The organism is Rhodanobacter sp. Root480 (assembly GCF_001426645.1).
Lineage (GTDB): Bacteria > Pseudomonadota > Gammaproteobacteria > Xanthomonadales > Rhodanobacteraceae > Rhodanobacter > Rhodanobacter ginsenosidimutans.
In genome coordinates, this window is sequence record NZ_LMEX01000004.1 from 170521 (window position 1) to 285863 (window position 115343).

Annotated in this window: 83 protein-coding genes, 2 tRNA genes and 1 riboswitch (2 of these 86 only partly in view); of the genes, 23 read left to right on the plus strand and 62 right to left on the minus strand. The window is 65.7% G+C overall.

Annotated elements, in window-relative coordinates:
• The 3 genes in view from ASD22_RS15380 to ASD22_RS15390 are tightly spaced (at most 22 nt apart) and all read right to left on the minus strand, a layout consistent with a single transcriptional unit that may run on beyond the window.
• Window positions 1–310, minus strand: the 5' end (the start) of a protein-coding gene (locus ASD22_RS15380) for an ABC transporter ATP-binding protein (protein WP_235577665.1). The gene continues 986 nt to the left of window position 1, outside the view; only the first 310 of its 1296 coding nucleotides appear in the window; the start codon lies at window positions 308–310; its stop codon lies beyond the left edge, outside the window.
• Window positions 311–332: 22 nt separating this feature from the next.
• Window positions 333–1190 (minus strand): ABC transporter permease, encoded by an 858-nt coding sequence (locus ASD22_RS15385; RefSeq protein WP_082520299.1) that lies wholly within the window; start codon window positions 1188–1190, stop codon window positions 333–335.
• Window positions 1187–2353 carry a PLP-dependent aspartate aminotransferase family protein gene (locus ASD22_RS15390; RefSeq protein ID WP_056085439.1) on the minus strand — a complete coding sequence of 389 codons (1167 nt, stop codon included), beginning with the start codon at window positions 2351–2353 and terminating at the stop codon, window positions 1187–1189. The genes ASD22_RS15385 and ASD22_RS15390 overlap by 4 nt, the downstream gene beginning before the upstream one ends.
• A 248-nt stretch (window positions 2354–2601) precedes the next feature.
• Between ASD22_RS15390 and rfbB the strand changes: the two genes are divergently transcribed.
• From rfbB to ASD22_RS15415, 5 genes are all read left to right on the plus strand, one after another.
• On the plus strand, window positions 2602–3672 hold the full coding sequence (gene rfbB, locus ASD22_RS15395) for a dTDP-glucose 4,6-dehydratase (protein ID WP_056085599.1): 1071 nt from the start codon (window positions 2602–2604) through the stop codon (window positions 3670–3672).
• Complete coding sequence (gene rfbA, locus ASD22_RS15400) at window positions 3669–4556, plus strand: glucose-1-phosphate thymidylyltransferase RfbA (RefSeq protein ID WP_056085441.1); 888 nt, start codon at window positions 3669–3671, stop codon at window positions 4554–4556. The genes rfbB and rfbA overlap by 4 nt, the downstream gene beginning before the upstream one ends.
• Window positions 4553–5110, plus strand: a complete 558-nt coding sequence (gene rfbC, locus ASD22_RS15405) for a dTDP-4-dehydrorhamnose 3,5-epimerase (protein ID WP_056085442.1) — start codon at window positions 4553–4555, stop codon at window positions 5108–5110. Before rfbA ends, rfbC begins: the two co-directional genes overlap by 4 nt.
• Complete coding sequence (gene rfbD, locus ASD22_RS15410) at window positions 5107–6045, plus strand: dTDP-4-dehydrorhamnose reductase (RefSeq protein ID WP_056085443.1); 939 nt, start codon at window positions 5107–5109, stop codon at window positions 6043–6045. The genes rfbC and rfbD overlap by 4 nt, the downstream gene beginning before the upstream one ends.
• Window positions 6046–6177: 132 nt before the next feature.
• Window positions 6178–7587, plus strand: a complete 1410-nt coding sequence (locus tag ASD22_RS15415) for a mannose-1-phosphate guanylyltransferase/mannose-6-phosphate isomerase (protein ID WP_056085444.1) — start codon at window positions 6178–6180, stop codon at window positions 7585–7587.
• Window positions 7588–7666: 79 nt separating this feature from the next.
• Here ASD22_RS15415 and ASD22_RS15420 read toward each other — a convergent pair whose 3' ends face one another.
• From ASD22_RS15420 to xylF, 12 genes are all read right to left on the minus strand, one after another.
• Window positions 7667–10078 (minus strand): glycoside hydrolase family 95 protein, encoded by a 2412-nt coding sequence (locus ASD22_RS15420; protein WP_082520300.1) that lies wholly within the window; start codon window positions 10076–10078, stop codon window positions 7667–7669.
• A 123-nt stretch (window positions 10079–10201) separates the two neighbouring features.
• A complete protein-coding gene (locus tag ASD22_RS15425) occupies window positions 10202–11164 on the minus strand; it encodes a 2-dehydro-3-deoxygalactonokinase (RefSeq protein WP_056085445.1) in 963 nt (320 codons plus the stop codon).
• Window positions 11161–14064 carry a TIM-barrel domain-containing protein gene (locus tag ASD22_RS15430; RefSeq protein WP_082520301.1) on the minus strand — a complete coding sequence of 968 codons (2904 nt, stop codon included), beginning with the start codon at window positions 14062–14064 and terminating at the stop codon, window positions 11161–11163. The genes ASD22_RS15425 and ASD22_RS15430 overlap by 4 nt, the downstream gene beginning before the upstream one ends.
• A 210-nt stretch (window positions 14065–14274) precedes the next feature.
• Window positions 14275–15912: a DUF5597 domain-containing protein gene (locus tag ASD22_RS15435; RefSeq protein ID WP_056085446.1), complete on the minus strand. Its 1638-nt coding sequence runs from the start codon at window positions 15910–15912 to the stop codon at window positions 14275–14277.
• Window positions 15913–15916: 4 nt separating this feature from the next.
• Window positions 15917–17869 (minus strand): sialate O-acetylesterase, encoded by a 1953-nt coding sequence (locus ASD22_RS15440; protein WP_056085447.1) that lies wholly within the window; start codon window positions 17867–17869, stop codon window positions 15917–15919.
• Window positions 17866–20109 (minus strand): alpha-galactosidase, encoded by a 2244-nt coding sequence (locus ASD22_RS15445; RefSeq protein ID WP_235577666.1) that lies wholly within the window; start codon window positions 20107–20109, stop codon window positions 17866–17868. The genes ASD22_RS15440 and ASD22_RS15445 overlap by 4 nt, the downstream gene beginning before the upstream one ends.
• Window positions 20106–22376: a cellulase gene (locus ASD22_RS15450; protein WP_056085603.1), complete on the minus strand. Its 2271-nt coding sequence runs from the start codon at window positions 22374–22376 to the stop codon at window positions 20106–20108. The genes ASD22_RS15445 and ASD22_RS15450 overlap by 4 nt, the downstream gene beginning before the upstream one ends.
• Before the next feature lie 73 nt (window positions 22377–22449).
• The gene (locus ASD22_RS15455; protein WP_343123428.1) at window positions 22450–25302 is read right to left on the minus strand and encodes a TonB-dependent receptor; all 2853 of its coding nucleotides are present in this window, start codon (window positions 25300–25302) and stop codon (window positions 22450–22452) included.
• Between the two features lie 389 nt (window positions 25303–25691).
• On the minus strand, window positions 25692–28034 hold the full coding sequence (locus ASD22_RS15460; protein WP_235577667.1) for a glycoside hydrolase family 31 protein: 2343 nt from the start codon (window positions 28032–28034) through the stop codon (window positions 25692–25694).
• Window positions 28035–29158: 1124 nt separating this feature from the next.
• Window positions 29159–30352 carry a sugar ABC transporter permease gene (locus ASD22_RS15465; RefSeq protein ID WP_156458439.1) on the minus strand — a complete coding sequence of 398 codons (1194 nt, stop codon included), beginning with the start codon at window positions 30350–30352 and terminating at the stop codon, window positions 29159–29161.
• A complete protein-coding gene (locus ASD22_RS15470) occupies window positions 30349–31923 on the minus strand; it encodes a xylose ABC transporter ATP-binding protein (protein WP_056085450.1) in 1575 nt (524 codons plus the stop codon). Before ASD22_RS15470 ends, ASD22_RS15465 begins: the two co-directional genes overlap by 4 nt.
• Entirely contained in the window at window positions 31913–32929 is a 1017-nt protein-coding gene (gene xylF, locus ASD22_RS15475) for a D-xylose ABC transporter substrate-binding protein (protein WP_056608417.1), read from the minus strand. The genes ASD22_RS15470 and xylF overlap by 11 nt, the downstream gene beginning before the upstream one ends.
• Before the next feature lie 631 nt (window positions 32930–33560).
• Between xylF and ASD22_RS15480 the strand changes: the two genes are divergently transcribed.
• Window positions 33561–34748 carry a DNA-binding transcriptional regulator gene (locus tag ASD22_RS15480; protein WP_056085451.1) on the plus strand — a complete coding sequence of 396 codons (1188 nt, stop codon included), beginning with the start codon at window positions 33561–33563 and terminating at the stop codon, window positions 34746–34748.
• Between the two features lie 108 nt (window positions 34749–34856).
• On the opposite strand, the gene tkt is transcribed toward ASD22_RS15480, so the two are convergent.
• Window positions 34857–36866 (minus strand): transketolase, encoded by a 2010-nt coding sequence (gene tkt, locus ASD22_RS15485; RefSeq protein WP_056085452.1) that lies wholly within the window; start codon window positions 36864–36866, stop codon window positions 34857–34859.
• 246 nt (window positions 36867–37112) lie between these two features.
• Here tkt and ASD22_RS15490 point away from each other — a divergent pair, with 246 nt between their 5' ends.
• The 3 genes from ASD22_RS15490 to ASD22_RS15500 all read left to right on the plus strand — a co-directional run bounded on the left by ASD22_RS15490 (window position 37113) and on the right by ASD22_RS15500 (window position 39308).
• A complete protein-coding gene (locus tag ASD22_RS15490) occupies window positions 37113–37757 on the plus strand; it encodes an outer membrane beta-barrel protein (RefSeq protein WP_056085453.1) in 645 nt (214 codons plus the stop codon).
• Between the two features lie 207 nt (window positions 37758–37964).
• On the plus strand, window positions 37965–38561 hold the full coding sequence (locus ASD22_RS15495; protein WP_056085454.1) for a porin family protein: 597 nt from the start codon (window positions 37965–37967) through the stop codon (window positions 38559–38561).
• Window positions 38562–38720: 159 nt separating this feature from the next.
• On the plus strand, window positions 38721–39308 hold the full coding sequence (locus tag ASD22_RS15500) for a porin family protein (protein WP_056085455.1): 588 nt from the start codon (window positions 38721–38723) through the stop codon (window positions 39306–39308).
• A 94-nt stretch (window positions 39309–39402) separates the two neighbouring features.
• Here ASD22_RS15500 and ASD22_RS15505 read toward each other — a convergent pair whose 3' ends face one another.
• The 4 genes from ASD22_RS15505 to ASD22_RS15520 form a co-directional block, all read right to left on the minus strand.
• Window positions 39403–40407, minus strand: a complete 1005-nt coding sequence (locus tag ASD22_RS15505; RefSeq protein WP_056085456.1) for a class I fructose-bisphosphate aldolase — start codon at window positions 40405–40407, stop codon at window positions 39403–39405.
• Between the two features lie 136 nt (window positions 40408–40543).
• Window positions 40544–40996, minus strand: coding sequence for an energy transducer TonB (locus ASD22_RS15510; protein ID WP_056085457.1), 453 nt, complete (start codon window positions 40994–40996; stop codon window positions 40544–40546).
• A 70-nt stretch (window positions 40997–41066) separates the two neighbouring features.
• Window positions 41067–42539: a pyruvate kinase gene (gene pyk, locus ASD22_RS15515; RefSeq protein WP_056085458.1), complete on the minus strand. Its 1473-nt coding sequence runs from the start codon at window positions 42537–42539 to the stop codon at window positions 41067–41069.
• 33 nt (window positions 42540–42572) lie between these two features.
• Window positions 42573–43415 carry a S1/P1 nuclease gene (locus tag ASD22_RS15520; RefSeq protein WP_056085459.1) on the minus strand — a complete coding sequence of 281 codons (843 nt, stop codon included), beginning with the start codon at window positions 43413–43415 and terminating at the stop codon, window positions 42573–42575.
• A 147-nt stretch (window positions 43416–43562) separates the two neighbouring features.
• On the opposite strand from ASD22_RS15520, the gene gap reads away from it, so the two are divergent.
• Window positions 43563–44564: a type I glyceraldehyde-3-phosphate dehydrogenase gene (gene gap / locus ASD22_RS15525; RefSeq protein ID WP_056085460.1), complete on the plus strand. Its 1002-nt coding sequence runs from the start codon at window positions 43563–43565 to the stop codon at window positions 44562–44564.
• A gap of 140 nt (window positions 44565–44704) precedes the next feature.
• Here the strand turns inward: gap and fdxA are convergent, their stop codons facing one another.
• The gene (fdxA, locus tag ASD22_RS15530; protein ID WP_056085461.1) at window positions 44705–45043 is read right to left on the minus strand and encodes a ferredoxin FdxA; all 339 of its coding nucleotides are present in this window, start codon (window positions 45041–45043) and stop codon (window positions 44705–44707) included.
• A 140-nt stretch (window positions 45044–45183) separates the two neighbouring features.
• Between fdxA and azu the strand changes: the two genes are divergently transcribed.
• Together azu and ASD22_RS15540 are read left to right on the plus strand one after the other, a co-directional pair.
• Window positions 45184–45630 carry an azurin gene (gene azu, locus ASD22_RS15535; RefSeq protein ID WP_056085462.1) on the plus strand — a complete coding sequence of 149 codons (447 nt, stop codon included), beginning with the start codon at window positions 45184–45186 and terminating at the stop codon, window positions 45628–45630.
• A gap of 79 nt (window positions 45631–45709) precedes the next feature.
• Window positions 45710–46117 carry a group III truncated hemoglobin gene (locus ASD22_RS15540; RefSeq protein ID WP_056085463.1) on the plus strand — a complete coding sequence of 136 codons (408 nt, stop codon included), beginning with the start codon at window positions 45710–45712 and terminating at the stop codon, window positions 46115–46117.
• Window positions 46118–46274: 157 nt separating this feature from the next.
• On the opposite strand, the gene tpx is transcribed toward ASD22_RS15540, so the two are convergent.
• Window positions 46275–46775 carry a thiol peroxidase gene (gene tpx / locus ASD22_RS15545; RefSeq protein ID WP_056085464.1) on the minus strand — a complete coding sequence of 167 codons (501 nt, stop codon included), beginning with the start codon at window positions 46773–46775 and terminating at the stop codon, window positions 46275–46277.
• Window positions 46776–46800: 25 nt separating this feature from the next.
• Complete coding sequence (locus ASD22_RS15550; protein WP_056085465.1) at window positions 46801–47238, minus strand: hypothetical protein; 438 nt, start codon at window positions 47236–47238, stop codon at window positions 46801–46803.
• Window positions 47239–47440: 202 nt separating this feature from the next.
• Here ASD22_RS15550 and ASD22_RS15555 point away from each other — a divergent pair, with 202 nt between their 5' ends.
• Window positions 47441–49105 (plus strand): APC family permease, encoded by a 1665-nt coding sequence (locus tag ASD22_RS15555; protein ID WP_056085466.1) that lies wholly within the window; start codon window positions 47441–47443, stop codon window positions 49103–49105.
• Window positions 49106–49160: 55 nt separating this feature from the next.
• On the opposite strand, the gene ASD22_RS15560 is transcribed toward ASD22_RS15555, so the two are convergent.
• Window positions 49161–50753 carry a hypothetical protein gene (locus ASD22_RS15560; protein ID WP_056085467.1) on the minus strand — a complete coding sequence of 531 codons (1593 nt, stop codon included), beginning with the start codon at window positions 50751–50753 and terminating at the stop codon, window positions 49161–49163.
• A gap of 28 nt (window positions 50754–50781) precedes the next feature.
• Window positions 50782–51228 carry a DUF3574 domain-containing protein gene (locus tag ASD22_RS15565; protein ID WP_056085468.1) on the minus strand — a complete coding sequence of 149 codons (447 nt, stop codon included), beginning with the start codon at window positions 51226–51228 and terminating at the stop codon, window positions 50782–50784.
• Between the two features lie 301 nt (window positions 51229–51529).
• On the opposite strand from ASD22_RS15565, the gene ASD22_RS15570 reads away from it, so the two are divergent.
• A complete protein-coding gene (locus ASD22_RS15570; protein WP_056085469.1) occupies window positions 51530–53986 on the plus strand; it encodes a TonB-dependent receptor in 2457 nt (818 codons plus the stop codon).
• Between the two features lie 240 nt (window positions 53987–54226).
• On the opposite strand, the gene ASD22_RS15575 is transcribed toward ASD22_RS15570, so the two are convergent.
• The 3 genes from ASD22_RS15575 to ASD22_RS15585 all read right to left on the minus strand — a co-directional run bounded on the left by ASD22_RS15575 (window position 54227) and on the right by ASD22_RS15585 (window position 57583).
• Window positions 54227–55306, minus strand: a complete 1080-nt coding sequence (locus ASD22_RS15575) for a homoserine dehydrogenase (protein WP_056085470.1) — start codon at window positions 55304–55306, stop codon at window positions 54227–54229.
• A complete protein-coding gene (gene metB, locus ASD22_RS15580; protein WP_056085471.1) occupies window positions 55303–56490 on the minus strand; it encodes a cystathionine gamma-synthase in 1188 nt (395 codons plus the stop codon). The genes ASD22_RS15575 and metB overlap by 4 nt, the downstream gene beginning before the upstream one ends.
• A 70-nt stretch (window positions 56491–56560) precedes the next feature.
• The gene (locus ASD22_RS15585) at window positions 56561–57583 is read right to left on the minus strand and encodes a homoserine O-succinyltransferase (RefSeq protein WP_056085472.1); all 1023 of its coding nucleotides are present in this window, start codon (window positions 57581–57583) and stop codon (window positions 56561–56563) included.
• A gap of 80 nt (window positions 57584–57663) precedes the next feature.
• A riboswitch (SAM riboswitch) is annotated at window positions 57664–57784 on the minus strand.
• 142 nt (window positions 57785–57926) lie between these two features.
• Here ASD22_RS15585 and ASD22_RS15590 point away from each other — a divergent pair.
• Together ASD22_RS15590 and ASD22_RS15595 are read left to right on the plus strand one after the other, a co-directional pair.
• On the plus strand, window positions 57927–58562 hold the full coding sequence (locus tag ASD22_RS15590; protein ID WP_056085473.1) for a peroxiredoxin: 636 nt from the start codon (window positions 57927–57929) through the stop codon (window positions 58560–58562).
• A 117-nt stretch (window positions 58563–58679) separates the two neighbouring features.
• Window positions 58680–59696: a cysteine synthase A gene (locus ASD22_RS15595; protein ID WP_056085606.1), complete on the plus strand. Its 1017-nt coding sequence runs from the start codon at window positions 58680–58682 to the stop codon at window positions 59694–59696.
• Here ASD22_RS15595 and queA read toward each other — a convergent pair whose 3' ends face one another.
• The 5 genes from queA to ASD22_RS15620 form a co-directional block, all read right to left on the minus strand.
• A complete protein-coding gene (gene queA, locus ASD22_RS15600) occupies window positions 59697–60737 on the minus strand; it encodes a tRNA preQ1(34) S-adenosylmethionine ribosyltransferase-isomerase QueA (protein ID WP_056085474.1) in 1041 nt (346 codons plus the stop codon).
• Between the two features lie 102 nt (window positions 60738–60839).
• Complete coding sequence (locus ASD22_RS15605) at window positions 60840–61442, minus strand: response regulator transcription factor (protein WP_056085475.1); 603 nt, start codon at window positions 61440–61442, stop codon at window positions 60840–60842.
• Between the two features lie 70 nt (window positions 61443–61512).
• Window positions 61513–62721 carry a sensor histidine kinase gene (locus ASD22_RS15610; protein WP_056085476.1) on the minus strand — a complete coding sequence of 403 codons (1209 nt, stop codon included), beginning with the start codon at window positions 62719–62721 and terminating at the stop codon, window positions 61513–61515.
• A gap of 41 nt (window positions 62722–62762) precedes the next feature.
• Entirely contained in the window at window positions 62763–63536 is a 774-nt protein-coding gene (locus ASD22_RS15615; RefSeq protein ID WP_056085477.1) for an ABC transporter permease, read from the minus strand.
• On the minus strand, window positions 63537–64466 hold the full coding sequence (locus tag ASD22_RS15620; RefSeq protein ID WP_056085478.1) for an ABC transporter ATP-binding protein: 930 nt from the start codon (window positions 64464–64466) through the stop codon (window positions 63537–63539). It lies immediately after the preceding gene.
• Between the two features lie 281 nt (window positions 64467–64747).
• Between ASD22_RS15620 and ASD22_RS15625 the strand changes: the two genes are divergently transcribed.
• The 3 genes from ASD22_RS15625 (at window position 64748) to upp (ending at window position 67333) form a co-directional block, all read left to right on the plus strand.
• Window positions 64748–66244, plus strand: coding sequence for an aminotransferase class III-fold pyridoxal phosphate-dependent enzyme (locus ASD22_RS15625; RefSeq protein WP_056085479.1), 1497 nt, complete (start codon window positions 64748–64750; stop codon window positions 66242–66244).
• A gap of 137 nt (window positions 66245–66381) precedes the next feature.
• On the plus strand, window positions 66382–66606 hold the full coding sequence (locus ASD22_RS15630; protein WP_082520302.1) for a PsiF family protein: 225 nt from the start codon (window positions 66382–66384) through the stop codon (window positions 66604–66606).
• 82 nt (window positions 66607–66688) lie between these two features.
• On the plus strand, window positions 66689–67333 hold the full coding sequence (gene upp, locus ASD22_RS15635) for a uracil phosphoribosyltransferase (RefSeq protein ID WP_056085480.1): 645 nt from the start codon (window positions 66689–66691) through the stop codon (window positions 67331–67333).
• A gap of 109 nt (window positions 67334–67442) precedes the next feature.
• On the opposite strand, the gene pip is transcribed toward upp, so the two are convergent.
• Window positions 67443–68399: a prolyl aminopeptidase gene (pip, locus tag ASD22_RS15640; RefSeq protein WP_056085481.1), complete on the minus strand. Its 957-nt coding sequence runs from the start codon at window positions 68397–68399 to the stop codon at window positions 67443–67445.
• 70 nt (window positions 68400–68469) lie between these two features.
• On the minus strand, window positions 68470–69861 hold the full coding sequence (locus ASD22_RS15645; RefSeq protein WP_056085482.1) for an FAD-binding oxidoreductase: 1392 nt from the start codon (window positions 69859–69861) through the stop codon (window positions 68470–68472).
• A 120-nt stretch (window positions 69862–69981) separates the two neighbouring features.
• Here ASD22_RS15645 and serA point away from each other — a divergent pair, with 120 nt between their 5' ends.
• The gene (gene serA, locus ASD22_RS15650; RefSeq protein ID WP_056085483.1) at window positions 69982–71214 is read left to right on the plus strand and encodes a phosphoglycerate dehydrogenase; all 1233 of its coding nucleotides are present in this window, start codon (window positions 69982–69984) and stop codon (window positions 71212–71214) included.
• A 184-nt stretch (window positions 71215–71398) separates the two neighbouring features.
• On the opposite strand, the gene ASD22_RS15655 is transcribed toward serA, so the two are convergent.
• The 10 genes from ASD22_RS15655 to ASD22_RS15700 all read right to left on the minus strand — a co-directional run bounded on the left by ASD22_RS15655 (window position 71399) and on the right by ASD22_RS15700 (window position 80280).
• A tRNA-Pro gene (locus ASD22_RS15655) sits at window positions 71399–71475 on the minus strand.
• A gap of 50 nt (window positions 71476–71525) precedes the next feature.
• Window positions 71526–71882, minus strand: a complete 357-nt coding sequence (locus ASD22_RS15660; RefSeq protein ID WP_007080316.1) for a MerR family transcriptional regulator — start codon at window positions 71880–71882, stop codon at window positions 71526–71528.
• A complete protein-coding gene (ihfA, locus tag ASD22_RS15665) occupies window positions 71863–72162 on the minus strand; it encodes an integration host factor subunit alpha (protein ID WP_007080317.1) in 300 nt (99 codons plus the stop codon). The genes ASD22_RS15660 and ihfA overlap by 20 nt, the downstream gene beginning before the upstream one ends.
• Before the next feature lies 1 nt (window position 72163).
• On the minus strand, window positions 72164–74542 hold the full coding sequence (gene pheT / locus ASD22_RS15670; RefSeq protein ID WP_056085484.1) for a phenylalanine--tRNA ligase subunit beta: 2379 nt from the start codon (window positions 74540–74542) through the stop codon (window positions 72164–72166).
• Window positions 74543–74646: 104 nt separating this feature from the next.
• The gene (gene pheS / locus ASD22_RS15675) at window positions 74647–75642 is read right to left on the minus strand and encodes a phenylalanine--tRNA ligase subunit alpha (RefSeq protein ID WP_056085485.1); all 996 of its coding nucleotides are present in this window, start codon (window positions 75640–75642) and stop codon (window positions 74647–74649) included.
• Window positions 75643–75814: 172 nt separating this feature from the next.
• Window positions 75815–76174 (minus strand): 50S ribosomal protein L20, encoded by a 360-nt coding sequence (gene rplT / locus ASD22_RS15680; protein WP_056085486.1) that lies wholly within the window; start codon window positions 76172–76174, stop codon window positions 75815–75817.
• A 17-nt stretch (window positions 76175–76191) separates the two neighbouring features.
• The gene (rpmI, locus tag ASD22_RS15685) at window positions 76192–76386 is read right to left on the minus strand and encodes a 50S ribosomal protein L35 (protein ID WP_007080321.1); all 195 of its coding nucleotides are present in this window, start codon (window positions 76384–76386) and stop codon (window positions 76192–76194) included.
• 264 nt (window positions 76387–76650) lie between these two features.
• Window positions 76651–77190: a translation initiation factor IF-3 gene (gene infC / locus ASD22_RS15690; protein WP_082520303.1), complete on the minus strand. Its 540-nt coding sequence runs from the start codon at window positions 77188–77190 to the stop codon at window positions 76651–76653.
• Between the two features lie 41 nt (window positions 77191–77231).
• A complete protein-coding gene (gene thrS, locus ASD22_RS15695) occupies window positions 77232–79133 on the minus strand; it encodes a threonine--tRNA ligase (protein WP_056085487.1) in 1902 nt (633 codons plus the stop codon).
• A gap of 232 nt (window positions 79134–79365) precedes the next feature.
• Window positions 79366–80280 (minus strand): glycine betaine ABC transporter substrate-binding protein, encoded by a 915-nt coding sequence (locus ASD22_RS15700; RefSeq protein ID WP_056085488.1) that lies wholly within the window; start codon window positions 80278–80280, stop codon window positions 79366–79368.
• Between the two features lie 119 nt (window positions 80281–80399).
• On the opposite strand from ASD22_RS15700, the gene ASD22_RS15705 reads away from it, so the two are divergent.
• Complete coding sequence (locus ASD22_RS15705) at window positions 80400–81404, plus strand: NAD-dependent epimerase (protein ID WP_056085489.1); 1005 nt, start codon at window positions 80400–80402, stop codon at window positions 81402–81404.
• Between the two features lie 96 nt (window positions 81405–81500).
• Here the strand turns inward: ASD22_RS15705 and ASD22_RS15710 are convergent, their stop codons facing one another.
• The 3 genes from ASD22_RS15710 to uvrB form a co-directional block, all read right to left on the minus strand.
• Window positions 81501–81950 (minus strand): CopD family protein, encoded by a 450-nt coding sequence (locus ASD22_RS15710; protein WP_056085490.1) that lies wholly within the window; start codon window positions 81948–81950, stop codon window positions 81501–81503.
• Window positions 81951–82011: 61 nt separating this feature from the next.
• Window positions 82012–82086, minus strand: a tRNA-Val gene (locus ASD22_RS15715).
• Window positions 82087–82434: 348 nt separating this feature from the next.
• Window positions 82435–84450: an excinuclease ABC subunit UvrB gene (uvrB, locus tag ASD22_RS15720; protein WP_056085491.1), complete on the minus strand. Its 2016-nt coding sequence runs from the start codon at window positions 84448–84450 to the stop codon at window positions 82435–82437.
• Window positions 84451–84603: 153 nt separating this feature from the next.
• Between uvrB and ASD22_RS15725 the strand changes: the two genes are divergently transcribed.
• Together ASD22_RS15725 and tssA are read left to right on the plus strand one after the other, a co-directional pair.
• A complete protein-coding gene (locus tag ASD22_RS15725) occupies window positions 84604–85161 on the plus strand; it encodes a GspH/FimT family pseudopilin (protein ID WP_235577668.1) in 558 nt (185 codons plus the stop codon).
• A gap of 166 nt (window positions 85162–85327) precedes the next feature.
• Entirely contained in the window at window positions 85328–86386 is a 1059-nt protein-coding gene (gene tssA / locus ASD22_RS15730) for a type VI secretion system protein TssA (protein ID WP_056085493.1), read from the plus strand.
• Between the two features lie 15 nt (window positions 86387–86401).
• Here the strand turns inward: tssA and ASD22_RS15735 are convergent, their stop codons facing one another.
• The 14 genes from ASD22_RS15735 to tssI all read right to left on the minus strand — a co-directional run.
• A complete protein-coding gene (locus ASD22_RS15735) occupies window positions 86402–87538 on the minus strand; it encodes a hypothetical protein (RefSeq protein WP_156459039.1) in 1137 nt (378 codons plus the stop codon).
• The gene (locus ASD22_RS15740) at window positions 87531–98240 is read right to left on the minus strand and encodes a filamentous hemagglutinin N-terminal domain-containing protein (RefSeq protein WP_056085495.1); all 10710 of its coding nucleotides are present in this window, start codon (window positions 98238–98240) and stop codon (window positions 87531–87533) included. Before ASD22_RS15740 ends, ASD22_RS15735 begins: the two co-directional genes overlap by 8 nt.
• A gap of 11 nt (window positions 98241–98251) precedes the next feature.
• Window positions 98252–100327: a ShlB/FhaC/HecB family hemolysin secretion/activation protein gene (locus tag ASD22_RS15745; protein ID WP_235577669.1), complete on the minus strand. Its 2076-nt coding sequence runs from the start codon at window positions 100325–100327 to the stop codon at window positions 98252–98254.
• A gap of 99 nt (window positions 100328–100426) precedes the next feature.
• Window positions 100427–100756 carry a hypothetical protein gene (locus ASD22_RS15750; protein ID WP_056085496.1) on the minus strand — a complete coding sequence of 110 codons (330 nt, stop codon included), beginning with the start codon at window positions 100754–100756 and terminating at the stop codon, window positions 100427–100429.
• Complete coding sequence (locus ASD22_RS15755) at window positions 100753–104430, minus strand: bifunctional serine/threonine-protein kinase/formylglycine-generating enzyme family protein (protein WP_082520305.1); 3678 nt, start codon at window positions 104428–104430, stop codon at window positions 100753–100755. Before ASD22_RS15755 ends, ASD22_RS15750 begins: the two co-directional genes overlap by 4 nt.
• Before the next feature lie 13 nt (window positions 104431–104443).
• Complete coding sequence (locus ASD22_RS15760) at window positions 104444–105163, minus strand: PP2C family serine/threonine-protein phosphatase (RefSeq protein WP_056085498.1); 720 nt, start codon at window positions 105161–105163, stop codon at window positions 104444–104446.
• Complete coding sequence (gene tagF, locus ASD22_RS15765) at window positions 105160–106740, minus strand: type VI secretion system-associated protein TagF (RefSeq protein WP_082520306.1); 1581 nt, start codon at window positions 106738–106740, stop codon at window positions 105160–105162. Before tagF ends, ASD22_RS15760 begins: the two co-directional genes overlap by 4 nt.
• Window positions 106741–106744: 4 nt before the next feature.
• Entirely contained in the window at window positions 106745–110245 is a 3501-nt protein-coding gene (tssM, locus tag ASD22_RS15770; RefSeq protein ID WP_056085608.1) for a type VI secretion system membrane subunit TssM, read from the minus strand.
• A gap of 16 nt (window positions 110246–110261) precedes the next feature.
• The gene (gene icmH / locus ASD22_RS15775) at window positions 110262–111611 is read right to left on the minus strand and encodes a type IVB secretion system protein IcmH/DotU (RefSeq protein ID WP_056085500.1); all 1350 of its coding nucleotides are present in this window, start codon (window positions 111609–111611) and stop codon (window positions 110262–110264) included.
• A 4-nt stretch (window positions 111612–111615) separates the two neighbouring features.
• Window positions 111616–112953 carry a type VI secretion system baseplate subunit TssK gene (gene tssK / locus ASD22_RS15780; protein WP_056085609.1) on the minus strand — a complete coding sequence of 446 codons (1338 nt, stop codon included), beginning with the start codon at window positions 112951–112953 and terminating at the stop codon, window positions 111616–111618.
• A gap of 162 nt (window positions 112954–113115) precedes the next feature.
• Complete coding sequence (tagH, locus tag ASD22_RS15785; protein WP_056085610.1) at window positions 113116–114432, minus strand: type VI secretion system-associated FHA domain protein TagH; 1317 nt, start codon at window positions 114430–114432, stop codon at window positions 113116–113118.
• Window positions 114433–114434: 2 nt separating this feature from the next.
• Window positions 114435–114578 (minus strand): hypothetical protein, encoded by a 144-nt coding sequence (locus ASD22_RS16830; RefSeq protein WP_156459040.1) that lies wholly within the window; start codon window positions 114576–114578, stop codon window positions 114435–114437.
• Window positions 114571–115116 carry a hypothetical protein gene (locus ASD22_RS15790; protein ID WP_056085501.1) on the minus strand — a complete coding sequence of 182 codons (546 nt, stop codon included), beginning with the start codon at window positions 115114–115116 and terminating at the stop codon, window positions 114571–114573. The genes ASD22_RS16830 and ASD22_RS15790 overlap by 8 nt, the downstream gene beginning before the upstream one ends.
• An 18-nt stretch (window positions 115117–115134) precedes the next feature.
• Window positions 115135–115343 carry the end of a type VI secretion system tip protein TssI/VgrG gene (gene tssI / locus ASD22_RS15795; protein ID WP_056085502.1) on the minus strand. The gene runs 1825 nt beyond the window's last position, so 209 of the gene's 2034 nt are visible here — the last part of the coding sequence; its start codon lies off the right edge, out of view — the gene reads right to left on this strand; the stop codon is at window positions 115135–115137.

Sequence of the window (115343 nt, forward strand, 5' to 3'; positions counted from 1 at the left end):
CGTTCAGATATACGTTTTCGCGGCCAGTGAACTCGGGATTGAAGCCCGCACCAAGTTCCAGCAATGCGGCAACCCGCCCCCGCACGCGAACGTCGCCGGTCGACGGCGCCAAAGTGCCGCAAATAATCTGCAGCAAGGTCGATTTGCCCGAGCCGTTGCGGCCGACAATGCCCACCGTCTCACCGCGCTGAACAGTGAAATTGATGTCGCGCAGGGCTTCGAACTCGCGATACCAGCGTCGATTTCCACCCACCAGCATCTGCATCAGTCGGTGATGCGGCTTGTCATATATCGGATAAACCTTGCCCATGCCCCGCACTTCAATGACTGGCTCAGAGGACATCGGCAAACCCCCGTTGCGTCGTCACGAACCAGGCATGCCCGAGCCACGCCACCAATAGTCCACCCACCGTCGCGAACGCGAGCGCCCCCCAGTTAGGCCACTCGCCCATGAGCACCACCATACGGGCCTCGTCGATGAAGAACGTCAGCGGATTGAGATGAAACAGCGTCTGCAGATTCTGCGGCAGGATGCTGACCGGAATGATTGCCGACGACAGAAACAACATGGCCGTCACAAATACCGGCATTACCTGGCTGATATCACGAAAATAGACACCGACCGACGCCAGGAACCAGCACAAGCCCATCGTCAACAGCAGCAGCGGAATGAAGATCAGAGGCAGCAGCAGCAGCGTCGGATGCAACCGATGTTCCAAGGCCAACATGAGCAGTGCGAGCACAATGACATTCATGAGTGCGTGGAACAGCGCCGAAAACATCATCGGCCATGGCAATACGTCGAGGGGGAATACCACCCGCTTCACGAAGTTGGGGTTACCCACTACAAGAGTGGTGGCACGCGACGCACATTCGCCAAAGAAACCGTGGACGATCAATCCGACGAACAGGATTACCGCGTAAGAATGGTCCCCGCCCGCCTCTTGCGGCCAACGACTTTTCATTACCGTGCCGAACGCAAAAGCATAGACACACAACATCATGAAGGGGCTGATGACCGACCACGCCAATCCGAAACTGGCGCCGCGGTAACGCCCCAGCACCTCGCGCTTGCTGAGTTCCCAAGCCAATGATTTATTACGAATCAGCGACGCAAAGGGGCTTTCCCAACGCCGACGATCCTGCAACGTCGTGGCGTCGCTGCGCCCCAGCTGTGGTGCCGAACTCATCGCAGCGCGTACTCCAGCTCCGCGCGCAAATCAGCAATATCCTCCACACCCACCGACAGACGGATCAGCCCGTCACTGATACCCAGCCGCTTGCGGTTGGCGGCCGGTACCGAGGCGTGGGTCATGATCGCCGGATGCTCGATCAGGCTTTCGACGCCGCCGAGGGATTCGGCCAGGGAAAACAGTTCGCAGCGTTCCAGCATGCGCCTGGCCTTCCTCAGGCCGCCCTTGACCTCGATGGTGATGATACCGCCGAAACCGTGCATCTGGCGCTTCGCCAGCGCGTGTTGCGGGTGGCTCTTCAGGCCCGGATAGATCACCCGCTCCACCGCGGGATGCTTTTCCAGCCACTTCGCCAACTCCAGTGCGCTGGCGCAATGCGCCTTCATGCGCAGGTGGAGGGTTTTCAAGCCACGCATGGCCAGGAAGGCATCGAATGGACCGGCGATGGCGCCCACCGAATTCTGCAGAAAGCCCATCTGCTGGGCCAGATCCTTGTTGCCGGCAACCACGATGCCGCCAACCATGTCGGAGTGACCATTGATGTACTTGGTGGCCGAATGCAGCACCAGGTCCGCCCCGTATTCCAGCGGGCGCTGGACCATCGGTGAGCAGAACGTATTGTCGACCACCAGAATCAGACCGTGTTTCTTGGCGAATGCGGCCACCTTGGCCAGGTCGACCAGCTTCAGCATGGGATTGGTGGGCGTCTCGGCCCAGATCATCCGCGTGTTTGGCTGCAGGGCGGCTTTCATCGCCGCGGTGTCGTTCAGGTCGACGAAGCTGAAGTCCAGCCCGGCCGAACGGCGGCGCACCTTCTCGAACAACCGATAGCTGCCGCCGTAAAGGTCGTCCATCGCGATCACGTGGCTGCCCGAGTCGAGCAGGTCCAGCACGGTGGATGCCGCGGCCAGGCCGGATGCAAACGCGAAGCCGGCTACGCCGCCCTCGAGGTCGGCCACGCAGCGCTCGTAGGCCATCCGGGTCGGATTTTGCGAACGTGAGTACTCATAGCCCTTGTGCTTGCCGGGGCTTTGCTGCACGTAGGTCGAGGTGGCGTAGATCGGCGTCATGATGGCGCCAGTGGAAGGATCCGGGTGCTGCCCGGCATGAATCGCCCGGGTCCCCATGCCGTGTCCGTTTTGCTTCGTGCCAGTTTTCATCGACCTCAACAACCCGCGGGGCGGGTCCCGTCATTGTGAAGTCCGCCATCTTACCTTCTTATGGGGGTAGTTCTGGTTGGTGTGGATGCGCGACGTTCATCCAGGGGGCGGCAAAATTGCGCTCTTTTCAACGCCGTTCCAAGCCGCCCAACCCTTCGCGCTTGGTTGACGAGGCGGGAAAAGGCATCATTTGCCATCCCCTCGGCAAGCAAGTCGCCGTATCCACCCGTCGAACCATGGACGTATTGATGACTTCTTCATCCGCAAGGATCACCACCTTACTCGTCACCGGCGGCGCCGGGTTCATTGGCGCCAACTTCGTGCTGCAGGCCATCGCCGATGGCCTGCGCGTCGTCAACCTGGACAAGCTCACCTACGCCGGCAACCCGGACACGCTGGCCTCGCTGGACGGCAACGCCCGCCACGTGTTCGTGCAGGGCGACATTGGTGACCGGGAGCTGGTGGCGAAACTGCTGGCCGAACACCGTCCCGACGCCATCGTCAACTTTGCGGCCGAATCGCATGTGGACCGGTCCATCGATGGCCCGGCCGAGTTCGTGCAGACCAATGTGGTGGGCACGCTGGCCTTGCTGGAAGCCGCCCGCGACTACTGGCGCGGCCTCGACGACGGGGTGCGCGACGCGTTCCGTTTCCTGCATGTGTCGACCGACGAGGTCTATGGCTCGCTGGGCGCCGAGGGCAAGTTCACCGAGCAGACCGCTTACGCGCCCAACTCGCCCTACTCCGCCTCCAAGGCGGCCTCCGACCACCTGGTACGTGCGTTCCACCACACCTACGGGCTGCCGGTACTGACCACCAACTGCTCGAACAATTACGGGCCGTACCAGTTCCCCGAGAAGCTCATCCCGCTGATCATCCAGAAGGCGCTGGCCGGTGAGGCCTTGCCGGTGTACGGCGACGGAAAGAACATCCGCGACTGGCTGTTCGTGGGCGATCACTGCAGCGCCATCCGCCGCGTTCTCGACGCCGGCCGGGTTGGCGAAACCTACAACGTGGGCGGCAATGCCGAGCGCGAGAACATCCAGGTAGTGAAGGCCATCTGCGTCCTGCTCGACGCGCGCCAGCCGCTGGCCGACGGGCGCGCGCGCGAATCGCTGATCACCTATGTGAAGGATCGTCCCGGACACGATCGCCGCTATGCGATCGACTCCAGCAAGCTGCAGGGCGAGCTGGGCTGGCGGCCGTCGCAAACCTTCGAAACCGGCATCGCGCAGACGGTGGACTGGTATCTCGCCAACCAGTCGTGGAGCCAGCGCGTGCTCGACGGCAGCTATCGCATGGAGCGGCTCGGATCATGACGACCACCAAGGGCATCATCCTGGCCGGCGGCTCGGGCACCCGCCTGCATCCGATCACCCGCGCAACCAGCAAGCAGCTGCTGCCGGTGTACGACAAGCCGATGATCTACTACCCGCTGGCGACGCTGATGCTGGCCGGTATCCGCGAAGTGCTGGTGATCAACACGCCACACGAGCAGGAAATGTTCCAGCGCCTGCTCGGCGACGGTTCGCAGTGGGGCATCGACATTCGCTATGCCGTGCAACCCTCGCCGGACGGGCTGGCCCAGGCCTTCACCATCGGCCGTGATTTCATCGATGGCAAGCCGAGCTGCCTGGTGCTGGGCGACAATATTTTCTACGGCCACGGCTTTACTGACCGCCTCAAGCACGCCGCGACGCGCGAGCGTGGCGCCACGGTGTTCGGTTATTGGGTAAAGGACCCGGAGCGCTACGGCGTGGCCGAGTTCGATGCCGCCGGCAAGGTGATCGGGCTGGTGGAGAAGCCGGCCCAGCCGAAATCGCACTACGCGGTGACCGGCCTGTATTTCTATGACGAACGCGTCTGCGACTACGCCGCGGCGCTGAAACCCTCGCCGCGCGGCGAGCTGGAAATCACCGACCTCAACCGCTGCTACCTCGACGACAACTCGCTGCACCTGGAGCAACTGGGCCGCGGCTTCGCCTGGCTCGATACCGGCACGCACGAGTCGCTGATGGAAGCAGGCAATTACATCCAGACGATCGAAAACCGCCAGGGCCTCAAGGTGTGCTGCCCCGAGGAGATCGCCTATCTCAACGGCTGGATCGACACCGATCAATTGCTGGCGCTGGCCGCACCGCTGGCCAAGACCGGTTACGGCCAATACCTGCAGCAATTGCCGAAGCAGGGCCTGGCACGATGAAGGTGATCGAGACCGCTCTTCCCGGCGCACTTGTCCTCGAACCGCAGGTGTTCGGCGACGCCCGTGGCTTTTTCTACGAGAGCTACAACGAGGCGAAGTACCGCGACGCCGGCATCGACCGGCGTTTCGTGCAATCCAACGTTTCACGTTCCGCCAAGGGCGTGTTGCGCGGGCTGCATTACCAGTGGCCGAATCCGCAGGGCAAGCTGGTCAGCGTGCTTGAAGGCGAGGTGTACGACGTGGCGGTGGACATCCGCCGCGGCTCGCCCAATTTCGGCAAGTCGGCGGGCGTGCTGCTGACCGCCGAGAACCACCGTCATTTCTGGGTGCCGGAGGGCTTTGCCCACGGCTTCTGCGTGTTGTCCGAGTTCGCCACCTTCAGCTATCAGTGCACCGCGTTGTATGACCCGAAGGCGGATGCCGGCATCCGCTGGAACGATGCGGCGCTGGGTATCGACTGGCCGGTCAGCGCGCCGCTGCTGTCGGACAAGGACGGCAAGACCCCGCTGCTCGAAGATGTGCCACCCGAGCGGCTGCCGGTCTACGCCCCGTGAGGGCTCTGCTGCTGGGTGCCAACGGCCAGCTCGGCCGTACCTTCCTCGATCATGGGGCCCTGGCTGCCCACACCGATCTGGTCTCCGCCAGCCGCGACGGTGTGTTGACCGCCGGCGGCACTGGCGAAGTGGCCGACCTGTCGATGCCCGAATCGCTGCCCGCCCTGCTGGATCGCGTGCAGCCGGACGTGATCGTCAACGCCGCCGCCTATACCGCGGTCGATCGCGCTGAACAGGAAGAGGCGCTGGCCACCCGCGTCAATGGCGAGGCGGTCGGCGTGCTCGGCCAGTGGGCCGCCGCCCACGGCGCGCTGGTAATCCACTATTCCACCGACTACGTTTTCGACGGCAGCCAGGCCAAGCCTTATGCGGTGGATGCGCCGACCGCGCCGGTAAACGCGTACGGCCGCAGCAAGCTGGCCGGCGAGGAAGCGCTGCGCCGCAGCGGCGCCGATCACCTGATCTTCCGCACGGCGTGGGTCTACGCCGCGCACGGCCACAACTTCCTGCGTACCATGCTGCGCCTGGGTGCGGAGCGCGACGAGTTGCGGGTGGTGGCCGACCAGCATGGCGCGCCCACCGATACCGGCCTGATCGTGGATGCCACGCTGGCAGCGCTGGCACGCTGGCAGCAGGCCAGTGCGACCGAGCGCCAGTCGCTGCGCGGCACGCACCACCTCGTGGCCAGCGGCGCGACCACCTGGCACGGCTTCGCCACCGCGATTTTCGAACAGGCCGTAGCGCATGGCTTGCTGCCACGCGCGCCGCGCGTGCTGCCAATCGCCAGTGGCGAATTCCCCACCCCTGCCCCGCGGCCCGCATGGTCGGTGCTGGACAACACGCTGCTGCAGACGCGGTTCGGCCTGACGTTGCCGGACTGGCGCGATGGCCTGGGTAATGTGGTCGGCGAAATGGCCCGCTCCGCGCGCGGGTGAAGCCCCACCGCAAGACTGTGGGAGCGGCTTCAGCCGCGATGCTCTTGTGCCGGACCTCGGAGCAGGAGCATCGCGACTGAAGTCGCTCCCACAATGGAGTGCGCCGGCCCTGGTTGGCATTATGATCAGCGAATGTTGATTCCCCTCATTCTCAGCGGCGGCAGCGGTACCCGGCTTTGGCCGGTGTCGCGCAAGAACCTGCCCAAGCAATTCCTGGCCCTGGCTGGCCAAGGCACGCTGTTTCAGCAGGCGATCGCGCGCACGCGGCAGTTGCCGCAAGTGGCGGCGCCGATCGTGGTGGCCAGCGACGACCACCGCTTCCTTGCCGCCGACCAGTTGCTGGAAGCCGGCATCGACGACGCCACCATCGTGCTGGAGCCACTGGCGCGCAACACCGCGCCGGCGATTGCGCTGGGCGCGCTGCAGGCGATCGATCGCGATGCCGACGCGGTGTTGCTGGTGCTGCCGGCCGACCATCTCATCGGCGACACCGCCGCGTTTGCCGCGGCGGTGGAAAAGGCGTTGCCACTGGCCCGGCAGGGTTGGCTGGTGACGTTCGGTATCCGCCCCGACCGGCCGGAAACCGGCTTCGGCTACATCCGCCATGGCGAGGCGGTCGGCGACGGCTACCACGTGGACCAGTTCGTCGAGAAACCGGATCTCGCCACCGCGAAATCCTATGTTGACGACGGCGGCTACGACTGGAACTCGGGCATGTTCCTGTTCAAGGCGTCGCGCTACCTGGAAGAACTGGCGGCGCATGCGCCGGCGATGCTGGCCGCGGTGCGCGAGGCGCATGCGAAGGCCTCGGTCGATCTGGATTTCGTGCGTGTCGACCGTGATGCGTTTGCTCGCGTGCCGGACGATTCAATCGATTACGCGGTAATGGAAAAGACCCGCCGCGCGGCGGTGATCCCGGTCAGTTGCGCGTGGAGCGATATCGGCTCGTGGTCGGCGCTGTGGCAGACCTCGGCGCACGATGCGCAAGGCAATGCCCACGACGGCGACACGCTGGCGATCGATACCCGCAACTCGCTGTTGCGCTCGCATGACCGCCACCTTCTGGCCACCGTCGGTGTGGACGACCTGATCGTGGTGACCACGCCGGATGCCACCCTGGTGGCGCATCGCGATGCCGCGCAGGACGTGAAGAAGATCGTCGAGAAGTTGAAGGCCGCCGGTCGCAGCGAGCATTCGCTGCACCGCGTGGTGCATCGTCCGTGGGGCAAGTACGACTCGCTGGAGGAAGGCGAGCGTTTCCAGGTGAAACGCATCGTGGTCAAGCCCGGCGCCAGCCTCAGCCTGCAGAAACACCACCACCGCGCCGAGCACTGGATCGTGGTTTCCGGCACGGCCGAGGTCACCTGCGATGACAAGGTGTTTCTGCTGGGCGAAAACCAGAGCACCTATATTCCGCTGGGCAGCAAGCATCGCCTGCGCAATCCCGGCAAGCTGCCGCTGGAGTTGATCGAGGTGCAGTCGGGAAGTTATCTGGGCGAAGACGACATCGTGCGGTTTGACGATGTTTACGGGCGCGCCTGATTCCCGACATCCCATGTAGGAGCGGCTTCAGCCGCGACCCGGGTGTGCCTCGTAGCCCCGGTCGCGACTGAAGTCGCTCCTACAGGAAATCGGCAGGGTGCAACTTGTAGGTCTGACCCGCCTTCGTCGATAGCGACACCTGTCGCCCGCCATAGCGCACCACGCAATCGCCGCCGCGCAGTGAGCGCACGCTGGCTTCGACCAGCTTGCCTTTCGCCCAGCGCATGTCGATCACGAAACCGCCGCGCGCGTGCAGGCCGCGCACGTCGCCTTGCGACCACGCATCGGGCAAGGCGGGCAATAGGTCGAGCTGGCCGGGTTCGCTTTGCATCAGCATTTCCACCATGCCCGAGGTGGCGCCGAAGTTGCCGTCGATCTGGAACGGCGGGCCGGCGTTGAACAGGTTCGGGTAGGTGCCGGCCCATTCGTGGCCCAGCCGCGTGTCACGCGATGCCGGCTTGAACAACACGTCCAGCAGGTGCAGCGCGCGGTTGCCGTCGCCCAGGTGCGCCCACAGGTTCATCTTGTAGGCTTCCGACCAGCCGGTGGAGTCGTCACCGCGCACGTCCAGCGAGCGCGCTGCCGCGGCGGCGAGCTTCGGCGTTTCGGCCAGGTCGATCTGGTTGCCGGGGAACAAGCCCCACAGGTGCGATACGTGGCGGTGGTGTACCTCCACCTCGCGATAGGGTTTCAGGTATTCCTGGATGCGGCCGTCGGGGCTGATCTGGATCGGCGCCAGCTTCGCGCGCTTGGCTTTCAGCTCGCGGCGGAAATCGGCATCCACCTGCAGATCCTGCGAGGCCTCGATCACTGCGCCGAACAGGAAGCGGATCAGCTCCTCGTCCATCGTCGGGCCCATCACGATTGCGGCCTTGCCACCGTCATCCATGTAGACGGTGTTCTCCGGCGAGCTGGAGGGTGCGGTCACCAGCCAGTGGTGACTGGGTTCCTCGATCAGCACGTCGGCGTAGAAGCGGGCGGCGCCGCGCAGCACGGGATAGTAGCGGCGCAGGAAATCGCGGTCGCCGGTGTAGCGGTAGTGATCCCAGATATGGAAGCTGAGCCAGGCTGGCGCGCCCTGCCACACGCCCCAGCTGGCCTCGGCGCCGGGCGCGGTGAAGCCCCACAGGTTGGTCAGCGTGTGCACCACCCAGCCGCGCGCGCCGTAATAGCGCTGCGCGGTTTTGGCGCCGGGCTGTTGCAGCGAGGCGGTCAGCGCGAACAGCGGCTGCACCAGCTCGCCCAGGCCGGTGGGTTCGGCCGGCCAGTAGTTCATTTCGATGTTGACGTTGGTGTGGTAATCGCCATTCCACGGCGTGCTGGTGCCTTCGGCCCACAAGCCCTGCAGGTTGGATGGCAGGCCGCCGGGTCGCGAGGAGGAAATCAGCAGGTAGCGCGCGTACTGGAAATACAACGCGGCGAAGCCGGGATCGTTGCCATCGGCGTAGGCGTCGAGGCGTGCCCGCGTGGACATCGCTTCGCGCGCGCTGTCGACGCTGCCCAGTTGCAGCGAGAAGCGGTCGAACCATGAACGGAAATCGGCTACGTGCACCGCATGCAGTTGCGCCACGGAGCGGCTCGCCACCCGCTGCAGATCGGCGGCGCTGGCGGCGACAGGGTCGGCGCTGTGGCGTCCGGCGAAACCGTCGTAGTCGGTGGCTTCGCTGATCAGCACGGTGACGTCGGTGCCGTGTTCGACGCGTATGCCGTGCGCATCCGCGTGCACGCTGGCGCCGGGTGCGATCACCCGCACCCGCGCCGCGAAAGTCAGGCCCTTGCCGCTGCCACCGCTGTCCAGTTCGCCCTGCATCAGCAGGCCGTCGGTACCATCGCCCTTGACGGTGGCGCGTTCGGCGCGGTCGAGCTTCGCCACGAAGTTCAAGGCACCGGTACGATCGGCGCTGAGGTGCAGCACCATCACCTGGTCGGGTGCGCTGACGAACATCTCGCGCCGGTAGCGCACGCCGTCTTGCGTGTAGCGCACTTCGCTGGTGGCGCTGGGGATGTCCAGGCGGCGGCGGTAATCGCTGACCGGTGCCGCGTTCGCGGCGAAATCCAGTGTCAGCGTGCCCAAGCCCTGATAGGTGCCGTAGTGCGCGTTGGCGCCCTCGCCGCTCCAGGTGAAGTGCTGGTTGGTCAGTTGCTCGGCATCGACGTTGCGGCCTTCCAGCAGCAACTGGCGGATCTTCGGCAGGTAGTTCACCGCGTCATCGCGATCGGCGCCGTCGTAGCGCGAGCCGGAAAACATGGTGATTTCGCTGAGCGAATAGCGCGCTTGCTGCACGCCGCCATAGACCATCACGCCCATGCGCCCGTTGCCCAGCGGCAGCGCTTCGTTGAAGGTGTTGGCCGGTGCGTCGTAATGCAGTTGCAGGTTCTGGGCGGCGAGCGACGCACCGGAAAACAAGCCCAGCACGGCAGCGACGACCGCCAGCATCAAGTAGACGCGCGCCTTGCCACGGCGGCGCGCGGGCGGGTTGGGTATGAGCATGTGATCACTCCAAACTTGTGAAGAAAGCCACGTGCTGGGGGTTTCTTCTATCGCGCGTGCGGTGCGCGCGCCCTCTTCCGCCCTTCGGGCACCTTCTCCCGCAAGCGGGAGAAGGAACAGCTTTCACGACCGGCCTGCCTGGCTGGACTCGACGTACGGCGGTATCAACCCCGCGGCGCGCGCGATCTGCCACAGACCCAGTGCGGCGGCGCCGCGCGGCGGCAACGCCATGCCCAGCTCGAAGCAGGAGGCGGCCACCGCGTAGCGCCGGCACAGGGCGGGGTTGCCGATAAGTTGCAGCGGGGTGGAGGTGTTGACGCGGCCGGCGGCGATCGCGCTGCGCAACTCCTCGCCGATCAGCAGGCCGGAGAGGTAATCGGGTACGGCCGGCAATGCCAGCTCGCCGGTGAGCACCAGCACGCGGCTGGAAAACAGCCGGCTCAGCGCACCCGCCGCGCCGCTGTCGCGCGCGCTTTGCGCGCCACGCAGAAAGGCGTCCTGGTCGAACGGCGTGTCGTCCTCGCCGAGGCCCGCACCCAGAATGCTGTGGTGACGTAGCGCCGTGTACAGCTCGCCGGTCATCGCCGTGGCGAAATCCACCACGCGCCCGTGCAACACGTTGACCCATTTGCTGTGGGTGCCCGGCAGCAACAGCGCCGAGCGTCCCGCCAGCACCGGCTGCAGCGCCAGCGCGCCGAAGATCTCCGTCTCCTCGCCACGCATCACGTCGGCGACGACCGTATTGCGCAGACCCGGCACCAGATGCACGCGACGGCCGCTGACGCTGTCGACGGAACCCAGCGCCACCACCACCGCGTCGATGGTGGCGGGCAGCTCCACGTAGGGCACTTCACGCCAGCCACCACGGCTGCCGACCATGCCGGAGGCCAGCACCGGCAGGTCGGGCCAGTCGGCCACGATGCCGTCCAGTGCCGCATCGAAACCGCCGGCAGGCAGGTGCTGGATGCCCCACGGACGCTCGCGGGATTCCAGCACGCGGCCACCCTCGCCCATCAGGTAGGCGCGCAGGCCGGTGGTGCCCCAGTCGAGGCCGATCAAGCACGGCCGTGGCGTACTTTCGTTCATTGTTTCGACGCGTCCTTGTGTACGGTGATGGCGGTGCCGTCGTAGTGCACGCTCTGCGCCGCTTTCGCCTCGAAATCGGTGGCGGTGGGCGTGGGGCCGGAGATCCAGCGGATGTTGAACGTGCGCTGCGCGGGCATGCCCGGATAGCTGCCTTCGCGCTTGCCGATGGTCAGCGTAGCACTGGCCTCGTCATAGCTGAACGGCACGCGGGCGAACGCGCCGTGCTCGTAGTCGTAGGTGGTGCCCTGGTCCTTGTACATCGAGAACGTGCCGTTGGCGCCGGTGTAGACGAACAGCGTGATCGGCGCGTCGGGCTTCTCGTTGGTGTACTGGATGGCCGGGCCTACCGGCACGATGGCGCCGGCGCGCACGAACAACGGCATCCGATCCAGCGGCGCCTCCGCCTTGATCGTCTGGCCACCCTCGTACTGTTTACCCGTGTAGAAGTCGTACCAGTTGCTGCCCTGGGGCAGGTAGACGTCGCGGCTACGCGCCTGGTATTCGGTGACGGGCGCCACCAGGAACGACGGACCGAACAGGTACTCGTCGTTGATCTCGCGCACCTTGGCATCATTCGGGAAATCCATCACCAGGCCACGCATGATGGTGCCGTCCTTGAAATACGTATCGGCCGCCAGCGTGTAGATGTACGGCATCAGGCGATAGCGCAGCTTGTCGTACCAGGCCAGCGTGTTGTAGACGTCCGAACCGACCGGGGCGATGTTGTAGATCTCACGCAGCGGCGCCTGCCCGTGCGAGCGGAACAGCGGGCTGAACGCGCCGAACTGGAACCAGCGCACGTTGAGTTCGCGCCACTCTTTCAGGTCCTTCGCGTTCGGCTTTTCGTAGCGCGGCTCCAGCGCGAAGCCGCCAATGTCGGTGGTCCAGTTGGGGATGCCCGACAGCGAGAAGTTCACGCCCGCGGAAATCTGGTCGAGCAGGTTGCTCCAGCGCGACACCACGTCGCCGCTCCAGCTGGCCGCGCCGTTGCGCTGCTGACCGGCAAACGCCGAGCGGGTGAGGATGAACACGCGCTGGTCCGGGTACGACTTGCGGCTGCCCTGGTACACCGCGGTGGTGGTCATCAACGGGTACGAGTTGAAGAACGCGGCGCCCGGCCCCTGCGCGGTCGGGCCCATGCGCAGCTTGCGCTCGTCGATGCTGATGTTGGACTGGATGTCCGGCTCGGTGGCGTCCATCCACCACGCGTCCATGCCCAGCTTGCCCAGGTTGTCGTTGATCTGGCGCCAGTAGATCGCGCGTGCCTCCTCGCTGTACGGGTCGTAGAACGAGTTGAGGTAGCCCTTGCCGACCCAGTCCTTCTGGCCCAGCTCGACATTGCGCTTGTACATGTAGCCCTTGGCGTCGAGCTCCTTGTAATTGGCCGTGGTGGGGTAGAACTTCGGCCACACCGAAATCATGAAATGTGCATGCAGGCCGTGCAGCGTGTCGACCAGTTTCTGCGGGTCGGGATAGCGCGCGGGGTCGAACTGCTGCGAGCCCCAGGCGTCCTCTTTCCAGTAGAACCAGTCCTGCACGATGTTGTCGAGCGGCAGGCCCAGCTTGCGGTATTCCTTCACCGTGCTGATCAGATCATCGCTGGAGGCATAGTGCTCGCGGCTCTGCCAGAAGCCATACGCCCAGCGCGGCAGCATCACCGCCTTGCCGGTGACGTCGCGGTAGCCGGCGATCACGTCGTCGAGGTTGTCGCCGCCGATGAAGTAGTAATTGATCGCGTGGCCCAGCTCGGAGAACAGCGACAGCTCGCTCTGCTCGGCGGCGGGCAGCGGGTCCAGGTGATCGAGCGCGATGTAGCCCGATTGCGGCGTCCAGTCGAGGCGGATGGCGTGTTTCTCGCCGGGTTTCATTGCCACGGTGAAGTCGCGGTACCAGGGGTTCCAGTTCTGGCGCCAGTCATCCAGCACCAGCTTGTCGTCGATGTACAGCTTGAAATAGCCGCTGGCGTACAGCCGGAACTTGTGCAGGCCAGCCACGTCGGAGCCCAGCGAACCTTTCCATTCCACCGTCTGCCCCGGTCCGCCGGGGAGGGGGTTGCCCTGGAAATCGACACCTTGCAGCGACTTGGGCCAGTTTTTCAGATCCTTGTTGTATTCGTAATTGATCTGCGATTCGACCCGGCTGAGCTTGAGCTTGCCGTCCACGTAGTAGTCGGCGGTGAGGCCGCCGGGCTTGCCGTCTGCGTCGAACACCTTCAGTTGCTTGTCGATCATCTGGTACGGGCGCGGGTCGCCGAAACGGGTGATCGAGTTGTTGTCCCACAGCACGCCGTAGTTGCGGCTGGAGACCACGAACGGAATGGCGATGTCGATGTTGTGCTGGGCCAGCTCCACGTCCTTGCCCTTGTAGTTCATCGTGCCTTTCTGGTGCTGGCCCAGGCCGTAGAACGCTTCGTCATCGGGCGAGGCAAATTCCTGGCGCACGGCGTAGAACGGCTTGCCGTCCACCTTCACCGGCGTGAAGCTGCGCCCGTCCGGCTGCTCGGCCAGAATCACCTTGCCGCTGGCGTCGAGGAAGCGCACCGCACCGGTTTTTGTCGCCACTTCGGCGGTGACCTTGGGCGTTTTCAGCAGCACGTGGCCGGCGTCGGTGGCGACGGAGAACTGCTTGTCGCCACCGGTCTTCAGCGCCATCAGGCTCTTGGGCAGGTCGAAGCCGCCGGTGGGTACGGCGGTGACGTGGATGATCGAATCGTCCACCACCTGCAGGCGCACTTTCTCGTCGGCGCCCACGTCCACGATGACGCCGTCGGCGATCTGCTGGAACGCGGCCTTGGTCGATGCGGCGCTGCTGTCAGCGGATGGCGTGGCGCTGCTACTGCAGCCGGACAGGAGTCCGATCAGCAGGCATCCGACCAGCGGGTTCAGGGGAATGCGGTACATGTCAGTCTCCAATCGGTGAATCGGTTGAGAGTGGTGGGTGGCTTCAATCCGTTCGCCCTGAGCGTAGGCCGAAGGCCGGAGTCGAAGGGCACGCCGGCGATGGATTGCTCGCGCTTGGCGGCGCTTCGACTCCGCCCGCTGCGCGGGCTACGCTCAGCGCGAACGGTGGAGGGCTGGGCAGCATGTCAGGAAGCGACATCGGATCAGGGCTCAATACGTCGCCAACTTCACCCGCAGCACCTGCGGTTGGCTGGTGAGGTTGAGGCCGTAGTCGGTCTGGTCGCCGTTCCATTCGCGGATGAAATGCCACTGGCCGTTTTCGTCGTAGCGGCCTTCCTGCACTTTTTCCAGCAGGAAATGCTGGCCGTCGTGGCCCTTGGGCGGCATGAAGTTCACCCGCGCGTGATAGCCGGCCACCAGGTATTCGTTGGTGGCCAGTTGCACGATCACCACGCCGCCCAGCTTCTGCTCGTTGCCCTTGGGCGGGTCCATGCCGAACTGCGGCCGGCCGTAGCTCACCTGCACGCGCCAGTCGCCCAGGTCCAGGGTTTCCTCGTGGGTGTCATCCGGCTCGGACGCGCCCCACACCTTGCCTTCGAAACTCTGCTTGGCGATCAACCCGGCCAGCGGCGCCAGCAGCTCGTAGTTGGCGGCGAACGGCTGGATGGTTTCCGGCGTGATCGCCTTGGCGCCCAGCGGCCAGTTGGAGTACCTGGTGTAATCCATGCCGAACGGCGAGAAGCCGATACCCTGGTGGCCCAGCGTGGCGAACACGTAGCGCGCATAGGCCGTGTCGTTGCCGGTCTCGGCCACGAACAGCGCGTTGTCGGGGCGGCTGTAGCGATCGAGCACGGCGGTGTATTTCTTGTACTCGCGCATGTAGATGTCGGGCGACACGAAAGCCAGCGAGGGCGCCGCGGCGCGCCAGATATCGATCACGTTGTCGGTGGGGCCACCGCTGGAATAGCCGCCGGGCGGACCGGGGTTGAACGGATCACGCAGCGCCGCGTTGGCGTACATCGGCAGGTTGTAGACGGCTTTGCCCGCGGCCGCCACTTGCTCGATGTAGTGCGCGATGGCCCAGGCGTAGGAGTATTCCGCCGCATCCTTGCCGAACACCTGGCTCCAGCTGCCGGCGGATTTGCCGGTCTTCTTCAGCACCGCGGCGGGCACCGGTGACTGCAGCAGCTTGTCGCCCGCGGCCGAGTAATCGCGATCACTGCCGTAGGTGCCCGACTCGTTTTCCACCTGCACCATGATCACCGTGTGGCGGTCGCCATCGATCTGGCGCAGGTGCTTCATCAGCGCCACGAAGGCGTTGCGGTCGGCTTCCAGCGTGGCGGTGCCCAGCGGCGACAGCGAGCCCAGCGTGGAGCCGTCCTTCTTCACCACGCGCGGGTAGCGCTTGTTGTCCAGCTTCACCCACGAGGGCGCGTAGTTCGGGCCGTTGTTTTTCCAGGTGGCGAACCACAGCAGCACCAGCCGCACATCGTGCTCGCGCGCTTGCGTCACCAGCGTGTCGAGGAAGCTGAAATCGAACTGGCCCCGGGTCGGTTCCACCTGGCCCCAGCCGATCGGCACCTGCACGGTATTGGCGTGCAGCGCCTCGATCGCCGGCCACACCGCCGGCAGCATCTGCGGCCAGCCGCTGGAGTTGTTCACCTGCGCGCCGAGGATCAGGTACGGCTTGCCATCCACCTGCAGCTGGTGGCGGCCGTCGGCGGTGACCACGCGCGGCAACGGCGTGGACGCCGCCTGCACCGTGCTGGCGAGGCCTAGCGTGGCCACGCCCATGCAGAGCAGCGGCAGCAGCAGGTGACGAAGGGATCGGCGTGCGGAAATGATCATGGTTTCACCAGGGTCGGGTTTCAAAGGGCGAGGCCGGCAGGCCGTCGCGATTGATCAGGGTGGCGTGCACCGGGTTGTCGCTCCAGCCGTAGCGCACCGCGATCGGCACGCTGACGTCGGCGCTTGATACCACCACGGTGTCGCCCTCGATGCGTGCCTCGGCGGGGTGGAACTGCCGATCGGCCCCGGCCACCTGGAAGCCGCCCAGCTTGCCGCCGCGCGCGGCCAGCGGGCTGCCTTGCGTGTCGAACGAGAGGATGGCGCGCGGGCCATCGATGCGGATCGCGGTGTAACGCGGCCCGGCATACACCAGCGTGTCGCCGTACACCACGTGCCGCGCCGCCAGCGCCAGCCGATGGCCGACGTCCTGCTTGTCGACCGGGTGGATATCGTCGGGATTGCCGATGTCGATGGTCACCGCCTGCCCCGTGGCCGGCAGGCTCAACGCAGCCGATTGCGAGGCGCGCAGTTGTGCCCACGGACTCGATTGCGCGGTGTCCTGGCCGGAAATCCAGTTGGCCAGTTGCACCCACAGGAACGGCAGCCGCGGTTGCTGCCAGTCCGCGCGCCACGCCTTGATCATGGTGGCGAACTGGTCGCGATAACGGCTCGCATCGCCGGGGCCGGCGTTCGCCTCGCCCTGGTACCACAGCACGCCGCGCAGCGGGTAGCGGATCAGCGGGTGGATCATCTTGTTGTAGAGCAGCGTGGCCAGCTGGTTCTTGTCGTCCAGCGTGGTGATGGTCACCGTCGCCGGTACCGGGCGGAACTGCCAGTCGCCGGCCAGCGGGTGGCGCTTGCCGCCTTGCGCCTGCACGTAGAGCATGTCGGCGTCGCCATAGATGCCGCCGTAGCCGCCTTCATCGGTGACCTGCAACGCGATGGTGTTGCGCCCCGCATGCAGCAGCGCCGGTGCCACGTGGTAGACGCGGGCGACGTTCCATTCGTCGCTTTCCGCGGTTACGCGCTTGCCGTTGACCCATGCCTGCGCGGTGTCGTCGAACTTGCCCAGGCCCAGCTGCACGCCATGCGCGGCTTCGGCCGCATCGAGGGTGAAGCTGGTGCGATACCAGGCCACGCCGTCCATGCCGAAATAACCGGCCTTTTCCCAGTACGCGGGCACCGCCATGGATGCCCAATCGCCGGTATCCAGCGTCGCCGCAGCCCATGATGGTTCGCCGCTGGCGTCCATCACCGGACCCTTCGCTCCGGCCCCGGCCTCGAGCCGCTTCCACGTAGCCTGCGTCTTGCGTCGATCCTCCGCCGCCAGGCCGGCGGCCTGCGCGCTCACCACCGACGGCGAAACGCCAGTGCTGGCGGCATCCATCCACGCCTCGATGCGGCTGCCGCCCCAGCTGCTGTGGATCATGCCGATGGGCACGCCGGTGCGCTTGCGGATCTCGCGCGCGAAGAACCAGCACACGGCGGAAAAGTCGCCCGCCGTCTGCGGCGTGGCGTGCTGCCAGCTGCCACCGGCGAGATGCTCGGACGGCTCGCCCGACCATGACTTGGGCACGGTGAAACCGCGGATGCCGGCATCGTTGGCGCGGGCGATCTCCACCTTGGCGTTCTGCGCCTGCGACAGCTTGAACTCCATGTTCGACTGGCCCGAACAGAGCCACACGTCGCCCACCATCACGTCGCGTGCCATTTTCTTCTGCGCGCCGTCGGCGATCGTCAAGGCATACGGACCACCCGCGCCATGGGCTGGCAAGGTGGCTTTCCATTCGCCCTTCGCGCTGGCGGTGGCTTGCGTCGATTTGCCGTCGAAGGCCACCCGCACCACGCTGCCCGGCGCAGCCCAGCCCCACACGTTCAGCGGCTGGTCGCGCTGCAGTACCGCGCCGTCGGTAAACAGCAACGGGACATCGAGCGAGGCCGCTGGCGCCGTCGCGGCGCAGGCCAGCGGGCTGCACAACAACGCGAGCCACGCCATGTGATTCAGACGGCTATTCATCGTTTACCCCCGACCCGATCGAACACGATGGCGGCGGCCTGGTAGTCGCCCTTCAGGGCCAGGTCGATGCCGTGATTCATCCAGTAGGCGCCGCTGGCTTCGGCCAGCGTGCCCGCCACCGGCGCGCCATGCAGCGAACGCCAACGATAGCGCGCATCGGGGTCGAGCCCCTGCAGGCGCACGCGCGGATATGGGTACTTCATCTGACCGGCATGCAGGAAGGCGAACAGCACGGCTTGCTTGCCGTCCTGTGAAACCGACTCAGTAGCTGCATGCGGGCTGTCGTCACGCGGCGACAGCAACCGGTACAGCTTGCCCTGCTGCACGCTGGCACGGATCGCCTTGTACTCGGCCACGTATTTTTTTGCGGCGGCAAAGTCCTGCGCCGTCCAGTGCAGCAGATTGGCGCCGATGCCCAGTGAACCCTGCATCGAGGACAGGAAGCGGTAATCCAGCGAGGTGCTGCGGTCGTTCACCCAGTTCGGCGAATCCGTGACCCAGGCCATCATCACGGCCGGCGCGTAGGCATAGCTGAAACCGTCCTGGATCGACAGGCGATCGAACGGGTCAGTGTTGTCGGACGTCCATACCTCGTCGGTGTGGCCCAGGATGCCCAGGTCGACGCGGCCCCCGCCGCCCGAGCACGACTCGATCTCCACATTCGGATGGCGCTTGCGCAGCTCGGCCAGGATGCCGTACAGGTTGCGCACGTAGTCGACGTAGACCTTCTGCTGCTGGTCGGGCGCCACCTGCGGCCAGCCCGGCTCGGACCAGTTGCGGTTGTAATCCCACTTCAGGAACGCGATGTCGTTGTGGCTGAGCAGGTCGTCCAGCACCTTGAACACGTGGTCGCGCACGTCCTGCCGCGCCAGGTTCAGCACCAGCTGGTTGCGCCCCTCGCTGCGCGGGCGGTCGGTGAAATTCAGTACCCAATCGGGATGCGCACGGTACAGGTCGCTGTCCGGGTTGACCATCTCGGGCTCGACCCACAGGCCGAAATCCATCTTCAGCGCATGCACCTTGTCGATCAGCGGCTTCAACCCGTGCGGGAATTTCTTCGGGTTGACCACCCAGTCGCCCAACCCGGCATGGTCGTCATTGCGGGCGCCGAACCAGCCGTCGTCCATCACGAAACGCTCCACCCCGATGCTGGCGGCCAGCTCGGCCAGATGCTCCTGGCCGGCCTGGTCGACGGCGAAGTTGGTGGCTTCCCACGAGTTGTAGAGCACCGGGCGCAGCCGCGGTTTCGGATGCTGGGGCACGATCTGCGCCAGCTCGAACCGGTGCAGCAGGCGCGATGCCTCGCCGATGCCGCCGCTGGTGTAGCCGGCGTAGAAAACCGGTGTGCTCAGGGATTCGCCCGGCGCCAGCGGCCAGGCGAAATCGAACGGGTTGAAGCCGCCGGTGACCCGTACCTGATGCAGCACGCCCTGCTCCACGGTGATGCGCCAGGAGCCGCTCCAAGCCAGCGCACCGAACCACACGTCACCGTGATCCTCGGCCCAGTCGCCGCCGCGCTCGATCGCGAACCACGGGTTGTTCTCGTGGCCGGTGGAACCGCGCCGGCTCTCCAGCACGGTGTTGCCGGGCGTGATCGCGCGGGTCTGCAACTGCCATTCGCCGGCCCAGCGGCCGGTGAGGTAGCGCAGCGAATAATTCTCGCCAGCAGGCAGGTTCCAACTGGCCGCGGCCACGCTGTCAATCGTCACCACCTGCTTGGTGTGGTTCTCGATCAGCGCCGAGCGGCCGATGATGCCGGTGGCCGGGTCGACCACATAGTGCAGCGTCACATCCAGCGGCTGGCGGATGTCGCGCAGGTGCACGTCCAGCGTGTCACCCTCGATCCGGTGCGACACGTAGTGCAGCACCAGGTCGCGATTGCCATCGGCGTAGCGCAGTTTCAGGTCCGGCTCCACGTACATGGAGCCGCCCCAGCCGGCGTATTCCTGCAGGCTGGTGCTGGTCGGCGGATCGAACGAGACATTGCCCTCGTTGGTATGCGCCGCGGGCAATGCGTCACCCGTCGCCAGCCGCGCGCCCCAGTACAGCGTCTGCAACTGATCGTTCTCGTTGACGCCGAACGCGTAGGTCACCGCATCGGTATCGATGCGGAATACCTGCGTGGTGGCGTCGTAGCGGATGGTCTGCGCCTGCGCCACGGCAGCCACGCCCATCAACACGCACGCCAGCAGCAGCCGTCGCGTCGCGCACCACGATCGAGAAAAGGCGGCTGGATTCATGGTTGTTCCCCCTTCGGATCACCGCGGAAGATGCCACGGCCACCGGTAGCAAAATACACGCGACCGAACACACGCGGGTCGCCGGTGACGTAACCCACCTCACCGTACTGGTGCGTGTCGTCATTGATGCGCTGCCACTGCGCGCCGCCGTCGATCGAACGGAACAGTCCGCGCTGGCCCGCGATGGCACCGGCGAGGAACAGGGTCGCTTCGTCGTGACCCGGCGCGGGCTTGCCAAAGCCCAGCGATACGGCGCTGTCGATGCCGTGGCTCTGTCGCAGCAAATGCCCGTCGTCACGGCCATGGATCACGCCACCGCGCGCGCTGACCGCCACCAGCTCGCCGGCCTGCCCCGGCACCGCATAGACCACCGCGTTGGTGGGCCGGCGCGGCGGCTGGTACTGCTGCTTCACCGCAACGCCGAACGCACCATCGATCGCGCTGAAATGCAGCCCGCCATCGTGGCTGGCGAACAGCGCGCCGGTGGCGATGTCCTGCGCATAGAAACGCTGCGGGTCGACACGATCGGCCAGCACTCGTGCCGCCTTCGGCAAACCCGCTGCCGCCTGCCAATGCCTGCCCCAGTCGCGGGTGACATACGCGTTGCCCGCGTCCAGCGGAAACCACACCGCGCTGCGGCCATCGGCGGCCACGGCCACCGTGCCTTCGCCCTTGCCGCCCGGCTCGCTGGCAAACGCGCGCCAGCTGCGAGCGCCATCCAGCGAATACGCAGCGCGCACCGCGTCGACCGGCCCGCGGATGCGACCCGTGCGCACCACCACGCGCGGCGCGTTGCCGGCCACGTCGATGCTGTAGCCGTTGGCGTAGCGCGGCGGCGAGGCGAACTGCAGCGGCGCCACGTCGAGGTCGTCATGGCGGAAACCATCAAGGTCGCCCACCGCGCTCAGCAGGTGCGCGCCCTCGGCCGGGCTGGCCAACCCCAGCGGCACGGTTTCCTCCAGGTTGGTGTCCTGGAACCACCAGTCCACCGTGCCGCCGTGGTCGAACGCGCGCATGTTGCGCGAAGCCCAGACGCCGTAGCCGGTGACGAACATCACGTGGTCGGGATGGAACGGATCGATCACCAGGCTGCTCATCCAGTGCGGGTGATGGTCGGCGGTCCAGCGTGCATTCGAATGATCGAAGGTCGAGCGTGGAAACACCGGCTGCCAGTGCTGGCCGCCGTCGGTGCTGCGGTAGATCTCGTCGTACGGGGTGTAGTGGCAGAACGTGCTGGCCATCAGGATGCGCGGATCGTGTGCGTCCACGGTGATGTCGCCCCAGCCGAAACCGCTGGGTTTATCGGTGCGAGGGATCGGCGTGATGTCGGCCCAGCGGCCATCGGCGGGGGTGAATTTCCACACCGCGCCGTCGTTCATGTCGTCCGGGCCGGGCTCGTCGCCGTAGGTCAGGTAGTAACTGCCGTCAGGGCTGTGGCGCATGTGCGTGGGTCGCAAGCCGATCGGCTGGCCCGGCACCGCCTGCCAGCTTTTGCCGCCGTCGGTGGAGCGGAACAGGCTGGTTTCGCGGGTGGAAACGCCCGCATACAGCACCGGCGTGGGCTGGCCGTTCTTGCCGCTGGCCGGCTCGAACACCACGAACACGATGCCGATCGGCTGGCGTCGCCACTGGTTTTTTGCGGTGGAGGCGAACGAGGTCGCCACCGCGGGAAACGCGTCGACACGCGCCCAGTGCGCCGCGTGATCGTCGCTGCGCCACAGGCCCGCATCGCGCGAGCCGAAGAAAAGGATGCGGCCATCGTGCGGGTCGACGGCGAGTCGCTCGCCATTGCCGCGGGCCAGTTCATTGCCGCCCAATTTGAACGGCAGATCGACGCGCTCAAACGTCGCGCCGCGATCGTGCGAACGCAGAATCGCGCCGTTACCGGCGGCCTCGGTCGTATAGGTGCCGGCGGCCAGGTAGATCCAGCCGGTGTCGTGCGGGTCCACCGCCATGCTTTCGATGCCGGTGAGGTTGGCGTCGTCGGCGCCCAGCCAGTCGGTCAGCGGGATCCATTTTTTCGCCGCATCGTCCCAGCGGTACGCGCCACCGACGTCGGTGCGTGCGTAGTACAAGCCTTTTTCGGCGGGATGAAAAACCAGGCCACTGACATAACCGCCACCACCGATACGCACGCTTTGCCAGTCGTAGTGCACGTCCTGCGCGACAGCGGCCAGCGGCAACAACAGACCGCAAGCCAGCAGGAAGGCAACACGCCGAAGGCGCGACAGCAGGGTGGAAGGACGATCGGGTCGGTACTGGCTCATCATCGCGTCCTGTAGAAAAAGGTGCCGACAACCCGGGAAGGGGTACGGATTGCCGACACCGTGGAGCAACGGATCAGAAACTGAACTGCGCCTTCAGGCTGAACATGCGGTCGTTGATCTGCACATCACGCGGCCGCGTGTCCACACCGAAGATCGTGGCGCGTTTGGTGTTGGTCAGGTTGACTGCCGCGGCGGTCAGCGAGAACAGATCCGAGAAGTGATACGTCACCGAGGCGTCGACCTGGCCATAGGCCTTGTCGTAGATCGGCAGATCACCGGTACCGTTGCCGCGCGTGGTGACCACCCACTGGCTGCGCCAGTTGTAGGCAACGCGGGCGGAAATCGGGCCCTTCTCGTACATCGCCACGAGGTTGTAGCTGTTCTTCGACAGACCTTCCAACGGCACCTGCAACGGGTTGCCGTCGGTGTCCATCGCATCCGGGCTGGGCGCCTTGCTGTAGACGTAGGTGTAGTTGGCCTGAATGCCCAGTCCGTCGAAAGGCTCGGGCAGGAAGTCGAAGAAGGTCTGGTAACCCATCTCCGCACCCTTGATCACGCCGTTGTCGCCATTGACCAGGCGGGTGACGTTGTAATCATGCGTTGCGCCCAACTGGTCCACATGCGGCTCGTTGACCGAGGTGCTCTGCACGAAGCCGTCCACCGCCTTGTAGAACAGCGCGCCGTAAAGCATCTGGTTCGGCGCGATGTACCACTCCAGCGACGTGTCGTACTGCTTGGCCGTCATCGGCTTCAGGTAGGGATTGCCGCCGGCATTGCCGGTATAGGCATTCGCGCCCGTGTCCGCATTCGGCGTGCTCAGGGTCAGCATCGGATTGAGCTGGTCGAAGCTCGGCCGCGACAAGCCCTTCGACGCGGCGAAGCGCCACTGCAAGGTGTCGGTGAGGTGGACCGTGACGTTGAGGCTGGGCAGGTAGGAGTTGTACGAGTTGTCGACGCTGAGCGGCAGCACCGCGCCGGTCGAGTCGGTCATCACGCCGTGCGTGCTGACATTCGTGCGCACCGCGCGCACGCCGACATTGCCGTCGACGGGGATGGAACCCAGCTGCGTACCGAAGTTGATCAGGGCGTAGGCGGCGTAGGTTTTCTCGCCCTGCTTGTTGGTGCCGGTGGCCGGATAGGTCAGCGGGTCGGCCATGCCGAACATGGTGCGCGAGGCATCGTAGTCGTACAGCAACGACGGGTTCGGCGCCAGGAACGAGCCGATCACGTCGGCGTCGCCATGGAAGAAATCGGCGAACGAACGCTGCACCCAGGTGGAGTTGTCGAAGTTGGACAGCGGCTGGCCGATCCATACGAAACGGTAGCCGGAGTCCTCGGTTTCCGCCTTGCGATCGGTGGTGCGCACGCCGAACTTGATCGACTGCAGAAAATCGCCGCCGAACGAATACTCGCCATCGGCACGCCAGGCGAATTCGCGCCCGCGGCTCCTGGCCTTGTCGTCCAGCAGGAAGTTGAACGCACTGTTGGCCGGATTGGTCACGTACGCGTTGTCCACGCCCAACACCGGCGTGTGGCCACCGATGTCCTGATAGAAATACGGCGTGGTGGTGTGGGTGTTGAGGATGTAGCGGAACGTGTCGGTCTTGGCCTTGATGTACTGGAAATCGGTCTTCAAGGTGAGGTTGTTGGTGGCGTTCCACGAACCGCCCCACGAGAAGTCGGTGGTGACCGAGTGGCGCGTGGTGAGGCTGCTGTTGGAGTCGACGCTGACGCCGGCCGTTGGTGCGACGGATGGATCAGGGGCGCCATCGGCATTCACACCACCGGTACCGTTGAACGTACCGCTGATGAAGTCGCCACTCGGACCGAACTCGAACGGCTTCGTCGGATCGGGAATCATCCCGCTGGTACCGGTGTAGGCGAAGTACGAGTAATCGTTCCACTGGAACTTGTAATCCGAACGCAGCGCCTGCGCGTACAACTCGACGTCGGCATTCGGACGCCATTGCAGCGCGACGGACGTACCCAGTCGACGGCGCTGTCCCAGCGTCTCGCCGACGCCGCCGCCATGCGGCACCTGCAGCGTGCGGCCTTCGAAGCCGGGGTAATCCGCTTCCGGATAAACCTCACCCGTCGCCGGGTCGGTGGCGCCGGCGTGGATGGTGTAGAACGGCTCGGTGCTGATCACGTCCTGGCGGAACGAATGCTTCTGGTAGGCCACGTCCACCAGCAGGCCGAACTCGCCGGCGTCGGTATCCCAGCGGTTGCTGTACAGCGCGGAGGCCGAGGGGTGGCCATCCTTGATCAGGTCGCCGTAGTCGTATTCACCGGTGACCGCGATCTTCTGGCCCTCGAAATCGAACGGCTTGTGCGTGCGCAGGTTCACCGTGCCACCGAGGCCGCCCTCGATGATTTCCGCGGACGGGTTCTTGTACACATCGATGCCGGCCAGCAGTTCGGACGGCACGTCCTCGAAGCTCAACGCGCGCCCGCCGTTGGCGGTGAAGGCGTCACGGCCGTTGATCTCGGTGCGCACCTGGGTCAGGCCGCGGATGGCGATGGTGCTGCCCTCGCCGTAGTTGCGATCGATCTGGATGCCGGTGATGCGCTGCAGTGCCTCGGCCACATTGCTGTCGGGCAGTTTGCCGATGTCCTCGGCCACGATCGAATCGACGATCTGATCCGCGTTCTGCTTGATCGAGATCGCCGACGCCATGCTGGCGCGCACGCCGGTGACGGTGACTGCACTGAGACTGGTGGTTTCCTGTTTGGCCGCGTGCTTCTGCGTCTGCTGCGGTGCGGCCTGGTCGGTGGTCGCGCCGGTCGTAGTGTCGGCCTGTTGCGCCCACACCGCCGCCGGCATGGAGAACATCGCCACGCTCATCGCGATGGCCATCGAAAGGCCGCTGCGGCGCAATGGCACCGCGTCGAACCGCCGGGATTTGTCGCTGTCTTGCCTGTTCATCTGATATTTCTTCCCGAAGAATTTGGATTGCTGCGGCAGTGATCTGCGCATGCATGTCGCCGATGGCGATGGCACCAACCTGGCGTATATCTCCGGGTTGCGTCAGCGCCCTGCCCGTCCCCTGGTGCTCACTGAAGAACATTCGGTGCACTGGCAGCGCACGCATGCTGGAGGGAGCGCAACACGGGTGCAATTACGAAATCAGCGATTCGAGTGACGTTTCTTCATTTGCATTCGCCGCAAAACACAAGGTGAATCCACCGCATTGGCCCACACGAATCCCCGCGAAACACGGCGATCCGAATGCTTTGCGCGCCGGGGGTGATCGACCGACCGTCGTATGCGTTGCACCGCACGAGGGCGAAGACGGCGACGCAACGTCACGCCAATTATTTGCCCATTACCCTCGCCAGGCCCGCGACCTTCCTGCCGAACGCCGCACCGCCGCCGGTAGCGCGCAAGCTTTGCGATGCGTTGTCCCAGTGCAGTGCCGTGGTGGTGCCCTGCCCTTTTTGATACGCGTACGAAGTGCCGTCGTCGTCATACAGCGCGAACTCGGCGTCGCTGCCGGGGTAGACGCGAATCTCGGCGATCGATTGCTTCGATGCGGTGGACTGGACGTCCGAACCCAACGGCACGATCGAACCGGCGCGCACGAACACGGGAATCTGGTCGATGGGTGCGGCCACTTTCACCCAGCGTCCGCCGGCCAGCTTTTCGTTGGTCCAGAAGTTGTACCAGTCGCTGCCGGCAGGCAAATAGACGTCTTTTTCGGTCTGGCCCTGTTCGGTGATCGGCGCCACCAGGAACGCGGGGCCGAACATGTATTGCGTGCCGAGGTCGGCGACGTTGGGATCGTCCGGGAAATCCATCCACAACGGACGCATGAACGGCGCGCCGGTGTCGTAGGTCTTTTTGGCCAAGCTGTAGATGTAGGGAATCAGGCGATAGCGAAGCCGGTCGTACTTCGCCATGACCGCCTCGGCCTCATGGCCGAACGCCCAGATTTCCGTGTGCTTGCGGCTGCCGTGGATGCGCAGCGTGGGCAGGAAAGTGCCGTACTCGAACCAGCGCGTCAGCAGTTCGGGGTAGTCGTTGTTCTGCCCCACCACGTCGCGTGCGTCGGAGGGATCGAGCAACGGCTTTTTGGTGGCGCTGGTAGTCTGCGGCAGCCACTGCCAGCCGCCGATGTCGTTGCCCCAATAGGCAATGCCCGACGCGGTCATGTTGAGGCCGGTGGGAATCTGGCGGCGCAGCGCTTCCCAGCTCGGGTCGACATCCGACGACCAGAACAGCGCGCCGGTACGCTGCGAACCCAGGTACGCCGCGCGGGAAAGAATCAGCACGCGCTCGTCCGGTTTCCAGGCGCGCATGCCCTTGGCCACGCTTTCCACGTGCAGCAGCGGGAACACGTTGTGGTAACGGTCGCCGGAGCCGATCGAGAAGAAATAGCCGTCCGGCACCAGGTCGGGTTCGGTTTCGTCCAGCCACGGGTAGTCGAAGCCGTGCGACAGGATGTTGTCGCGCATGTGCGTCCAGAACCACTGGCGTGCGGCCGGGTTGGTCGCGTCGATCAGCGCACCGGCGCGATCGGAACGGAACGGCAGGCCATCGACCGTCTTGCCGTTCTTGTCCTTCAGGAAATAGCCCTTGGTGTCGAGCTCCTTGAAATAGCGGCTGGAACGCTCGAAGCGCGGCCACACCGACACGATGGATTTCATGCCCATCGCGTGCAGTTGCCGGTTCATGCCATCGGGGTCGGGGAACTCCGCCGGGTTGATGTCCATCTGGCCCATGCGCGTCCAGTAGAACCAGTCGAGCACCATCACGTCGAGCGGATAGTTTTTCTCGCGATAGGTCCGTGCCACGCGCAGGATCTCGTCCTGGCTGCTGTAGCGCGCCTTGGACTGGATCAGGCCGAACGCCGCCTTGGGCGGGATCGGCGTCTTGCCGGTCACCCGCGCGTAAGCCGAGTAGATCTGCTCCGGCGTGTCGCCGGTGATGACGAAGAAGCTGACGCGCTCACCCACTTTCGACTGGAACCGGGTGTGACCGTTGATGCCGGCCACGAAGCGCGTCTCCGACGGGTTGTCCCAGATGATGCCGTAGCCCTTCGACGAAACCATGAAGGGCACGCACACGGTTTCGCCGCTGGGCGCGTCGTACCAGTGCTTGCAGTCGATCACGCGGCCGCGCAGGTCGAGCGGCCCCAGGCTGTCCTGGTTCTGGCCCATACCGTAATAGTGCTCATCGGCGGGCGCCTTGAAGGTGGCGCCCACCTGATAGGTGGCCTCGCCCGCCACCTCATGCGGCGACATCTCCCAACCGGTCATGTCGACGACCGTCACGCCGCTGGCGTTCTTCACCTGCAGGCTCACCGGCGCCAGCTGCGGCGCGAAATAGCGATCGGTGATCGCCGGCGTACGCGGCGGCGGTGGCGCGTCCACATGCAGGGTCAACGCGGCGGACGCAAAAGTGTTGCCGCTGGCATCACGGGTTTGCTTGAAGGTCGAGCTGTCGGCGTGGTCGGCAAGAATCCCGTAACCGGGCGCCGCCAGCACCTGCGCCTTGTCGGCGGCAATCGTCACGTGGACGACGTTCGGGCCATACGCCTCGACGCTTACCCACGCACCATGGCGGTCAAGCGCAACCCTCTCGGCGGCATCGACCGTGGCCACCGTGGCGACAAGGGCCAAGGCCAGGCTGAACAGGGCAATTCTGGAAATTCGCACGGCATCCCCCAACGCTGCTACGGACGCGCGCCACCAGGCGCACATCGGAATGCCTGTCTATTTATCATACAAATAGGCCGCACCCGCTCCGCTGCCCCGCTTTCGGCAAAATTCGTTACGCGGGTTGGGGGATTTGATAAAGACCGGGATTTCGCGGCAGGTCGTGCAACGAGTACAGACGGGCTTGCCTGGAACACACCCTGTGGGAGCGCCTTCAGCCCCGATGCGCTTGATGTTTGTAGGAGCGACTTCAGTCGCGACGCTTCTTGTTGGTCGAGCAAATCAAAGGCTTTCGATCGCCTGCGGCGCTCGAGTCACTTTTCTCTTGCGTGGCCAAGAGAAAAGTAACCAAAAGAGAAGGCCACCCCGCTTGGCGCTTGCCGCCCATCCATGGGCGGCAAGTCCGTGAGTCGGGGTCGGGCTTTTCGACAGGGCATCCTGCCCTGGCGAAAAGGAGTCGACATCCATGTCGACTCCCGCTGCGCGGCCTTGTCGGCCCCGCCTCACCGCCGCACAGGGGCCCCGGGTAGAGCGACGGGCCATCCTGGCCCGTACTCGGGATGGAGCCAGGGCAAAGGCGAAAGCAGAAGCAGAAGCAGAAGTTGCTCACCTCAGCCGTTCTCCCCGAGCGTAGGCCAAAGGCCGAAGTCGAAGGGCCGCTCGACTTCACCCTTCGACTCCGCCGTTGCGCGGCTACGCTCAGGGTGATCGGAAGTAAGAGGAACATCAAAAACCCACGCCGCGACGCTCTCGTAGCGGCAACGCCGCTGCGCACCGAGTGCGCGCCACGATGGCGCGCTGCTCTACCCGGGGCCCCTCAGAAGCGGCGGGCGGGCGGAGGAAGAGCCCGAAGGGTGGCTTGCATGGATGCAAGCCAGTTTGGCGTCAGCACAGGATGTGCTGTCGACAAACCCCGCAGCCCGTCCGCGGACTTTCCGGGCAGGATGCCCGGAAAGCGCGTAAGCGGGGTGCTCTTTCTCTTTGGTTACTTTCTCTTTGAGCACGCAAAGAGAAAGTGACTCGAGCGCCGTAGGCGATCGAAAGCTCTTGCTTTAAGGCTGCATGAAAGTAAAAAAGCTTACAACAAGAGCACCGCGCACAGGGTGCGCTCCTACAGGGGTGCGTCAGCGGCGGGCGCCGCTGGAGACTACGTCGGCCCAGACGGCCAGCACCAGGATCAGGCCTTTAACGATCATCTGCCAGTACGCATCCACGTCGATCATCGACATGCCGTTGTCGAGGCTGGCCATCACCAGCACGCCCACCAGCGCGCCATGCACCGTGCCCACGCCGCCGCGCATCGAGGCGCCGCCGATGAAGCAGGCGGCGATCGCGTCGAGTTCGCCGTTGATGCCGGCCGAGGGCGAGCCCGCGGCCAGGCGGGCGGTGTTGACCAGGCCAGCGAAGGCGCACATCACACCCATCAGGGCGAACACCGCCAGGCGCACGCGATCGACGTTGATGCCGGACAAACGCGTGGCTTCAATGTTGCTGCCGATGGCGTAGATGTGACGTCCGAACACCGTCTGCGTGGCAATGAACGAGAACACCGCCAGCAGGCCCAGCAACAACAGCACCGGCACCGGGATGCCGCCGTAATCGTTGAGCACGTGCACGAATACAAACAGCGCCACGGCGGCCGCGACCAGCTTGGCGGCATCCATCCAGACCGGGCTGACCTTCAGTTCCAGCCGCTGGCGCGCGGTGCGCCGGCGCCAGGTGACGAAGGCCAGCAGGGCCAGGATCAGCACCGCCAACACATTGCCCGTGGCCGGCGACACGTAGCCCTGGCCGATCACCACGAACGCGTCGGACGACGGCGCGATGGTGGAGCCGCCGGTGGCGCCCAGCAGCGCGCCGCGGTACGCCAGCATGCCGCCCAGGCCTACGATGAATGACGGCACTCTCAGCCACGTCACCCACAGGCCATTGAAGGTGCCGACCAAGGCGCCCAGCAGCAGCACCAGCAGGATGGTGACGGGCAGCGGCAGGTGCTGGCTGATGTCCAGGATGGCGGCTACGCCGCCCAGCAGGCCCAGCAACGAACCGACGGAAAGGTCGATTTCGCCGGCGATGATGATGAACACCATGCCCAGCGCCAGCATGCCGGTGATCGACATCTGCCGGAACAGGTTGGAGATGTTGCGCGAAGTGAGGAAGGCGCCGTTGGTGGCGTACGAGAAGTACGCCCAGATCAGCGCGACGGCCACCAGCAGCGCCACGATCTTGTATTGCGAAAAGAACTGCCGGACGCGGGTCGAGCCCGGCATTCGGTTCTGCCCGGAGGGCGCGGGGGAAACATTCACGGAAGCGTTCATGCGTTATCGATCCTGTGCGGCAATTCCAGCGCGGCGGCCAGCAGGTCTTCCTGGCGCAATCCGTCGTTGATGAAGTCGCCACGTATGCGGCCATCGGCCATCACCAGCACGCGGTCACTGAGACCGAGCACCTCGGGCATTTCGGAGCTGACCACGATGATCGCCATGCCGCGCGATGCAAGGTCGAAGATCAGCCGGTAGATTTCCTGCTTGGCGCCCACGTCCACGCCTCGGGTGGGCTCGTCGAGGATGAGTATCTTGGGATCGGGCATCAGCATGCGGGTCAGCACCGCCTTTTGCTGGTTGCCGCCGGAAAGGCTGGCGATCGGCAGCATGGGGCTGCTGGCACGCACGTTGAGCCGCTTCATCTCGTGGTGAAACGCGTGCGCCTCGCGGTTGCCGTCGATGACCCCGCCGCGCGCGTAATGGTCGAGCACGCTCAGGGTGATGTTCGGCCCCACGCCCATCAGCGGCACGATGCCATCGCGCTTGCGATCTTCCGGCACCATGCACAGGCCGGCGGCCACCGCCGCCTGCGGGCTGCGGATATGCACCGGCTTGCCTTCGATGCGCAACTCCGCGCTCCACGTGCCCGGATAGGCGCCGTAGATCGCCGACACCAGCTCGGTGCGACCGGCACCGATCAGGCCGGCGATGCCCAGGATCTCGCCCTTGCGCACTTGCAGCGACACGTCATCGACGCGCTTGCGCTTGGGGTTCATCACGTCCAGGCAGGTGACGTTGGATGCCTCAAGCACCACCTCGCCGATGGTGTGCGGCTTGCGCTCGAACATCTGGCCCAGTTCGCGGCCCACCATCATGGTGACGATCTGCGCGGTGTCGAGCTCGGCCATCGACCGCGTACCGATGTGCTTGCCGTCACGGATCACGGTGATGCGGTCGCATACCTCGGCCACTTCGTCGAGCTTGTGCGAGATGTACACGCAGGCCACGCCGCGGCGCTTGAGATCGGCCACGATCGACAACAGGGTGCGGGTTTCGGTGGCGGTGAGCGAGGACGATGGCTCATCGAAAATGATCAGCCGCGCCTCTTTGCTGAGCGCCTTGGCGATCTCGATCAGCTGCTGGTGGCCGCTGCCGTAGTGCAGCACCTGCTGCCCCACATTGATGCCTTCGATGCCCAGCTCGCGCAGCAGCGCTTCGGCGCGCTGGTGCATGGCCGGGTAATCCATCAGGCCGCCGAAGCGGCGGATCTCGCGGCCGAGAAAGATGTTCTCGGTGACGCTGAGCTCCGGCACCAGCATCAATTCCTGATGGATGATGGCGATGCCGGCGCGCTCGCTGTCGGCCACCGTGTGGGCCTGCAGCGGCACGCCATCGACCAGGATCTCGCCCTCGTAACTGCCGTAGGGATAGACGCCCGACAGCACCTTCATCAGGGTGGATTTGCCGGCACCGTTCTCGCCGCACAGACCCAGGCATTCGCCCGCGCGCACCTGCAGATCAACGCCGTCGACAGCGGCGAAGCTGCCGAACATCTTGCGGATGCCGCGCATGTCCAACAGGCAGTCGCCGTTCTCCCCGGCGCGGGCGGCGGACTCAGTTGCCATAGACCTGCGCATGGGTATAGAAGCCGTCGGTGATCACCTTGTCGACGTTGTCGCGGGTCAGCGCGACCGGCTGCAGCAGGATGCTGTCGACCGACTTCTCGCCATTGTCGTAATGCGAGTTGTAGGCCGGCTTCCCGCCACGGGCCAGGTCCACCGCCAGTTTGGCCGCCTGGGTGGCCAATTGGTCGAGCGGCTTGTACACGGTCATCGTCTGGGTGCCTTCGACCACGCGCTTGACGCCGGCCAGGTCGGCGTCCTGGCCGGACACGGCCACCTTGCCGGCCAGCCGCTGCGCGGCCAGCGCCTGCACCGCGCCGCCGGCGATGGCGTCGTTGGAGGCCACGATGGCATCGATGTTGTTGGCGTTGGCGGTGAGCGCATCTTCCACGATGCCCAGCGCCCGGGTCGGGTTCCAGTCCGGCACCCACTGGTCGCCCACGATCTTGATGTCGCCCTTGTCGATCAGCGGCTGCAGCACCTGCATCTGGCCCTGGCGCAGGATCTTGGCGTTGTTGTCGGTGGGCGCGCCGCCGAGCAGGAAGTAGTTGCCCTTCGGCTTGACGTTGACCACGCCCTGCGCCTGCATCTCGCCGACCTTGAGGTTGTCGAAGGAGATGTACGCGTCGACGTCGGCGTTGAGGATCAGGCGATCGTACGACACCACCTTGACGTGGTTGCGATGCGCCTCGCGGATCACGTTGCCCAGCACCTTGGAGTTCTGCGGCACGATCACCAGCACGTCCACGCCGCGCGAGATCATGTTCTCGATCTGCGCCACCTGGCGCTCCTCGCTGCCATTGGCCGATTGCACCAGTACCTTGGCGCCGAGCTTGGTGGCGGCGGCATCGAAGAAGTCGCGATCGCGCGCCCAGCGCTCCAGTCGCATGTCGTCGATGCTGAAGCCGATCAGGGTGGGTTTCTTGCTGCTCTGCGTGCAGCTGCTGGCAAGGCCCGCCAGGCCCAGGCACAGCAGCACTCCCAGCGCACGTAAGGTCGTCAGTTTCATGCTTGCTCCGTCACTCGCTTGTTCGAGGATTTCATGGGTACCCCAGCCTTTCGGCCATGTGGATGTCACGGACAACGGCACGCCGCCGCCCATAGTAGGAGCTTGGGCTTCACGCCAACAACCGCAGCGGCGGCACTGCACCCTTGCCGTCGTCACCCGGTTTGGCCGTCCATGCCGTCCCAGCTACGCCACTGCACGGTGATCGAAACACCGGGCAGCGTGGTCGACGATGCTCGCGACCGTCATCGTCGGCGACACACTTCCCCGCCGATGGTAGCGCTATCAGTGGCTGTTCGCGTAGCCCCCACCATCGAGCGGTCCCGTATCCACCCACGACGCCTGCGCGCGCGGCCCGGGTGACCTTCCCGCACCAGCTTCGCAGCGGCGCATGGACCGCTACCGAACCCGGCGGCGCAGCCCGGAAACGATCATGGTGCCGGTGCTGCGCCGCGGCATGCAATGACGAAATCGCCCAGATGGGCCACATTTCTTCTTGTGCGCACGCCGCAGCGCACCACGGTCGTGCGTTGCACTCGTGCTAGCCTCGGGAAATCCGGCTGCAACACGTGCGCGTATACGGCGCACGCCAGGTACGGGGCTACCTTCGAGGCGGCTCCTCCAAGGTGAACCCATGAGCCACCCACACGGCGTCCATCGCATCGCGTTGCTGTTCAACGCGAACAAGGCATTCGATCGCCAGGTCATCGCCGGCATCGGCAACTATCTGGCGTCCACCCGGGTCAGCTGGGACCTGTTCATGCAGGAGGATTTCCACTGCCGGGCGACCGACCTGATCGAGTGGTGCGGCGATGGCATCATCACCGCCGTCGACGACCCGATCTATACGGCGTTGCGCCAGGTCGACGTGCCGGTGGTCGCCGTCGGTGGCTCCTATGCCGATGCGTCGCGCTACCCGAAGGGCTTGCCGTACATCGCGACCGACAATGCCGCGCTGGTGCGGCTGGCCTATGACCATCTGATCGAGCAGGGCCTGCAGAACTTCGCGTTCTATTCCCTGCCGCTGGCGCCCAACATCCCCGGCTGGGCCGAGGAGCGGGAACGGCTTTTCGACGCGATGCTCCGGCGCGACGGCCTCGAGGGTTTCATCTATCACGGCCATGCCACCACCGCCGCCGGCTGGAGCGACGCCACCGAGGCTTTGATGGCCTGGCTGCAATCCCTGCCCAAGCCGATCGGCGTGCTGGCGGTGACCGATGCACGCGCACGGCAGCTGCTGCAGGCCTGCATGATGGCCGACATCCCGGTGCCCGACGAGGTGGCCATCGTGGGTATCGACAACGACCCGCTGACGCGGATGCTCAGCCGCATCCCGCTCACCTCCGTGCAACAGGGCACCGAGGAAATGGGACGCACCGCCGCGCATGTATTGCACCGCATGCTGCATGGCGCCGACTGCAGTGACACCCGCGTGCTGGTGCCGCCGGAGAATCTGCACGTGGGTGCATCGAGCATGTACCAGTCGGTGTGCAGCCCGTATGTGATGCGCGCGCGCCACTACATCCGCCAGTACGGTTGCCTTGGCATCCGCACCGAGCAGGTGGCCGATTACGTGGGAGTGTCGCGCTCGCTGCTGGAGGAGCATTTCCGGCGCACGCTGAAACGCAGCGTCCACCAGGAGATCCTGCGGCACAAGCTGGAGATCGCACAGGATTTGTTGCGGCAGGGCGAATCGTCGATGGCCGACATCGCCGTGCGTTGCGGCTTCACCTCGGTGCAATACCTCTACACCGTGTTCCGTCGGGAGCTGGGTTGCACGCCCAGGGCGTTCCAGGAGCAGCAGGCCGAAACCAGCATGTAGGAGCGACTTCAGTCGCGACGCTCTTCTTCCGTAGCCTCAAAGAAAGAGCATCGCGACTGAAGTCGCTCCCACAGAAAAACAACGCGCCCCTGTGGGGGCGCGCCGGGTTCAGCCCACCACGCGCTTGGCCGCGTCGACCACGTGCGCCACGGTAATGCCGAAGTGCTCGAACAGCTGCGGCGCGGGTGCGGAGGCGCCGAAGGTGTTCATGCCGATCACTTCGCCGTCGAAGCCGACGTACTTGGCCCAGAAGTCGGCACTGGCCGCTTCCACCGCCACGCGGGCGCGGCACCAGCCCGGCAGCACGCCTTCGCGGTATTCCAGCGGCTGTTCGTCGAACACGTCGGTGCACGGCATCGACACCACGCGGGCAGCGATGCCCTGTTGTGCCAGCGCGCGCGAGGCTTCCATCGCCAGCTCCACCTCGGAGCCGGTGCCGATCAGGATCACCTGGAACTTCGTGTCCGCCGGATCGGACAGCACATAGCCGCCGCGGCGGATGTCCGCCAGCTGCTGCTCATCGCGCTGCTGATGCTTCAGAGCCTGGCGCGAGAATACCAGGCATGACGGCGCACCACGACGCTCGATCGCGGCCTTCCACGACACCGCCGACTCCACTGCATCGCAAGGACGCCACACGTGGTTGTTCGGGATGAGGCGCAGGCTGGCCATGTGCTCCACCGGCTGATGGGTGGGGCCGTCTTCGCCCAGGCCGATCGAGTCATGCGTGTAGACGTGAATGGCTTGCGCGGGGATCAAGGCGCTCATGCGAACCGCGTTGCGGGCGTAATCGGAGAACACCATGAAAGTGGCGTCGTAGGGAATGAAGCCGCCATGCAGCGCCAGGCCGTTGGCGATCGCGGTCATACCGAATTCGCGCACGCCGTAATAGACGTAGTTGCCCTTGCCGTCGGAGCTGTTGCCGTTGCCGGCGTCGAGGCTGCCCTTCCACTTGGTGAGGTTGGAGGCGGCCAGATCGGCGGAACCACCCAGCAGTTCGGGCAGAAGCGGACCATAAGCGTCCAGGGTCATCTGCGAAGCCTTGCGCGAAGCCACCTCGGGGCCTTCCGCCTGCAGCTTGGCGACATATGCCTGCGACTTCTCGGCCCAATCCTGCGGCAGTTCGCCGGACAAACGGCGCTTCAGCTCGGCCGCCAGCTCCGGATGTGCCGTGGCGTAGGCGGCGAATGCCTCGTCCCAGCTGCGTTCGCGGGCGACGCCCTTGTCGCGCGCGTTCCAACCGGCATAGATGTCGGCCGGGATCTCGAACGGCGCATGGTTCCACTGCAACTGCACGCGCGCGGCGGCAATCTCGTCCTTGCCCAGCGCGGCACCGTGGCTTTCTTCCTTGCCCTGCTTGTTGGGCGCGCCGAAACCGATGATGGTCTTGGCGCAGATGAGCGTGGGGCGCTCACTCTGCGCGGTGGCCTGCGCCAGCGCCTTCTTCACCGCCTCGGCGTCGTGGCCGTCGACATCGCGGATCACGTTCCAGCCGTAGGCTTCGAAACGCGCGGGCGTGTTGTCGGTGAACCAGCCTTCGACTTCGCCATCGATGGAGATGCCGTTGTCGTCATACACCGCCACCAGCTTGCCCAGCTTCCAGGTGCCGGCCAGCGAGGCGACTTCGTGCGAGATGCCTTCCATCAGGCAGCCGTCGCCGAGGAACACATAGGTGTGGTGATCGACGATATCGTGGCCGGGCCGGTTGAAGCGCGCCGCCAGAATCTTTTCAGCCAGCGCAAAGCCCACGGCGTTCGCCAGGCCCTGGCCCAGCGGACCGGTGGTGGTTTCGGCGCCGGGCGTGTGGCCGTATTCCGGATGGCCGGCGGTCTTCGAATGCAGCTGGCGGAAGTGCTTCAGCTCGTCGATCGGCAGGTCGTAGCCGGACAGGTGCAGCAGCGCGTACTGCAGCATCGAGCCGTGGCCGTTGGAGAGCACGAAGCGGTCGCGGTTGAACCAGCCCGGGTTGCCCGGATTGAACTGCAGGAAATCGTTCCACAACACCTCGGCGATGTCGGCCATACCCATCGGCATGCCCGGATGGCCGGACTTGGCCGCCTCGACGGCATCCATGGCCAGGGCACGCACAGCATTGGCTAGTTCACGACGGGTGGGCATCAGGTTCTCTCCGGGGCGGGCAAAATCCCATTATCGCTGATTCAGCTTGTCACTGTCGCGCTCTCCGGGACGCGCAGTTTTGGACGGCTGAAAGGCCAAACATTAATTCGGCCTTAATTTTTGGTCAGGACATATCGGCGCGCTTCAGGCTCGGGCCTGTTCAATGCACCCGCCCCCGGATTCCGTGGGTCGTCATCGGGCTTTCCCCAACCCGACGATGCATTGGTTATACGCAGGAGTTCCCTCATGAAAAAAACACTACTAGCCCTGGCGATTACCTCCGCGTCTCTTTGCGCCCTGCCCGCATTTGCGCAGGACGACTCTGTTTCCAGCAGCACCCCGACGTCCGCGAACGGCAACTACCAGCCGAACCAGGCTGTCGGCAGCGGCAACTGGTTCATCGGTGCCAACGTTGGCCAGGCCCACGTGGCGCAAGGCCCGTACAACGATCACCCGACCACCTACGCACTGACCGGCGGCTACCGCTGGAAGGTCGGCCAGGACGTCGGCCTTGGCGTTGATATCGGCTACAACGACCTGGGCAATTTCCGGTTGAAGAACGCCTTCAACAGCGACAACGTCAACCTCACCGGTCGCCGCAACGCGTTGCGCGGCTGGACCGCCGGCGTCAACGGCCGCATCAACGTGTGGCAGGGGCTGTATGTCAGTGGCCGCACCGGCGTGTACGGCTGGAAGGGCCACGGCTACAACAACCAGGACGTCAACCGTCACTCGCTGGAAAAGGTCGACTACTACGCGGGTGCCGGCGTGGGCTACGACTTCAACAACAACTTCAGCCTGGGTCTGGCGTACGACTACTACCACGCCAAGAAGCACGGCATCAGCTTTAGCTCGGATACCGCCACGGTATCGGCTGAATACCGGTTCTGACCGGTGATGCCCCGAAGAGGCGCGGCGCGGGCCGCCGCGCCTCTTCTCGCCGCGGATTAACCCAGACTTAATACTGAACTTGTCGGTATTGAATCTCCGGACCGCAGCACCATCTAAGTGGCAGGTGTCGTCGCCCCCATGGCGCGCGCCCGCAGCGACCACTCCCCCAATGGGTCGCCTGCCACAAAAAAAACACTGGAGATATCCATGAAAAACAAGAGTCTGCTTGCCCTCGCCCTCGCCACTGCCGGCCTGGTTGCCGTACCCGCAGCCTTTGCGCAGAGTGCGCCCACGCAGAACGGCGGCTGGTTCGTCAACGGCAACGTCGGCCAGACCTCGATCAACCACGGCCCGTACGACGACAACGACACCGGCTATGCCGTCAACGGTGGTTACCGCTGGTCGGTGAACCCGTCTGTCGCACTGGGCGTCGAGGTTGGCTACAACGACCTGGGCAACATCCACGCCAAGAACGTCTTCAATGACGACCCGGTGGTGGAAGACGGCAAGTCGCAGCTGCACGGCTGGACGGCCGGCGTGAACGGTCACTTCAACGTCACCCCGAACTGGTACGTCAGCGCCCGCACTGGCATCTACGGCTGGAAGGGCCACGGCCTGAGCAACAACGAGAACCCGGTCCGCAAGGGTCTGGATGACACCAGTTGGTACGCCGGCGCCGGCTTCGGCTACGACTTCAACAACAACGTCAGCGTAGGCTTGAACTACGACTACTACGACGCGAAGAAGGACCGCATCGACCTGAGCACGGACATGGTGTCGGTCAGCGCGGAATACCGCTTCTGATTCGATTCACCCTGTTGCACGGACGACAGGAAGAAGGGCGCCGCAAGGCGCCTTTCTTTTTGCCCGCGTTTTTCCCCGGACCCGGCCAGCCGTTACAATCGCGTCGCCGCAGAAGCGGCTCATCGGATTGATCGGACCATCAGGAGGGTCCATATCCCCATGCGTAAACACCTACTCCCCCTTGCCATCGCCGCCAGCGGCATGGCCTTCGTCGCGACCGCCCACGCAGAACAGCCCAACGGCTGGTTCGTCAACGGCAACGTCGGCAGCTCGCACTACAGTGCAGAGGTCGACGACTTCGGCTCGGGTACCGAAACCGACACGGCGTTCATCGTCAACGCCGGCTACCGCGACCAGCGCATCCTCGGCTTCGAGGCCGGTTACACCAACCTCGGCAGCATCAGCGAGAGCGACGACTTCGGCGACCGCGTGAAACTGTCCGGCGATGGCTGGACGCTGGGCCTCAACGGCCATTTCAACCCCACCAGCCACTGGTACATTTCCGCGCGCGGCGGCGCCTTCCTGTGGAAGCTGCACGCCAAGGCGCGCATCGCCTATGACGACGGCAGCTCGGACACGTTCCGCGCCAGCGAGCAGTCGCTGGGCTGGTACGCCGGCGTGGGCACGGGTTACGACATCAACCGCCACTGGAGCGTGGGTGGCAACTTCGATTACTACAAGATCGACAAGGACGTGTACGAGCTTGGCACGCGGATTTTCTCGGTCAGCGCCGAGTACCGCTTCTGAGATCCGCCGGCTGACGCCACCGCGTCACCGACAATAAAAAAGGGCACCTTGCGGTGCCCTTTTTTATTCATGCCTTGCTGGCGATTCGCTTGCGTCAGCCGTTCCAGCGCCCCAGTGCCGCCAGGCCGTTGTCGCGGGCGCGGGCATGGACGGTCTTCTGCGCCTCGGCAACGTTCGCCTTCGGGTCTTTCGCCCACAGTTTCAGCGCCGCCTGCTGCATGGCACGGCCATACGAGAACGACAGCGGCCACGGATGCGGGCCGATATGGTTGATCGCATTGAGATGGCTGGTGGCCTGCTTGTCGGTCTGCCCCCCGGAGAGGAACACGATGCCCGGCAACGAGGCCGGCACGCATGATTTCAGCACGCGTACGGTGGCATCGGCCACTTCCTCGGCATCCACCTGCTCGTCGCTGTCCTTGCCCGGAATGACCATGCTGATCTTCAGGATGGTGCCTTCGAGCATCACGTTCTGCTCGTACAGCGCGTTGAACAAGCTGCGCAGCACGGCTTCGTGCACCTCATAGCTGACGTCGATGGAATGGTCGCCGTCCATCAACACTTCAGGCTCGACCATCGGCACCAGGCCGGCCTCCTGGCACAGCGCGGCATAGCGCGCCAGCGCGTGGCAGTTCGCCTCGATGGCGGTGGAACTGGGGGTGTCCTCGGTAATCTTGATCACCGCCCGCCACTTGGCGAATTGCGCACCCAGTTTGGCGTATTCCTGCAACCGCTCGCGCAGGCCGTCGAGCCCTTCGGTGACCACGTCGCCCGGAAACCCGGCCAGCGGCACGGTTCCCTTGTCGACCTTGATGCCGGGAATGATGCCGGCCTTCTTCATCACCGTGGTGAACGGCACGCCATCCTTCGTGGACTGGCGGATCGTCTCGTCGTACAGGATGGCGCCGGAAATATGTTCGCCGAGAGCGGGCGTGGTCAGCAGCATTTCGCGATAGGCGCGTCGGCTTTCCTCGGTACTCTCGACGCCGACGGCGGCCAGACGCTTGCCGATCGTCTTGGTCGATTCATCGATGGCGATGATGCCCTTGCCGGGCGCGACCATGGCCAGGGCGATGCTTTCGAGATCTTCAATACTCATGGCGACTCCGTGGAACGCGGCGGCGACAAACCGCACGAGGGACGATGCCGCACCAACATGCGCGCCGGTACGGTTCAGAGCTCGCCATTATAGGCCAGTTGCACGAGGGTGACTCGCCTGCGGGAAGGCAGCCGTGTCAATGCTGGCCGTTGTATCCCGGCAGCACGCAGGCGTCGACTACCTGCTTCCGCGCCGCTTTGTCCTCGGGCGCGTTGAACGGCACGATGTAATACGTGGATATCGGCTCGGCGTTGCGGTTGGTCAACGACGGCCCGTAGCGGAAATTGGCGACGGCGTTGACCGCCATCGGGCCCAGGTCGCTCTTGGGGATCAGTTTGACCAGGGTCACATCGAGCGGCACGCCGTCCGAACCGACCGTGTAGGTCACGGCGGCACAGCCGGGCTTGTCGAGGTTCAGCCCGCTGTTCGGGGCATCCAGCTTGATCTGGGTATTGAGCAGGATCCAGTAGCGGTAAAGATTCTGCGGATCGAGCTTGCGCATCTGCGTCTGTGCCAGCAACGGCACGGAGAAAAGCGCCATCAGTACGGGCAGCACGATGGTCAGGGACGGGCGGAATGACGACTTCATGACAACCTCCAGGGATGCAACCGCATGCCCGCAGTGTAGCCGCGGGCATGTGTAGAAATCGCACTTGTCGTTACAGGTCGCGCAGGCTTTCCACCATGCCGCCGGTACCGACCGCCAGCAATTTCAGCGTGTTGGTGCCACCGCCGAGGCCAACATGGTCGCCGTGGGTGACCACCACGCGATCGCCCTCGCTGAGCTTGCCCTGGTCGAACAGCAACTGCACGGCGGCGCGGGCGGAGGCGGCGAGGTTCTGGCCGGCATGGTTGAATTCCACCGGCTTCACGTCGCGCAGCACCAGCATGCGTCGGCGCGCATCGTCGAACGGCGACAACGCGTAGATCGGCACCGCGGTGCGGTAGCGCGACAGCCACTGCGCGGTGGCGCCCGACTCGGTCAGCGCGATGATCGCGCGCACGCCCAACTGCTTGGCCACCAGCATGGCGGCCAGCGCAATGGCCTGATCGGTGCGATCGAGGCGGTGGCCGGCAGTGGTGAGGTCGTCCTTGGGTTCGAACTGGCGCTCGGCGCCCAGGCAGATGCGCACCATCGCCTGAACAGCCTTGTCCGGATGCGCGCCGGCAGCGGTTTCCTGCGACAGCATCACCGCATCGGTGCCGTCGATCACCGCGTTGGCCACGTCCAGCACTTCGGCGCGGGTGGGGATCGGCGCGTAGACCATCGACTGCAGCATCTGCGTGGCGGTGATCACCGCGCGATTGCGCTGCACCGACTCGCGGATGATCTTCTTCTGCAGGCCCGGCAGTTCGGCGTCGCCGATTTCCACGCCCAGGTCACCGCGCGCCACCATCACCACGTCGGAGGCGTCGATGATCTCGCCCAGCACGGGGATCGCGTCGGCACGCTCGATCTTGGACACCAGCGAGGCGTTGCCGCCCGCTTCGTGCAGCAGGCGACGCGCCTGGTGCATGTCGTCGGCCGAACGCACGAAGGACACGGCCAGGAAATCGGCGCCGATCTCGGCGGCCAGCTTGATGTCGGCCTTGTCCTTGTCCGACAGCGCTGTCACCGACAGCCCGCCGCCCTGGCGATTGAGGCCCTTGCGGTCGGACAGGCGGCCGCCGATCAGCACCTGGCAACGCACTTCGGCGCCCACCACTTCCAGCACCGTCAAGGCCAGCAGGCCGTCGTCCAGCAACAGGACGTCGCCGGCATGCACATCATTGGGGAGGCCGTAATAGCTGACGCCGACGCGCTGGTCGTTGCCGGCGGGTGCGTCGGGGCGGCAATCCAGCACGAAGGATGCGCCGTTGACCAGTTCGATCGGGCCGTTGGCAAATTTCTCGATGCGGATCTTGGGGCCTTGCAGATCGGCCAGGATGCCGACCTCGCGACCGGCGCTGGCGGCAGCGACGCGAACCGCGGCGGCGCGTGCGCGATGGTCGTCGGGCTGACCATGGGAAAGGTTGAGTCGAACCACGTCCACGCCATCGGCGATGATCTGTTCGAGCATGCCGGGAGCATCGGTGGCGGGGCCGAGCGTGGCGACGATTCGGGTACGGCGGGATTGGGGTTCGGTAGTCATCAAATCAGATTACCAGAACTCTTCGTCCCCATATCAATGCTTGTGCGCATGTTGCGTGACGACGTCACCCAGATGACGGTTCAAGACCTCGGCCAACCGCCTTCCCGCCACGCGCAAACGCCGTTCGGCAAGCGGGAGGTTCCGGTCCACATAGGCCGACCCGATTCGCCGTCTGGATGGATAGAAGTCCATTGCGGCGGTGAGCCGGCACGACTCCTCGGCCCATTGCGCGTACGGGTTGTCCAGCGGGGCGATCGGCCGCGGCAAGGTCGCCGGCGATCGCGAATCCAGCAGGTTGGCGTAATCCCGCCAGCGCAAGTGGCGCGTACCCAGCAGGCCGGAATCCCACACCTTGTGCAGGTTGCTGCCCTTGCCCTCGAACTGCACCTGATACTGGTTGCCACCGCGGTCCGGCCGGTAACCGGCGTGCAGCGGCTGGTGCACGTCACCCACCAGATGCACCACGAACTTCAGCGCTTCGCGCCGCACCGCATCGGGCTGCGAACGATCGCCCAGCACCTGCACTTCCCGCGCCAGCGCGGCCACCACGCACTCGCCCTTCGGGCAATCGCGCGGCGCCACGTAGTGGCAGCGGTCGCTGGAAAAATTGACGTAGTGCCAGCGACTTGTGCGTTTCCACAACGCCTGCAGCGCGGGATCGTTGCGGACCTGGTCGGGCCAGTTGGCCACGTCGGCCAGGTGCGTGGTGTGCTCCGGCGCCAGCAGTCGCTCCACCTCCCTTTCGGCTGCGGGGCTCAGCTGGCGTTGCGCCAGTTCGGCCACCACGCTGTGTCCCAGCGGCCCCCACGCCCGGGCGGACGGCGCGGCCAGAAACATGGCCGACGCCAGCAGGAGGGAGAGGATAGGTCGCGACATCACGGGCACTCGCGCAAACGCGGAAGTCTGCCACAAGGCGAATCTCCCTCCGCAGGAACAGTGCTTTCATTGTAAGATTCGAGGGCTGAAACACCGGCGCCGTACCCCGCGGCAGCCATCCATCTTCGCAACGGAGGACGCTCTCTCATGACCATCAGGGTCGGCATCAACGGCTTCGGCCGCATCGGTCGCAACGTGCTGCGCGCAGCCGTGCAGAACTTCGGCAACGACATCGAGATCGTGGCAATCAACGACCTGCTCGAGCCGGATTATCTCGCCTACATGTTGAGCTACGACTCCGTGCATGGTCGCTTCAAGGGCGACGTCAAGATCGAGAATGGCCATCTGGTGGTCAACGGCAAGACCATCCGCCTGAGCCAGGAACGCGACCCGGCCAACCTGAAGTGGAATGAAGTGAACGCCGACGTGGTGCTCGAATCCACCGGCCTGTTCCTGACCAAGGAAACCGCGCAGAAGCATCTCGATGCGGGCGCGAAGAAGGTGATCCTGTCCGCACCGTCGAAGGACGACACGCCGATGTTCGTCTACGGCGTCAACGACAAGACCTACAAGGGCGAGGCGATCATCTCCAACGCCAGCTGCACCACCAACTGCCTGGCGCCGATCGCCAAGGTGATCAACGACAAGTGGGGCATCAAGCGCGGCCTGATGACCACCGTGCACGCCGCCACCGCCACCCAGAAGACGGTCGACGGACCCAGCAACAAGGATTGGCGCGGCGGTCGCAGCATCCTGGAGAACATCATCCCGTCCTCCACCGGCGCGGCCAAGGCCGTGGGCGTGGTGATTCCCGAGCTCAACAAGAAGCTCACCGGCATGAGCTTCCGCGTGCCGGTCGCCGACGTCTCCGTGGTCGACCTCACCGTCGAGCTGCTCAAGGACGCGACCTACGCCGAGATCTGCGCTGAAATGAAGGCGCAGAGCGAAGGCGCGCTGAAGGGCGTGCTGGGCTACACCGAAGACAAGGTCGTGGCCACCGACTTCCGCGGCGAAACCTGCACCTCGGTGTTCGACGCCGACGCCGGCATCGCGCTGGACAGCACCTTCGTGAAGCTGGTCAGCTGGTACGACAACGAGTGGGGCTACTCGAACAAGTGCCTGGAAATGGTGCGGGTCGTGGCGGGCTGACGTCTGCGTGCTCCTCCATGGAAAAGCCGGGCATTGCCCGGCTTTTTTTGTGAAGCGCGCGAAGTGAGTGGAGATGAGTGAGAAGTGAGAAAGGAGCCGGCGTTCGTCGCCGCTTTTTCTCGCTGCTCACTCCTTTTCACTTACCCCTCGTCCAGGCTCCGCTTCAACAGCGGCAATTTGTCCGGCACGCCATCCCACTTGGCGGCGTCGTCCATCGCGGGGATCTTGCTGGTCAGCACCGGCCACTCGCGCGCCAGCTCCGCGTTGATGCCGAGGAATACTTCCTGCCCGGCTGGCACGTCCAGCTCGGGGAAGATCGCACCCACCGGGCACTCCTCCACGCACAGCGTGCAGTCGATGCATTCGTCCGGATCGATCACCAGAAAATTCGGTCCGGCGTGGAAACAGTCCACCGGACACACCTCCACGCAATCGGTGTGTTTGCAATTGATGCAATTTTCGGTGACTACGTGCGTCATCAGGTTTACCTCATCTGGCAGCGACAGTGTCGCGTACGGCTTGCCGCACGGCGATGATCCAGGTCAGTGCCGACGCCTGCGCGGCGGGGGCACAATCGGCCTGCAGTTTATCCATGTCCCCTCTGCTGGAGTAATTCCCCATGCGCAAGTTGATCGCGATTGCCCTGCTCGGCCTGTTGTCCACCCCGCTGATGGCCGCCGAATGCACCACCACCGTCGAAGCCAACGACGCCATGCAGTTCAACGTCAAAACCATCACCGTGCCGAAGACCTGCAAGACGTTCGCCGTGACGCTCAAGCACACCGGCAAGCTGCCCGTCACCGCGATGGGCCACAACTGGGTGCTGGCACACAGCGCCGACGAATCGGGCGTCATCGCCGACGGCATGAAGGCCGGCGCGGCCAACAGCTACGAGAAGCCGGGTGATGCCCGCATCATTGCGCACACCAAGCTGATCGGTGGCGGCCAGTCCGACACGGCCACGATCAACGTGTCGAAGCTCAAGGCTGGTGAGCAGTACGCCTACTTCTGCACCTTCCCTGGCCATGCCGCGCTGATGAAGGGCACCTTGAGCCTGAGCAAGTAAGCTCGGCACAAGTACCAGGCCTTCCATCCGGGCGCGCGGTTCTGCCGCGCGCCCTTCATCATTCCAAGTCTCGAATCGCATGAATCCATCTGCCGCACTGGACGAACCCCTCCTGGCCACGCTGGTCGACCATTTCTACGAAAAGGTGCGACGCGACCCGGACATCGGCCCGATATTCAACGCCGCCGTGGACGACTGGGATGAACACAAACGCCTGCTGACCTCGTTCTGGGCGTCGGTGGCGTTGCGTGCGGGCAGCTATCGCGGCAACCCGATGGCGGCGCACCGGCCGCACCCGATCCAGGCACGGCACTTCGACCGCTGGCTTGAGCTGTGGCAGGAAACCTGTGGCGAGGAACTCGACGAGGCGAATGCCGCACAGATGCTCGACTATGCGCAGCGCATCGGACGCAGCCTGAAGTTCGGCCTGGGCCTGCATCCGGAAGGGCACGCTTTTGGTGTGCCGGTGGTGGGCGTCGGCCGCTGAGGGCGGACATACCCGAAGTAAATCTGGCTTTATTTGCAGGAGCGACTTCAGTCGCGATGCTTCTTCTTTTGAGGCCCGTTCTTTTGGGAACTCACAAGCAAGAGCATCGCGACTGAAGTCGCTCCTACACGTCGCCCGTAATCAGCGGGCGGCTCGATCACGCCAGTGCAGCGAGTGCGGCGTCGTAGTTCGGCTCGTTGCCGATCTCGCCGACCAGTTCGGCATGCAGCACCTTGTCGTGCTCGTCGAGCACCACCACGGCGCGTGCGGCAAGGCCGGCCAGCGGGCCTTCGGCGATCGCCACGCCGTAGTCATTGAGAAACTGGCGGCCGCGCATCAGCGACAGGTTGACCACCTTGTCCAAACCTTCGGCGCCGCAGAAGCGTGCCTGCGCGAACGGCAGGTCGGCCGAAATGCAAAGCACCACGGTATTGTTGAGCTTGCTGGCCGATTCGTTGAAGTGGCGCACGGAAGCCGCGCAGGTCGGTGTGTCCACGCTGGGGAAGATGTTGAGCACCTTGCGCTTGCCGGCGAAGCTCGCCAGCGTGGCGTCGGCAAGGTCACCCGCGACCAGGGTGAATGCCGGGGCGGCGGATCCCACGGCGGGAAACTGGCCATTGACGCTGATCGGCTTGCCATGAAAGGTGACGTTGGACATGTGAAGCTCCTTGGGGAATGAATCGTTACAAGTAGAACATGGTCTTGGCGAGAAACACGATGCCGACCATCAATGCCAGCACCACGCGATGCGTGTGCTTGAAGCGGCATACGTCCATCTTCCCATGGCGCATCGCCCACATCGCATTGACGAACACGCCCAGCACGGCGAACGCCAGCACCACCTTCAACAGCAACCAGTTGCCGAAGCGCGAGCCCACGCAGGCAAAGCCGTCACAGCGGATGTCGAACAGCACGCCGCCGCTGACGAAAAGCAGGATCACCACCACCGGCATGAAGCGCCGCACCCGCGCCATCACCGCCTGTTCGATGCGTTGCATGGTGGCCGTGTCGAACCGCTTGTGCAGCGACTCGACCACCAGCACCTCGAACGCCACCGCGCCCACGAAGATGATGGCGCAGGCCAGGTGGAGCAGAACGATCCAGGGATACCAGACAGACATGGAAGCACCACCAGCGCGCGACGAGGCCACCACTATCTTCCGCTCCACCGATAGCTGCCATGACTTGCATCAGCCCTTGCCACGCCGCGTCGTGCCCAGGCAACGTCCCGACCGCCCATGACCACTGGTAGATGACAGCCGTCGCGTGACTCTGCAACCATCGGACTCTTTTTTTGGCGTCAGCGCCCGCACAGGAGCTTCCATGTCCCAAGCCAGCCAGATCCGCCGCGATGTGGGGCCATTCGCCCTGATGCTTACCGGCCTGGGCTCGATCATCGGCTCGGGCTGGCTGTTCGGGGCGTGGCGGGCGGCGCAGATCGCCGGGCCGGGCGCCATCTGGGCCTGGGTGATCGGCGCGGCGATCATCATGACGGTGGCGCTGACCTACGCCGAGCTGGGCGCGATGTTCCCAGAATCCGGCGGCATGGTGCGCTACGGCCATTATTCGCACGGCTCGCTGGTGGGTTTCATCGCGGCCTGGGCGAACTGGATCGCGATCGTCTCGGTGATCTCGGTGGAGGCCGAGGCCTCGGCGCAGTACATGTCGTCGTGGAAGTGGCAGTGGGCGAAGGATCTGTACCACCAGATGCCCGGCGGCCACGGCGAGCTGAGCACCAATGGCCTGCTGATCGCGGCGGCGCTGGTGGTGATGTATTTCCTGTTCAACTTCTGGAGCGTGAAGCTGTTTGCGCGCTCGAATACGGCCATCACGCTGTTCAAGCTGGTGATCCCCGCGCTTACCGCGGTGCTGCTGATCGCCAGCGGTTTCCATGCCGAGAACTTCGCCGTGGGCATCCACGGCGAGCTGCACGAGACCGACTTCCCCTCGATCCTCACCGCGGTGGCGATCGCCGGCATCGTGTTCAGCTTCAACGGCTTCCAGAGCCCGGTGAACCTGGCCGGCGAAGCGCGCAACCCGGGCAAGAGCATCCCGTTCGCCATCGTCTGCTCGATCGGGCTGGCAACCGTGGTCTACGTGCTGCTGCAGGTGGCGTTCATCGGCTCGGTGCCGCGCGAGATGCTGGCCGACGTGGGCTGGCACGGGATCAACTTCAGCTCGCCGTTCGCGGACCTGGCGATCATCCTGGGCATGCAGTGGCTGGCGACATTGCTGTTCATCGACGCGGTGGTCAGCCCCAGCGGCACCGGCATGACCTATACCGCCACCACCGCGCGCATGCTCTACGGCATGGAGCGCAACGGCACGCTGCCGAGCATCCTGGGTCGCGTGCACCCGAAATGGGGCATACCGCGCCCGGCGATGTGGGTGAACCTGGGGGTGTCGTTCCTGTTCCTGTTTTTCTTCCGCGGCTGGGGTTCGCTGGCGGCGGTGATATCGGTGGCGACCATCATTTCCTACCTTACCGGCCCGGTCAGTGTGATGACGCTGCGCCGTACCGCGCCGGAGTTGAACCGCCCGCTGCGCCTGGCCGGCCTGTCGGTGCTGGCCGGCATCGCCTTCATCATGTCCACCGAGCTTTTGTATTGGGCCAAGTGGCCGCTGACCGGTGAAATCATCCTGCTGATGGTGGTCGCGCTGCCGGTGTATTTCTATTACCAGGCCAAGTCCGGCTGGCACGATTTCGGGCGGCAGATGAAGGGCGCCTGGTGGCTGGTGTTCTACCTGCCCACGCTGGCGCTGGTCTCCTGGGCCGGCAGCACCACGTTCGGCGGCAAGGGCTACCTGCCCTACGGCTGGGATCTGGTGGTGGTGGCGGGCATCGGGCTGGTGTTCTACCAGTGGGGCGTGAAGAGCGGCTGGCGCACGCCATCGGTGGAAGCGGCGCAACTGGAAGCGCGCCTCGATCCGAATGCACCGCTGGTACCGCCGGACGAGGAGACGGCCGAGCGGATTACCGGACACTGAGTCGTACCCCTTCCGATCGACGCAAACGCGCGGCCACGAGCCGCGCGTTTGCGTCTCAGCGTGCCGCACCGGCGCTGCGCCGCGCGTCGCCCAGCGACAGCAACACCAGCACCACAGCCAGCACCAGGTAGGCCCCGGCGAACTGCCACACCACGCCCTGCAGCGGCACGTCGAGCAGCCACGGCAGGTAGATGCCGCCGGACAGTTCCACCGAATGGATCACCCCGAACAGACTCAGCACCGCGCCCAGCAGCAGGATCAATGCGGCGCGCAACGGGCGCGCGTCGATCAGCGCCACCACGAAACTCGCCCAGATCATCGAAGTGATGATGAAACCGTTGCCCAATACGGTGATCACCGCCAGCTCGGAAATGCCGTGTGTGCCGTCGTTGAACAACTGCGCAAAATGCTCCGGCGACACATAGGTCGGATCGCTGAGCTTGATCGTCAGCATCCGCGCGATCGCCGGGAAAAAGCTGAACACCACCGCCGCGGCGTAACGCACCGGCGTGGCCTCGAACGCCTGCACGGTGATGCCGATGGCCACGAAAACCAGAATCGGCGCCAGCACCGGCAGCGGCAGCAGCTCGACCAGGTTGGACAAGTAGCCGAAGATGCCGCCCAGCCCGATCACGATGCCGGTAAGCAGCGTGTAACCGCTGCGCGCGCCCATCGCCTTGTACGAGGGCTGGCCGATGTACGGCGTGGTCTGCGCCACGCCGCCGCAGAAACCCGCCGCCAGCGTGGCCAACGCCTCCACCAGCAGGATGTCGCGGGTCGAATAATCATCACCGGCCGCGCGCGCACTCTCGGTGACGTTGATGCCGCCCACCACCATCAACAGGCCGAACGGCAGGATCAGCGGCAGGTACGGCACCACGTAGGCAAGCCCGTTCACCCATTGCAGCGTCGGCCACGGCAGCGCGAAACGCCACTGCCACGCCGCCGGTGCGTGATAGCCAGCGCCCAGCCAGCCCAGCGGACCAAGTACGTAATACAGCAACGCGCCGACCACGAACGCCACCAGCACGCCGGGCAGCCCGAACGGCATGCGCGCCCTGGCCACCAGCGCGTACAGCACCACGCCGAGCCCGGCAAAGCCCACCACCGGGATCTTGAGGATCTCCACCAGCGGCAGGAAGCCCATCAGCACCAGTGCAATGCCGGCGATGGAGCCGAGCAGGCCGGCGCGTGGCACGTGCCGTTGCACCATCGCACCGAAGAACGACAACACGAACTTCAACACGCCCATCACCACCAACGAGGCCATGCCCAATTGCCAGGTGGCGATCGCCGCGGCATGTTCGTCCATGCCACCATGCTTGAAGCCGAGGAAGGCCGGCCCCAGCACCAGCAGCGCCATGCCGATGCTGGTGGGCGCATCCAGCCCCAGCGGCATCGCGGTGACATCGTCGCGCCCGTTGCGCCGCGCCAACCGGCGTGCCATCGCGGTATAGGCGAGGTTGCCCAGCAGCACACCGAACGCGGTGCCGGGAAACATGCGCAAAAACACGATGTCCGCGGGAAAGCCGAAAATGCCGATCAGCGCCGTGGCGAGAAAGGCCATGATGGACAGGTTGTCTACCACCAGGCCAAGGAAGCCATTGAGGTCGCCGGGAGCAAACCAGCGGTTGCGAGAAGTAGTCACGAGGGAAGCCTGCAGGTGGAGGGGCGATTCAGAACGACACGTCGGCCGGCTGCGTCACGCGCAGTACCGACTGGTCACCGGTGCGCTGCTTCCACGCCGCGCGGATCGCCTCGACCTTGGCGCGGTTGGCCGGCGTGTCCGGGTAATCGATCACCAGCATCTTCGAGCGCAGCCGCTCGGGACTGGTCTGCTGCTTGCCCTGCCACTGGCCGTAGACGTCGATCACGCTGAGCCCGTCGGGGAAGCGCGTGCTGACCTCGTGGTCGAGGAACTCCCGCCAAGCCTGCTCGCTGATGCCCTGTTGCGGCTGGTCGGCCAGGCCCAGGCCGAAGTACAGCCGTGTATCGACCCAGCCCTGCGTCTGCGCCGGATGCGCGGCATCGCCGTGCAGGACGGCATTCGCGACGCCCGGTTGCGTCGCGCAACCCGCCAACAGCGCCGACAGCAAAAGAGCCGAAAACAAACGAAATTTCATTAGCACATTCCCGATGATCATTTGGACGTCTATACGTATAGACGGGTTTGGCGATAGAGTATTGGCAGCTACGGCACCGCGAGGCAACACCTATTTCTCGCCCGCGATGCAGCTACCCCAGGGATCCGCACGACATGCATCACCATCATCGCCACAAAAAGCCGCCCATGCACCAGTGCATGACGTCGCGGCGCTGTTGCTGTCGCTGAGCCCCTCTGCGACGTCCGGGCGTCGCCTCCCCTACCCGCATCCCCGCCATCGCTTCCCCGTCGATGGCCCCGCACCATCCAAGGAAACGCTCATGTCCTTCGCCCCCGTTCTCCCGCGGCACCACCGCCTGTACACCGCCGTGCTGCTGGCCGGCCTTGCCGCCTTACCGGTCCACGCCCAGCAGGCGAACGCCAGCCAGGCCCAGACGCTGCAACAAGTGGTGGTGACTGGCGTGCGCGCCAGCAGCCGTACCGCGCTGGAATCACCGGTGCCGATCGACGTACTCACACCTGACGACCTGCGCAGCGCCGGCGCACTGAACGGCGAGCTCGGCCAGGCGCTGGCCACCCTGCTGCCCTCGTTCAACTTCCCGCGGCAGTCCAACTCCGGCGGCTCCGACCACGTGCGCGCCGCGCAGTTGCGCGGGCTCTCGCCCGACCAGGTGCTGGTGCTGGTCAACGGCAAGCGTTTCCACACCTCGGCGCTGGTCAACACCGACACCAAGATCGGCCGCGGCACCACGCCGGTGGATTTCAACGCGATCCCGATCAGCGCGATCAAGCGCATCGAAGTGCTGCGCGACGGCGCCGGTGCGCAATACGGCTCCGACGCCATCGCAGGCGTGGTCAACATCATCCTCAAGGATTCGCCCGAAGGCGGCGAGCTGGAGAGCAGCTACGGCGCCAACCACACCTATTTCGCCCCCAGCCAGCAAACCATCACCGACGGCCAGAGCAGCTACGGTGCAGCCAATTTCGGCACCCGACTGGGCGGCAGCGGCTTCCTGCGCGCAGGTGTGGAAGTGACCCACCACGACGCCACCAACCGCGCCGGCCTGGACACCGTACCGGACTGGCTGGCCGATCCCACGCCGGCCAACCTGGCCCTGCGCGGCCAACGCAACTACGCGGCCGGCGACCCGCAGAGCGAGAGCTACAACGGCTGGCTCAACAGCGAGATCCCGCTGGGCGACACGGCCAAACTGTACTGGTTCGGCACTTATACCCAGCGCCACACCATCGGCGACAACTATTTCCGCTACCCGGACAGCAGCGCCAACATTCCCTCGATCTATCCCGAGGGTTATCGGCCCGAATCGCTGGGCCACAATCGCGACGTGCAAACGGCGGCCGGCGTGAAGGGCACTGCCGGCGAGTGGAGCTACGACGGCAGCGTCAACTGGGGCAGCAATGCCTTCGATTACGACCTGCGCCATTCGCTCAACGCCTCGCTGGGTGCGGACAGCCCCACCGCGTTCCACATCGGCAGCTACCGCTTCAACCAGGGCAGCGCCAACTTCGACGCCAACCGCGCCTTTGACGTGGGCGAGCGTGCGTTCACCCTCGCCGTGGGCGGTGAATTCCGCCGCGAAACCTTCGTCACCCATCCGGGTGACCCGGCCTCTTATGCGGTCGGTCCGGCACTCGGCGCGCCGGCCGGCGCACAGGCCGGCGGTGGCTTGCAGCCACAGGATGCGGCCAATCTTTCGCGCCGCGTCAAGGCGGTATACGCGGAAGTTTCCAGCGACCTCACCGATCACGTATTCGTCGATGCCGCCACCCGCTACGAGCATTACAGCGACTTCGGCGGCAACTGGAGCGGCAAGCTCAGCGCCCGCTGGGAATTCGTTCCGGGCTTCGCGCTGCGTGGCGCGGCCTCGAACAACTTCCGCGCACCGTCGTTGAGCCAGATCGGCTTCGAGTCCACCAGCACCGGCTACGGCGCCGACGGCAAGCTGGTCACCGGCCGCACCCTGTCGGTGAACAACCCGATCGCGCGCGGCCTGGGCGCGGTGCCGCTGACGCCGGAGAAATCGCGCAACTTCAGCCTGGGCCTTACCGCGCAGCTTGGCGGTGGCTTCGATGCCAGCCTGGACGTCTATCAGATCAGCATCGACAACCGCGTCACCCTGTCGCAAACCATCCGCAGCGACGGCCTGGAGGACTACATCCTGCAGCAGTTCGGCGTACCGGGCGTGCAGAGCGTGGCGTTCTTCACCAACGCGGTGGACACGCGCACCCGCGGCGCCGAACTGGTGGGCAACTACCGTACGCCGCTGGCCGGCGGGCAATTGCTGCTGACTGCCGCGTACAGCCACAACAAGACCGATATCCGCAAAGTGCGCGACACGCCGGCGCAACTGACAGCAATCGGCACCGGCAACGTGTTGTTCGGCGACGAGGAGCGCAACACGCTGACCGACGCCGCGCCACGCCAGTGCGGCTCGTTCAGCGCCCGCTGGGACACCGCGCGCTGGGGACTGCTGGGCCGGGTGATCCGCCAGGGCGCCACCACCCGCGTGTTCGATTTCGGCGACGGTTACGAGCCGACGCAGACTTACGCGGCGCGCTGGCAGCTCGACGCCGAGCTGGCATTCCACGCCACGCCTCGCTTCACCCTCGCGCTGGGCGGCTACAACCTCACCAACCAGTACCCGACCCGCTCCAACAGCGACATCAACTACGCGGAGAATTTCCCGTACGACGTGATCTCGCCGATCGGCAACAACGGCGCCTACTGGTACGGCCGGGTGCGCTACACGTTCTGAGTTCTGACGAAGCGCTCCCGCCTTGCGCGGGAGCGGCTCTTTGCCTGTGGACAATCCCTCGAACAACCCCTTCACCGGGATCACGAGTCATAACCCGCGGCTAGTCGAGGCCCCCTGCACGAGCGCACCCTGTGCGCGATGCTCCTTGCCATATGCCCCATCGAAAATCCTTTCCGTGGGCGTGTGGCAGAATGGCATCGCGCACCGGGTGCGCTCCTACAAAGACGCTCGCGGCGGGGCTCAGCCCAACGCCAACACGTCGCCCAGCAGCGCCTGCGCCGTCACTTCCGGCCCGGCGCCGGGGCCCTGGATCACCAGCGGCGTGGTGTTGTAGCGGGTAGTGGTGAGGGCGAACTGGTTGTCGGTGCCGTTGAGGCGGGCGGCCGGATGGGTGGCGGCGACTTCCACCAGACCCACGCGGGCGCGACCGCGCTGGTTGAGACGGGCCAGGTAGCGCAACACGTTGCCGCGCGATTGCGCATCGGCATGGCGGGCGGCCAGCGGCGCGTCGAGTTCTTCCAGGCGGGTCAGGAACTGCTCGGTGTCCAGATCGCGCAGGGATTCGGGCACCAGGCTCTCCACGTCCACCTCTTCGCTGCCCAGCGCGAAGCCGGCATTGCGGGCCAGGATGAGCAGCTTGCGTGCCACGTCTTCGCCCGAGAGATCGGCGCGCGGATCGGGCTCGGTGTAGCCGAGCTTGCGCGCGTCGCGCAGCAGCGCGGAAAACGGCTGGCTGCCGTTGTACTGGTTGAACAGGTAGGACAGCGAGCCGGAGAACACGCCTTCCAGCGTGAGCAGGCTGTCGCCGCAGCCGAGCAGGCGGCGCAGCGTGGAGATCACCGGCAAGCCGGCGCCGACGGTGGCGGCATCGCCATAGCTGCCGCCATGGGCACGGGCCGTCTGCAGCGCGCGCCAGCCGGAAAGATGGCCGCCGGCCAGCGACTTGTTCGCCGTGACCACGTGATAGCCGCGTGCCAGCCAGTCGGCGTGACGCGAGGCCAGCGTGGTACAGGCAGTGGCGTCGACCACGACCCTCAGCTCACTGCCGCTGGCGTCCAGCGCCGCAAGCAGGGCGTCGTCATCACGCGGCTGGCCATGCTGCTGCCAGGAGCCATTCAATTCACGCGAAGCGATGCCGTCCGCGTCGATCTGCTGCTGGCGCGAATTGGCCACGCCGATCAGGCGTACGTGTTTCGCCACCGGGGTTTTCAGCAGCTCCAGCAGGGCGCCGCCCACCACGCCGGTGCCCAGCAGCACCAGCGCGATATCGGACGTTTTGCGATGGGCGAACGGTGATGCGTCAGTGGCCGGCACACTCATGCGCTGACCCGACGTTTGGAGAGCACCGCCTGGGCGCGTTCCAGCGCACCATCGAGATCGCGCAACAGATCGTCACCGTCCTCGATCCCCACGGACAGGCGCAGCAGGCTGTCGGCGATGCCGGCCGCGTGCCGTGCCTCCGCCGCCATCGAGGCATGGGTCATCGAGGCGGGATGGGCCACCAGGCTTTCCACGCCACCCAGCGACTCGGCCAGCGAGAAATATTCCAGGCCGTTGACGAAGGCCTCGACCTGCTGCAGGTCGCCATCCAGCTCGAAGCTCAGCATCGCGCCGAAGCCCTGCTGCTGGCGCGTCGCCAGCGCATGCCCGGCGTGACTCGCCAGGCCCGGGTAGTAAACCTTGCGCACGGCACCGTGCGCCTCCAGCCGTTCGGCGATGCGCGCGGCGTTTTCCTGATGCTGGCGCAGGCGCACCGACAGCGTGCGCAAGCCGCGCAAGGTGAGGTAGCTGTCGAACGGCGCGCCGGTGAGGCCGTTGCAGTTCGCCCACCACTTCAACTGCTCGAACACGGCCGCATCGCGCGCCACCACCGCACCACCGACCACGTCGCTGTGGCCGTTGATGTACTTGGTGGTGGAGTGCAGCACCACGTCCGCGCCCAGCAGCAAGGGCTGCTGCAGCGCCGGCGACAGGAAGGTGTTGTCCACCACCACCAGCGCGCCGACCGCATGCGCCGCCTGGGTGACGTGGCGCACGTCGGTGATCCGCAGCAGCGGGTTGGACGGCGTCTCCACCCACACCAGCGCCGGCTTGGTGGCCAGGCCGCGGGCCAGTGCCGCCGGATCGGTGAGGTCGGCGAACTCGAGGGTGAAACGGCCCTTCTTCGCCCAGGCATCCAGCAGGCGCCAGGTGCCACCGTAGCAATCGTGCGCCGCCAACACCTTCGCGCCGGCTGGCACCAGCTCCAGCGCGCACGCCACCGCCGACATGCCGCTGGAGGTGATCACGCCGCCCGCGCCCTGCTCCAGCTCGGCCAGCGCATTGCCCAGCAGGTCGCGCGTGGGATTGCCGCTGCGCGAGTAGTCATAGACGCGCTTGTTGCCGAACCCGGCGAAGCTGTAGTTGCTGGACAGGTGCAGCGCCGGCACCACGGCGCCGTGCTGGGTGTCGCTCTCGATGCCGGCACGCACCGCGCGCGTGCTGGGGGCGGATGTATCGCTCATGGGGTTCTCCGGATTACGGGTGTAGCGGCAGGTGCGCAAAAGGTTGAAGGCGGGCAGTCCGTGGCGGCGTTCATCGCAGCGCCTGGCGCAACAGCGGCACGAGTTGTTCGGGCTCTTTCAGGAACGCGTCGTGGCCGTACGGCGACTCGACCACTTCCAGCGTGGCCGGCCCGTGCAGCCGACGCTGCAGCTCGCACAGATCGGCCAGCGGTACCAGCCGGTCCGACGGAAAGCCGATCAGCGTGGACGGCGCGTGGACCTGTTCGGGCGCCACTTCGTGCAGGTCGATCGATTCGGACAGGGCCAGGAAGCGGTCGGCGTCGAAGCGCTCCACGAAGCGCTGGCCGGCATGGTCGAGGTAATCCTCCACCGGGAAATGAAAGCGGTCGCCACGCCACTGCGGCTCACCGGAGAAGCGGCGGCCGAACTCGGCGCTGCCACGGTAGGTGGTCATCGCCAGCTGACGCGCCAGCGACAGTGCCTGATCCACCTGGCCGGTGGACTGGCCCATGCGCACGATGCCGCGCTGCACGCTGCGCTGGGCGGTGGACAACGGGTGCGAGCGATGGGCACCGGCCAGCAATACCAGCCGCCCCACCTCGCGTGGGTGGCGCTGGGCAAACGCCAACGCGGTCATCGCGCCGTAGGAAGCGCCCACGAAGGCATGCAACTGGGTAATGCCCAGCGCCTTCAGCAACGCGGCCAGCGCGTCGGCCTGGTCTTCGCTGGATACCGCCTGGGCGTTCAATTCGTTCGGGGTCAGCCAGTCGATGGCCAGCACCCGGTAGTGATCCAGATCCACGCCGCCGCCGGCGGATACCAGCGACTGCCACCAACCGGGCTTGCCGGCCTCATCCAGCGAGGTGACGTCGCGGTTGGCCGAAATGCCGCCCAGCACCACAACCGTCGGCGCATCGGCCGCGCCGCACCACAGGTAGCGCACGTCGACTTCACAAGGGCCGTTACCGTACTTCGGGGTCAGCGTCAGTCGCCGGCTGCTGCGCTGCGCACCGAGCTCGCCACGCGCACGCGTCGCCGGAAACTCCACGATGGAGGCAGTGTGGGCCGGGCTGATTTCGGGCTGGCGGGTCATGCGGATCTCCGATCATCATCGTCTTGCGAAGACCGGAAGGGCCGCCCGGCGCAACAGGCGGAATCGCCGGTTACGCATGACGCCCATCTACCGGTTGATGCCGATCCGGCACCTCCGCAGGAGTTGGCACCGTCGCGAAATACATCCTCGCAGGTTGCCCCGGCATCCAAGGGCCTGTCCCTCCGCCGGTCTCGATGAGTGAAGCGCACACTAAATGCTTTATAGGGTGCTGTCAATAGCCGTCTAAACATCTAAACGCATATATGTTTATTCGAACATGCCATTAGCCTTTGACGCCCCGTAGACGCATCCTCGTTGGCACCAACTACCGGAGAACCTTTCCATGAGCCTTCAGCTTGGCGACACCGCCCCCGACTTCACCATCGACTCCACCGCCGGGTCGACCAATTTCTACGAATACGCGGGCGACAACTGGGTGGTGTTCTTCTCCCACCCGAAGGATTTCACCCCGGTATGCACCACCGAGCTGGGCGCGTTCGCCCGCCGCAAGGGTGAATTCGACGCCCGTGGCACCAAGCTGATCGGCCTGTCGGTCGACTCCGTGGACGATCATCACGGCTGGGCCAAGGACATCCAGGATGTCGGCGGCACCGCGCTGAACTACCCGCTGCTGGCCGACCAGGAGCGCAAGGTCGCCGGCCTGTACGGCATGATCCATCCGAAGGCCGATTCCACCGCCACCGTGCGTTCGATCTTCTTCATCGACCCGAAGAAGAAAGTGCGCACCGTGCTGACCTACCCGGCCAGCGCCGGCCGCAACATCGACGAAGTGCTGCGCATCCTCGATTCGCTGCAGCTCACCGATGGCCGCAAGCTGACCACCCCGGTCGACTGGAAGGCTGGCGAAGACGTGATCATCGCCCCGTCGGTGTCGGACGAAGAGGCCAAGGCCATCTACCCGAACGGCTGGAAGACCCTGAAGTCCTACCTGCGCCTGGTGCCGCCGCCGGCCGCCTGAACGTGATCGCTGCGTGACACCCGTGCCTCCATCCGCCCTGCGGGTGGGGGCACAATCGTTAAGGCGTTGCCTTGAACATGCATCACAATGAAAACTTTCGTCACGGCCACACCGCTCATGAGCATTAGTCCCGACCTTTCCGCCAGCGTGGGACACACCCCGCTGGTACGCCTGCGCCACGCCTCCGAACTGACCGGCTGCCATATCCTGGCCAAGGCCGAGCTGCTCAACCCCGGCGGCTCGATCAAGGACCGCACTGCGCTGGGCCTGATCCTCGATGCGGAACAGCGCGGTGAACTCCTGCCCGGTGGCGTCATCGTGGAAGGCACCGCCGGCAACACCGGCATCGGCCTGACCCTGATCGGTGCCAGCCGCGGCTATCGCACGGTGATCTTCATGCCGGAGACGCAGAGCCGCGAGAAGATCGACACCTTGCGGGTTTCGGGCGCTGACGTGCGGCTGGTACCCGCCGTGCCGTACAGCAACCCCAACCATTACGCGCATCACGCCCGCGCCTACGCCGAGGCGCTGAACAGCGCCAAGCCCGGCAGCGCGTGGTTTGCCAACCAGTTCGACAACACCGCCAACCGCGATTACCACGAAGCCACCACCGGCGTGGAAATCTGGGAGGACACGGCGGGAAGGATCGACGGCTTCGTCTGCGCCGCCGGTACCGGCGGCACGCTGGCCGGTGTGGGCCGCGCGCTGAAAGCGCGCAACGCGGCCGTGCGCATTGCGCTGGCCGACCCGGCCGGCTCGGCGCTGGCGCACTTCATCAACGCGGGCGAACTGCTGGCGAGCGGCAACTCCATCAGCGAGGGCATCGGCTCCAGCCGCATCACCGCCAACTTCGCTGACGCGCCGATCGACCTGGCCTGGTCGATTCCGGATGACGAATCGGTACCGCTGGTGCATCGCCTGCTGCACGAGGAAGGCCTGTGCGCCGGCGGCTCCAGCGGCGTCAACCTGGCCGGCGCGATCCGGCTGGCGCGCGAACTGGGCCCGGGCCACACCATCGTCACCATCCTGGCCGACGCCGGCACGCGCTATCAGGCCAAGCTGTTCAACCCGCCGTTCCTGCGCGAAAAAGCTATCCCGGTACCGGCCTGGCTGGACAAGGCGTTTCCGGCCTGATCAGCCGGCACCCGCCGGGCGCGGCAGGATCAGCATCGCATCGCCATAGGAGAAAAACCGGTAGCGCTCCGCTACCGCGTGGCGATAGGCGTCGAGAATCACCTCGCGCCCGGCCAGCGCCGACACCAGCATCAGCAATGTGGATTGCGGCAGGTGGAAGTTGGTCAGCAGGCCATCGATGCTGGTGAATGTGTAGCCGGGGAAGATGAAGATCTGCGTCTCGCCCGCGAACGGATGCAACTGGCCATCCTTGCTGGCGCTTTCCAGTGCGCGCACCACCGTGGTGCCCACCGCGATCACCCGCCCGCCGGCGGCACGGGTGCGGCGGATCTGCTCGATCAGGTGCGCGCCCACGTTGAGCCACTCGCGGTGCATGTGGTGGTCTTCGAGATTGTCCTCGCGCACCGGCTGGAAGGTGCCGGCACCCACGTGCAGCGTGATGTAGCCGGCATCAACACCGCGCTCGCGCAGCGCGTCCAGCGTGGCCTGGTCGAAATGCAGGCCCGCCGTGGGCGCCGCCACGGCGCCGGGTTCGCGCGCGTAGACGGTCTGGTAGCGCTCCAGGTCGCTGGCGTCGGGATGCCGCGCGATATACGGCGGCAACGGCATTTCACCCAGTTTGAGCAGCAGTTTTTCCAGCGGCTCGGGCGCCTCGAAACGCAGGTGGAAGAATCCCTCGTCGCGCCCCAGTACCACCGCGTGGCTGCCATCGGCCAGTTCGATGCGGCCGCCCACCTTCGGCTTCTTGCTGACACCCAGTTGCACCGTGGCCTCATGCGCACCGGTGACGCGCTCGATCAGGATCTCCACCGCGCCGCCGGTGCTCTTGTGCCCAAACAGGCGCGCAGGCAATACCCGCGTGTCGTTGAACACCAGCAGATCGCCCGGCTGCAACATCTGCGGCAACTCGCGAAACATGCGGTCCTGCAGCGCGGGTGCGGAGGCGTCCAGCAGCAGCAGGCGGCTGGCGGAGCGCTCGGCCAGCGGCGCCTGCGCAATCAGCTCGGGCGGCAATTCAAAATCGAAATCGGACTTCTTCACTTGGGGACTCGGGTAACGCCCGCGCGTGGCGGGAAACAGGACATTATCCCGCAGCCGGCGACGGCCGGCACGCCCGGAAACAAATGCGCCCCCGCGCCAACCTCAAAGCCAGCCCTTCTGACGCGCCAGCCGATAGGCCTCGATGCGGTTGTTGACGCCCAGCTTGCCGATCGCCTCGGACAGGTAATTGCGCACGGTGCCGTGCGACAAATTCAGTTGCGTGGCGATGTCGCCCGCGGCCTGGCCTTCGCCGGCCAGACGCAACACCTGGCGTTCGCGGTCGTTCAACGGGTCAGCCTCCGACCACGCTTCCAGCGCCAGTTGCGGATCGATCGCCCGACCACCGCGGTGCACGGTGCGCAAGGCCTCGGCCAGGTTTTCCGCCGGTGCGTCCTTCAGCAGATAACCCGATACGCCCGCATCCAGCGCGCGGCGCAGGAAGCCAGGGCGCGCGAAGGTGGTGACGATGACCACCTTGATCGGCAGCTCCTGGCGCTGGATGCGCTGCGCCAGCTCCAGCCCGGTCAGGCCGGGCATCTCGATGTCGGTAACCAGTACGTCGGGCCGCAATCGCTGCAGCTCACGCCAGGCGGCTTCGCCATCGGCCACCGAGCCCAGCACCTCGATGTCCGATTCCAGCCCAAGCAGGGCCGACAGCGCGCCACGCACCATCGCCTGGTCCTCGGCCAGCAGGATGCGGATCATGCCGCGACTCCGCGGCTGGCAGCGTGGCGTGGGGCGATGGAGGCGTTCGAGTTCGACAAGCGGGGGATCCTCATGCGGCCGGTTGCTCCGAAGCGGTGGCGGTATGGTCTGGCGTCGCGTCGGTAAACGCGGACGATGTCTCCACCAGGCGCAGTGTGGGCACCGGCACGCTCACCTTCAGGCACGTGCCCCGGCCTCGCGGCGAATCGATCGTCAATGTGCCGCCCAGCGCCCGCACCCGCTCGCGCATGCCGCTCAAGCCATTGCCGTCGCTGTCGATGCCGCCGCGCCCGTTGTCACTGACCTGCATGCACATGCGGGCGTGTTCGTGCACCCACTCGATCCGCGCGCGACTGGCCGCGGCGTGACGCGCGATATTGGTGGCCGCCTCGCGCAGCACCAGCGACAGGCCGCGCTCGATCTCGCCGGGCAATGCCGGTGGCGAACCGTAATCCAGATGCACCATCGAGGACGCCAGCAGCAGCCGCGCCGATGCCAGTTCGGCGGCCAGGTCGGCGGTGCGGATACCGGTTACCGCGCTGCGCACTTCGGCCAGGGCGTGACGCGCGACTTTCTCGGCATCCTCGATCTCGCGCCGGGCCGCCTCGCTATCGCGGTCGAACAGCTTGCGCGACAGCTCCAGCTTCAAGGTGATCAGCGACAGCGTGTGGCCCAGCAGGTCGTGCAGATCCCGCCCGATGCGCTCGCGCTCGGCGGTCGCGGCCAACCGGCGCACCTCGTCGTGGGAGAGCTGCAGCTGGGCATCCTTCTCTTCGTTCGCGCGCTCCGCGTTGATCACGATGCCGACGATGAACGAGGTCACCGGGATGGTGAATATGGCTTGCCACGGATACTGCAGCAGCCACGTTTCCAGCAGCAGGGTCGCGTTGAGCACGGTCAACCACGCCAGATACGAATGGAACCGCATGCGGCACACGCGCAGCATCACGCAGCCATAAACGAAATAGGTCAGCCCACTGGGATACCACGGCACCAGCACCATGCTCAGCAGCACCATCGCCAGCGCATAGCCGCGCGCCGTCAACCGGGGCGCCACCACGCTCTTGTAATACAGCAGAAGAAACACCGGGTAGCTGACCAGGGTGCAGACCAGCCAGCGCGTGTTCCAACCCTCGCTGCTCCACAACGGCGTGACAAACAACCAGAACGACCAGAGCAGGTGCACGGCATGCACCCACGGCGATTTGCCCTGCCGAAAGGCAGCCGCCGCCAGCGAGTCCGGTGCCGGCAGAAAAAATGCCGCAATGCGTCGATTCATGCCGCCTCCCTCGCCGAGCGTTCGAGCCTTGCCATGCTACTTCAACCGTGCCGGCGCAGACGCCGCGCCGCCAGCAGCGTGAAGCCCGCAGTGACACCCAGCAGCACCATCAGATGGCCCGCCAGCGGCTCGTCGTTCATCCCCACCGACGCCAGCGCCAACCTGTCCAGGTGATAGGCCGGCCACACCGGCGCGATCTGCTGCAGAAACTTCGGCAGCATCGGCAGCGGAAACCACAAGCCGGACATGAACGACATCGGCAGATAGATCAGCTGCAGCATGCCCGGCGCGCCCTGCCCCTTGATCAGCGTGCCCACGAACATGCCCAGCGCGCAGAACGGCAGCACGCCCAGCACACCGGTAAGCAGCAGCGCCGCGGCCTGGGCCAGGCTCAAGGTCACATGTCCCAGCGAGAACGCCATCGCCAGCAACAGCAGGATGACAACGCCCGCAGCGGCCATCGCCATCAGCATCTTGCCCAGCAGATACGCGCCCGGCGGCATCGGCAGCGCGCGCTTGAAAGTGAGCAGGCCACCATCACGCTCCAGCGCCAGCGACACGCCAAAGCCGAACAGGCCCGGGCTCATCACGCCGAACACGCCATAGCTGGCCAGCAGGTAGCGCGCCGCATCGGCACCGTTCGATTTCGCCATCAACACGCCGAACAGCAGGTAGAACATCGCCGGAAACAGCATGATCGGCAGCATGAAACCGGGCGCCCGCATGTAACGCAGGCACTCGCTGCGCGCTTCTTCGAGATACGCGCCGATGACACGGCGGCGCGGCATGGCAGGGGTAGACAGGGCGACTTCCATTCAGGCGGCCTCGCGTTGGTCGGTGCCGGCTGTTTCGGCGGCATCCCGGGTGAGTTCGGTGAACGCTTCGGCCAGGCCGGCGCGCTGCACCTCCAGTTCGCGCAATTGCAGGTCGGCCGCCAGCAGGCGGCGCACGACCGCCTCGGCGTCGGCGGCCGTGATGTGCAGGCGCCCGTTCTCCTGCTGCACGTCGGCGATCTCCGGCCAGGCGCGCAAGGTGTCGATCGGCAACGTGCTCAGGCAGCGGATGCGTCGCAGCGCCACCCGCGCCCGCAAGGCGTCAACCGTGCCTTCGTGGATCACGCGGCCGTGCGTCATCACGCAAACGCGGTCGGCCAGCGCCTCGGCCTCTTCCAGGTAATGCGTGGTCAACAGCACCGAGCAACCTTCGGCGATCAACTGACGGATCGCCGCCCACAGTTTCTGGCGCGCCTCGATATCCATGCCCACGGTAGGCTCATCCAGAAACAGCAGCTCGGGCCGGCCACACAGCGCCAGCGCGAATTGCACGCATCGCTGCTGGCCACCGGAGAGTTTCGCGTAGGGACGCCGCAGCAGGTCGCCGATGCCGGCCATGGCGGCGGTTTCCTCCAGGCGGCGCGGTGCGGGGTAATAACTGGCGGTCAGCCGCAACAGCTCGCCCACGCGCAGGGTCGGCGGTAGCTCGGCACTCTGCAGCATCACGCCGATGCGGCGGCGCGCCTCGATGCGCTGCGGATCCATCCCGAACAGCTCGACGGTGCCCGCATCGGCCCGCGCCAGCCCCAGCAGCAGACCGATGGCGGTGGTCTTTCCGGCGCCATTGGGGCCGAGCAGAGCCAGCAATTCGCCGCGCTGCACCACGAGATTCACGGCATCCAGCGCAATCTGTTGTCCGTAGCGCCGGGTGGCGCCCGCAAGGCGTGCAACGGGGCGTGAGGCAAGGTCCATGACGATCTCCGCGAGGGTGATTTATCGTGCACGGCACAAGAATTTCCGGGCAGTTGACGGCGTCAGCCATCACCCGTGACAGACGTCATGCGGGGGTACCGGGCGCCTGCGGCGCACGTTATCCTGCCGGGAACGATGTCGGTTTTTCCCCGCGAAACCTGGCTGCTGACGCAGAAAAACAAGCTCGGAAATGCCGGTTACCGCGTATCCCTTCCCGATACGTATTCACCCACTGGCCACTCCGGGCAACCGTCGGCCAGCGGATCGACGGAGTAGTTCAGATGGGCGTGATCGATCAGTTGCGCGAGCTGCGCGAATTCGGCGGCAAGCCGCGGACCACCGGCCTGGGTGACGCCAGCATCGAGCGCATGGCGGCCAACGATCCCGCGCTGGCCGAAGCGGTCGCCGAAGCGGTGGCGCGCCATCGCGAGCTGCGCACCGACATGGCCGATTTCCTGAAGCTGGACGAGGGCGATCAACTGACCCGGGCGCAGGCCCGCTTCGTCAACTTCTACCCGGACGACGCCATCAACCCGTATCTACCGGCCGCCGCACGCGGCCCGTGGGTGGTGACCCTGAAAGGCGCCGTGCTGCACGACAACGGCGGCTACGGCATGCTGGGTTTCGGCCACAACCACCCCGCGATCCTGGCGGCGCTGGCGCGGCCGCAGGTGATGGCCAACGTGATGTCGCCCAGCGTGTCGCAATGGCGCTTCACGCAGGCCATGGATGACGAGCTGGGCCGTCGCCGCGGCGGCAATCCGTACGCGCGCTACCTGTGCCTCAATTCCGGCTCCGAATCGGTGACGCTGGCCTGCCGCATCGCGGACGTCAACGCCAAGCTGATGACCGACGCCGGCGCGCGTCATGCCGGGCGCACGATCAAGCGGGTGGCGGTGAAAGGCGCGTTCCACGGCCGCACCGACCGGCCGGCGCTGTATTCCGATTCCAGCCGCAAGGCCTACCAGCAGAACCTCGCCAGCTATCGCCACGAGGACAGCGTGCTCACCGTGGCGCCTTACGACGTGGAGCAATTGGAACAAGTATTCGCCGAAGCGGACCAGCATGGCTGGTTCATCGAGGCGATGTTCCTGGAACCGGTGATGGGTGAAGGCGACCCCGGCCGCGCGGTCACCCCCGCGTTCTACAAGGCCGCGCGTGCATTGACCGAGGCGCACGGCAGCCTGTTGCTGATCGACTCCATCCAGGCCGGCCTGCGCGCCCATGGCGTGCTGTCGATCACCGCCTACCCCGGCTTCGAGGAGCTGCCGCCACCGGACATGGAGACGTTCTCCAAGGCGCTCAACGCCGGCCAATACCCGTTGTCGGTGTTGGCGGTGACCGAGCGCACCGCGGCGCTCTACCGCAAGGGCACCTACGGCAACACCATGACCGCCAACCCGCGCGCGCTCGACGTGGCGCTGGCCACGCTCGACCAGCTGACCGATGAGGTGCGCGAAAACATCCGCGCCCGCGGTCGCGAATTCGTGGACAAGCTCAACGCGCTGAAGGACGAGCTGGGCGGCCTGATCACCAAGGTGCAAGGCACCGGCCTGCTGTTTTCCTGCGAGCTGGCGCCGCAATACAAGTGCTACGGCGCCGGCTCGATCGAGGAATACCTGCGCGAGCACGGCGTCGGCGTGATCCACGGCGGCGTCAATTCCCTGCGCTTCACGCCGCACTTCAAGGTCACCAGCGCCGAGGTGGATCTGGTGGTGGCCAGCGTGCGCAAGGCCTTGCTGGAAGGGCCGCGCATCGCCGGGGACAAGGCCGCCTGAGTCGCAACGCGGCGACGGGCGACAAGGCGACGCTGCGGAATACGGCGCCGCCATCAGGCTTTTCCCACGGCCATCACCCCTCCTTCGAATCAGACTCGCAGTGGCCGGCGACCGCCGGTCACAAGGAGGATTCAAGGATGTCGATCTCATTGCGTGTACTGGCCGCCAGCGCGGCGCTGGCGTTCGCCGGCAGCACCCTCGCCGCGGCGCCGAAAACCGAGGCGCCACCGGTCAAGCACCGCACCGCGCAACAGCAGCGCATGGCCGATTGCAACAAGCGCGCGACCGGCAAGAAAGGCGATGAGCGCAAGGCGTTCATGAGCTCCTGCCTCAAGAAAAAGGCCGCGCCGGCCACGCATTGAATGAACGAACCACGGCCCCGCGCAGGTGCATGCGCGGGGCCGCTTGGTTAAGCTCGAATGCCACGCAAAACGGCGCCCGCACATGAAGATCGTTGAAGTCCGGCATCCGTTGATCCAGCACAAGCTGGGCCTGATGCGCCGCGCAGGCGTCAGTACCAAGGATTTCCGTGAGTTGGCCACCGAAGTGGCCGCGCTGCTCACTTACGAAGCCACCAAGGACCTGGAAACCGCCGAGGAAACCATCGAAGGCTGGGCCGGGCCGCTGCAGGTGCACCGCATCAAGGGCAAGAAGATCACCATCGTGCCGATCCTGCGCGCAGGCCTGGGCATGCTGCCCGGCGTGCTCGACATGATCCCCTCGGCCAAGGTCAGCGTGGTCGGCGTGCAACGCGATGAAGACACGCTGCAACCGGTCGCCTACTACGAAAAACTCAGCGGCCGCATGGACCAGCGCATCGCGCTGATCGTCGACCCGATGCTGGCCACCGCCGGCACCCTGATCGCCGCCGTGGACATGCTGAAAGCCGCCGGCTGCACGCGCATCAAGGGTCTGTTCCTGGTCGCCGCGCCCGAGGGCCTCGTGCGCGTCGAGGCGGCGCATCCCGACATTGAGATCTACACCGCCTCGATCGACCAGCGGCTCAACGAGCACGGCTACATCCTGCCCGGCCTCGGCGACGCGGGCGACAAGATCTTTGGCACCAAACAGCTGTCACCGAACGATTAACCCGGAGTCGCCTCGTTCCTGTAGGAGCGGCTTCAGCCGCGATGCTTTTGCCTCCCGAAAAACAAGAGCATCGCGGCTGAAGCCGCTCCCACAAAGGGCGGCAAAGCCCTCAGCGGCCAAACCGGTCGGTCGCCTCGATCAACTCATGCAGATTGCCGGGCTCGAACGCAGAATGACCCGCGTCCTGCACGATGCGCAGATCCGCCTCCGGCCACGCGCGATGCAAGTCCCACGCGCTGCGCAGCGGACAAACCACGTCGTAGCGGCCCTGCACGATCACGGCGGGGATGTGGCGGATACGGTCCACATTGCGCAGCAACTGGTCGTCGTGTTCGAAGAAACCACCGTTCACGAAGTAATGGCATTCGATCCGCGCGAACGCCAGCGCGAATTCGTCCTCGGCGCTGGACTGGATGTGGGTGGCGTCCTGCCACAGGAAACTGGTGGCGCCCTCCCATACCGACCAGGCGCGCGCCGCGGCGACACGCGTGTCGGCGTCGGCGCTGGTGAGGCGGCGATGGTAGGCGCTCATCAGGTCGCCGCGCTCCACTTCGGGAATGGCGCCGAGATAGGTTTCCCACGCATCCGGATACAGCGCGTTGCAGCCGTGCTGGTAAAACCATTCAAGCTCCTGCCGGCGCAGCATGAAGATGCCGCGCAAGACCAGCTCGGTGACTTTCTCCGGATGCGTTTGCGCGTAGGCCAGCGCCAGCGTGGAACCCCACGAGCCGCCGAACACCTGCCAGCGGTCAATACCCAGGTGTTCGCGCACGCGCTCGATATCGGCCACCAGATCCCAGGTGGTATTGCCGCTCAGTTCCGCGTGCGGGGTGGACTTGCCGCAACCGCGCTGGTCGAACAACACGATGCGGTAGACCGCCGGGTCGAAGAAACGCCGGCATTTGGGATTGGTGCCACCGCCCGGGCCGCCGTGCAGAAACACCACCGGCTTCCCATGCGGGTTGCCGCACTGCTCGTAGTACAGCGTATGCAGTTCGGACACCTTGAGCATCCCGCGATCGAACGGCTCGATCTCGGGGTACAGCGAACGGCGTTCCGGGGACATGGCAACTCCTGAGGCGATGAAGCCTCGCAGGCTACCATCCCGAGAATCAGCGCGCCGCAGGCAATGGCGCTCAGCCGGCGGTCATTACCTTGCCGGGATTGAGGATGCCGTTGGGGTCGAACACCTGCCGCACCCCGCGCATCAGGGCGATTTCCGCCGCACTGCGGGTGCTTTCCAGGTAGGCGCGCTTGACCAGGCCGATGCCGTGCTCGGCCGAGATGCTGCCGCCGTGGCGGTGCAGCGTTTCGGCCAGCAGCTTGGTGACGTGCTCGCACTGCGCGATGAATGCGTCCTCGGCCAGATCCTCAGGACGCAACACGTTGATGTGCAGGTTGCCGTCGCCGATGTGGCCAAACCACACCACCTCGATGTCCGGATACTCGCGGCCCAGCAAGTCCTGCATTTCGTGCAGGAAAGCCGGCACGGCGCTGATGCGCACCGATACATCGTTCTTGTACGGCTTGTGCGCGGCCAGGCTCTCGGTGATGCCCTCGCGCAGGCGCCACAAGGCGGTCGCCTGGCTCTCGCTTTGCGCGATCGCGCCGTCGCTGACCCACCCCTGCTCCATCGCGTGCTCGAACGCCGCCAGCGCCGTCTCCTGCGCCAGCTCGTCAGCCGCATCGAACTCGGTGACCACGTAATACGGGTAGTCACCATCGATCGCCCGCTGCGCGCCGTGGGCCAGCACGTGCTTCAACGCGATATCGGTGAAGAATTCGAATGCCTGCAGATTCAGGCGCTGGCGGAACAGCGCAAACACCTGCATCAAGGCATCCATGTCCGGCAATGCCAGCAGCATCACCTGCGACGGCGGCGGCGGCTCGGCAAGTTTCAAAGTGGCTTCCACCACAATGCCCAGCGTGCCTTCGGAACCGATCAGCAGCTGGCGGAAATCGTAGCCGCTGGAGTTCTTGATCAGGCCACGGTTGAGGTCGAGCAACTCGCCGTTGCCGGCGACGACCTTCAGGCCGGCGATCCATTCGCGTGTGTTGCCATAGCGGATCACCCGGATGCCGCCGGCATTGGTGGAAATGTTGCCGCCGATGGAACACGAGCCACGCGCGGCGAAATCCACCGGGTAGATCAGATCGTGCTCCTGCGCGGCCTCGTGCACCTTCTGCAGGATCACGCCCGGCTGCACGGTGAGCGTGCGGTCCACGGCATTGAAATCCAGCACCTGGTTCATGCGCTCCAGGCTCAGCACCAGCTCGCCGTTGGCAGCCACGGCGCCGCCGGAAAGCCCCGTGCGTCCACCCGACGGCACGATTGCCACGCGCTCCTCATTGGCCCAGCGCACGATCGCCTGTACTTCGTCGATGTTGGCGGGCAACGCGATGGCCAGCGGCGCCGGCGTCCAGCGGCGGGTCCAGTCACGTCCGTAGTATTCAAGTTCCGCCGGGGTCGACAGCAGGCGCAGTCCGGGCAGGCGGGCGGCGAGCCCGGCGAGGCGAAGATCAGTCATCAGAATTCCAGGTGGTCAGCGGAAGCGTGGCAGCCCGGGTTGGGGCTGTCCAGTGCTGCGCTGCGACAAAAGGACAAATTCGTGGCATAGTATAGACGTCCATTTACCCTAAGGGCTCTCATGCAAACCTCGTTCCCGAAAGAAGATATCAAGGTGCTGTTGCTGGAAGGTCTCAGCGCCACCGCGGTCGAAAATTTCCGCCGTGCAGGCTACAGCCAGATCGAGCTGCATGCGAAATCCCTGCCCGAAGCCGAGCTGAAAGAGCGCATCGCCGATGCGCACATCATCGGCCTGCGCTCGCGCACCCAGCTGACCGCCGACGTGCTTTCGCACGCCAAGCGGTTGATGGCGGTGGGCTGCTTCTGCATCGGCACCAACCAGGTGGATCTGGTCGAGGCAAGCAAGCTGGGCATCCCGGTTTTCAACGCGCCTTATTCCAACACCCGCAGCGTGGCTGAACTGGTGGTGGCCGAAGCGATCATGTTGCTGCGCGGCATCCCGCACAAGAACGCCCAATGCCACGTCGGCGGCTGGGACAAATCGGCGGTGGGCAGCTACGAGGCGCGCGACAAGGTGCTGGGCATCATCGGCTACGGCCACATCGGCACGCAGACTGGCGTGCTGGCCGAAGGCCTCGGCATGCGCGTGCTGTTCTACGACATCGAAGCGAAGCTGGCGATGGGCAATGCCCATGCCGTGGCGAGCCTGGACGAGCTGCTGGAGCGCTCCGACGTAGTCACGCTGCACGTGCCGGAAACGCCCGCCACCAAGATGATGTTCGGCCGCGAGCAGCTGGAAAAAATGCGCAAGGGCTCCATGCTGATCAATGCGTCGCGCGGCAGCGTGGTCGACATCGAGGCGCTGGCCGAGGCGCTGAAGAGCGGCCATCTGTCCGGTGCCGCCGTCGACGTGTTCCCGGTCGAGCCCAAGGGCAACGGCGAGGCGTTCGTGTCGCCATTGGTCGGCTTGGACAACGTCATCCTCACCCCGCACATCGGCGGCAGCACACTGGAGGCGCAGGACAACATCGGCGTCGAGGTATCCAGCAAGCTGATCCGCTACAGCGACAACGGCTCCACGCTGTCGGCCGTGAACTTCCCCGAAGTGAGCCTGCCGGAACATCCGCAAAGCCGCCGCCTGCTGCACATCCACCGCAACGTGCCGGGCATCCTGTCGCGCATCAACGATGTGTTCTCGGGCGAGAACGTCAACATCAACGCGCAGTTCCTGCAGACCGACGCCCAGGTGGGTTACGTGGTGATCGACGTCTCCGCCGATGAGGCGAAGGCGAACGAGCTGAAGGCGAAACTGGCCGCCATCCCGGGCACGCTGCGCACCCGCATCCTGTACTGAGGCGCGCTGCAGGCAACCTTGTGTGTAGGGGCGACTTCAGTCGCGATGCTCTTGTTCTGTAGACCGAAGAAAGAGCATCGCGGCTGAAGCCGCTCCCACAAAAGCCGCTCGCACAGACGCCCAAGACATCAGACATGCAGAAACGACAACGGCACCCGCGGGTGCCGTTGTCGTTTTCAATGATTGGTCGGGGCGGCGAGATTCGAACTCGCGACCACTACACCCCCAGCGTAGTGCGCTACCAGGCTGCGCTACGCCCCGACAGAACCGGAATTCTAACAGCTACAGGGGTGTTCCCGGTAGCCGTAATTTCAACGACGCAGCAGCGTCAGCACTTCTTCCAGCTCCATCCGTACCTGACGCACGATCTGGTGCGAAATGCTGGCCTCCATGCGCGCTTGCGGGCCTTCCAGCCGGGCACGGGCGCCGGTGATGGTGAAACCCTCTTCGTACAGCAGCGAGCGGATCTGCCGGATCATCAACACGTCATGACGCTGGTAATAGCGCCGGTTGCCACGCCGCTTGACCGGATTGAGGGCAGGAAACTCCTGCTCCCAATAGCGCAGCACGTGCGGCTTCACTCCGCAAAGTTCGCCCACTTCACCGATGGTGAAATAGCGCTTCGCCGGAATGGCGGGCAGCTCGGTGTTATTCCCCTGATCCAGCATAACTCTCGACTCTCACCTTGAGCTTTTGTCCCGGGCGGAACGTCACCACGCGGCGGGCGGAGATGGGAATCTCCTCACCGGTTTTCGGGTTGCGTCCCGGTCGCTGGTTCTTGAGCCGCAGATCGAAATTGCCGAAACCCGACAGTTTCACCTGCTCCCCTTTCTCCAGAGCTTCGCGGACCACCTCGAAATAGGCGTCCACGAATTCCTTGGCCTCACGTTTGTTCAGGCCTACGTCGAGGAAAAGCCGCTCGGCCATCTCCGCCTTGGTCAGCGCCATCTCATCCTCGCAACTTTGCCTTGCATGTTTGCTCCAACGCAGCTACCGCTTCTCGTATGCAACGGTCCGCGTCGTCATCAGTAAGCGTGCGTGAAGCGTCCTGTAAAATCAAGCCCATAGCGAGGCTTTTTCGGCCTTGCTCGACGCCTTTTCCGCTGTAGCGGTCGAACAGGCGCAGTTCCTGCAGGCGTTCGCCCAAGGCTTGCCGAACCGCTTCCTCGACCTGCGACCAACGCACCTCCTCAGGCAAATCCAGGGCGATGTCGCGACGCACCGTGGGGAACCGCGGTACAGCCCGCGCCAACGGCAGGCGACGCGCCAGCAACGGCTCCAGCGCCAGCTCCATCACATGCACGTCGGCGCCCAGATCCAGCGCCTTGGCCAGCTGCGGATGCAGGGCGCCCAGGTAACCCACCGTCTTGCCATCGCGCATGACCCGCGCACCGCGGCCGGGATGCAACCAGGCCGGCAGGCTGGTGGCGTCGACCGACCACCGCGACGGCTCGCCACCCCAGGCGATCAGGGCATCGAGATCACCCTTGAGGTCATGGAAATCCAGCGCGCGCGACGGTTCGCCCCACTGCTCCGCGCGAGCGTTGCCGCAGGCCACGATGGCGAGGCTCGGCGTTTCCCGCGGCGGGTTGCCCGCCGCGAAAACGCGGGCCACCTCGAACAACCGCACCCGCTCCTGCTGGCGTGCGCGGTTGTGGCGCAGGGCTTCGATCAGGCCGGGCAACAGCGAGGGCTGCATCACCGCCAGATCCGCCGACAGCGGATTGGCCAATGAAACCAGCTCGTCGGTGAAACCCCAGCGCGTCAGCAGTTCCAGTGGCAAGAACGATAGATTGATTGCCTCGTGATAACCGCGCGCCGCCAACTGCTCGCGCAAGGCCAGCTCGCCGATGCGCGTTTCCGGCTCGACCGCCAGCGCAAGCGCACCGCTGGGGCGCAGGGTGGGGATGTTGTCGTAGCCGAAGATGCGCGCCACTTCCTCGATCAGGTCCTCCTCCCGCTCGATGTCGAAGCGACTGCTCGGCGCGATGACCTGCCAGCCATCGGGAAGGATGGTGACCTGCATGCCCAACGCGGTGAAGATGCGCGTCACCTCGCCATCGTCCACATCCACCCCGAGCACGCGTTTCAGCCGTGCGCGGCGCAGCGCCACCGGAGCGGGCCGCGGCAGGTCGGCGATATTCTCCGCAACCAGGATCGGGCCAGCCTTGCCGCCGGCGATCGCCAGAAGCAATTCGGTGGCGCGCTCCAGGGCACGACGCGGCAACTCGGGATCCACGCCGCGTTCGAAACGATGCGAGGCCTCGGTGTGCAAGCCCAGCTTGCGTGCGCGCCCCATGATCGCGGCCGGGGCGAAATGGGCCGACTCCAGAAAGACGTTGCGCGTGGTCTCGGTGGCACGCGACTCGTGGCCGCCCATGACACCGGCAACGGCCAGCACCCGCTGCTCGTCGGTGATGAGCACAAAGCCCTCGTCGAGACGGGCATCGCTGCCATCAAGCAGCTTCAGCGTCTCGCCCGAACGCGAATGGCGCACCACGATGTCGCCATGCAACGCGTCGTTGTCGAACGCATGCATCGGCTGGCCCAGTTCCAGCATCACGTAGTTGGTGATGTCGACCACCGCACTGATCGGCCGCAGATGGGCGCGCCTGAGGCGCTCAGCCATCCAGAGCGGCGTGCGTGCGGAAGGATCGATACCCTCGACGACGCGCCCCAGGTAACGCGGCGCATCCTTGCCTGCCTCCAGCCGGATCCCGCGGCGTACGTCGGAGCTGACGGGAACCGTGACCGCCGCGGGGAGCTTCACGGCGCTGCCGAACAGCGCCGCCACATCGTAGGCCAGGCCGTGCAGGCTGAGGCAATCGGCACGATTGGGCGTGAGGCTGAGCTCGATGCTGGCATCGGGCAAGCCCAGATAGGTGGCCAACGGCTGCCCCACCGGTGCATCGGACGGCAGTTCCAGCAGGCCGGACGCGTCGGCATCGATCGCCAGCTCTTTGGCCGAGCAAAGCATGCCGTTCGATTCGACGCCACGCAGTTTCGCTGCCTGTATCGCCATGCCATTGGGCAGTTTCGCGCCCACCATCGCCAACGGAACCTTGATGCCGGTGCGGGCATTCGGCGCGCCACACACGATCTGCAACGGCTGGCCCAAGCCCGCGTCCACCTGGCAAATCTGCAGGCGATCGGCCTGCGGGTGCCTTTCGGCGGCGACGATCTGCGCCACGACGACGTGCTCAAGGCATTCGCCCAGGGGAGTGACGTCCTCGACCTCCAGGCCAGCCATCGTCAGCGCGCGAACCAGGGTATCGCGATCGGCATCGATCTCGACCAGTTCACGCAACCAGTTCTCGGAAAAATTCATTGTTCGGACCCGGGAATGGGGAATAGCGAATGGGGATGGGAAGAGCAAAAGCCGTGGCACCGCGGCCGCTTTTACGATTCCCTATTTCCCCTTCCTATTCCCGTTTAAGCAAACTGTTTCAGAAAACGCAGGTCGTTCTCGAAGAACGCACGCAAGTCCTTCACCCCATAACGCAGCATGGCGAGGCGCTCGACGCCCATGCCGAACGCGAAACCGGTGTAGCGTTCCGGATCGATGCCCACGTTCTTCAGCACGTTGGGATGCACCATGCCGCAGCCGAGCACCTCCAGCCAGCGGCTCGACCCGTCCTCCTGCTCCCAGCGGATGATCACGTCCGCACCGGGCTCCACGAAGGGGAAATACGTGGGCTTGAACATCATCTCGAAATCGCGCTCGAAGAACGCGCGCAGGAATTCCGTCAGCGTGCCCTTGAGATCGGCCATGCTCGAGGTTTCATCGACAAGCAGGCCCTCGATCTGGTGGAACATCGGCGAATGGGTCTGGTCCGAATCGCTGCGGTACACCTTGCCGGGCGCGATGATGCGGATGGGCGGCTGGCGGCCGGCCATCGCGCGGATCTGCACCGGTGAGGTGTGCGTGCGCAGCAGGCGGCCATCACCGAAATAGAACGTGTCGTGCATGGCGCGCGCCGGATGATGCGGCGGGAAATTCAGCGCCTCGAAGTTGTGCCAGTCGTCCTCGATCTCGGGGCCGTCGGCGCGCTGGTAACCCAGCCGCGCGAAGATCGAGGCGATGCGCTCCAGCGCGCGGGTGATCGGGTGGATGCCACCACGCTCGCCGTCGCGCCCGGGCAGGCTGATGTCCAGCTTCTCGGAGGCCAGGCGACGATCAAGCTCCACCTGCTCCAGTTGCTGTTTGCGCGCGGCCAGCGCGTCGGCCAGACCCTGCTTGACCGTGTTGACCTCGGCGCCGCGTGCCTTGCGTTCGTCCGGCGCCAGCGCGCCCAGCGACTTCAGCGCGGCAGTGACGATGCCACTCTTGCCCAGCAGGCCTACGCGCAACGCGTCAAGCGCGTCGAGCGTGGCGGCGTTGCCGATATCGGCCAGCGCCTGCTTGGCGCGGCTTTCCAGATCATCCATCGATGCGGTTCCGGGTTGTCATGGGAATCGGGAATCGGGAATCGGAACGGCCGCGCTTTGCCATTCCCGATTCCCCATTCTCCATTCCCCACCAAAAAAAACGGGGAGGAGACCAAAGCCTCCTCCCCGCTTGCTTTACATCATATCGCGCTGACGCAGAGGCGTCCGACGATCAAGCGGCCAGACTGGCCTTGGCCTTCTCGGCGATCACTTCAAACGCCTTGATGTCGTGCACGGCGATGTCGGCCAGGACCTTGCGGTCCACCGTGATGCCGGCCTTGCTCAGGCCATTGATCAGGCGGCTGTAGGACAGGCCGAACATGCGCGCGGCGGCGTTGATGCGGACGATCCACAGCGCACGGAATTGACGCTTGCGCTGCTTGCGGCCGATGTACGCGTACTGACCGGCCTTGACGACGGCCTGGTTGGCAACGCGGAAGACCTTGCGACGGGCGTTGTAGTAGCCCTTGGCACGACCGATGATTTTCTTGTGACGACGACGGGCGGTAACGCCACGCTTTACACGAGCCATGGTTTATCTCCTCGTCTTCAGTACGGCAACATGCGGGCGACACCCGGGGCGTCACACGCCTTCAGGTGGTTCTTGGCACGCAGGCCGCGCTTCAACTTGGTCGACTTCTTGGTCAGGATGTGTGACCGGTAAGCGTGACCGCACTTGATTTTGCCCGACGCGGTCTTGCGAAAACGCTTCGCCGCCGCCCGGTTGGTCTTGATCTTGGGCATGAAACTGCTCCTTGGGTGGGGAAAACCCCCGTTTCTGACTGATCTGGCGGCAACCGCAGGTTGCGCTTTCCGTCCTGCCACGATCGGTGCACGACCCATCCAGGCGGGTCGAACCGGCGATTATACGGAGTTGGAACCTCCGATACCAGTAGGAGCGACTTCAGTCGCGATGCCTTGTCCTGGAGCCTCCAGAGCAAGAGCATCGCGGCTGAAGCCGCTCCCACAGGTCGCGCCGACAAGACCAGGAGGCCTCGTCGCGCGGGATTATTTCTTCTTCGGCCCGATCATCATGACCATCTGGCGGCCTTCCAGGCGCGGATAGGACTCCACCTGGCCGTTGTCGCCGATGTCTTCCTGGATCTTGCGGGCCAGGTTCTGGCCCAGGTCCTGGTGCGACATCTCGCGGCCGCGGAAACGGATGGTGACCTTGACCTTGTCGCCTTCCTCGAGGAACCGCAGCATGTTGCGCAGCTTGATCTGGTAGTCGCCCACGTCGGTGACGGGGCGGAACTTCACTTCCTTGATCTCGACCTGCTTCTGCTTCTTCTTGGCGGCCTGCGCCTTCTTCTGGGCTTCGAACTTGAACTTGCCGTAATCCATGATGCGGCAGACCGGCGGATCGCCGTTGGGCTGGATCTCGACCAGGTCCATGCCCGCTTCCTGCGCCAGTGCCAGCGCTTCGTCACGGGTCAGGATACCGAGCTGCTCCGCTTCGGCACCGATGACACGCACCCGCGGCACACGGATTTCCAGGTTACGACGATTGCCCTTGTTGTCGGTGGTTGCGATACCACGATCCTCCAGAAGAAGTGATGAAAAAGACCGCCGAATCTGAGCGTTCGGGCTCAGCGCCGGGTTTCGGTCTCCAGTCGTTCGATGAAGTCGGCCAGCGGCATGCTGCCCAGGTCCTCGCCGGAACGGGTACGCACAGAAACCGTCCCCGTCTCTTTCTCGCGATCACCGACCACGAGGAGGTAAGGCACTTTCTGCATCGTATGCTCGCGGATTTTATAGCCGACTTTCTCGTTGCGCAAATCCGATTGTACCCGGAAACCTTTGTCGACAAGGGTTTGCGTCACTTGGGCGGCGTAATCGGCTTGCGCATCGGTGATGCTGAACGCCACCGCCTGAACCGGCGCCAGCCACGCGGGCAGCAGGCCCGCATGATGCTCGATCAGGATGCCGATGAAGCGCTCCATCGAACCCACGATGGCCCGGTGCAGCATCACGGGGTGTCGCTTCTGCGAGTGCTCGTCGACGTATTCGGCGCCCAGGCGCTCGGGCATCATGAAATCCACCTGCATGGTGCCGACCTGCCAGTCGCGGCCGATCGAATCCTTCATGTGGTACTCGATCTTGGGGCCGTAGAACGCGCCCTCGCCCGGCAGCTCGGTCCATTTCACTCCGGCGGCCGACAGCGCACTGCGCAGCGCGGCCTCGGCACGATCCCACACGTCGTCATCGCCGATGCGCTTTTCCGGACGCAGCGCCAGCGCCACGTCGATATGCTCGAAACCGAAATCGGCGTAAACCTGCATGGCCTGCGCGTGGAAGGCGGTGACTTCCGGCTCGATCTGTTCCGGCGTGCAGAAGATGTGGCCGTCGTCCTGGGTAAACGCACGCACGCGCATGATGCCGTGCAGCGCGCCGGACGGTTCGTTGCGGTGGCAGCCACCGAATTCGCCGTAGCGGATCGGCAACTCGCGGTAGCTGTGCAAGGTGGTGTTGAACACCTGCACGTGGCCGGGACAGTTCATCGGCTTCAGCGCGAACGTGTGCTTCTCCGACTCGGTGAAGAACATGTTCTCCTGGTAGTTGTCCCAGTGGCCGGACTTCTTCCACAGCGACACGTCCAGCACCTGCGGGCAGCGCACTTCCTGGTAGCCGCTCTTCCTGTACACGCCGCGCATGTACTGCTCGACCTGCTGCCAGATCGCCCAGCCGTTCGGGTGCCAGAACACCATGCCGGGGCTTTCTTCCTGCTGGTGGAACAGGTCGAGCTGCTTGCCGATCTTGCGATGGTCGCGTTTCTCGGCCTCTTCCAGCTGGAACAGGTACGCCTTCAGGTCCTTGTCGTTGAGCCACGCGGTGCCGTAGATGCGGGTCAACATGGCGTTGTTGGAGTCGCCGCGCCAGTACGCGCCGGCCACCTTCATCAGCTTGAACGAGCGCAGCTTGGCCGTGTTCGGCACGTGCGGGCCGCGGCACAGGTCGGTGAACTCACCCTGCGAATACAGCGAAAGATCCTCGTTGGCGGGAATGCCCTCGATGATCTCGGCCTTGTATTCCTCGCCCAGTCCACGGAAGAACGCCACCGCCTCGTCGCGCGATTTCACCGTACGCGTTACCGGCAACTGCTCGGCCACGATCTTGTGCATCTCCGCCTCGATCTTCGGCAGATCCTCGGGCGTGAACGGGCGCTCGTAGGCGAAATCGTAGAAGAAGCCATTGTCGATCACCGGGCCGATCGTCACCTGCGCGCCCGGAAACAGCCGCTGCACGGCCTGTCCCATCAGATGCGCGGTGGAATGGCGCAGGATCTCCAGCGCCTCGGGGCTCTTGTCGGTCACGATCTGCAGGCTGGCGTCGTGATCGATCGAAAAACCGGCATCGACCAGCTGGCCGTCGACCTTGCCGGCCAGCGTGGCCTTGGCCAGGCCGGCGCCGATGGAGGCGGCCACGTCCTGCACGGTAACGGGATGATCGAACGGCTTCTTGCTGCCGTCGGGTAGCGTGATCTCAATCATGGATGGCACCTGATGACCCGCCCCAGTGGCGGATCGAAAAACGAAGTATGACTGCAAGCGTGCTCACTGGCCGCAAAAGACCGGGTAACGGCCACGAAAAAGGGCGCAAAGCGCGCCCTTCGGTACTGCCTTGCAGGATGGGGTCAACCGGAAACGTTGCTAGTGTCCATGTCACACACTCGACCGGCGGTTACCCGCAAGCCACCACGGCAGGCGCGAAGGGACCAAAAAGTTACTTCGCACCCGTTCGGGTGTCAACGCCGCCACTGATCCAGCCGGACACCAGCTCCGGGTGCGCCTTCACCCATGCGCGGGCATTTTCGTCGGCATCCGCGCCCGGCTGCCGACCGGCCGCCATCACTTGCTGCATCTGTGCCGACGTCCAGCGGAAGCCATCGAGTATCGCGTAGGCCCTGGGCTTGTCGTGCTGCAGACCCTTGCGCACGAGCGTGTCGATGTCTTCGGCACCGCCGAAACTGCCCTTGGGATCGGCCAGATATTTCAGCTTCCAGCGCGCCCACATCCAGTGTGGCGTCCAGCCGGTCACCACGATCCACTGCCGCGCGCCGATCGCGCGCCCCAGCGCGGCGGCCATGCTGGCGTCGGTGCCTTCGACCAGCTTCAACGGCAGTTGGTAGGTCTCGATCGCCTTGCGCGCAATGCCCATCTCGCCAGCGTCGGGATCGATGCCGACGATGCGGTGGCCGAACCGATCGGCGTGCGCGGCCAGCTGATCGATCGTGTCGATCGACACGTAATCAGGTACCACCAGACCGATCCGGGTACCGGCCATGTTCGGCCCCAGGTTGATCAACCGGTCCTGGGCACGCGCGTAATAAGCCGCGTGCGTGCTGGGCAACCAGGCGCACACGGTGGCATCGGCGTCGCCTTGCGCCAGCGCCGAATACATCGCTGCACCAGTCAGCAGGACGGTTTTTACGCGAAAGCCCTCCTGCTCCAGCACGGCCTTGACCACGTGGGTGGCGTCGGAGCAGCTGGACCAATCCACATAAGCGAGCTTCACGTCGTGCGAATGCGCTGACGACACATCCGCCGGGGCGCCGGAAGGCGCTGTGCAGCCGCCCACCAGGGCAAGCGCGAGCATGCAGGCAAGCATCGGACGACGCTGGAGCAGCTTGTCGATCATGGCATTCCCCTGAATGGCCGCACGCAGGCAAACATTGTAGAGCGATCACGTGGCGATGCGTCCCTCCGCGCGGGCAGGGGCCGGTAGAATGAGCGAACCTGCACTCATCGGACCCCTCCATGCGCATCCTGGTTACCGGCACCGCCGGCTTCATCGGCGCCGCCCTGGCGCAACGGTTGCTGGATCGCGGTGACGAGGTTTATGGCTTCGACAACCACAACGATTATTACGACCCGGCGCTGAAGGAAGCGCGGCTGGCGCGCTTCATCGATCACCCGAACTACACGCACCAGCGCGCCGACCTGGCCGACGCTGCTGCGGTGGATCAGGCGTTTGCCGCGTTCCAGCCGCAGCGGGTAGTGAATCTGGCGGCGCAGGCGGGCGTGCGCTATTCGCTGCAGAACCCGCGCGCCTACGTGCAAAGCAACCTGGTCGGCTTCGTCAACATCCTGGAAGCGTGCCGCCATGGCAAGGTCGGGCACCTGGTCTACGCCTCGTCCAGCTCGGTCTACGGCGCCAACCGCAAGATGCCGTTTGCGCTGGAAGATGCCGTCGATCATCCGGTGAGCCTGTACGCCGCCAGCAAGAAGGCGAACGAGCTGATGGCGCACACGTACAGCCATCTATACGGCCTTCCCACCACCGGCCTGCGCTTCTTCACCGTGTATGGCCCATGGGGCCGACCGGACATGTCGCCAATCCTTTTTGCCGACCGGATCAGCCGGGGCGAGCCGATCGACGTGTTCAACCACGGCCACCACAGCCGCGATTTCACCTATATCGACGACATCGTGGAAGGCGTGATCCGTGCGCTCGACCATCCGGCCGAACCTGACCCTGCGTATGACGCCGAAAAGCCCAACCCCGCCACGTCGAGCGCGCCCTATCGCGTCTACAACATCGGCAACGACCAGCCGGTGCAGCTGATGCGCTTCATCGAACTGCTGGAACAGAACCTGGGCCGCACCGCGGAAAAACACCTGCTGCCGATGCAGCCTGGCGACGTGGCCGACACCTGGGCCGATGTTTCCGCGCTGCGCCGCGACGTGGGCTACGCGCCGGCCACCTCGATCGAGGAGGGCGTGGCGCGTTTCGTGGAGTGGTATCGCGGGTATTACGCGTAACCCTCGTGGGAGCGGCTTCAGCCGCGATGCCTTTCGGGTGCTGCCGAGATCGAAGGCATCGCGACTGAAGTCGCTCCCACCATCAGGGCCAAGGCATCAGAACGGCTTGGCGAGCACCAGGAAAATCACACCCAACAGCAGCAAGACCGGCAGTTCGTTGATCCAGCGCAGTGCCCGGGCCGATGGAAGGTTGCCGCCGGCAGCCTTGCGCTTCAAGGCACGCCCGGCCCAGATGAAATACGCCAGCAGGATGGCCACCAGGGTCAGCTTGGCGTCGATCCAGTGCGTGCCCGCGGTGACGTTCGGCAGCGCCGTCGGAAATACCCGCCAGCCCTGCCACAAGGTCACGCCGAACAGGAAAGCCATGCCGAACATGTTGTGGCCGAACTTGTACAGACGCCGCCCCATCAACTGCAGCCGCGCCTGCACTGTCGGTTCGTTCGCGGTTTCGGCCAGGTTCACCAGGATTCGCGGCAGGTAGAACACCGTGGCCATCCAGGCGATCACGAACAGCAGATGCAGCGACTTGATCAACAGATAGGTCATGACAACGCTCCGTGGACAAACAAAAACGGCGCGGCCTGTGGGGCCGCGCCGTTCGGGGTATTGGTGGGCGGTACAAGGATCGAACTTGTGACCCCTACCATGTCAAGGTAGTGCTCTACCGCTGAGCTAACCGCCCGTCTCGCCACGGCATGCCGTGCGAGCCGCGCAGTATACGGTAGCGGCCGGCGGTCGACAATAACCCATGCACCGACGGCAAGGCGCCGCCAAACGCAGGTAAAAATCCAGGCGCCTGGCGGCTTCAGCGCGCTGACGCGAAGCAGACGCTTCCTTCCCCCGCTACGCGAGGGAAGGTGCCGCAGGCGGATGGGGGCGCTTTTGATCTTGCTTCCAAGGCGAAGCGCCCCCCTCAGCCCTTCGGGCAGCTGTACTCGCGCCATCCATGGAACTCGCCCTACAGGCGGCTCGCACCGCACAAAACGATAATCCTGCCGTTTTGTGCCCCGCAGGGAGGGAAGCAAAAAAGCTAACGCAGCGATTGCTCGCGCAGCTGGTGAATCTGGTCGCGCAGCTTCGCGGCGTCCTCGAACTCGAGATTCTGCGCGTGCTTGTACATCTGCGACTCCAGCTTTTTCAGCATGCTGGCGGCCTGCGAAGCGCTGAGGCCGGCGTAGTCGGCCGGTTGCTCGGCCACGGCACGGACCCGGGTCTTGCTGCCGCGGCGGTTGCCGACCTCGCTGCGCGCCCCCTCCATGATGTCGGCGATGCGCCGCACGATGGTGGTGGGCACGATGCCCTGCTCCAGGTTCCAGGCGATCTGCTTTTCGCGGCGGCGGGCGGTTTCATCCATCGCCGCCCGCATCGAGCGGGTGACGTTGTCGGCGTACAGGATGGCCTTGCCGCGCACGTTGCGGGCGGCGCGGCCGATGGTCTGGATCAGCGAGCCGGTGGAACGCAGGAAGCCTTCCTTGTCCGCATCCAGCACCGCCACCAGCGACACCTCGGGCATGTCCAGGCCCTCGCGCAGCAGGTTGATACCGACCAGCACATCGAACTCGCCCAGGCGCAGGTCGCGGATGATCTCGCTGCGCTCGACCGTCTCGATGTCCGAGTGCAGGTAGCGCACCTTGATGTCGTGCTCTGACAGGTATTCGGTGAGGTTCTCGGCCATGCGCTTGGTCAGCGTGGTAACCAGCACGCGGTCACCCATGGCGATGCGCTTGTGCGCCTCGCTGAGCAGGTCGTCGACCTGGGTACGCACCGGCCGCACTTCCACTTCCGGGTCGACCAGGCCGGTGGGGCGCACCACCAGCTCGGTCACCGCGTCGCCGGATTTCTGCAGCTCGTAGTCGCGCGGGGTGGCGGAGACGTAGATCGCGCGCGGCACCCGCTGCTCCCATTCCTCGAACTTCAGCGGCCGGTTGTCCATCGCCGAAGGCAGCCGGAAACCGAACTCCACCAGGGTTTCCTTGCGCGAGCGGTCGCCTTTGTACATGGCGCCGAGCTGCGGCACGGTGACGTGCGATTCATCCACCACCAGCATGCCGTCGGGCGGCAGGTAGTCGAACAGGGTCGGCGGCGGCTCGCCGGGCAAGCGGCGGGTGAGATGGCGCGAGTAGTTCTCGATGCCCTGGCAGTAACCCACCTCCACCATCATCTCCAGGTCGAAGCGGGTACGCTGATCCAGCCGTTGCGCCTCGACCAGCTTGTTGTCGCGGTACAGCACTTCCAGCCGCTCCTTCAGCTCGGCCTTGATCGTCTCGGTAGCGTTGAGCACGCTCTCGCGGGTGCTGGCGTAGTGCGTGCGGGGATAGACGGTGTAGCGCGGAATCTTGCGGATCGTCTCGCCTGTGAGCGGGTCGAACAGCGCCATGTTGTCCACTTCGCCATCGAACAGCTCGATGCGCAACGCCTCGGTTTCCGACTCGGCCGGAAACACGTCGATGATCTCGCCGCGCACGCGGTACGTACCGCGGCGCAGTTCCATTTCGTTGCGGGTGTACTGCAATTCGGTCAGTTGATGGATCAGCTTGCGCTGGTCGATCCGCTCGCCCTTGGCCAGGATCAGCCGCAGGCTGAGGTAGTCCTCGGGATTGCCCAGGCCGTAGATCGCCGACACGGTGGCGACGATGATGGAGTCCCTGCGCGACAGCAGCGCCTTGGTCGCCGACAGCCGCATCTGCTCGATGTGCTCGTTGATCGAGGCGTCCTTCTCGATGAACGTGTCCGACGCAACCACGTACGCTTCCGGCTGGTAGTAGTCGTAGTAGCTGACGAAGTATTCCACCGCGTTGTGCGGGAAAAACTCCTTGAATTCCCCGTACAACTGCGCCGCCAGGGTCTTGTTCGGCGCCATCACGATGGTGGGCCGCTGCACCTTCTCGATCACGTTGGCGATGGTGTAGGTCTTGCCCGAGCCGGTGACGCCCAGCAGCGTTTGCGCGGCCAGGCCGGCCTCGAAACCTTCGGCCAGGCGTGCGATCGCCTGCGGCTGGTCGCCGGAGGGTTGGTACGGAGCAACGAGTTGGAAGCGGTCGGTCATCGGCTACATGTGTGGGTGCGACGGGCCATTTTAAATCGGGCCTGCTGACAGCTGGCGTCAGCAGTCACCGACGCCGGAGGCGCCGATCGGGCGACAGCCACGTTCCCGGCAGACACCTAGCATGCCGGTTCCAGGCGACGCAGGAGCGTGAACGTGCCGGATCAGGGATGGATAAACGGTCAACGGGAGCGTGGCGTCACGCTCGTCGAACAGGTAATGGTGATCGCGATCATCGCGACCCTGGTCGGTGCCGCGATGCCGTCGATGCGGCACCTGCTCGACCGGAACCAGCTGCGGACGGCCCAGGCCGATTTCATCGGCGCCCTGCATCACACCCGCGAAGCGGCCGTGATTGCGCGGCATGCCACGGTGTTCTGCCCCAGCCGCGACGGCCGGCAATGCGCCGATGAAGAGCGCTGGGACCATGGCTGGCTGCTTGCCGCCGATCGCGATCATGACAACCAGCCCGACGGCCAGCCGCTGCATGTCAATGGCAACTACGCCGAACGCCTCACGATCCAGAGTTCGGTCGGCCGACACCACGTACGTTTCCAGGCCGATGGCAGCGCCCGCGGCAGCAACCTTACCTTCGTGTTCTGCCGCCGCGGCACGCCCGAGCAGGCGCTCAACGTCGTGGTGGCCAACTCCGGACGCATCCGCGGTGGCCAGGCAAGTGCCGCGCAGGCAGCTGCCTGTGCACAACAGCATTGAACCCGGCGGGTGGCTTGCACGATCCCTCGCGACGATTATCTTGCACCACGCGATTAAGCCGTGACCACGCCGGAAAAATGATTATGGGAACACGTTAAAAATGCGCCACGAGATCGTATGGAACGGCGCAATTGCGTTACCATGAGGGCCTCCATTGCCGCGATATATGGACGCCATGTCAAACCATGATCTGGAATCGTTGATTGCTCCGCTGGGAGATGAATTGCCCACCGGTGAAAACCTGGAATACGACCAGGATTTTCTGGCGCTCGACCGCGCCGCCTCGCCCAAGGCCGAACGCGCCATCGGCGACAGCGTCAAGGCCGCCGAGGAGCCGGACTGGGAGAAGGTCGCCAGCATGGCCGAAGCGCTGCTGGGGCGCTCCAAGGATCTGCGCGTTGCCACGCACCTGGCGACCGCCTGGATGCGTACCGATGGCATGCCGGGCTGGGCGTCGGGCCTTGGCCTGATTCGCGCCCTGCTGGAAAACTACTGGGATGGCGTGCACCCGCAACTGGACGCCGAGGACGACAACGATCCGACCGCCCGCGTCAATGCCGTGGTGCCGATCAGCGACACCCAGAGCGTGCTCGGTTATTTCCGCACCACGCCTTTTGTGCAGTCGCCACGACTGGGGCGTTTTTCATTGCGCGATCTGCAGATTGCCCAGGGCACGCTGAAAATCAGCTCGGCTGATAGCGAGTCCGGCGAAGCACCCGGCCTGACCGAGATCGAGGCGTGTTGCCTGGATTGTCCGGAAGAGCAATTGCTGGCCAACGCCACGGCGATTAACGAGGCGCTGGATCAGGCCAAAGCGATCGACGGCATTTTCAGCGAGCAGATCGGTACCGCCGGCCCGGACCTGAAGGCATTGATCGGCGATATCCATGAGCTGAAAAAATTCGTGGAAGCACAGCTTGCCAAGCGCATGCCGCAAGACGAGGCCGCCGGCGAATACGAGGCGGAGGAAGGTGCGCAAGCCGTTGCATCAGGCCACGCAAAGCCCGTGGCCAGCGGCCGCATCGAGAACTCGCAGGACGTCATCAAGCGGCTCGACGAACTGTGCGAGTACTACGCGAAAAACGAACCGTCCAGCCCGATCCCGCTGTTGCTGGAGCGTGCCAAGCGCCTGGTCGACAAGAGCTTCCTGGACCTGCTGAACGACCTGGCCCCCGGTGGGGTCAGCGAGCTGCAGGTTGTTTCCGGCCGCACCGAATACGAATGAAACACGGCAAGGGCGTCAATGGACGCCCTTGCAGGTGTTCGCGCCGGAGCGGACGAACATCGTGTGGATCGAGGGATTCCAGTTCAGCGAAAGCCCGCCGGGCAAACCGGCGGTGATGCTGGCATTGGCGCTTTGCACGATCGGCCCGATCGACGCACTGCTGCCGTCCGCGCGCCGGACCGTGGCGCTCACCGCGTAGCTCAGCGGATCACCGCAGGCGGTGGTATCGATCTGCTGCGAAACGGTACTGCCGTAGGCGCTGATGTCGGGCAAGGTGCCCGCGCCCAGCGGCACGCTTTTCCCTGCACCACCAGGGTCGGCGGCGCACATGGCGGTCAAGCTGTAGTCCACGGAAAGTCGCAACGGTTTCGCGATCTGCACCACGGCAACCGCTTCGGGCTGGGTGACGCAGCCCAGCAGGAAGGTCTTGCGCTTGGGCACGACGTGCAGCACGTAGCTGCCCGGTTCGAGCATCTGGCTGGGTGGCAGTTTCAGTTCGATGCGGGCCGCCGAGACGCCGGTGATCACCGGTTGCACCGCGAGCGGCGCGCCCTGCCCGTCGGTAGCCGTAACTTCGGGATCGGCACATTGCGCGTCCGACAGGTTCGTGCCGGTCAGGGCAAACGCCAACGGCTTGTCGCCGGGATGCAGGGCGAACAACGGTTTGTGATCCAGCGTCTCGACCGCGTCGATCACCGGCTGCGCGTCCTTGGACGCATCCTCGGCGTCGGCCAGCCGCTTGACGCTGGCAGCCAGGGCATCGGCAAGCGCGCGGGCGTCGCCGCCGAAGCATCCACCGGAAATGTCGAGATAGGCGCGCGTGCGTTGCGCGGCGGCCTGCGCACGCCGGGCTCTTGCCTGCGCGCGCCCGTCGATGATGTCCACGGGCTTGGTCGCATCGGAACCGCTCAGCGCGGCGCGCAAGTCGCTGGCCATGTGCGCCAGCTGGTCGCTGGTGGCCACAAGTTGCGGATCGGACGACGCATGCGCCTTCGCGGCCAGGTCATGCTGTGCCGCGTCGAGCTGGGCGATCACCGTTTCACCGGTGACCCGCGGCGCCAGTTGGGCACCGGTGGGGGTCGCCAGCGCGCAACCGGCCGCGGCAATCCACCATCGCATCGCACGTGCGCGGATGGGACGGGCTTTACTCATCATCGCAATCCATCGCATCGGGTGCGCAGCGCTGCTGGTCGGGCGGCAGCAGCAAACCCGACGGCACGATGCCGAAAGCGCGGTAGTTGGCCGAGATCACGCTGGAGTCGATGTACGAGTCGGTGTGCTTGTTGGTGTTCTGCGCGCGGCTGGTCAACGCCGACGTGGGCACGTTGATGCTGCTGCCACCGGTGAGCGGCAGGATGTTGCCCTGCCGGTCCACCGCATAGAAATACGCAGGCGAAATGCCACCCGGCACGATGACCTGCGCGTCGACACCAGTCACATAGATCGGCGCGCCGCCGACACCCATGTGGCCGGTGGACGCCCATACGCCCGCGCCGTTGTACAACCATGCCTGGTCGGCCTGCAGCAAGTCGCCGTTGACCACCGAAAGGTAGGTTGACGACGTGCCGGCATCCACCGTGTAGCCGCTGCCGTTCACCGACGCCAGGGTCAGGGTCTGTGCATTGGTGAGGCTGAAACCGGCCGGCGCCGAGAAACCACCCAGCGTACCGATGTAGTTGGCCAGCGGGTGCGCGGCATCGCCCAGCATGACCATGCCCGTCGCGCTGCCGGTCAGCGTATCGGCGGTGAGGCTGCCGCTGGCGCCTTCGTTGATGGCACCGGCGGAAACCAGGGTCATCATGCCGCCCTGAACGGCGCCGTCGATCGACAGGTCACCGCCGCGGGTGGTGGTGAGCGTGGTGCGCGCGCCACCGTCGATCGGGCCGGCCACGATCAGGGATTGCCCGTTGGTGAAGCTGAAGCCCGCGGCCTTGAATGCTTCCAGCGTGGCCACCCGGTTGCCGCCACCTTCCAGTGTGGTGGCGCCCGTCGAACTGCCGCTCAGCGTGCTGGCGGCAATACCACCTGCCGAGCCCTGATTGATGGCGCCGGCCGAGCTGAGCGTGGTGCGGGTGCCACTGACCAGGCCGTTGATGATGATGTCGCCGTTGGTGGTGATCAGGTTGACGTGGTCACCACCATCGACCGGGCCGATGACGGTCAGTGTCCGGTCGCTGGCCAGGTCGAAACCATTGGCACTGAAGCTGCCCAGCGCGTCCACATGGTTGACCGGATCGAGCATGGTGCTGCCGACGGAACGGCCGGCCAGCGTGCCTGCCGTGACAATGCCGCTGGCGGTCTGGCTGATGTTGCCGCCCGAAACCAGCGTAACCGTGTCACCCTGCACCGCCTGGGTCAGGGTCAGGTCGCCGGCGGAACTCAAGCCCACGTCGCCACCGCGCAACGCGGAGTTGACCGACAGCACGCCCGATGACGTCGTCAGATGCAGGCGCCCACCGTTGGCGATCGTCAGCGGGCCGTTGGCCGACAGCGCCTGCGCGTTGGTGAAGTCGAAGCCCGCCGCATCGAAGCTGCCCAGGGTGCCGACACGGTTGGCACCGTTGAGCGCGGTGACGCCGGTTGAACGCCCGGTCAACGTGGCGGCGGTGATCACTCCCTGGCTGCCTTCGTTGATCGCGCCGGCCGAGTCCAGCGTCATGGCCGTGCCTTTCAGCGCGCCGTTGATCGTGAGATCGCCGCTGGTGGTGGTCAGCGTGGTGCTGGTGCCGCCGTCGACCGTGCCGGCCACGGTCAGTGCCTGGGCATTGCCGAGGTTGAGGTAGGCGGCACTGAAATCGCCCAGCGCGCCGATGCGATTGTTGCCGGTAAGGCTGACGGCCCCGGTGGTGTCGCCATTGAGCCGGCCGGCGACGATGCTGCCCGCGCTGGCCTCGCTGATGGCGCCGGTCACGTCGAGCGTGGTGGTTGCACCGGTGAGCGTGCCGTTGATGATCAGGTTGCCTGTCGTCGCCAGCCCTGCGCTGCCGCCGCCATTCACGGTGCCGGCGACGGTCAGGTCCCGCGCGTTTTTCAGGCTGAACCCGGCGGCGCTGAAGTCACCCAGCGTGTCGATCTGGTTGTTGCCGCCGAGCGCTACCGCACCCCCCGCCGTACCGCGCAACGTAGCCGCCGTGATGACGCCGCCTGCCCCCTGGGTGATGTTGCCGGCAACATTGAAGGCGGTGGTGGTTCCGTTCACGGCACCGTTGATCGCCAGGTTGCCGGCCGTGGTCGCCAGCGACGTGCTGGCACCGCCATTGACCGGGCCGGCGACCGACAGCGATTGACTGTTGGTCAGGCTGAAACCCGCCGCGGTGAAGCTGCCCAGTGTGCCGATCTTGTTGCCCGACCCGTTGAGCGTGGTGCTGCCTGCCGAGCTGCCGGTCAAGGTGGTGGCCGTAAGTGTTCCCGAGGCCGTCTGGCTGATATTGCCGCCCGACTTCAGCGTGACCAGGCCACCACTGACTTCATGTGCCAACGCCAGGTTGCCGGCGGAGTCCAGGCTGACGGCACCGGCGCTCAGCACCGAATTGACCGTCAGGATGCCCGATGTCGTCCTCAGGCTGACACCGCCGTTGGGGCTGGTGATCTGCAGCGGACCGTTGACGGACAACCCGGCGTCATTGACCAGGCTGAAGTTCGCCGCCTTGAAACTGCCCAGCGTGCCGACGTGGTTGGCAAGGCCCAGGGTCGTGGTGCCCGTCGATTGACCCGTCAAGGTGCCGGCAGTGATGACGGCAGCGCTCTGGCTGATGTTGCCGCCGGCCGCCAGCGACACCGCGGTGGCATTGATGTTGTGGGTCAACGTGAGACCGTCGGCTGAGGTCAGCGCCACGGCCGACGCCACCAGGTCGTCATTCACGCTCAAGGTCCCGCTGCTCGTCTTCAGGCTGATGCTGCCAGCGCCGGCGCCCGTCGCCAGTGGACCGCTGACTGCCATATCCTGCGCATTGACGAAGCTGAAGTTGGTCGCGTCGAAATTGTTGAGCGTGTCGACCAGGTTGGCGCCGCCAAGCAAGGTATCGCCTTGCGAGTGGCCGGCCAGCGTATCCGCCTCGATCACACCAGCGGCACCTTCGCCGATGCCACCGGCGGAGCTGAGCGTGACCGCCGTGCCCTTGAGCGTACCGTTGACCGTCAGGTTGCCGGTCGTGGTGGTCAGCGTGGTGCTGCTGCCGCCATCGACTACGCCGTTGACAGCCAGGGCCGCGTCGTTGGTCAGGCTGAATCCATCGGCATCGAAGTTACCCAGCGCCGAAACCCGGTTGCCCAGGTTCAACGCGACACTATCCGCGGCATGACCGCTCAACGTGCCTGCCGTGATGGCGCCGGCACTCTGGCTGATGCCGCCACCGGAAGAAATCAGCTCGACCGTGCTGCCGTTGATGGCCTTGGCCAGCACGAGGCCGTCGGCTGACTCCAGCGAAATGGCGCCACCGGACAAGTCGCTGCCCAGGCTCAAGGCCCCGGTGGTGGTCTTCAGGCTGATGCTGCCGGTGCCGCCCGTTGTGGTCAGCGGGCCGTTTGCCGCCAGGCCCTGATTGTTGACGAGGGTGAAGTTGGCCGCACTGAAACTGCCGAGCGTGTCGACCAGGTTGGCGCCATCGAGCAAGGTATCGCCCTGCGAAGTGCCTGTCAGCGTGCCCGCCTCGATCACCCCAGTACTGGTGCCGCCTTCGTCGATCGCACCTGCGGACGTAAGTGTGACCGTCGTGCCCTTGAGCCTGCCGCCGACCGTCAGGTTGCCGCTGGTGGTGGTCAGCGCGGCGCTGCTGCCACCATCGACCACGCCGCTGACAGACAGGGCCTGGCTGTTGGTCAGGCTGAATCCGCTGGCGCTGAAATTGCCCAGGCTGGCGATGTGGTTGGTGCCATCGAGCAGTGTGCTGCCGAACGAACTGCCGGTCAGCACTGCCGCCGTGAGGTTGCCGGTGAGGCTCTGTCCTATCGCCCCGGCGAGGCTGGTCAGGCTCAAGGTTCCCGTTGCCGTCACCGCGTCACTCAGGGTGATATTGCCCTGGCTGCTGAGCGTTACGTTGGCACCCTTCAGCACACCGGGTGCAACCAGGGTTCCACCATTCGCCTCCAGCGTAAGGTCCGCCGTGCCGGTGTCGATCGAACCGGTGGGCAACAGCAGAGCGCCGCCGGCGATCAGGCTCACGGTACCGTTGGTGCCGTTGGTCAGTGTGTCGATCGTCAGGTCGTTGGTGTCGGTGATCGACACCCCGGTACCGGTGGCTTTGACACTCCCCTGGAAATCATTATTGGCGGCCTCCAGCGTGATCTCGTGCCCATTCATGGCGGTGAAGTCCGACGTTCCCACCACCGTAAATGCGCCCGTACCGCTCTGCATGATGTCGCCGGCCTGGGTAGTCACCGACAGTCCGCCGGTGCCGATATTCAGCGTGTTCGCGCTGAAGCTGCCCGCGGTGACGGTGAGGCCGGTCAAGGCCGTCGCATTGCCAACGGCTCCGCCCAGTGTGACCACGCCCGTTGTACCGGCATCCAGGGTCAGGCTGGAGGCGCCATTCAGCGCCCCGTCGAAAGTGATCGCCGCGCCTGTCGTCGCACCGCCGCCTGTCGTGTAGATGCCGGTAACGGGTGAGCCCAGGGCCACCGGACCGGACAAGGTGATCGCACCGCCCGTCGTGGTGAGGTTGCCGGCCAGGGTCGTTTGGCCGCTGCCCTCGAGACTGAAGGCACCGCTTCCCAACGTGGACGTGCCCAGGGTCAACACGTGGGTACCGTTGTCCAGCGTCACGTCGTGGTTGCCGCTGTTGTTGAGGCTCACCGCGCCGGTGAAGGTGTTGGCGCTGTCCAGCTGAAGCACGCCGGCACCGGCGTTGAATTGCGCCGCACCCGCGCCCGCCGCCTGGGTGATCGTGCTGCCGGTCGCCTGCGTGATGCCGGTACCCGACACTGTCAGCGTGCCGCTGCCCACCTGCACATCGCCCAGCTCCAGCGCATTGCTGCCGTTGTTGAGCGCGACGGCGTTCGCGCCGCTGTTGGTGAGACTCACTGCACCGGTGAAGTGATTGTTCGTGTTGGCCAGCGTGATGGCATGTGCGCCTGCGTCGAAACTCGACGCGCCGGTGACCGTGAATGCACCACCCTGTGTGATGTCACTGGCCTGGGTCGCTACCGACAGCCCGCCGGTGCCGATGTTCAGCGTGTTCGCGCTGAAGCTGCCCGCGGTGACGTCGAGGCCGGTCAAGGCTGTCGTGGCACCGACTGCTCCGCCCAACGTGACCGCACCTCCCGTACCGGCATTCAGGGTAAGGGTCGAAGCGCCATCCACCGCGCCGTTGAACGTGATCGCCGCGCCCGTCGTCACGCTGCCACCACCGGTTGTATCGACACCGGTGCTGGCTGCACCCAGCGTCACCGGTCCCGACAAGGTGATCGCGCCACCGCTGGTGCTGAGGTTGCCGGCCAGGGTTGTCTGGCCGGTGCCCGTTAGGTTGAAAGTGCCGCTGCCCAGCGTGGACGTACCCAGGGCCAACGCGTTGGCCCCGTTATTCAGCGTGACGTTGTTGGCGCCGCTGTTGTTGAGGCTCACCGCACCCGTGAAGGTATTGGCGTTGTCCAGTTGGAGCACGCCGGCATCGGCGTTGAATTGTGCCGCACCCGCGCTCGCCGCCTGGGTGATCGTGCTGCCAACCGCTTGCGTGATGCCCACACCCGATACTGTCAGCGCACCACTGCCGATCTGCACGTCGCCCAGCACCAGCGCGTTGCTGCCATTGTCCAGCGTGACGTCGTTGGCGCCGCTGTTCTTGAGGCTCACCGCACCGGTGAGCGTGTTGGCGTTGTCCAGTTGGAGCACGCCGGCACCGGCATTGAATTGCGCCGCACCTGCACTCGCTTCCTGGGTGATCGTGCTCCCGGTCGCTTGCGTGATGCCGACACCCGACACCGTCAATGCGCCGCTACCCACCTGCACATCACCCAGCTCCAGCGCATTGGCGCCGTTGTTGAGCGTGACGTCGTTCGCATCGCTGTTGGCGAGGCTCACTGCACCGGTAAAGTGATTGTTCGTGTTGGCCAGCGCGATGGCATGCGCGCCCGCGTCGAAACTCGAAGCGCCGGTGACCGTGAATGCACCGCCTTGCGTGATGTCACCGGCGCGGGTGGTAACCGCCAACCCACCGGTACCGATGTTCAACGTGTTCGCGCTGAAGCTGCCCGCGGTAACGTCGAGGCCAGTCAAGGTTGTTGCGGCACCGACTGCTCCGCCCAACGTGACCGTACCTCCCGTACCGGCATTCAAGGTAAGGGTCGAAGCGCCATTCACCGCGCCGTTGAACGTGATCGCCGCGCCCGCCGCCACGCTGCCACCATCGGTTGTATCGACACCGGTGCTGGCTGCACCCAGCGTCACCGGTCCCGACAAGGCGATCGCGCCACCGCTGGTGCTGAGGTTGCCGGCCAGAGTGGTCTGACCGGTACCCGTCAGGTTGAAAGTGCCGCTGCCCAGCGTTGATGTACCCAAGGTCAGCGCGTTGGCGCCATTGTTCAGCGTGACGTTGTTGGCACCGCTGTTTTTCAGGCTGACCGCACCAGTGAGCGTGTTGGCGTTGGCCAGCTGAAGTGCACCAACACCGGCGTCGAACTGCGCCGCACCCGCACTCGCCGCCTGGGTGATTGTGCTGCCGACCGCTTGCGTGATGCCGGTACCCGACACCGTCAACGTACCACTGCCCACCTGCACGTCGCCGAGCACCAGCGCATTGCTGCCGTTGTTGAGCGTGACGTCATTCGCCCCACTGTTGGTGAGGCCCACCGCACCGGTGAAGGTGTTGGCCTTGTCCAGCTGAAGCACACCGGCACCGGCGTTGAATTGCGCCGCACCCGCACCTGCCGCCTGGGTAGTCGCGCTGCCGGTCGCTTGCGTGATGCCGACACCCGACACCGTCAATGCGCCGCTGCCCACCTGCACATCGCCCAGCTCCAGCGCATTGCTGCCGTTGTTGAGCGTGACGTCGTTCACGCCGCTGTTGGTGAGGCCCACCGTACCGGTGAAGGTATTGGCCTTGTCCAGCTGAAGCATGCCGGCACCGGCGTTGAATTGCGCCGCGCCCGCACTCGCCGCCTGGGTGATCGTGCTCCCGGTCGCTTGCGTGATGCCCACGCCCGTCACCGTCAGCGCGCCGCTACCCACCTGCACATCGCCCAGCACCAGCGCATTGGCGCCGTTGTTGAGCGTGACGTCATTCGCATCGCTGTTGGTGAGGCCCACCGCACCGGTGAAGGTGTTGGCCTTGTCCAGTTGAAGCACGCCGGCACCGGCATCGAATTGCGCCGCACCCGCGCCCGCCGCCTGGGTGATCGTGCTGCCGGTCGCTTGCGTGATGCCGACACCCGTCACCGTCAATGCGCCGCTGCCCACCTGCACATCACCCAGCACCAGCGCATTGGTGCCGTTGTCGAGCGTGACATTGTTGGCGCCGCTGTTTTTGAGGCTCACTGCACCGGTGAAGGCATTGGCGTTGCCCAGCTGAAGCACGCCGGCACCGGCGTTGAATTGCGCCGCACCGGCACTCGCCGCCTGGGTGATCGTGCTCCCGGTCGCTTGCGTGATGCCCACGCCCGACACCGTCAGCGTGCCACTGCCCACATGCACATCACCCAGCACCAGCGCATCGGCGCCGTTGTTGAGCGTGACGGCGTTCGCGTCGCTGTTGGCCAGGCTCACCGCACCGGTGAAGGTGTTGGCCTTGTCCAGTTGAAGCACGCCCGCACCGGCGTTGAATTGCACCGCACCGGCACTTGCCGCCTGGGTGATCGTGCTCCCGGTCGCTTGCGTGATGCCCACGCCCGACACCGTCAGCGTGCCACTGCCCACCTGCACATCACCCAGCACCAGCGCATTGCCGCCGTTGTTGAGCGTGACGGCGTTCGCGTCGCTGTTGGTGAGGCTCACCGCGCCCGTGAAGTGATTGCTGGTGTTGTCCAGCGTGATGGCGTGCGCGCCCGCGTCGAAACTCGATGTGCCGCTGACGAGCAACGCATCGCCTGCACCACTCAACTGGGTGATGCCACCGGCGGTCACGGTCAGGCTTCCCGCCTCGATCTTGCCGAGTTGCGTGCCGCCAGCCGAGTTCAACGTGACGTTACCGCCAGTGGCGGTGATGCTGCCCGCGGTCTGCTTGATGGCACCGTCCACGCCGTTTGCGGTCAGCGTCACCGTGGCGCCAGTCACAGCGCCACCCAGCGACAGATCGCCGGCATCGGTGGTCAGACTTACGCCACCTGTACCGGCGTCGAGCGTGCCGTCAAGGATCAGCGTAGAGCCCGGGCCAGTGGCACTTCCCGTGATGGAAATGTCCCCACCATTGCTCGACAGGCTGCTGCCGGCTTCCTGCGTGATGACGCCGCCGGAACTCAGCGTGATATTGCCCGGCACCACCGGCGTGCCGGTCGCATCGCCTGCAACGACGTTGCCCGCGATGGTGAGCGCCGTGTTGTTCGCCAGCAAAAGGCTGGCCGCGCTGAAGTCGTCCAGCTTTGCGATGACGTTGGTGGACCGGTTGAGCGTGGCATCGCCCGTGGTACTGCCGGTGAGCGTAGCCGCCGTGATTACGCCATCGGTTTGCGTGATCCCCCCGCCCGTGGCCTCCAGCGTTACCGTGTCACCGGTGATGTCCTCCACCGACAGGTCGCCAGCCGTGCTGGTCAAGGTCACATCGCCGGTGGTGTCCGAATTGCTGGCGTCGAGCGTGCCGCTCAAGGCCACCGCACTGCCGGTGAGGGAAATGTCGCCGCCGTTGCTCGAGATGCTGCTGCCGGCGTCCTGCGTGATGATGCCGCCGGAACTCAGCGTGATGCTGCCGCCGGTGGGCAGAACGACCGGCGGTCCGACGGGATCGCCCGCGTCGCCTGCCACGATGTTGCCCGCAATGGTGAGCGCCGTGCTGTTGGTCAGCGAGAGGTTGGCCGCGCTGAAATCACCCAGCGTGCCAATTTGGTTGGCTTCGCCGAGTGTCGTCGCCCCGGTCGAGCTGCCGGTCAGCGTGCCGGCGGTGATGACACCACTGGTCTGGCCGATTGCGCCGCTCGAATCCAGCGTGACCGTGCCGGCGCCGGCATCGAGTGCGCCATCGAGCGTGAACGCGCCGCCGTTGACGGCCAGGTCGCCGCCGTTGGTGATGAAACTGGAACCGCCTTCAAAAACGACACCACTCGTTCCGGTCAGAACGCCGCCGAGCGTATGCGTGCCGCCGGTTCCTCCGGTGGACTCAATGGTCGCGCCGGTCTTGAATGTCAGCGTGCCGGCTGCATCCAGCGTCAATGTGCGGTCGTTTTCACCGTTGTAGGTGAAACCGTTGACGACGGTGATGTTGCCGTCGGTCGTCTTGATGTTGACGTCGCTGCTGCCCAGCTGGGCGACGATGGTGCCCGTGTTGATGGTGGATGCGGCGGTCGCATCCCCTGGCGTGAAAACGCCACTGGCGTCGAAGCCGTCCAGGGTCGCCGGGTTGGCATTCGGATCATCACTGATAGTGATGTCATTCGGGTCCAGTAGCAGCGTGCCCCATGCCCCGTGCGGCGCGCGCAGGTCGGCGGAGCCGTCGAAAGCCAGGTAGCCGCGGCTGGAAACTTCGGCCATGCCGCCGTTGCCGTCGGCCGCGCCACCGCGTGCACTGATGTTGCCCTTGAAACCGGTCGCGGTGTTCGACCACAACACCACTGAACCACCATCGCCCGACTGCAAGGCGTCGGCGTTCAATCGCGCGTCCGGGCCGACATAGGTCACTGCCGCGGCCTGCAATCCTTCGCCGCCCTGGTAGCCACCGCCCACGCGGATGCCGCCGCCGCCGTGGCTGCCGGAGGCATCGACATTGCCGGTGACGCTGACGTTCTGGTCCGACAGCAACTGCACGCTACCGCCTTGTGCGCCGGTGACGTTGATGGCACCGCTGTTCTCGGTGTTGCCACCAGCCGCCACCAATCGCACCACGCCGCCCTGGGTGCTGATGCCGCCGGCATCGATGACGCCGCTGTTATTGACCAGGTTGGTGAACAGGTCTTTCGCGGCAGACGCCTGCAATACCACGGTGCCGCTGTCGGCCTTCAGCGTGCCCTTGTTGGTTACCGCCGCCTGGTTGTTGTCCAGCCGCTGTTTCAGCTCGCCGGTGACCTGGATGTTGATCAGGCCGTTGCCGTCGAAATCGAGCACGGCGCGATCGGCGCCGTCGAGGTTGATGCGGCCGTAGTTGGCCAGGATCACGCCATCGTTGGCGACGCTGCCACCGACCAGGCTCACCGAACCGCCGCTGGCGGCCTTGATCAGGCCGTGATTGACGATGCCGGCATTGGCGCCGTGCGCGTCGAGGTTGTAGCGGCTGGCGAGAAAGTCCTTGGGCGTGAGGTCGAGCGTGCTGGCCATCAGGCCGCCCACGTTCATCTGCGCGCTGGCGCCGAAGATGATGCCGTGGGTGTTGATCAGGAACACCTGGCCGTTGGAACTGATGTGGCCGAAGATCTGGCTGGGGTTCTGGTCCAGGATGCGGTTCAGCGCCACCGCATTGAACGACGGCTGGTTGAACTTCACCGAGGCATCCTTGCCCACGTTGAAGGTCTGCCAGTCCAGCGCCAGCTTGGCCGAGTTCTGGTTGATGACGGTGTTGGCGCCGTTCTGCGTGATGTTGCCGACACCGCCCACCACGGTGCCGCCGGTGGGTCCGGTGGTGGCGCCGACGGCGGCGGCCATCGCTTCACCGCCAAACACGAACGGGCTGACCAGCAGCAGCGACAGGCTTACCGGCAACAGTTTTCGCCGCAGCCGGCCGGCATGCGGCGGCAGGGTGGCGGCGTGTGCGCCGCGGGTCTTCGCGTCGATAGTGTTGTTCATGGTGTCACCCGTCAAAACGTGAAGCCGAAGCGCGAATAGATGTGGTAGCCGTTGTCGTCGGATGCGCGCTGCCGACTCGTCGGTACGGAACCGTCGAGGTGGAACTCGAACTGATGGAACTGGGGCAAGCGGAAAATCAGCCCCGCGCCGATACCGTTGAGGGTGACCGAGCGGGTTTTGTTGCGACGATTGGCGCCGGCCGGGTAGCCCTTGCCGTAATCGACGAAGGCCTCGAACTCCAGCAGCTCGCGCCACGGCCGGCCGTAGAACGGCGACACCTTGTCACCGAAGCCGGGCGCATCGACGTGGTATTCCAGCGAGCTGTAATAGCCCCGATCGGCCAGGCCCTCGGAAATCGGATAGGCGCGCACGCTGTCGGGGCCACCCAGGCCGAACTGCTCCAGCGGCACCAGCGCGTCGTTGGTGAACTGGCCAGCCAGCTTGAAATACAGCCGTTGCCGGTCGGTAAGAAACTGCAGGCGCGTATAGGAGAGCTTGGCGCTGAGAAAGCTGCGGGCGTGATCCGGGCTGACCAGATCCGGCTGGCGCGAGCGATCCTTCACCGACTTGCGCACGGCCAGCTGCAGCAGGTCGATGCCGTGGAAACGCTGGTCGGTGTGGTTCATGCCGAAGCCGAGCTCGGCCACGTCGAAGCGCTGGTCGGACAACGTCGTACCGACGGTGCTGAGCTTGGACTGCTCCTTGATGTAACGCAGCGTGCCCTGCAGTTTCAGCGCGTCGGTATTGACGAAGGCCCAGTCCGCGCCGCCGAAATACAGCGAGCTGGGGCCTTTCACGCCCAACGCGGTGAAGGTGCCGGTGTTGATCTGCATCGCGCTGCGGGTGGCGCCGATCACGGCGCTGAGGCCCGGCACCACCACGGTGGGCGCGCGATAGACCAGCGAGCCGTAGACGTTGTTGCGCGGGTTGAAGGCGTAGTCGACGTTGGCGGCCAGGCTGTCGCCGATGCCCAGCGGGCTCAACCAGGTGGCGCCCAGTTGCGCGCGGTAACGACCGGTCAATTCGTTGCCGTAATTGTTGACGCCGGTGGTGAAGGTGAACGGCCGTTTCGCCTCGCGCGCCACCATCACCAGGTCGGTTTCGCCGGTCTTCGAGCCTGGCTGGAAGGTGGAGGTCACCGACACGCCGGGCAGATCGCGGTCGTAAAGCAGGGCGGTGTCGACGGCGCTCTTGCGCAACGGCTTGCCGCGCAGTTTCTCCGCCGGCGCGGCGATCACGCCGGGGCGATAGCGCTTGGTGCCCTTGACGATGATCTTGCCGATGGTGCCTTCCAGCACCTTGATCTCGATGAGCTTGTCGTCGCCCACGGTCTGCGCAGGCAGGAACGCCGTGGCCACGATGAAGCCGGCGTTGCGGTAGCGCGCGGTGATCTTGTCGGCCACCTCCTGCAGCTGGGTGAAATCCAGTTGGGCCGGCGTTGTCGCGTCGCCGCCCAGCGCCTTGAACTGGGCATCGGCCAGCGCCTGGATCGAGGCCGGGGTGATGTCGTTATCCGGGTGATTGCCGACGCCCTGCACGCGGAAGCCGCGTACGGCGATCTGTTGCGACACGGCCGCGTCGGTTTCGCGGTCGCGCACCGGCGGCACCACGTTGTCTGCCGGCGCAGCGGGGGTGGCGGGAGTGGTTTGCGCCACCGCGGCCGGCGCGTGCGGGCGAAACGCCATCAGCTGGGTGGCCAGATAGGCACGGGCGTCGGGATGGCCGGCCTGCTGCAGCGCTGCGGTCACCTTGTCGGCAACCGCTTGCCATTGCGCGGGGCTGAGCGTGGTGGCGCCGCCGGCGGCGGCCACGGCGTTGTTGTATTCGGTATCGATGGCCTGCTGCGCGGCGGCCGCCGCGACGGCGTCGCCCGGGGCGATGCCGCTGATCAGGATCTGCGGTGCGGCCATGTCCGGGGTTGCCGCGCTCGCGCCACTCTCCGGCGCGGCGGCCGGCGGCGGCGCCGTCTCCTGCGCCAACACCGTACCGCTCAAGGCCAGCGCCAACGCCCCTGCCAGGCAAGCAATCCGCACGACATTCCCCTTGCAATCGTTGATCGTGGCAGCCTGACGACCAGAAACTGCCATGCCCTCGTGGTACATCCGGGCCGTTTTCTGCTAATGCGTCAAATGGCGGAAAATTTGATCAACCGTCGTTGTGGCGCTGCAGCACCGACCCGCACTACGTCATTTGCCGTGCAACAACCCGTACAGCAGCAGCGCACAGACCACCGCCACCACTACCAGGCCGATCAGGTATTTCCGGGTCTGGCCCGAGCGCGCCGGAAACAGCATGTTCAACGCCTCGCCCGGGGCGGTGGTATCCGCCGCCTGCCGCCGGGCGCTGGCCGGTGGCGGCGTGATGGCATTGCGCGCGGTGACCCCGTTGCTGTCGCACAGGGCGCCGAGCACGCGGCGGCGGCGCGCACGGTAGTCCTCACGGGTGATCCGCCCCAGCCGGTGCGCCTCGTCGAGCGCATGCAGATCCTGGTTGGCTTTTCGTTCCTGCTCGGTCATTTCAATTCCCTGACAATCCGGAAACCCACGTCTTTCGCCGCCGCACCGCTGTCCTGGCGATGGCTGGCCACGGTGCAATCGGACCAGTAGCTGGTGTAGCTGCCGCCGCGCACCATGGCGCTGCCGCCGCTGCTCACCCATTCCCACACATTGCCGGTCAGGTTGACCAGGCCCCACGGGTTGGGCTCACGCCCGCGGGCCGAGATCGGTCCGCCGGAGCCATCACCACCGATGGCGCCGGGCGGTACGCAGTTGCTGTCGGGTGCCTGTTTCCAGCCCGAACCCGCCTGCGCCGCATGCATCCACTCGGCATCGGTGGGCAAGCGATAAACGTAGCCGCTGGCACTGCCCAGCCAGGCGGCATAAGCGCGCGCCTGGGCCAGCGTGATGTTGCTGACCGGCAGCACGCCGCTCTCGCGGTCGGCCACCGTGATGGCCGTGCACTTGCCGGTAGCCGCGCAGAAACGGTTGAACTCGTTGACGGTGATCTCGGTGCGCGAGATCGCATAAGGCTTGCCGCCGCCCACACCGCTGACCACCACCAGGCTGGGGCCGCGCTTGCCGGCGATCGGGTCGAAGCAACTGCGACCCTGCCCCACCAGCGCCGGTTGGCCGCAGGGGTCGGCGCTGGCCGGTGCCGACCCCGGCGCCGCGGTCGCTTGGCCGGGCGCTGCCGGCTTGGCCGTGGCGACCGCCGGCCTGGTGCCATTCCGCGTCGGGGCGACGGGCGTCGCGGCGGTCGGTGCCGGCGTGGGTGCCGCGGCCACGGCGGGGCCGGGCGTGGCGATGGGCGACGGTGCGCTGGCACCGGTCTTCAAGGCATCGAGCGCGCGCGACAGGCTGCCCTCGGGCAGCTGGCCGCGCAGTTTCATGTCGGATTCCAGCTGGGCGAGACCGTCGGCATCGACGCGACGCAGCTCGGCCAGCTGGGCGCTGAGGCGCTGGTAGTCGGCCGCGGCGACGGCCTTGCCGCGCGCCTTGATCACACCGGACGCCAACGCGTAGCCGGTGCCGGCATGGCGCAGATCGGCGCGATCGCCCAACGCCTGCGTGGCCTGCGCCAGCACCGATGCGGTGGTGGTATCACGCCCCTTGCGGAACGCCTCGCGCGCCTTGCCGAGGTAGGCATTCGCCACGAGTTGCGGGCCGTCGTGCTTGAGAAAGGCATTGTCCGGCTGCAGGGCCTGGACCCGCGCCAGCGACTCCTGCGCCTTGGCCGTGTCCCCGGCCGCCGCCGCGCGCTTCAGCGATTCGATGCGCGAGGTGACCTCGGCCGCCACGCTTTCCTGATCCAGTTGCGCCTGCTGTTGATGCAGCAGCGCATCGATGCGACCGCGCTGCGCCAGCAGCGATTTGGAATCCGGCGCATAACGCAGGCCGAACGCCACCAGTTCGCCGGCCCGGGCCAGGTGCAACGGGTCCGACTGACCGCCGGTTTCGGTCGCGATGGCGTCCGCCAGTGCGGTGACCAGACGCGTGGTTTCGGCGGCGCTGTCGCCCTTCAGCGTGAGCATCGCGTCCGCCACGGCGGCCTGCCACTTGCCATCCATGGTCGGCTTGGCCAGCAGATCGGTCAGCGCCTGGCGGGCCTGCGGCAGGGTTTGCGCGACATGGCTGGTCGTCGGTGCGGCGGCTGCGATGGCGGTCTGGTTCAGGCTGGCCAGTTGCGCTTCACGTCGCTGCAATCGCACCGAAGCGGGAAACAACTGGCTGGCCAGTTTCAGCCGCGCGCCGGCTTCGTCGAGCCGACCGCCCGCCAGCGACTGGCCGATGGCGCTGTCGTACTTCAACTCCAGCTCGCCGTTCTTCAGCAGGCTGCTGTCGGGATCGATGGCGCGGATCTGCTTCAGCGTGGCCACCGCGCTGTCGGGCTGGTCCTCGAAGATCGCGCCCTTGTCGATGCGCTGGGTCAGCTGCGTGTCGAGCGTGTTCAGCAGGGCGTTCTTCTGTTCCTCGATCGCGTTGCGCTTCAGGTCGAGCGCGGGCGAATACAGCTTGAGCTTGTCGCGCAACGCGAACACGTGCAGCGCGCGGGCGTAGGCATAACGGCCCTGGTCGGGGTTCCAGTACGCATCGACGCGGCTCAGCAGGAAGTTCTGGATCGCATCGCCCTGGTCGGCCACGATGCGCAGGCGGTCATCATCGCCGAGGCGGTCGAACGCCGTGAGCGCCTGATCCTCGTTGAGGTAATGCCGCGGGTCGGTCACGGTGAACCCGGCGATCACGCCGCGCACCTGCTGCTCGTGCAGGTAGCGCCCGAAACCCCAGCCGCCGGCGGCCAGCAACACGGCCGCCGCGCCGCCGTAGGCCAGGTACGGCCCCAGCCGTTCGCGCCAACCCACCTCGCGCAAGCCTTCGATGAGGTCGCTGGCGCTCTTCAGCCGCTGCTCGCCGTGGAACGCGATGGCGTCGCAAAGCGTCTTGTACTGGCGCCGGCTGAGCCCCGGTACCGGCGGCGGCTTGCGGCCTTCCTTCAGCGCCACCTCGGCGCTGACCTTGTCGAACGGATGCTTGCCGGTGAGCAGTTCGAACACCACGCAGCCCAACGCGTAGATGTCGTCGGTGGGCGCGGGCTCGGCGCCGCGAATCATCTCCAGGCTGGCGTAGGCCGGGGTCAACGCGCCCAGGGTGCCGGCGTCGAACACGGTCTGCTCGCCCACCGCGTCGCCCATATGCTTGCCGGCGCGGGCGATGCCGAAGTCGAATACCTTGGGCACGCCGTCACGGGTGACCATGACGTTGCCGGGCTTGAAATCCGAGTGCACCACGCCGGCGGCGTGCGCGCGCTTCAGCGCCCACGCCATGCCTTCGATCAGCGGGCGCACCTCGGCCAGTGGCAGGCCGTTGTAGGCGCGCTCGCGGATCAGCGTTTTCAGGTCGCTGCCGTCGATGTACTCCATCGTCATGAAGACGATGGTGCGGTCCTTGTCGAAGTCGTAGACGCGCACGATGTTGTCGTGCGCCAGCGATTGCGAGCGGCGCGATTCGCGCTGCAGCGAGATCAGCGAATCGGGATGGCGGCGGAACTCGTCGTTCAACACCTTCACCGCCACGTACGGGTCGCGGTCGCGCGCCTCGACCTTGCGCTCGTCGCGGGCCAGGAACACCACGCCCATGCCGCCGCGGCCGATCTCGCGCTCCAGGTGGAAGCGGCCCTTCAGCAGCATGCCCACGGTGGCGTAGTCGCCGCCTTCGGCATCGGCCACGCGCTGCCAGGTGTCGGCGTTGAAGGTGCTGTTGGAATGCGTGCCGGTGCCGGTACGGCCTTGCGTGCCGGTCGACTGGTTGTCCTCCGGCGGCGTCCACGAAGCCGGCTTCACCACGGTGGCATCGTCATGCGGTGGCGTGGCGGTGGGCCGCGAGGCGGGTTGCACCACGGTGGCATCGTCGGCCACGGGACGGCTCTGCGAGGCGGGCTTGATCACCGTGGCGTCGTCGTTGGCCTCGATCTCGGCGGCCGGCGGCGGCGCCTGCAGCTTGACCAGCTTGGCCACCAGTGCGCGGGCGATGTCCGCTTCCAGCGTGCCCTCCGCTTCCATCGTTTCGACCAGTGCGATCTCGGCGCGGTGGTCGTCCTCCGCCTGGGGCCCACGCGCCGCCACGGCGTTGAACAATGCCAGCAGTTTCAGCGTGCCGGCCTGGTAGGCGGCGATCAGTTCAGCAAGGGAATTCATGGATACGTCTTCGTCAATCCTGGAGCCGTACGGTGACGGCGGAAATGTTGTCGCGAGCGGCGCGGCTGGTGGCCAGCTCCATCAATCGCGCGGCCAGTTCGGGCGGGGCCAGCTGGCGGCGGCATTCGGCGTCGATCTCCGCATCGGACATTTCCTTGTTGATGCCGTCCGAGCACAGCACGAACTGCATGCCAGGGCGGCTGCCGGCCACAACCCAGTCGACGAACAGGTGATCCTCGGCACCCACGGCGCGGGTCAGCGCGCCGGCGCCGGGTTGCGGCTGCACCGCGGCACTGCCGAACTGGGTGACGTCCTCCTTCATGCCGTGCACGTGATCGCTGGTGATCTGCCGCAGGCGGCCTTCCTCGAAGCAGTACACGCGGCTGTCGCCAACCCAGCCGCACAGCATGAAATCGCGGTCGTGCACCAGCACCACGACGGTGGAGCCGATGATGTCCACGCCACGGGTCACCGCGGTACGCACCAGGTCGGTGTTGACCTGCACCAGCGCGTCCTCGATCGATTCGATGAAGTCGTACACGCTGCCCGGCCGCGGTAGCGCGCCCAGCCGTTCGATGATCATCGCGCTGGCGTAATCGCCGGCCGAATGGCCACCCATGCCATCGGCCACCACCCACAGGCCGACGTCCTCGCGCACCAGGATCGCGTCCTCGTTGTGCTTGCGGATCTTGCCGGTCACGGTATAGCCGGCGGATTGATGGCGCATCGTCATGGCGTGATCTCGATGATGGCCAAAGGCCAGTGGACCGCGGGCGACCGGAAACCGGCCGCGGCGGCGATGCGCGCTTGCGCGCCGTCGATGGAAGGCAATGCCAGCGCCTCGGCCAGCAGTTCCAGCGGTAGTTGCACCAGCGCCTGCGTCGCCATCAGCAACAGGCGGTCGCCGGTGGCCACGGTGCAGGCCGCTTCCTCGCAAACGGGATCGCTCGCGGCACCCAGCCCGGGCGCGGCGGCGGTGACACGGCTGAACAGCAGGTCGTCGAACTCGCCGCCATGGCCGAGGCTGTCGTCGTCCGCCGCTTCGCCGGCGGCGAACAGCGCGTGCAGCCGGCCATGGCGGTAATGCCACACGCCGGCACTGCCGATGCGCAACACGGCAGCGTGCTGATGATTCAATTGCGCGGCCACCACGGCGGCATCCTCGCTGACCGGATCGATCAGATCCTCGCCGCGCCGACGCAGCGGCGCATGCGAAGCCAGCAGGCGCTGGCGCAACACGCCGACGCCGCCTGCCAGGTCCGCGACATCCAGCTCATCGACCAGTGCATGCGCGACGGCGGCCGCCTGCCGGCGCGGATCGCGCAAGCCGTCATCCGCGGCCACCAGGGTCAGCGCCGCATCGGCGCGATAGCGGACCGGGCCATCCTCCAGCACGTCGCCCAGGTGGCTGGGCAGCTCGTCGGCCGCCGGGGGCACGATCAGGTCGGCGAAAAGTTCGGAGAGATCGTCGGGCAACAGGGTTCGCGGCGCGGCGGCGGGCGGTGTATCCGCCACCTCGATTGCTGGCGCCGGCGGAAACGCGATGCGCCGGTTCTGCGTGGTTTCTGCGTCGGCACGGTGGCCGAAGTCGCCCGCCGACTGCCACGGCGCGCCCGCGTGCGCGGCATCGAGAAATGCGGCATAGGCCGCCGGTTGCGGCAGGCCGCGCGTGGCCAGCAGCGTAGGTGGCACGCGCGCCGCGCCCGCCGTCCACCACAGGCACCAGTCGCCAGCGGATGTGAGCTGCGACCACAACCCGCCCAACTGCGCTGCCCCCGCGGCGCCTTGCGCCAGCGGGAACCGCCAGTGACTGGCGCTGCGCCAGTCCAGCGGCTGCGGCGGTTGTGGTGCGGCAATCGGGTCGCCACTGCCGGGGCCGGCCACATCGGCCACCAGGCCATCGAAAGCCTCGGCGTGGATCGACGGATCGGCCTGCGCGTGCGCATGCACGCGCGCCAGCGTGTCGAACCAGTGATCACCCTGAAGCAGCGCTTGCGTCACCGCTTCGCTGCGATTCAATGGCGCGGCGATCACCATCGGGAAACAGCGCCCCACCCGATCGCTGGCTGGCCCCAGCACCCCGACCCACGCCGAATCCCCGCAGATGCCCGCGGGCATCGCGAAACGCCAGGTCGGGCTGGCGTGATACACCGCTGGCCAGTCGTTGCCCAGCACGCCGCGGGCCGCGTCCACCGCGTGCTCGAAATGCTGGTCCCAGCAGTCGACGAAACGCACCGGCAGGCGCCGCTGCACGAAATCCCCTACCCCGGGAAGCTTGCCGAAGAATCCTGCCCCTGTCGGATTCGGCATGCGCTCAGCCTCCGCACCGGAAGTGCTGCACCTCGGTGTTCAAGAACGGGTTGCGCAGATTGCTGGCCTGCAAGGTCACCTTGGCCACGTGTCCGCCAAAGTTGAAGCTGGCCAGAAAGCGCAGGTCCGACTGTTTCTGCAGATTCGCCGCCTGCAGCGCGCGGAAGAACGCCCAATCACCCTGGTAATCGAACGAACTGATCAGCGTGCCGGCGGTGTCGTAGGCGGCAATGGTGACGCTGCCCGGCTGTGGTCCCGGCCATTTCATCGCAGCACTGGTGGCGCCGCCGGGCTGGTATTCGTACTTCTGCCCGTCGACGTCGATCACCAGCTTGCCGATGGCCGGATCCAGCGTGGGCGCCAGGATCGTGAAGTCCACCTCGGGCTGGTTGCCACTGCGGAAATACATCTGGCGGATGTCGTCGGCTGCCTGCGCCTGCTGCAGCACGCCGGGCGGGCCGGCGACCGCGCCGGGGCCGGTTTTCCATTGCCAGTTGCGTCCGCTGGCATCGACCAGCTTGGCCAGCGTCTGCTTGTTGAACGTGTCGAAACGGCCGCCGTTGCCGAACAGCTCGCCGAAGTTCTGCAGCGGGATTTCCGAGCGCCCGTTGGGCGCAAACGGATAGCGGCCACGGATGAAATCAGCGCAATCGTTGCCCACCGCCTGCTGGAACTGGTCGCCCAGCGCACCCTTGGTGCCGCTGGCCACCAGCGCCTGGCTCTTGCCGGTCAGCGCGTTGACCCAGCCGGATACCGGCGGCGGCAATTGTGCCGCTTCCTGCTGCGCCATCAGCAACTGCGGGTTGGGCTGGCCAGCCGCGCTGCTGAAGTCGGTCATCGTCAGCAAGGTCTTGCTGAGCTGGTCGAGCACGCTCAAGGTGCGGTCGATCGGCGCGGCGCCCGGCGCACCATCGGTGAGCTTGTTGAGCGTGTCGAAATGCTCGCTGATCGCTGCACCCGGCTTCTCGCCGGTATCAGCCGCCGGCGCGCCGTTGGCGTTGGCCAGCGCGCGCGACAACGCACTCTGCGTGGCCTTTTTCGCAGCGGCCTTCTCCGCCAGCGCTGCCGCGCTTTCGGCCGCGCTGGCCGGGGGCGCACGCAGCATGTCGTGGGTGTTGTCGCGCACCACCTGCAGCAGGGATTTCAGCGGCGAGCTGGGGCCGGACAACTTGGCCGCGATCGCGCTGGCATCCTGGATGCTGTTGATCGGCTGCAGCTCCAGGTCATCGAGCAGCGCGTCCCATGCCTTGATGTAATCCTGCTGGTACAGCGCCAGCACCTGCTGCACGAGGCGCGCCCGTGCGATCGCGTCGATCTTGCTGCCGCCGAACACCCAGTCGTCCGCGGCAAACTGCTTCACCGCCTGCTCGATGCCCTTGCCAGCTTCGTCGGCGAACATCGGCTGGGTGAACAGCGCCGGCAACGGGTCGGACAGGGCTGCGCCGCTCTTGCGCCGGAACACGTTGCCGAGCAAGCCCAGCTCCTTGTCCAGCCGCAACGGCGGGTGGTCCGCGCCAGTGGCGGACAGCTTGAGGCTGCCGTAGATCAGCGTGGACAGATCCGCCGTACGCAGCGTGCTGCGCGCCTGCTCCACCAACGCGTTGTCGAGCGTAAGCGGATGCAGCCGCCCCGGTTCGGCCACCAAGGCCTGGAAGTGTTTGGACAACGCCTTCTGCAGTACCGGATCGTTGGGGAAGATCTTGCGCCACTCGATGTCGGTCAGCGCGATCAGCTGATCGGCATCCTGATGCTCGGGCTCACCCAGCATCAGATAGCCCTTGAGGTAGTAGTACAGGGCCTGCGGATCGCTGGCGCTGCCGGTGAGCCCGCTGCGGAACTGCGACGCCACGCCCGGCAGCAGCACGCCGTTGAGCTCGCGGATATAGGCGTCGTGCACCTCGTCACCCACGGCATGCCCCTGGTACAGACCGAAGCGCATCAACAGCGGCACGTCGCCCTGGTATTTGCGCGCCGTGTCCTGCACGGCGGACAACGCCTCCAGCCGCTCCAGCGCCATCGCGAAATAGGCTTTCTGGCTGGTGGCGGACGAAGGGTCGCTATCGGCCGGATAGCCCTGCAGCGACGTCTGCACCTGCGCCAGATAGGCCTTGTTGCGGCCGTAGCTGGTGGTGAAGCCCGCGAACAGCAGCAGCGTCAGCAGCAGCACGCCCACGTACGAGGCGGCCTGCAGCAGCACCTTCTGCCGTTCCAGTTTCGGGTTGGTGCCGGCAAAGCCCGACTCCTTGAACAGCACGTCCTTCAGCAGACGCTCGACGAAGAACGTGCGCCGCTGCGCACCCGGCGCCTGCACCTGCGCCGCATCCACGCCGAACGTGCGCGCCACCGCGCCCATCATGCGGTCGATCGGCGTGCCTTCCTGCGTACCCGAGGTGAGATAGACGCCACGCAACAACAATGGCGTGCCGTATTTGTGCCCGCTGAACACGCCTTCGACGAACTGCTGCGCGATCTCGCGCAGTGCGCCCAGTTGCTGCGGAAACGACAGGATCGCCGCACGCCGCGCCCGATCGCGCTCGGTATGCAGGCGGTCGAGGATGCGCGTGTTGAGCCGGTCCAGCAGCAAGCCGAATTCGTCGGCGAAACTGCGCGCGGCGGTGCCGTCGACGGTCTTGCCGACGGGGAACGACATGCCCCACACCTGACTGCGCAGCTGCGGGTTGAGGTCGTCGAAGAACTCGGTGAAGCCGGCGATCAGGTCGCACTTGGTGAACACCAGGTACACCGGCACGCCGATGCGCAGCTGCTCCACCAGTTCGTCCAGCCGGCGCCGAATCGCCTGGATGTGCTCGTGCCTGCCGGTCTCGTCCAGCACCAGCAGGTCGGACATGCTCATGGCGATGATCACGCCGTTGATCGGCCGCCGCTTGCGGTACTTGCGCAGCAGCTTCAGGAACTCCGTCCACGCCGACGCATCGGCGCCGCGGTCCGAATCCTGCGTGGTGTAGCGGCCGGCGGTGTCGAGGAACACCGCCTCGTCGGTGAACCACCAGTCGCAGTTGCGGGTGCCGCCGATGCCGCGCAGCGCTTCCTTGCCGAAGCGGTCGGACAACGGAAAGTTGAGGCCGGAATTCTGCAGCAGCGTGCTCTTGCCCGAACCCGGCGGGCCGATCACCACGTACCAGGGCAAGGTGTACAGGTTGCTGCCGCCGCGGCGGGTCTTGCGCAAGGTGTCGATCGCCTCCTGGAAGCGCCCCTGCAACTGCGCGCGCTCGGCCGTGCTGCGGTCATCGCCCGCGTCCTGCTCCCCCTGCCCGGCCAGGTCGCCGGACATCTGTTTGGTCTTGCTGCGCACGCGCAGCTGCTGCACCTGCAGGCATACCACCCACACCACCACGATCAGCACGATCAGCACCAGCCGCGTGATCGGGCTGGCCAGTGGCTGCGAATCGCCCAGGCCCAGGTAAGGGCCGCCCAGCCAGATCAGCACCGACAGCAGCACGATCCCGACGAGGGTGATGAACCAGCCGGTCCTAAACAACGTCATCAGCTTGCTCACTCGCTCAACCCTCGGGGATGTAGATGATTTCGACGCGGCGGTTGCGCGTGCGATTGGCCGGAAGATCGGGCGGCAGGGCGATCGGTTTCGACGCGCCGGCGCCGCTGGATTCCAGCCGCGCGGCGTTGTCGATGCCCTGGCTGAGGATCTGCAACACCGAACGGGCGCGCGCCGCCGACAGCGCGAAGTTGTCCTTGAACTTCAGCGAGTGGATCGGCTGGTCGTCGGTGTGGCCCACCACAATCACCCGGCCCGGCACCTGGTTCAGCGCCTGGGTGATTTTCTGCAGCAACGGCAGCTGCCCCGCGCTCACCTCGGTGCCGCCGGAGGCGAACATCGACGGCGCACTCAGGCGCAGCAGCTCCTGCCCATCATCGCGGTCGATGATGCTGAGCTCGCCTGCCTGTTCCTGCGGCGCCAGCAGTTGCTTCAGCGTCGGACGCGCGGGCTTGGGCTGGGCCTGGTTCAGCCGCGCGGTGTCCGGCGGCGTGGCGCTTTCCAGCCCGATCTGCGCAATCTGGCCGCTGGCCGGCGCGGACAGATCGTTGAGGCGTGAATAGAAATACACGAAGCCCGCCAGCAACAGCACCGCTGCCGCCGCCGCGATCACCCACAGCGGCACGTAGCGCACCAGCGGGTTGCGGCGGTCCTCGACGCCACGCCAATGCGGTGCCAGTTCTTCCGCGGCTGGCGCGCGCTGCGCCTTGATCCGTCGGTACAGGTCCTCCTGGATCTCGGCCAGCTTGGCGCGGCCGCCGGACTCGATCTGATAGCGGCCGCCGAAACCCAGCGCCAGACAGATGTACATCAGCTCGATCAGGTCGACATGCTTGGCGAAATCCGCGCACAGGCGCTCGAGGATCTGGAAGAACTTGGCGCCGCCGTACGACTCGCCATGGAAGGTCACCAGCAAGGTTTTCTGCGCCCAGCCGCTGTGCTCGCCCCACGGCGCGTTCAACACCGATTCGTCCAGCATCGCGCACAACACGTAGCGTGCGGCCACCGCGGTCTGCGCGGGGATACCGGCCGCCTGCGCGTGGCTTTCGAATTTGCGCACCTGGGTGATCACCTGCTCACGCAGATGCGCGGCATCGGGCTGCGAGGCACTCAGGCGCAATTGCACCGCCAGCAGCAACAGCGCGCTGGCGGTCTGCACCAGCGGGTTCATGCCGCCGCCGAGAAACTCGCTGATTTCCGCCGCACTGGCCTGGTCGATACGCGGCGCCGGCCCGCGCGCCAACGACGGCGCCGGCACCGCGGAAGGAGGCGCCGCCGTGGGCGTGGCCGAGCGCGGCCGCACCACGGTGGCGTCGCGCATGGGATCGTCGTCAATGGGCCCGTTGCCGTTATTCATGTGATCAGCCCCTGATGGCCCACAGTTGCAGGTCGAGACCGGCGAATTCGTCGCCGAAATGGAACGCGATGCCGCCCGAGGTTTTCAGCGGACGCCACATGGGCGAGTGCTTGTCGAACTCGAAATACAGATAGCCGGCGTTGTACGGAATCTGCCGCGGCGCCACCGGCATCGGCGCCACCGCGATGCCGGGCAGTTGCAGGTTGACCAGGTCGCGGATCTTCTCGACCGGGCCGATTTTCGATTGCGCGGGTAGTTGCCGGCGCAGGTCCTCGGACTTCATGTCGGCCTTGGCCGCCAGCACGAAGGCCGCCGTATCGAGCAGGGTCAGGTCCGGCACCACCGCCACCCACACGCCGAACTTGCGCTGCTGCAGAGGAATCGGTGTGGCGGTCTGTTCCATCACCGCGCTCAAGCTGGTGCGCAGTGCACTGATCACCGGCTCGAAGCTCTCGCGCAGCAGCTCATGGCGGTACGGCGGAAACGCGGTGGGGCGTTTGCCCGGTGCCGTGAACGTGGCCAGCTCGCCGGCCATGCCGACCAGGGTGCGGTAGAAATCCTCCGGGTGCAGCGACGGTGATTCGGCCAGGTGCGCGATCAACGGCTGGAACCGGTTCACCACTTGCAGCAGCAGGAAGTCGGCGATTTCCGCCGCGCCGCCACGGTCGGTCAAGGCCACCCGCGCGGCCAGCGCCTCGCCACGCTGGTGCAGCAGGCCCAGCAATTCGGTGAGGAAGGTCACCAGCCGCGGTACCGCGCGGCAACTCTGCGCGGAGGGCATGAACGCCTCGTCCAGCACCACGCGCCGGTCGGCGCGGCATTCCACGATGCGCGCCAGCGGAATCTGGGTCAGCCCTTCCATCGGCTGCGATTGCGGCAACAGCCGGCTGCTCATGCCGCCGACTTCCAGCGGGGTCAGGCCATCGACGCTGCCGGAGGCATCGCGCACTTCGGTTTCGCGCACGCGGAAGCGGAACAGTTTTTCCGCTGGCGCTTCGGGCCGGCCGCTGTCCGGCTGCGTGGGCGAGCGCAGCGGCAGGGTGAGGAACACGGTCTGGTCGCGCCAGTTCGCATCGACTTCCAGTGCCGGTGGCAGGGGGTCGTCGTTGGGCATCGAGAACGGCGTGCCGTCGGGGAAGGTGCCGCGGGCGCTGCGAATGCCCAACTTGCCGATCGCCAGCAGGTCGGCCTCCAGCTCCAGTTCGGTGAAACCCCAGGTGTAGGGGCGCAGGGCGCCGGCGCGCAGCTCCACCAGGCGCTCCAGGTAGCGCTCCTGCTGCTGCATGTGCTGGGGCCGCAAAAACAGGCCTTCGCTCCAAACCACCTTGTTGTTCTGCGTCATCGCTTCACTTCCGCCCATCTTGGTGAACCATGCCGGCGCTGCCGCCGGACGTTGCCCGCCCGCATCGATGGATCGATGCGGGCGCATTCATTGCTGTCGTACCGCTACCCCTGCCCCTTCTCTTTCGTCGCTGTCGTGCTGCGACGCTCGTTACATACGTGCTCAGCGCGGTGACGAATGGCTGGCCCGTCGCGCCGATTTCAGCCGCGACAGTTGTTCTTCATAGGCGCGAGCAAACTCGTCGCCGAACAGCCGCCGGAAGCATTCGTCGGGGTCCTTCATCAGGCCTTCGAAGTTGTCCTGGTACTTTTCCCAATACTTGCCCTTGCCGCCGAACGCGGAGCGCTTGCCGCCATCGACCTCGTGCTCGAACCGTTCGGGGCTGAAGTGCGCCATCAGCGAATCGAAGCCCGCGCGCACGCCCGCCAGCATCGCCATCTGGTGGCAGCGGATGTCGTCGAACGCGTCCTGGAACGCCGCCGAGCCGGACAGGAAGGCGGTGTTCGACGGCGCCATGATTTTCTGCATGGCTTCTTCGGCGGTGGGCGCGAATTTCAGCGGGTTGTTTTCCGAGCGCTGGATGATCGTGACCGGCAGCCGGAAGGTGTTCTTGATCTCCGCGCGCGCGCGCAGCACGTCCATCACGCCGTCGATCACGATCTGGAAAATCTGCTCGACTTCCGGCGGCATGGCGGTCGGCGGCGCGGCCGCCATCGGCGCTGCTGGCTGTGCAATCGGGGCCGGCACGGGCGCAGGTGCCGGTGCCGGACTGGGCGCCGGCGACTTGGCCCCGAAATCACCGATGGTCAGGTCCCAGTTCTCCGGCAGGGCCTGGCGCTGGCCGGTGGTGGTGGGTGGACGGAAGTGATCCTCCAGCCCCACGTTCTGGTTCCAGTCGGAGCCGGCGCTGCTTGCCGGCGTCTCGGGGATCAGCGGCGACGACGCCGGCGGCGCATCGAGAAAACTCAGCGGATCGAGAAACACGCCCGCATCGCCCTGGCCGCTGCCGGGGATCAGGCTGTCGCCCAGCAGATCGCCGGGCGACGACGCGGCGGGCGCGCCGAGATCGAGCAGGCCGAAATCCAGCGGGTCGCTGGCGATCGGTGCGGGAGCGGCGGCCATCGGCGTCGAGGGCGCGAAGATGGTCTCCGCATTCCCGCTCTGCAGGCTCACGCTGACCTCGAAGGTGTCGATCTGCAGGCGATCGCCTTCCTTCAGCGCGGACGGGTCGCCCTTGATCAGCGGACGGCCGTTGAGCAGCATGCCGTTGGTGCTGCGGTCCTCGATGAAATAGATGCCGTTGAGGCAGCGGATCATCGCGTGCACGCGCGAAACGCCGGACGAACTCAACACCCAGTCGCAATCCTCCGATCGCCCGATGCTGCCATCGCGCCCTTCGAACACCTTCTGGCTGCGGCTGCCGAATTGCGCCGCCTGGTGTCCGATCACGGCCAGCAGCAATGTCTGTGGGGTCGACACGATCAAATCACCTCGAAGAAAATCAGCGCCGCGGTGCCCTGTCCGCGGCCCTTTTGTTGAATGGTTGAACGCCACGCCCGCGCGACCGCCGGCTGCCGCGCACCGCTGCGCAGCGGGTAATGACGCGACGGCATGTACTCAGTCATGTCGCGACCCCACCCCGTTGCCCAACAGCACCATAGCCCGTTCGATGAAGCCGTTGCGACGCTCGGTGAACTGCTCGATATCCAGCGCCGCCATCAGGTTGATGGAGGCCACCACGGCGCGCGCAGTGAGATGGTCGGCGGGCGGTACGGCAGCCTCCTGCGTGGCCGGCGCCAGGCTGCCGCCCGACCATCCCGCCGATGCCGCGATCCACGCGCCCAGCGAGCGGTACTCGCCCGCGCTGGCAAAATCCAGCGCGGCGCGCCGGCGCGGCTCGTCGGGATCGCGCACCCACGCCTCGGCCAGCGCGGCACCCGCCTTGTCTTCCATCGACAACGACTGATCGCGGGCGCACTGGCACAGCCAGGCCACGGCGTAGCGCTTGGGCAGCAACCGCGCCAGCAGTTTCAGTGCCTCGGGTGTCTCGCCCGCTTCGATCAGCAACTGCACCGCCGCCAACGGCGCCATGTCCGCGCGCAGCCGCGCGCTCGAGGGCTCGGACAGTTCCATCTCGGTGGATGCTTGCATTACCGCTGACATGTCGACGATTCCCCCTGCTCAACCAATCATGATGATGCCGCCGGACAACTGCGCCATCCCGTCGCCGGTCAGGGTCAGCTTGGTACCCTTGACCGTGGTCATCGCCCCGCCGGCCATGTCCAGCATGGCGTCCGCTTTCACTTTCATGCTGGCGCCCGCGCCGATGTCCATGGTGGCGCCCGACTTGATGGCCACGGACGTCTGGCCGTTCACCTTCACCGAGCTGT

Bases quoted from the DNA above. Each gene is read 5' to 3' on its own strand.
- ASD22_RS15575 (WP_056085470.1), bottom strand. From the start codon at position 55,306: ATGAGTGTGCCGGCCACTGACGCATCACCGTTCGCCCATCGCAAAACG.
- ASD22_RS15700 (WP_056085488.1), bottom strand. From the start codon at position 80,280: ATGATCGACAAGCTGCTCCAGCGTCGTCCGATGCTTGCCTGCATGCTC.
- ASD22_RS15595 (WP_056085606.1), top strand. From the start codon at position 58,680: ATGAGCATTAGTCCCGACCTTTCCGCCAGCGTGGGACACACCCCGCTG.
- ASD22_RS15505 (WP_056085456.1), bottom strand. From the start codon at position 40,407: ATGAGTATTGAAGATCTCGAAAGCATCGCCCTGGCCATGGTCGCGCCC.
- rpmI (WP_007080321.1), bottom strand. From the start codon at position 76,386: ATGCCCAAGATCAAGACCAACCGGGCGGCGGCGAAGCGTTTTCGCAAG.
- ASD22_RS15470 (WP_056085450.1), bottom strand. From the start codon at position 31,923: ATGGCAACTGAGTCCGCCGCCCGCGCCGGGGAGAACGGCGACTGCCTG.
- serA (WP_056085483.1), top strand. From the start codon at position 69,982: ATGCAAACCTCGTTCCCGAAAGAAGATATCAAGGTGCTGTTGCTGGAA.
- azu (WP_056085462.1), top strand. From the start codon at position 45,184: ATGCGCAAGTTGATCGCGATTGCCCTGCTCGGCCTGTTGTCCACCCCG.
- tpx (WP_056085464.1), bottom strand. From the start codon at position 46,775: ATGTCCAACGTCACCTTTCATGGCAAGCCGATCAGCGTCAATGGCCAG.
- ASD22_RS15660 (WP_007080316.1), bottom strand. From the start codon at position 71,882: ATGCTGGATCAGGGGAATAACACCGAGCTGCCCGCCATTCCGGCGAAG.
- ASD22_RS15390 (WP_056085439.1), bottom strand. From the start codon at position 2,353: ATGAAAACTGGCACGAAGCAAAACGGACACGGCATGGGGACCCGGGCG.
- ASD22_RS15590 (WP_056085473.1), top strand. From the start codon at position 57,927: ATGAGCCTTCAGCTTGGCGACACCGCCCCCGACTTCACCATCGACTCC.
- ASD22_RS15480 (WP_056085451.1), top strand. From the start codon at position 33,561: ATGAGCCACCCACACGGCGTCCATCGCATCGCGTTGCTGTTCAACGCG.
- gap (WP_056085460.1), top strand. From the start codon at position 43,563: ATGACCATCAGGGTCGGCATCAACGGCTTCGGCCGCATCGGTCGCAAC.
- rplT (WP_056085486.1), bottom strand. From the start codon at position 76,174: ATGGCTCGTGTAAAGCGTGGCGTTACCGCCCGTCGTCGTCACAAGAAA.
- ihfA (WP_007080317.1), bottom strand. From the start codon at position 72,162: ATGGCGCTGACCAAGGCGGAGATGGCCGAGCGGCTTTTCCTCGACGTA.
- pheT (WP_056085484.1), bottom strand. From the start codon at position 74,542: ATGAATTTTTCCGAGAACTGGTTGCGTGAACTGGTCGAGATCGATGCC.
- ASD22_RS15570 (WP_056085469.1), top strand. From the start codon at position 51,530: ATGTCCTTCGCCCCCGTTCTCCCGCGGCACCACCGCCTGTACACCGCC.
- ASD22_RS15425 (WP_056085445.1), bottom strand. From the start codon at position 11,164: ATGAACGAAAGTACGCCACGGCCGTGCTTGATCGGCCTCGACTGGGGC.
- rfbB (WP_056085599.1), top strand. From the start codon at position 2,602: ATGACTTCTTCATCCGCAAGGATCACCACCTTACTCGTCACCGGCGGC.
- icmH (WP_056085500.1), bottom strand. From the start codon at position 111,611: ATGAATAACGGCAACGGGCCCATTGACGACGATCCCATGCGCGACGCC.
- ASD22_RS15620 (WP_056085478.1), bottom strand. From the start codon at position 64,466: ATGGACCTTGCCTCACGCCCCGTTGCACGCCTTGCGGGCGCCACCCGG.
- fdxA (WP_056085461.1), bottom strand. From the start codon at position 45,043: ATGACGCACGTAGTCACCGAAAATTGCATCAATTGCAAACACACCGAT.
- ASD22_RS15450 (WP_056085603.1), bottom strand. From the start codon at position 22,376: ATGAGCCAGTACCGACCCGATCGTCCTTCCACCCTGCTGTCGCGCCTT.
- ASD22_RS16830 (WP_156459040.1), bottom strand. From the start codon at position 114,578: ATGACTGAGTACATGCCGTCGCGTCATTACCCGCTGCGCAGCGGTGCG.
- tssA (WP_056085493.1), top strand. From the start codon at position 85,328: ATGGACGCCATGTCAAACCATGATCTGGAATCGTTGATTGCTCCGCTG.
- ASD22_RS15740 (WP_056085495.1), bottom strand. From the start codon at position 98,240: ATGAACAACACTATCGACGCGAAGACCCGCGGCGCACACGCCGCCACC.
- ASD22_RS15440 (WP_056085447.1), bottom strand. From the start codon at position 17,869: ATGAATAGCCGTCTGAATCACATGGCGTGGCTCGCGTTGTTGTGCAGC.
- ASD22_RS15710 (WP_056085490.1), bottom strand. From the start codon at position 81,950: ATGACCTATCTGTTGATCAAGTCGCTGCATCTGCTGTTCGTGATCGCC.
- ASD22_RS15455 (WP_343123428.1), bottom strand. From the start codon at position 25,302: ATGAACAGGCAAGACAGCGACAAATCCCGGCGGTTCGACGCGGTGCCA.
- ASD22_RS15745 (WP_235577669.1), bottom strand. From the start codon at position 100,327: ATGGCAGTTTCTGGTCGTCAGGCTGCCACGATCAACGATTGCAAGGGG.
- ASD22_RS15630 (WP_082520302.1), top strand. From the start codon at position 66,382: ATGTCGATCTCATTGCGTGTACTGGCCGCCAGCGCGGCGCTGGCGTTC.
- ASD22_RS15385 (WP_082520299.1), bottom strand. From the start codon at position 1,190: ATGAGTTCGGCACCACAGCTGGGGCGCAGCGACGCCACGACGTTGCAG.
- uvrB (WP_056085491.1), bottom strand. From the start codon at position 84,450: ATGACCGACCGCTTCCAACTCGTTGCTCCGTACCAACCCTCCGGCGAC.
- ASD22_RS15610 (WP_056085476.1), bottom strand. From the start codon at position 62,721: ATGAATCGACGCATTGCGGCATTTTTTCTGCCGGCACCGGACTCGCTG.
- pyk (WP_056085458.1), bottom strand. From the start codon at position 42,539: ATGACTACCGAACCCCAATCCCGCCGTACCCGAATCGTCGCCACGCTC.
- ASD22_RS15755 (WP_082520305.1), bottom strand. From the start codon at position 104,430: ATGAATTCCCTTGCTGAACTGATCGCCGCCTACCAGGCCGGCACGCTG.
- rfbA (WP_056085441.1), top strand. From the start codon at position 3,669: ATGACGACCACCAAGGGCATCATCCTGGCCGGCGGCTCGGGCACCCGC.
- ASD22_RS15445 (WP_235577666.1), bottom strand. From the start codon at position 20,109: ATGAATCCAGCCGCCTTTTCTCGATCGTGGTGCGCGACGCGACGGCTG.
- ASD22_RS15555 (WP_056085466.1), top strand. From the start codon at position 47,441: ATGTCCCAAGCCAGCCAGATCCGCCGCGATGTGGGGCCATTCGCCCTG.
- rfbC (WP_056085442.1), top strand. From the start codon at position 4,553: ATGAAGGTGATCGAGACCGCTCTTCCCGGCGCACTTGTCCTCGAACCG.
- ASD22_RS15760 (WP_056085498.1), bottom strand. From the start codon at position 105,163: ATGACGATGCGCCATCAATCCGCCGGCTATACCGTGACCGGCAAGATC.
- ASD22_RS15735 (WP_156459039.1), bottom strand. From the start codon at position 87,538: ATGAGTAAAGCCCGTCCCATCCGCGCACGTGCGATGCGATGGTGGATT.
- ASD22_RS15585 (WP_056085472.1), bottom strand. From the start codon at position 57,583: ATGACCCGCCAGCCCGAAATCAGCCCGGCCCACACTGCCTCCATCGTG.
- ASD22_RS15465 (WP_156458439.1), bottom strand. From the start codon at position 30,352: ATGAACGCTTCCGTGAATGTTTCCCCCGCGCCCTCCGGGCAGAACCGA.
- ASD22_RS15645 (WP_056085482.1), bottom strand. From the start codon at position 69,861: ATGACTGATCTTCGCCTCGCCGGGCTCGCCGCCCGCCTGCCCGGACTG.
- ASD22_RS15550 (WP_056085465.1), bottom strand. From the start codon at position 47,238: ATGTCTGTCTGGTATCCCTGGATCGTTCTGCTCCACCTGGCCTGCGCC.
- ASD22_RS15705 (WP_056085489.1), top strand. From the start codon at position 80,400: ATGCGCATCCTGGTTACCGGCACCGCCGGCTTCATCGGCGCCGCCCTG.
- ASD22_RS15415 (WP_056085444.1), top strand. From the start codon at position 6,178: ATGTTGATTCCCCTCATTCTCAGCGGCGGCAGCGGTACCCGGCTTTGG.
- ASD22_RS15500 (WP_056085455.1), top strand. From the start codon at position 38,721: ATGCGTAAACACCTACTCCCCCTTGCCATCGCCGCCAGCGGCATGGCC.
- pip (WP_056085481.1), bottom strand. From the start codon at position 68,399: ATGTCCCCGGAACGCCGTTCGCTGTACCCCGAGATCGAGCCGTTCGAT.
- xylF (WP_056608417.1), bottom strand. From the start codon at position 32,929: ATGAAACTGACGACCTTACGTGCGCTGGGAGTGCTGCTGTGCCTGGGC.
- ASD22_RS15520 (WP_056085459.1), bottom strand. From the start codon at position 43,415: ATGTCGCGACCTATCCTCTCCCTCCTGCTGGCGTCGGCCATGTTTCTG.
- ASD22_RS15790 (WP_056085501.1), bottom strand. From the start codon at position 115,116: ATGTCAGCGGTAATGCAAGCATCCACCGAGATGGAACTGTCCGAGCCC.
- ASD22_RS15430 (WP_082520301.1), bottom strand. From the start codon at position 14,064: ATGTACCGCATTCCCCTGAACCCGCTGGTCGGATGCCTGCTGATCGGA.
- upp (WP_056085480.1), top strand. From the start codon at position 66,689: ATGAAGATCGTTGAAGTCCGGCATCCGTTGATCCAGCACAAGCTGGGC.
- ASD22_RS15420 (WP_082520300.1), bottom strand. From the start codon at position 10,078: ATGCTCATACCCAACCCGCCCGCGCGCCGCCGTGGCAAGGCGCGCGTC.
- tkt (WP_056085452.1), bottom strand. From the start codon at position 36,866: ATGCCCACCCGTCGTGAACTAGCCAATGCTGTGCGTGCCCTGGCCATG.
- ASD22_RS15510 (WP_056085457.1), bottom strand. From the start codon at position 40,996: ATGAAGTCGTCATTCCGCCCGTCCCTGACCATCGTGCTGCCCGTACTG.
- ASD22_RS15435 (WP_056085446.1), bottom strand. From the start codon at position 15,912: ATGATCATTTCCGCACGCCGATCCCTTCGTCACCTGCTGCTGCCGCTG.
- ASD22_RS15540 (WP_056085463.1), top strand. From the start codon at position 45,710: ATGAATCCATCTGCCGCACTGGACGAACCCCTCCTGGCCACGCTGGTC.
- ASD22_RS15565 (WP_056085468.1), bottom strand. From the start codon at position 51,228: ATGAAATTTCGTTTGTTTTCGGCTCTTTTGCTGTCGGCGCTGTTGGCG.
- metB (WP_056085471.1), bottom strand. From the start codon at position 56,490: ATGAGCGATACATCCGCCCCCAGCACGCGCGCGGTGCGTGCCGGCATC.
- ASD22_RS15490 (WP_056085453.1), top strand. From the start codon at position 37,113: ATGAAAAAAACACTACTAGCCCTGGCGATTACCTCCGCGTCTCTTTGC.
- ASD22_RS15605 (WP_056085475.1), bottom strand. From the start codon at position 61,442: ATGATCCGCATCCTGCTGGCCGAGGACCAGGCGATGGTGCGTGGCGCG.
- tssK (WP_056085609.1), bottom strand. From the start codon at position 112,953: ATGACGCAGAACAACAAGGTGGTTTGGAGCGAAGGCCTGTTTTTGCGG.
- tagF (WP_082520306.1), bottom strand. From the start codon at position 106,740: ATGCCGAATCCGACAGGGGCAGGATTCTTCGGCAAGCTTCCCGGGGTA.
- ASD22_RS15615 (WP_056085477.1), bottom strand. From the start codon at position 63,536: ATGGAAGTCGCCCTGTCTACCCCTGCCATGCCGCGCCGCCGTGTCATC.
- ASD22_RS15625 (WP_056085479.1), top strand. From the start codon at position 64,748: ATGGGCGTGATCGATCAGTTGCGCGAGCTGCGCGAATTCGGCGGCAAG.
- tssM (WP_056085608.1), bottom strand. From the start codon at position 110,245: ATGACGTTGTTTAGGACCGGCTGGTTCATCACCCTCGTCGGGATCGTG.
- pheS (WP_056085485.1), bottom strand. From the start codon at position 75,642: ATGGATGATCTGGAAAGCCGCGCCAAGCAGGCGCTGGCCGATATCGGC.
- thrS (WP_056085487.1), bottom strand. From the start codon at position 79,133: ATGATTGAGATCACGCTACCCGACGGCAGCAAGAAGCCGTTCGATCAT.
- ASD22_RS15495 (WP_056085454.1), top strand. From the start codon at position 37,965: ATGAAAAACAAGAGTCTGCTTGCCCTCGCCCTCGCCACTGCCGGCCTG.
- ASD22_RS15750 (WP_056085496.1), bottom strand. From the start codon at position 100,756: ATGACCGAGCAGGAACGAAAAGCCAACCAGGATCTGCATGCGCTCGAC.